Here is a 111,860-nt window from a genome sequence, read left to right as displayed (position 1 = left end):
GACGCGAAGGCGGGCAAGTCGATCTCGATCGAAGACCTCCGCGACGCGTATTCGGTCTCGTACGAGACGGCCGCCCACCGCTTCACGAATCTCGCGACGGTGCACCTCGGCATCCCCGTGCACTTCCTCAAGGTGCACGAGTCGGGCACGATCACGAAGTCGTACGAGAACGACGACGTGAACTTCCCGACCGATCGGCTCGGCTCCAGCGAAGGGCAGATGTGCTGCCGCCGGTGGACGAGCCGCGTCGTCTTCGACGTCGACGACAAGTTCAACCCGTACTACCAGTACACCGACACGGGCAACGGCACGTACTGGTGCACAGCCCGGGTCGAGGCATCCAGCGAAGGAGCCCACTCGGTCAGCGTCGGGGTGCGCTTCGATGACACGCGGTGGTTCCTCGGGCGCGACACCCCCAACCGCGGCATGTCACGGCATTCGGTCGAAGTGTGCTGCCGGCGCGCCCCCGCCGACCTCGAATCGGCGTGGCGCGAGAACGCGTGGCCGAACGTGCGCACCCCTCGGACCCTGCTGGCGACGCTGCCCACGGGCGCCTTCCCCGGTGTCGACACGACCGATGTCTACGAGTTCCTCGAGGCGCACGCCCCGCGCTGAGCCCGTCTCAGCCGCGTTCGCCGACGGCCTGCAGCGCGGCCCACAGCTCGGCGCGGGCCGCGAACGTGCCGAGGTCTCGGCCCAGCACGCGCTCGGCGAGGCCGATCCGCGCCCGGACCGTGTGCCGATGCACCCCGAGGGCGCGGGCGGATGCCTCGTGCGAGCCGTCCGCGTCGAGCCACGCCCGGAGGGTCTCGATGAGCGCGGTGCCGTGCGCCCCGTCGTGCTCCACCAGGGGAGCGAGGGTGCTGCGCGCGAGCACGCGCGCCTCGTCGGTGCCCAGCGCCGCCAGCACCCCGCCGCGCGCGACGTCGCCGTAGCGGCGGATTCCGGCATCCGTCCCCGACCGCAGCGCGACCTGCGCCTGACGCACCGCCTCGGTGAATCCGTCGTAGCCTGCCGGCGCCGACAGGCCGAGGCCGAGCGAGAAGCGCTCGGCCATCTCGGCGAGCACCGGCTCGTCGCCGGCCGTCACCACGATCACGAGCCCCTCGTCTGCGTGTTCGAAGACGCCGCGCCCGAAGAAGAGGGCTCCTCGACGCTCGTCGGCACGCAACTCCAAGAGCTCGGTGATCGCGTCGATGCGGGATGCCGCGGCATCCGTCACCGCGACCGTCACAGGGGCCGTCGGCAGGGGTCCCCAGAGATCCCGCGAGATGCGGCGCGCGAGGCTCGCGTCGTCGGTGAGCAGAGACTGGACCAGCCCCGCGCGCAGCAGCCCCCGCGCGCGGCTCAGTCCCTGGTGCTGCTCGAACGCCAGCCCGGCCATCGCGATGACCGCGGTCACGACGCCGCGACCCTCCTGGTCGAGCTCGCCGGCCGCGATCGCGATCACGCCGCGCAGGTGCCCGCCCCGACCGAGCGTCTGCAGCGAGAAGGGGGTGTCGCCGATGCGCAGCGCAGACCCGGCGCGCGCACCACGGCGCAGCACCGCGCCGACTTCGGACTGCAGTTCGTCGCGCACCGCCGGGTGCAGGTCGTGGGCCGGGTGCTCGCGCGTCAGCACTCCCGATGCGTCGAACAGGCCCACCCAGGTGTCGAGCTGACGGGCGAGCTCGGCCAGGGTCGCCCCCAGCCCATCGGGTCGGAGCGCGGCGAGCGCGATCGCGCGCTGCGCGGCCAGTGCCCAGCTGCGGCGCGCGTACGCCTGGGCGGCGACGGCCTCGGCGTTCGCGCGCGCGACGGCGATGAAAGGGGTCCGGTAGGGCACCTCGAACAGCGGCATCCCGATTGCCCGGCACGATGCGATGAGAGCGGGTGGGATGCCGTCGCGCACCACCTCGGTGCCGAAGCCGAGCCCGACCACGCCGCGCGCGTGCAGTCGTCGCACGTAGGCCAGGGCGGCGCTGCCGGCGGATTCGTCCGCGTCCGAGGCGCCCGGGAACTGGGTTCCGGTCGTCAGGAGTGCGAGTCCTTCGGACAGGAACGGCGTGGGGTCGGCGAGGTCGGAGCTGTGCACCCAGCGCACCGGCCGGTCGAGGGCTCCTGGCGCCAGGTCGTCGGGGTCGCCCTCGAGGCGCAGGGCGAGATCGCGTCGGCGCAGCAACGCGCGGAGGGTCGGAGCATCGCCGTTGCCGTCCATCGACCCTCCACCTCGAAGAACCCGGAATCGGACCCGAAACCGATCCCGGGAACTGTACCGAGCGTACAGTTGCCGAGCGAGTTTGTACGAGCGGGAGAGTGCGGATGCGGCATCCGCCGCCCTACGCTCCGGAAGATGAGCGCCCCCACCACTCTTGCCGCACCCTCTTCCACGCCGCCGCTCGGCGGACCGTCTCTGCCGCAGGAACGGCGCCTGGTCACGAGCATCCCCGGCCCGAGGTCGCAGGAGCTGCTCGACCGCAAGGCCGCCGCGGTCGCCGCCGGCGTCGGGCACACGGTGCCGATCGAGGCTGTCGCGGCAGGGGGCGGAGTCGTCGTGGACGCCGACGGCAATTCGCTGATCGATCTGGGCTCGGGCATCGCGGTGACAACGGTGGGCAACGCGCACCCGAAGGTCGTCGCCGCCGTGCAGGCGCAGGTGGCGCAGTTCACGCACACGTGCTTCATGATCTCGCCGTACGAGTCGTACGTCGCCGTCGCCGAGGCGCTGAACCGGATCACTCCGGGCGATCATCCCAAGAAGACCGCACTGTTCAACTCGGGCGCCGAGGCGGTGGAGAACGCGATCAAGGTCGCCCGCAAATACACGAAGAAGCAGGCCGTCGTCGCGTTCGATCACGCCTATCACGGCCGTACGAACCTCACGATGGCGCTCACCGCGAAGGCCATGCCGTACAAGAGCGGCTTCGGGCCGTTCGCGTCCGAGATCTACCGCGCGCCCCTGTCCTACCCCTACCGCGACGGCCTGTCGGGTCCGGATGCTGCGGCCCAGGCGATCTCGCTGATCGAGAAGCAGATCGGCGCGGGCAACCTCGCCGCCGTGATCATCGAGCCGATCCAGGGCGAGGGTGGGTTCATCGTCCCCGCCGACGGCTTCCTTCCCGCGCTCGTGGAGTGGTGCCGCGCGAACGACGTCGTCTTCATCGCCGACGAGGTGCAGACCGGATTCGCCCGCACCGGATCGATGTTCGCGAGCGAGCAGTTCGGCATCGTCCCCGACCTGATCACGGCAGCCAAGGGCATTGCCGGGGGGCTTCCCCTCGCGGCCGTGGTCGGCCGCGCCGAGATCATGGACGCCTCGCACGCCGGCGGGCTCGGCGGCACCTACGGCGGCAACCCGATCGCGTGCGCCGCTGCGCTCGCGGCGATCGATGCGTTCGAGAACGACGGGCTCATCGAGCGTGCGAACGACCTCGGCGCGATCCTCACCGGCCGGCTCATGGCGCTGCAGGCCGCCGATCCCCGCATCGGCGATGTCCGAGGACGCGGCGCGATGGTCGCGGCGGAGTTCGTGCACCCCGAGACGCGGGAGCCGGATGCTGCGCTCACCGCGGCGGTCGCCAAGGCGTGCATCGCGCAGGGTGTGATCGTGCTCACGTGCGGCACGTATGGCAACGTGATCCGGTTCCTGCCGCCGCTGTCGATCCCCGATGCGCTGCTGAACGAAGGGCTCGATGTCGTGGCATCCGTTCTCGCCGATCAGCCCATCACCTGACCCCGCAGCATCCTGCAGCAACCCGCACCAATGAAGGAGCACCGCATGACCGAGATCACCAGAGACGTCGTCATCATCGGCGCGGGGGCCGCAGGCACCACCGCTGCGAACGAGCTCAAGAAGGCCGGGCTGTCGGTCGCGGTGCTGGAGGCGCGCGACCGCGTCGGCGGCCGCCTCTGGACCGACGTGATCGACGGTGCGATGCTCGAGATCGGTGGCCAGTGGGTCTCTCCCGATCAGCACGCGCTGATCGACACGGTCGCAGAACTCGGGCTCGAGACCTACAGCCGGTACCGCGAGGGTGACAGCGTCTACGTCGGCCCCGACGGCACGAGCCACCGATTCACGGGCGACATGTTCCCCGTCGCCGCCGAGACCGAGCGCGTGATCGCCGAGATCACGGAGCGCCTCGATGCGATGGTGGCCGAGATCGACCCCGATCGGCCGTGGGCGCACGAGAAGGCCGCCGAATGGGACCACATCTCGTGGGATGCGTGGCTCAGGGCGCAGACCGACGACGACGAGGCCGTCCGCAACCTCGCTTTTGCGACGGGCTCGGCGATGCTGACCAAACCCACCCACACGTTCTCGTTGCTGCAGTCGCTGTTGATGGCCGCTTCGGCCGGCTCGTACTCGAACCTCGTCGACGCGGACTTCATCCTCGATAAGCGCGTCGTGGGCGGCCTGCAGCAGGTTCCGCTGCTGCTCGCCGAGCGTCTGGGCGACGACGTCTTCCTCGGCCAGGCGGTGCGCACGCTGGAGTACTCCGATGGCGGGGTCACCGCGATCGCCGATGGCATGACCGTGCGCGCCCGATACGCGATCCTCGCGCTCGCGCCCGTGCTGTACGACCGCGTGTCGTTCGTCCCGCCGCTGCCGCGCCTGCAGCACCAGATGCATCAGCACATCTCGATGGGCTTCGTGATCAAGGTGCACGCCGTGTACGAGACCCCGTTCTGGCGTGACAAGGGCCTGTCGGCTACCGCGTTCAGCCCCTACGAACTCGTGCACGAAGCGTACGACAACACCAACCACGCAGATGCGCGCGGCACCCTGGTCGGCTTCGTCTCCGATCAGAACGCCGACGACCTGTTCCGCCTCTCGGCGGATGAGCGCAAGCAGCGCATCCTCGAATCGCTCTCGCACTACTACGGGCCCGAGGCCCTCGACCCGGTCGTCTACTACGAGAGCGACTGGGGGAGCGAGGAGTGGACGCGCGGTGCGTACGCCGCGAGCTTCGACCTCGGCGGCCTGCACCGCTACGGCGCCGATCTGCGCACGCCCGTCGGTCCGATCCACTTCGCCTGCAGCGACCTGGCCGGAGCCGGGTACCAGCACGTCGACGGCGCGATCCGGATGGGGCGGTTCGCTGCGGCGGCCATCATCGGTCAGGCGCGATCGTGAGTGGCCGGATCGTCGTCGGGTACACCGCGACGGATGCCGGAGCCGACGCCGTAGCCCTCGGCGCGCGGCTGGCCGCAGCATCCGATTCCGAACTCGACCTCGTGCTGGTGCTGCCCGAATACGAGCGCAGCGTCATCACCCCGCCCGACGCCGGCTACGACAGCCACCTGCGCGAACGCGCCGCGGATTGGCTCGCCGAGGCATCGGCGATCGTGGGGGATGCCGTGTCCCACCGCACGCACGTGCGCTACGGCGAGTCGTTCGCCGAGGGGCTGCTGGCCACTGCCGACGAACTGGGGGCCAGCCACATCGTGGTCGGCGCCGCCAACGGCGGACTCCGGGGCCGTCACCGGCTCGGAACCGTCGCGACCGAGCTGCTGCATTCGTCCGACGTCCCCGTCGCCCTCGCACCCGAGGGGTCGCGGCGCATCGACACGACGACGGGGATCACCCGCGTCACCGCGGCCATCGGGACCAAGCCCGGCGCCGATGCCCTGATCGAGGAGGCGATCGCGCTCGCGACGGCCACTCGTGCGGAGCTGCGCCTGATCTCCCTCGTCACGGTCGACCTGCCGGCCGGCGTCGACACCGGCGTCATCCGGATCGTGGGCGCGGCCCACGCCGATGACGTCCTGACGCGGGCTCGTGATGCGCTTCCCGCCGGGATCGAATCGGAAGCGATCACCGCGGAGGGTGACAGCATCGAGGATGCCGTCACCCACCTCGGCTGGGAACCCGGCGAGATCGCGGTTGTGGGCTCCAGTCGCCTCGCCCAGCCCCGGCGCCTGTTCCTCGGGTCCACGGCCGCCAAGATGCTGCACGAACTGCCGGTGCCGATGATCGTCGTGCCCCGGACGCGCAAGCAGGATGGAGAAGTGCGATGAGCGCTCCCGAAGAAGCGGCGGCACCCCCCGCCCCCACGGCAGGAGACGGCGCCGGAGGGCTCTCGAGCAAAGGCCTGAGCGCCGGCACCGTGGGCCTGATCGGTGCCGTCGTCATCGGCATCTCGTGCATCGCCCCGGCGTACACGCTGACCGCTGCCCTCGGCCCGACCGTGTCGGAGGTGGGTTTCCAGGTTCCCGCGATCATCCTGCTGGGCTTCATCCCGATGCTCCTGGTCGCCTTCGGCTATCGGGAGCTCAACAACCGGATGCCCGACTCGGGCACGTCCTTCACCTGGGCGACCCGGGCGTTCGGTCCGTGGATCGGCTGGATGGCCGGGTGGGGCCTGATCGCCGCGACGATCCTGGTCCTGTCGAACCTGGCCGGCATAGCCGTGGACTTCCTGTTCCTGCTGATCGCGCAGGTCTCGGGCAATCCCGACATCGCCGACCTCGCCACCAACCCGTTCATCAACGTCACGGTGTGCCTGCTGTTCATGCTCGGAGCGACGCTGGTGTCGTACCGCGACATGCAGACCACCCAGAAGCTGCAGTACTTCCTCGTCGGCTTCCAGGTGCTCGTGCTGCTCCTGTTCGCGGGCGCAGCGATCATCGAGACGCGGGGCGGGAACGCGTTCGACGCGTCGAACTTCGAATGGTCGTGGTTCAATCCGTTCGCGGTGTCGTCGATCGGCACACTCGTCGCGGGGCTGTCGCTGTCGATCTTCATCTTCTGGGGGTGGGATGTCACCCTCACCATGAACGAGGAGACGAAAGACCCCGACAAGACGCCCGGCCGCGCAGCGACCATCACCGTGGTCACGATCGTCGTGCTCTACCTGCTGCTGGCGATCTCGCTGCTCATGTACGCCGGGACGGGCACGGGCGAGTTCGGCCTGGGCAATCCCGACATCCAGGACAACGTGTTCTTCGCGCTCGCCGGCCCCATCCTCGGGCCGCTCGCGTTCCTGGTGTCGCTCGCGGTGCTCACGAGCTCCGCGTCGTCGCTGCAGTCCACGTTCGTCTCGCCGGCGCGCACGCTCCTGGCCATGGGGCATTACGGCGCGCTGCCGTCGCGGTTCGCGTCGGTCAGCCCGCGCTTCTTCACTCCCGGTTTCGCGACGATCGTGTCGGCGGTCGTGGCATCCGCCTTCTACGCGGTGATGCGCTTCATCAGCGAGAACGTGCTGTGGGACACGATCACCGCGCTCGGGATGATGATCTGCTTCTACTACGGGCTCACCGCCTTCGCGTGCGTCTGGTACTTCCGCAAGCAGTGGTTCGATTCGACCCGCAACGTGTTCTTCACGTTCCTGTTCCCACTCGTGGGCGGCGCGATCCTCGCGTTCCTGTTCGTGCGGACCCTGATCGACAGCATGGACCCCGACTACGGCAGCGGCTCGAACGTCGCGGGCGTCGGACTCGTCTTCATTCTGGGCGTCACCGTCATCCTGCTGGGTGTCGTCGTCATGATCTGGCAGGCGATCAAGCGTCCGGCCTTCTTCAAGGGCGAGACCCTCTCGCTCGATGCTCCGGCGAGCATTCGCCGGTCGCGTCGCTGAGCACAACCCCACGAACGGAGATCGACACATGTCCGACTACGCGGTCGTCAACCCGGCGACGGGCGAGACCCTGGCCACCTACCCGCTCGCCACGGCGGATGAGCTCGAGAGCGCACTTCAGCGAGCGGATGCTGTCGGCCAGGGCTGGGCGCGCACCTCCAGCGTCGCCGAGCGGGCCGCGCTGATCCGTCGTGCGGCAGAGCTGCACCGCGAGCGGCGCGACGAGCTCGCCGCGACGATCGTGCGCGAGATGGGAAAGCCGCTGGCCGCAGCGCTCGGCGAGGTCGACTTCGCCGCCGACATCACCGAGTTCTATGCCGACAACGCCGAGAAGATCATGCAGGACCAGCCGATCGACATCCTCGGGGAGGGTACCGCGGTCATCCGGCGCTCCGCGCTCGGGGTGCTCCTGGGCATCATGCCCTGGAACTTCCCGTACTACCAGGTGGCGCGCTTCGCGGCGCCGAACCTCCTGATCGGCAACCCGATCCTGCTCAAGCACGCGCCGCAGTGCCCCGAGTCGTCGGCGGCGATCGAGGCGATCTATCGCGACGCCGGATTCCCGGAGGGGGCTTACACGAACCTGTACCTCACCAACGAGCAGGCGGCCGAGGTCATCGCCGACCCACGCGTGCACGGGGTGTCGGTCACGGGATCGGAGCGGGCGGGTTCTGCCGTGGCCGAGACCGCCGGGCGCAACCTCAAGAAGGTCGTGCTCGAACTGGGCGGGTCGGATCCGTTCATTCTGCTGTCCACCGACGACCTCGACGGTGCGGTGCAGGCTGCCGCCGAGGCACGCCTGGACAACAACGGCCAGTCGTGCAATGCCGCCAAGCGGTTCATCGTGGCGGCCGACCTGTACGAGCCGTTCCTGGAGAAGTTCACGGCCGCGATGAGCGGCGCGAAGGTGGGCGACCCGCTGGCCGATGACACCGTGCTCGGTCCGCTGTCGTCGCTCGTTGCGGCCGAGCGTCTGGCCGAGCAGGTCGACAGGGCCGTCGCGCAGGGTGCGACGCTGGTCACCGGTGGCGTGCGCGACGGCGCGTACTACCCGGGAACGGTGCTCGCAGATGTGACGCCCGAGATGGATGCCTACCGCGAAGAGTTCTTCGGACCGGTCGGCGTCGTCTATCGCGTCGCCGACGAGGACGAGGCGGTCAGGGTCGCCAACGACACGCCGTTCGGCCTCGGCTCGTACGTCTTCACGACGGATGACGCGCAGGCTCAGCGCATCGCCGACAAGATCGATGCGGGCATGGTCTACGTCAACCTCGTGCTGGCCGATTCGCCTGAGCTGCCGTTCGGCGGGGTCAAGCGCAGCGGAACCGGGCGAGAGATGGGGCTGCTCGCGGCGGAGGAGTTCGTGAACAAGAAGCTCGTCCGCGTCGCCCCGTAGCCCCGCGGCGGGGCTCGCACGGGTCTCGACGAGGCCGCCGGGTTCGCCACGCTTCGACCCATGCCGTACACTTGAGCGTGCAGTTGAAGTCTGCATTCTTTCGCCGTGCCCGCAGATCGGGCAGTCCGTTTCAGGTGAGTCACGGCGCAGGAATGTGGATGGATCGAGGCCGATCGGTCTCTAGGGCGGTAGCTCAATTGGCAGAGCAGCGGTCTCCAAAACCGCAGGTTGCAGGTTCGATTCCTGTCCGCCCTGCGCGTCAGCCGAAGCTGGCACATGGAAGGTAATCAGGTGGGTTCGATGGTCCAGGATGAGCCGAAGGGCGAGGTCGTCGCCAAGAGTGACGCCCCGCGCGCGAAGAAGCCCAACATTTTCGCCCGCATCGCCCTGTTCATCCGTCAGGTCTTCGCCGAGCTGCGCAAGGTCGTCACGCCGACGCGTCAGGAGCTGCTGAAGTTCACGGGCGTCGTGCTCGGGTTCGTCATCGTGATGATGGCGCTCGTCTACGGTCTCGACGTGCTGTTCGTCTGGATCACGACCGTCGTGTTCGGCGTGCCCGGCACCACCTACTGACGTCACCGCGCGGGCGAGGTGGCTCTGTGAGCATCCTGCGCCTACGAAGGAAGAGAAATCCCATTGTCTGAGAGATATACCGACGACGCCGATTGGGCGACCGCCGCCGAACAGTCCTCCGAAGACGACGAGGCGCAAGAGGGCAACGTCCTCGCCGCCGAAGAGCGTTCGGTCGAGCCCGCAGAGCACCTCGCCGTTCACGTCGTGGACGAAGACGCCGATGACGACTCCGACCTGGACGACATCGACATCGACGACCCGGAGGCCGACGCCATCGTGAACGACGCCCTGAACATCGACGAGACCGCCGAGGTCGAGGCTGCCGCCGAGGTCCTCACCGACTCGCTCGCCGAAGAAGAGGCCGAGTACGTGGCCGACCACGCCGACGACGTCACCCCCTACAACGGTCCCGACATCAACGGCGACGAAGACGAGCCTGTGCTCGACGAAGACTTCGTCGAGCAGGTGGATGCTGCAGCCGCCGTCATCGACGAGGTCGAGGCATCCGTGTCTCCCGCCGACGCCGCCGAGACGCCGACCGACGTCGATCCCGCGGACGAGGCCTCGGACGACGAGGCCGTGGACGACGAGGACGCCGATCCCTACGACGCGTTCCGCGCCGAGCTGCGCTCGCTGCCCGGCAAATGGTACGTCCTGCACTCCTACGCCGGATTCGAGCGCAAGGTGAAGGCCAACATCGAGCAGCGCAAGTCGACGCTCGAGGTCGAGGACGACATCTACCAGATCGAGGTCCCGATGGAGGACGTCGTCGAGATCAAGAACGGGCAGCGCAAGATGGTCACGCGCGTCCGGATCCCCGGCTACGTGCTCGTGCGCATGGAGCTGAACGAAGACACCTGGTCGGTCGTGCGTCACACGCCGGGCGTCACCGGCTTCGTCGGCAACGCGCACAACCCGACGCCCCTCCGCTTCGAGGAGGCCTTCAACATGCTGAAGAGCCTCGTCGAGATCAAGGAAGTCGCCCCGACGAAGGCCGGCGCCACCAAGGGCGCAGGCGCCGTGCAGCGCAGCATCGTCACCGAGGTCGACTTCGAGGTCGGCGAGACCATCACGATCAAGGAGGGCTCGTTCGCGGGGCTTCCCGGCACGATCAGCGAGATCAAGCCCGAGAGCGGCAAGCTCACCGTCCTCGTCTCGCTGTTCGAGCGCGAGACGCCGGTCGAGCTGTCGTTCGACCAGGTCAACAAGCAGTAGCGCTGCTGCGGGTCACCACCTGCAGCGCACTGACGAGACGCCCCGCCCGGTTCGCCCGGCGGGGCGTTTCGTCATCCGGATGACGGGCAGCGCGCCGGCGTGGTCTCGTGTCCGGAAGAGTGTCGCTCCACCCGCGCATGTCTGCCAGCTGGCGGACATGCGCCCGGCACCAGCCCGGGCGGTCGGCGCGCGTTGACGTTGCTTGTCCGAGAGTTCGTCGATATCCGAGTCCATGTCTGCCAGCTGGCGGACATGCGCCCGGCACCAGACCGAGGCAGCCGCAGGATGGCGGGCGACGGCGTGGGCACCGATCGCTGTCCTTGTCACCTGTCCCGTTTTCTGGTGTGCTGATCCCGACCCTTTCACCGAAGAACATAGGAGCAGTCATGACGTCAGATCTGACGGGAGCCCGAGTGCTCGTCACCGGTGGAGCAGGCGGGCTGGGGCTGCGCACCGCGCGAGCCATCCTCGCCGGCGGCGGCTCGGTCGCCATCGCCGACATCAACGAGCAGGCCGGTGCCGAAGCTGCCGCCTCCCTCGCTCAGGACGGCGGCACGGCGGTCTTCGTCGCGCTCGACGTGACCGACGACGCCTCGTGGGAGCGCGCGAGTGCCGAAGCCGTCGAGGCCCTCGGCGGCCTCACCGGCGTCGTCAACAACGCGGGCATCGAGATCTCCGACCTCTTCGTCGACCTGAACCCCGACTCGGTGCGCAAGATCCTCGAAGTCAACGTGCTCGGAACAGCACTCGGCATCAAGCACGCCTTCCGCGCGATGCGGCCTGGGGGGGCGGCGGGCGCGGGCGGCGTCATCGTCAACATCGCCTCGGTCGCCGCCACGATCGCGTTCCCCGGGATCGCCGCCTACTCGGCATCCAAGTCCGCCGTCGACCGGCTCACCAAGGTCGCGGCCGCGGAGTCGGGACGGCTGGGTTACGGCGTCCGCGTGAACACCGTCTGTCCTGGGCTCGTCCCCAACGCGATGGGGGCCCAGCTTGCCGTCGACATGGAGCGCCTCGGTCTGTTCCCCTCCGTCGACGACGCTGTCGGAGCGGTGGTTTCGCTGACCCCCTCCGGCCGACTCGCGACGGAAGACGACATCGCGAACGGGGTCGCGTTCCTCCTGTCGGAGGATGCGGCGTTCGTCAACGGCGTGACGCTGTCCATCGACGGCGCAATGGGAATGTGAGGAGACCGGAATGGGTACGGACAAGCCAGTTGTCGTCTACGGCGTCAGCGGATACACCGGACGACTGATCTGCGAATACCTCCGCGAACTGGGAGTCCCGTTCGTGGCCGCAGGCCGCGACGCCGAGCGGGTGCGCGCGGTCGTCGAGAAGATCCCGGGAATCGAGACGGCCGACTACGAGATCATCGGAGTCGAGAACGACGCGGATGCTCTGGCCGCCGCCTTCGAGGGCGCCAAGGTGATCTGCAATACGGCGGGACCCTTCATCAAATTCGGACCCGAGGTCGTGCAGGCAGCGCTGAAGATCGGCGCGCACTACACCGACACGACCGGTGAGCAGGACTGGGTGCTGCACGCCCGCGACACCTGGGGCGACGACTTCGCAGCGTCCGGCTTGCTCCTCTCGCCCGGCATCGCCCACATGTACACCGTGAGCGAGATCGCGGCCAACATCGCGCTGGAGCCGGGCGGGTACGACACGCTCGACATCCTGGTGCTGTGGAAGGGGCTGCCCACCTATGCCTCGACCCAGACGATCTTCACGATCCTCAAGGCGCACTGGTACTACCTCGAGCAGAACAAGCTGGTCGAGTGGGATCATTCCTCCGCGTTCGAGGTGCCCGTTCCCGGTTACCACGAACTGGCCATCGCCGTGCCGTGGGGTGGGATGTCGCATCCGATCTGGTTCCAGAACGATCCCCGCGTCGGAAACGTCCGCGCGATCGGCGGAGTGCTCAACCGCGCCGTCATGGAGGGGGTCGGTCAGACCGTGAAGATGTTCGAAGAGCAGCTGCGGCCCCTCGACCCGGAGGCGCAGGAGAAGGCACTCGGTGACATCGCCGCATCGCTCCAGGCCGACATGCCGCCGCGCGAGAACCCGCGGCTGAATCGATCGGTCGATTCCGTGCATGCGTCCGGGCCGCTCGGCCGTTCGCACGTGGTCATCCACGGCAACAGCAACTACAAGCAGACCGGGCTCCTGCAGGCGTTCGCCGCCTTCTCGCTGATCCAGCAGACACCGCACCGCGTGGGCTTCGCATCGGCATGCCAGGCGTTCGGGCACAACGAGCTGCTCGGCCAGCTGCGCGGATTCGGGCTCGTGTCGGCGCCGGTCATCACCCGCGTCTGACGGCTCGGGGTGTCGCCCGTCCCGCGGCGGGCGGCACCCTCCTCCCCGGAGATCCCATGCACTTCGCAACGCTTCCCGACGTCCGTGCCGAACGGGCGCCGGAGGCCCCCGCCGTCAGCGATGAGGCCGGCGCACTCACCAATGCCGACCTCCTGGTCCGGGTCGAGCAGGTCGCCGCCGCGCTCGCAGACCTCGGCATCGACCGCGGCGACGTCGTGGCCGTCTTCCTCCCGAATCGGGTGGAGCTCATCCTCGTGCTGCTGGCCGCGTGGCGCCTCGGCGCGGTCGTGACGCCCATCAACCCCGTGCTGGGCACCGTCGAGGCCGCGTATCAGGTGGCCGACGCCTCCGCGAAGCTCGTCGTGGCCGAGGCCGAGCGCGACGACCTGGACGTGCCCACCCTCACGCTCGCCGCGATCCGCGCGACACCCGAGCGAGACGTTCCCGTCGCCGACGGTCTCGCCCCGGGCGACCTCGCCCTGCTGATCTATACGAGCGGGACGACGGGGAATCCGAAGGGCGTGATGCTCACGCACAGCAACCTCGATGCGATGACGTCATCCTTCATCGAGTGGTTCGAGATGGACGACCGCGACCACGGGTTGCTCATTCTTCCGCTCTTCCACGCGAACGGGATCGTGCTCGGCACGCTCTCACCGCTGCGAGCCGGCGGCAGGGTGACGATCTCGCGCCGATTCGCCCGCGACCGGTTCTTCGCGGATGTCGAGCGCTTCCGCCCGACGTTCTTCTCCGCCGTCCCGGCCATCTACACGATGCTCAACTCGGCGCCTGACGACGCCCACCCCGATCTGTCGTCGGTGCGGTTCGCCGTGTGCGGTGCCGCACCGATGCCGGCGGAGGCGATCCTCCGGTTTGAGAAGCACTTCGACGTGAAGATCGTCGAAGGGTACGGGCTGTCCGAGACGACGACGGCATCCACGATCAACCCGCTCCACGGACTGCGCAAGCCGGGGACGGTGGGTCTGCCGCTGCCGGGTCAGCGAGTGGCGGTCATCGACGCATCCGGAGATCCGGTGCCACAGGGAGAGACGGGTGAGGTCGTCATCGCAGGCCCGGTGGTCATGGCCGGGTACCTCGGCCGGCCGGAGGAGACCGCGAAGACGGTCGTGGACGGATGGCTGCACACCGGCGACATCGGCCGCTTCGACGAAGACGGATACCTCCAGATCGTCGACCGGATCAAGGACATGATCATCCGCGGCGGCGAGAACGTCTACCCCAAAGAGATCGAGAACGCGTTCTACTCGCATCCCGACGTCCATGAGGTCGCCGTCGTCGGCGCACCGCATGACGTGTTCGGCGAAGTGCCCGTCGCGTTCGTGGCCCTGCGCGAGGGCGCGTCGGTCACGACGGAAGACCTCGCCGCCCATGTGGGGCGCATCCTCGCGGTCTACAAGCGGCCGACCCGCATCACGCTGGTCGACGAGATCCCGAAGAACCCGGTCGGCAAGATCGACAAGCCCACCCTGCGCAGCCGGGTGCGGGAGTCGGCCCACCGGTGAGGTAGACTTGATCGGTTTGTGGGCGCCTTCGCGCGCGCACGGACTCACCGCTGTCCGGAGATGCCGGACGTGCGGGAGAACGACTCGGTCCCTGAGCTTGCGAAAGGGTCGAGCCGCTCGATGAGAGGAAGAGGAAATGGCACCTAAGAAGAAGGTGACCGGCCTGATCAAACTCCAGATCAAGGCTGGCGCCGCCAACCCGGCACCGCCGATCGGGCCCGCGCTCGGTCAGCACGGCGTCAACATCATGGAGTTCTGCAAGGCGTACAACGCGGCGACGGAAGCCCAGCGCGGCAACGTCATCCCCGTCGAGATCACCGTGTACGAGGACCGCAGCTTCACGTTCATCCTGAAGACGCCTCCCGCCGCAGAGCTCATCAAGAAGGCTGCCGGCGTGACCAAGGGCTCGCCGACGCCGCACACGACCAAGGTGGCCAAGCTCACCAAGGCTCAGGTGCGCGAGATCGCCGAGGTCAAGCAGCCCGACCTGAACGCGAACGACATCGAGGCCGCCTCGAAGATCATCGCCGGCACCGCCCGTTCCATGGGCATAACGGTCGAGGACTGAGGGGGATAGGGAAAATGGGAATCAAGTCCAAGGCCTACCAGGCCGCTGCGGCGCAGATCGACGCCGACAAGTTCTACAGCCCGACCGAGGCCGTCGTCCTCGCGAAGAAGACCGGCTCGGCGAAGTTCGACTCGACCGTCGAGGTCGCGCTCAAGCTGGCCGTCGACCCCCGCAAGGCAGACCAGATGGTGCGCGGCACCGTCATCCTGCCCCACGGCACCGGCAAGACCGCCCGCGTCATCGTGTTCGCCACCGGTCCGGCTGCTGAGGCCGCCATCGCCGCCGGCGCAGACGAGGTCGGCGGGGCCGAGCTCATCGAGAAGGTCGCCGGCGGCTACACGTCGTTCGACGCTGCCGTCTCGACCCCTGAGCTCATGGGCCAGGTCGGTCGCCTCGGCAAGGTGCTGGGCCCCCGCGGCCTGATGCCGAACCCGAAGACCGGCACCGTGACCCCCAACCCGGCCAAGGCCGTCGAGGAGATCAAGGGCGGAAAGATCGAGTTCCGCGTCGACAAGCACGCCAACGTGCACTTCGTCGTGGGCAAGGCATCGTTCAGCGAGCAGCAGCTCGACGAGAACTTCGCCGCCGCCCTCGAAGAGATCGTGCGGCTGAAGCCCTCGAGCGCCAAGGGCCGCTACATCCAGAAGGGTGCGGTGTCGACGACGTTCGGTCCCGGCATCCCGCTGGACGTCAGCGCGTTCTGACACCCGCTCCACCCGAAGGGCCTCTCCGCAAGGAGGGGCCCTTCGTGGTTCACGCGGTGTCGCGCACGTCGAAGCCGCGACCGCCCGCCGGCGGGATCTCGGTGACGCGAGCCGCGTCGACGCGCGCTCCGGGCGGCCCTTCGGCCATCCAGGCGAGCATCTCGTCGACGGCGTCTTCGGCGCCCTCGACCTCCGCCTCGACGGTGCCGTCGCGGCGGTTGCGCACCCAGCCGGTCACCCCTGCCTCTACGGCGATCAAGCGTGCGGTGTAGCGGTAGCCCACGCCCTGCACCTGTCCATCCACGGTCACGTGCACACGCCTCATGCCTCCATCCTGCCGCGGACGATCCCCCATCGGGTGTCGACGGACCGATGGTCAGTGGGGGAGCACGAGGCTGATCGCGATCCCGATCATGACGACCGCGATGATGCCGTCGAGCATCCGCCACGCCCGCGGGGTCGACAGCCATCGCCCCAGGTGGCGCGCGCCGAACGCGAGACCGAAGAACCACAGGATGCTGGCGAGCATGGCCCCTGCCGCGAAGATCCAGCGTGCATCGCCGTGCGTGCTGGCCACCGACCCGAGAAGGAAGACGGTGTCGAGATAGACGTGCGGATTCAGCCAGGTCAGCGCGAGGCACGTGAGGACGACCGGGAGCACGCGGGTGGCGGTCGTCGTCGGGGCGGCGCCGCCGACCGCGGGGGCAGGTCCCTCCGCCTCGGCGTACTCGAGCGCCTGGCCGTTCGGACGCCATGCGCGGCGGGCGGCAAGGAGGCCGTACGCGAGCAGGAACGCCGCGCCCAGCCAGCGCACCACGTCGATGAGCCACGGCACGGCGTGCAGCACCAGGCCGATCCCTGAGACTCCGAGGGCGATGAGGACAGCATCCGACACCGCACAGATGGCCGCGACGATCACGACGTGGTCGCGGCGGATGCCCTGCCGCAGCACGAAGAGATTCTGCGCGCCGATCGCGACGATGAGCGACAGCCCCAGGCTGAAGCCGGCGAGCAGGGGAGCGAGCATGAGACCAGGTTACGAACCGAACGAGGTTGAGTGCAGCTAAAGAAGCTACGCAGACGTTCGTCTGCCTAATGTGCGTATTCCGTTCGACCTCGCCGAGACTCTCGCGACCGTCATCGACGAGGGGAGCCTGGATGCTGCGGCCCGGCGCCTGCACATCACTCCCTCGGCGGTGAGTCAGCGCATAAAGACTCTCGAGGAACTGCTGGGGAGAGTCCTGCTGGTGCGCGCGAAGCCGGCAAGACCGACGGTGGCCGGATGCCGGGTGAGCGCCCTCGGGCGGAGCCGCGGTGCTGCGGGGCCTCGGGTGGGGGCTGCAGTCGCGTTTCCAGTCGGCTGACGGGTCGAAGTCGTAACTCATGGCTCCGCCTGGCTGCGCTCGTTCGCTGATTCGGACAGTTCACCCTGAACGATGACCTCGAACCGATCCATCCCGCGATTCTAGGTAGTGAGTCCGCAGCCGACTCTTGCGAGAACACGGCGAATCATCGACGCTCGAAGCATGCACATCGCCGGAGTCCTGCCGCCCGATGCCCCCGCCCGACCCGCGCGATGCGCACCGCGAGCTGCTGCAGGTTCTCGCGTTTCCGCTCATGGGGCTCGTGCCGCAGCCGACGGTCGAAGATCACGACAGCTTCGCGATCGTGGAAGTCAAGGATGCGCAGGGCCGGTCGCAGATGTCGGTGTCGATCACGTACACCCTGTGGCGAAACCCCGCCGATCACGATGATCCGGTGAATCTCGCCGAGCTCGACGAGCAGACCCGTGAATCGCTCGATTTCGAGCCGCCGTGGGAGCGACCCGCCTGGTTGATCGAGGGTGCACAGCGGTTCCGGTATCCGATGCTCTGGGAGGCGGTGCGCACCTCGTGGCATCGCGATGAGGCGGAGCACAGCCCGCTCGCGCAGCAGCTCGTCGACCACGCCGACCACGTGCTGAGGAACCAATTCCGCGAAGAACTCGGCCTGCCACGGGGACCCCACTCCGACCTCGCCTGGCAGATCTCGCCGTCGGCGGTCAACTCGGCGGTGACGCTCGAAGTCGACGGTGCAGAGGTCGCGGCATCCGAGATCGACACCGACCCGTTCGTCTACGCGATCGGCGCTCGGCTGGCGCCAGATGTCGTGACAACCGTGGTGATCGCGCGCGATCACCTGCCGTACGTGCGGATCGCGCTCGCCGTGCGCGAATGCTCCACCAGCGATCGCCTGCCCGCGTGACTGTGGGGGAGAGGCGCGATCTCTGGCGCGAGATCGATGTCGCCGGAGCGGTGATCCAGGTGAGTGACCAGCATCCTGTCGCGATCGTGCGCGATGCGACATCCGCGACTCGGGTGGTCTCGTGGCCCGACCTCGACGTGGGGCTGCGGGCGCCGACCGTGACGGTGCTTCGCGCGCCCACAGGCGCGTGGGTGTGCTACCGGCCGAGAGAGGCGCAAGACGAGCACACCGCTCCGGGGAGGGCGGCCGCCGTACACGTCGGCCTCGACGGCTCGCTGACCCGATTCGGCGACCTCGGCCCGAGTGCGGCCGCAGGCACGACATCGCACGGGCTGTGGCTGCGTGCCTCCGGCGCGTGGCCGAGCCCGAACGATGCGGAAGCGTGGCTCGCCGACGCCGACCTCACTGTCTTGCAGCCCGGCGGCGCTCGCCGCACCGTCCGAGTCGAGGGGCGAATCGCGTTCATCATTGAAGACGACGAGGGGCCCCTCCTACTGGTCCACACCGCCGCACCTCGAATCAAGCGCTCGCGCTGGGGTGGCACGTCAGCGACACACGAATACCGACGGGCACCGCTGTCGACGGGTGAGCTGCCCACTCGCATCCGCATCGAGAGCGACGGGGCCGCCGAGTCAGTGGAGGATGCGGCCTTGATGGCGCGATTGCAGAATCTGATGGTCCGTGAGGTGCGGGAGGGGATTGCCGACCCACGGGTGGCCTGGAACCGAGTCGAGATGCCGCCGGCGGGCCAGCGTGCGTCGGTGAACGCGGTCATCGGGCGATCCGCGAAGCCCTCGCCCGTGCCGGAGTCACAGATCATGCACCCGTCGCCGCCTATTGCGGCTCGGGGCTCACCGCTGCGCACCTCGCGCTCGCGGGCGCGATCGCGGGCGTAGATGTCGCCGTGTTCCCCGGCTCGTGGAGCCAATGGTCGAACACACCCGGCCGCCCCGTCGCTACAGGACCGACGCCCGGCGGCGACGTGGCCGGCTGAGCCGGTGCGTCATCGGCCGCCGTTGGCCGTGCGGAGCATCGCGCGGGCCGCGCGTTCCCCCGACACGAGCGCCCCCTGGATCGATGCGGTGTCGCGATAGTCGCCGGCGACGTAGAGGCCGCCGCCGAGGTGCGCGGGGCTGGTGGTGCGCAGCGGCGCGGGCTGGGTCGGCAGCGCGTCGGGGATGTCGTCGCGACGCAGGAGCTCCCACCCTGCGGAGTCGGCGTCCCAGACCTCGGCGAGCTGGCGGCGAACCTCGCCCTCGCGCGCCGGGCCTCCGGCATCCGCTCGAGCGCCCTTCGGCAGCAAACATGTCGCGGCCACCAGGTGGCGACCCCGAGGGGCATACGACGGAGCGGCGTTCGAAATGACGACGGTGTTGACCACCGGTCCGCGACGGCGCCCGTCGACGGCGAGGAGAGCGGATGCTGTCGGCGGCGCGTCGGCGCCGAACCACCACGTCTGCAGCCCTCTCGTCGCCGGGGCGCGGACATCGAGCAGGTCGCCCACTGCGCCGGGCCCGACGGCGACGACGACCGACCGCGCGCGCAGCGTTTCCGCCCCCGCGACATCGACCTCGGCACCGTCCGCGCCGGTACGAATTCTGCGCACCCGCGCATCGAGGCGGATGTCGGCACCCGCGCCCGCCGCGCCGCGCGCCAGCTGGGCGGGTAGCGCACCGATCCCGTCCGCGGGGAGGCCGGGCGAGCCGAGGGCGAACATCCGCATGAGCAGACGCGTGAACGCGTCCGACGAGGTGCCGTCGTCTTCACCGAGGACCCCGGCGAGGAAGGGCTCGAGAACCTGCGTGCGAAGCGGGCCGCGCAGACCGATTCGGTCCCATTCCGCCCGCACGGTGCGATCGCTGCCGGCGATGACCGAGCGAGGACGCAGCAGTACCGGCGCCAGCCACCTTACGAGCGCGGCGAGATCTTTCGGCGTGATCAGCGCGCTACCCAGCGAGGCGGGAATGCCGGCGGGATGTCTCAGCGGATGGGTGAGTTCCACCGACCCGCTTTCGCGTCGCACCCGGACGCCGACGGGAAAACGCTGCAACCCCAGCGCCCCCACATCCACCCAGCGTTTCACCGCGGGATAGGCGGGATTGAGGATCTGGAACCCGCGATCCAAGAGGAAGCCGTCGACCGCGTCGGTACGCTGGCGTCCGCCGACGACGCTCTCGGCCTCGAGCACGACCACGTCCCGACCCGCTTCAGCCAACCGCGCAGCGCTGCGCAGCCCCGCGAGGCCCGCGCCGATGACGATCGTGTCGTGCGTCTCCATCCGCTACATGCCGCCTCTCAGGCGTGCGACGGCGCGTGCGACCAGAGGCCCTCTGGCACCTTCCGCGTCGTGGATCATGCGCGCGACCTGTTCCTGGTCGGCTTCGGGACGGGCGGGGGACCCCGCGTCGAACGGCGGGTGGGGGTCGTACTCCAGCGTGAGCTGCACGGAACGGGCCGTCTGGTCGCCGTATATCTCCGCCGCGAGGGTGAGCGCGAAGTCGATTCCGCTGGTCACCCCGCCGGCGGTGATCACGTTGCCGTCGCGGACGACTCGGGCGTGCTCCGGTACCGCCCCGAACATTGCGAGCAGTGGATGCGACGCCCAATGAGTGGTGGCCCGGCGACCGTCGAGCAGTCCGGCAGCACCGAGTGCGAAAGCCCCTGTGCAGACACTCGTCACGTAGCGAGCGCCCTGCGCCTGGTGCCGGATGAAATCCAGCGCTATCGGGTCGTCCATCAGCTCGAATGCGCCTTGGCCACCGGGAACCATGAGGACGTCGGCCTGAGGAGCTTCCGCGAATGTCGTCGTGGGCAGTATCGAGAATCCCGCATCGGTTTCCACGGGCTCGCGCCGGTGCCACACGAGGTCGACGGTGGCATCAGGCAGCTTCGAGAACACCTGAACCGGACCGGTCAGATCGAGTTGAGTGACGTGCGGAAAGAGCATGGCGACAAATCGCAGTGGCGTACTCACCATCCGATTCTCTCGCAGCGCGCTGCCCGAAGATCAGTCGTCGCTGACGCGGAGCACGATCTTGCCGCGGGTGTGACCCTCCTCGAGTGCGGCGTGCGCGGCGGCGGCGTCGGCGAGCGGGAACACCTTGTCGATGTAGACCTGCACGGCACCCGAATCCAGCAGCCGGCCGATCGTGGCCAGCGCCCCGCCGTCGGGGATCACTTTGTAGCTCGTCGCCCGGACTTCGGCCGCGCGCGCGGCATCGGCGTACCCCGGCCATGATCCGGACGGCACGACGATCATCAGGCCGCCGCGGCGCAGCACGCTCAGCGAGCGTTCACCCGTCCGATCGATCGTGTTTCCGACCAGGTCGATGACGACATCGACCTCCGACACGACTTCCTCGAAGCGGCTGGTCGTGTAGTCGATGACGACGGATGCTCCGAGTTCACGCAGCCACGACGCATTGTGCGCCGATCCGGTCGCCGTCACGTGGGCGCCGAAGTAGGCGGCGAACTGCACGGCGAAATGGCCGACACCGCCGCTTCCGGCATGGATCAGCATCCGCTGTCCTTCGTGGGCGTGCGCCGTCTCGACGACCAGACCCCATGCGGTCAGCGCCGCGAGCGGAACCCCGGCGGCTTCGACGTGTGAGAGCGCCGCGGGCTTGCGCGCAATGCTGAGCGAGGGAACGACGGCGTATTCGGCGTAGCTGCCGCCCGAGCGCGGGAAGGGCACCATGCCGAACACCGGCGTGCCCGGCTGAAACGGGTGCGACTCGTAGGGGGCCTTGACGACGACCCCGCTGAAATCGAACCCCAGCGCCTGGGGGAGCTCTCCGATCGCACCCGACACTCCGGCACCGCCCCGCGTCTTGGCGTCGATGGGGTTGACCCCGGCGGCGACGATCCGCACGAGCAGCTCGCTGAGCACGGCGGAGGGGACCGGGAGATCGGCGATGTGCAGCGCGGTCGGGTCGCCGGCGGCATCGATGACGGCGGCGCGCATCATCTCCGGCGGCTCCGCCATCACTACGGGATCGGCCCCTCGGATGGATGCTGGTCGCGGCGGCCGGAATCTCATCGGTCGCTCCCTCTCGCGTGCGTGTCGGCGTCGGCAGCACTGGTGCCTTGGATGACCCCAAGTCAACAGGTCCATTGTCTCGTCGGTGTTACGCGGGTGCTACCGTGCGGCAAAGCCTCAGGGGGTGGTGCCATCCGTGAGGGCGTGCAGAAGCCTGGTGAGGTTGCGGATATCGCCGACCTCCCAGTCATCCAGCGCCCTGAGCAGGCTGTCCGCCTGCGGCTCGCGTGCCGCGGCGAGACGCTCGAGTCCGAGCGGAGTCGCCGACAGGATGCTGGATCGCCCGTCCGCCGGGTCGGGTGTGCGCTCGATCAGTGCCATCTGCTCGAGCTCGCGCACGGTACGGCTGATCTGACCCTTGTCGGCCATCAGCGTCTCGACCAGAGCGGACTGGGTGATGCTCTCGCGGTTGACGATCGTCGTGAAGACCTTGTATGCGCCCGGGAGCATGCCCGGGCTCACCCGATTGGCATTGGCCGAGATGACGCGACGCACGCGATTGAGCAGCTCGCCGAACTCGGCCTCGAGGGCGCGCACCGCCTGGGTGCGCGCCTCTCGGGTGTCGTCCCCGACGGGCGTGGTCTCGGGCATCGTCTCGGGCATCGTGGTCTCAGGCATCGTGGTCTCCGGCGTCCCGATCGACACTAGCGGTCGATCGTGTGCGCCTCGGCCGAGGCATCCGCTCGCTCCTGGCCCGTCACCGCGGCAACACTGCGGCTCGGGGCGAGAGTCTCCATGCCCTCGGGCACAGACACTGTCGCGAGGTCGGCCTCTGCAGCCTGCAGCCGCTCGCGGGTCGTCATCCGCGTGAGCGGCTTGTTCGGCAGGAACACGATAGCGATGAGGCTCATGATCGCGAAGGGCACCACGATGAGGAACGAGTGCGAGATGCCCTGGGCGTAGATGTCTTCGAACACGACGCGGAGTGCGGGGGGCATGGCCGAGACCTGGGGGATGGTACCGGACTGGAGCTGAGCTACCCAGGTCTGGGCCTGGTCGCCCAGGGATGCCAGCGCAGCACCGATGTCGTTCGTCCGCTCGGTGACGAGGTTCGTGACCGTGCTCGCGAGCGCGGCTCCCATGACCGAGACGCCGATCGTGCCGCCGAGACTCCGGAAGAACGTCACACCCGAGCTCGCGACGCCGATCATGGACGGCGCGGTCGTGTTCTGGACGATGAGCACCAGGTTCTGCATGGTCATGCCGACTCCCGCGCCCAGGATGAACATGTACACCGAGACGAGCGCGAAGTTGGTGTCGTAGTGGATCGTCGACAGGAGGTACGAGCCGGCGATGAGGAACACGCCACCCACGATGAGGAACGGCTTCCACTTTCCGAATCGGGTGATGAGGGCGCCGACGCCGATCGAGGCGAGGAGCAGCCCGGCGATCATCGGGATGGTCATGAGGCCCGCCTCGGTCGGGGTCGCGCCGCGTGCGAGCTGCATGAACTGGCTGAGGAACACGGATGCGCCGAACATCGCGATCCCGGTCGCGATCGAGGCGATGACGGCCAGCGTGAAGGTGAGGTTGCGGAACATCGAGAGGGGGATGAGCGGCTCCTTGGAGCGCATCTCGACGACGATGAACAGGATCGTCGCGAGGATGGCGCCGCCGACCATGAGGATCGTCGGGGTGCTCAACCACTCGAAGCTGTCGCCTGCGAGGCTGACCCAGATCAGCAGGAGCGAGACGGCGACTGAGAGCAGCACGATGCCGAGGTAGTCGATGCTCACCTTGCGCTTAGCGCGGCTGGGAACGTGCAGGGTCCGCTGGATGATGACGAGCGCGGCGATCGCGAACGGCAGGGCGACGTAGAAGTTCCAGCGCCATCCGAACGTGTCGGTGATCACGCCGCCCAGGAGCGGTCCGCCGACGGTGGCGACGGCCATCACGGCGCCGAACAGGCCCATGTAGCGTCCGCGCTCGCGCGGGCTGATGATGTCAGCCATCAGCACCTGGCTGAGGGCGGCAAGCCCTCCTGCGCCGATGCCCTGGACCGCGCGGAAGGCGACGAGGGTGGTCGTGTCCTGCGAGAAGCCGGCAGCGGCGGTGGCGAGCACGAAGATGACGATGGCGAGCTGGAACAGCAGCTTGCGGTTGAAGAGGTCGGCGAGCTTGCCCCAGATCGGCGTCGAGATCGCCGTCGTCAGGAGGGTTGCGGTGACCACCCACGTGAATGCGGTCTGGTTGCCGTTGAGGTCGTGGATGATGACCGGGAGTGAGGTCGAAACGACGGTCGATGCGAGCATCGACACGAACATGCCGAGGAGGAGTCCCGAGAGCGAGGTCAGCACCTGGCGGTGCGACATCTTCGGCGTCTCGGCGAGGCCCGGAGGCGTTGCGGAAGTGGTGGCCATGGGAACGGCTTTCTCAAACGGAGGGCGCATGGCCCGGATGCTGTGCGACGTCGATGGCGCTGTGGTTGACGAAGGTCAACTATATCCAGATCGTTGACGTGTGTCAACCAAGAGGGCAGGCGAGCGCGGCGCCGACAGGTGCGCGGTCGGTCGGCGAGGGATCAGTCGCGAGCGGTCAGTCAGCGAGGGCCAGAGCGCGGAAGGGTTGACGCGCGGCGACGAGCCGCGGCATCCGCTGCTGTTGTGCTTCTTCTTCGCGTGCCAGTTCTTCGCGTGTCACGGTGCCGGCTGGGGTGGGAGTCCGCGTCGTGCGGCGGTGCAGCTCGTCGATGAGCGCGGTGGCCAGGGCCACCAGCCGGGCGATCTCGACCTCGTCGCGCTCGACCCACGCGCATCGCGGCTCGTCGCCGACAGGCACGAACGCGTCGTGCTCCTCCCATGCGACGAGCGTGCGCTCGGCGCCGATGACGTGCTGCTGCCACCACACCTGCCGCAGATAGGAACGGGGGATGCTGCGCCACGCCTTCTTGGTCGTCTTGATCTCGCAGAGCGTGACGTGCCCCGCCGCGTCGACCACGATGCCGTCGGGGGTGGCGAGGTGGCGCTTTTCGATCACGGCGTGGAACAGGGCGCTGGAGGGCAGGATGCCGTGGGTCGCCGCGACCCACGAGGCGATCTCGGGCTCACGGCGCCTGCCGTGGTCGGTGTAGGCGTTGCCCGAGAAGCCGCTGCCCATGAGCTTCGCGTCGGCCGCGCGGGCGATCGCGTTCTCGGAGGTCAAGGATGCGACATCCGTCGCGGTGATCCCGCGCGAGCGCGCCCGCGTCCACGCCACCCGGTCGCGCGAGTCCGCGACGATGCGGGCGGCGAGTTCGGGGGTCACCGTTCGAGGCTAACCCCGCATCGCGACATCAGCCTCCGCGACACTCGCCCCCCGCCCCGCCCCGCCCCCGCCGGTTCGCCGAGTGCACGGCTTGGCGCCCAGTGCACGGGCTGGACGCAGTCGCTACGTCGTGCGGTCGACGGTAGGCCGTGCACTCGGCGAGATTCGCGAGTCCTCCCCAACGCAGCGCGGACGTCCGTTGTGCACATCGGGCACGACGCGGCGTCCGCGGGAGGCGGGAGCTGCCGATGCTGGAGCATGGCTCGACACGCGACGGTCGCCGACCTCAGCCCACTGATCCGTTCGCGCACTGCGCTCCTGGATACAGGGTGGACCGAGCGCGGGATCGCCTCAGCCGTTGCACGCAAAACGCTGAGCGTCGTGCGGCGTGGCTGGTACATGGCTGCCGACGAGCACGCGGCGCTATGGCCGGAGGGTCGCCATCTCGCCCACGTGATCGCCGTTGCCAGAGACGCGACCGGGGCCGGCGTCGTCTCGCACGCGTCGGCGGGCGTCCTGTGGGATCTGCCGCTGTATCGCCACTCGCCGGCGCACGTTCATATGACGCTGGCCAGCCCGGGGCGCATCTCGAGCGGCCGCGATGTCATGAGGCACCTCGCGCCCCTCCCTCGGGAGGACGTCGTGATCCGGCACGGAATCCGCTGCACGACGCTCGAGCGTACGGTGTTCGACGAGATCCGAACGCTGGGGGCCGAGGCCTCCGTGGCGTGCGCCGACGCGGGCGAGCGACTGATCGGACTGCGCGGTCGCGTATGGGATGAGGATGCCGTGGCCTGGTGGCGGCGCGCGATGAACGCGCGCCTGCTCGGCGTCTCCGGCGCTCGCGGTGTGCGGCAGGCTCGCTGGGTCGCGGCCTTCGCAAACGGCCGGGCACAGCTGCCCGGCGAGAGCGTGAGCCGCCTCCAGCTGGTACGACTCGGATTCGGGATGCCGAGACTCCAGGTTCGTGTCGAAGGTCCGGGGCGCAAGCGCTATTTCGTGGACTTCGGATTGGATGACGTGCGGACGTTCGGCGAGTTCGACGGGAAGGGCAAATACCTCGATGAGGCGATGCGGCGCGGACTGACCCTCGAGCAGGTTCTCCTTGAGGAGAAGCAGCGCGAGGACTGGATTCGAGGCACCACGCACTGGCGGTTCGCACGGTGGGGGGACGAACACATCCGCACGCCCGAGAAGCTCGGCGCGCACCTGGCCTCCTTCTCTATTCGTCCGCCCCGCTGAAGCCCCCCCTTCCCGCCGAGCGCACGGGTTGCCGCCCACTGCACGGGCTGTGGACGGGCGCAAAGCCGTGCGCTCGGCGCCCACCCGTGCACTCGGCGCGCGGCCTGGGAAAGAGACGGCGGACGCGCGGATTTGGCCGGGGGCGCGGCATCCCGTACTCTGGTGGGTAGCCAAAGACCGCCGGTCATCGGAGTGCGCGCGAGTGCATGACGATCGAAGCTCTGCAACACAGGGGCCCGCGCAGGTGTACGAATGAGTCTCTCCGAGATCTAGCTCCGTGCGCTTGCGCCGGAGCTTTTTTGTTGCCTGCAGACAGGACCGGATGCTGAGGCCGACGCCCCGCCACTGCGGAGCGTCTCGTACACACAAGGAGTGGCCATGGCGCAGAAGGATGCATCGGTCGCCGAGCTCACGAAGAACTTCGAGGACTCGACCGCCGTTCTGCTGACCGAGTACCGCGGTCTGACGGTTGCGGAGCTCAAGCAGCTTCGCAACGACATCCGTCAGGACGCGGAATACGCCGTGGTGAAGAACACGCTGACCAAGATCGCCGCGAACAACGCGGGGATCTCGGCGCTGGACGAAGACCTCAAGGGTCCTTCGGCCATCGCGTTCGTGCACGGCGATCCTGTCGCCGTCGCGAAGGGCCTGCGTGCCTTCGCCAAGGCACACCCTCTTCTCGTGATCAAGGGCGGCTACTTCGACGGTGCCCCCCTGAGCGCGGATGAGGTAAACAAGCTCGCTGACCTCGAGAGCCGTGAAGTCCTGCTGGCGAAGCTCGCCGGCGCGATGAAGGCCTCGCTGTTCGGCGCCGCATATCTGTTCAACGCACCGCTGTCGAAGGCCGTTCGCACGGTCGACGCGCTGCGTGAGAAGCAGGAGTCCGCAGCCTAGGCTCCCGCCGGGCACTGCGGTTGATTCGAATACCCAACAAGGAGAAACATCATGGCAAAGCTCACCACTGACGAGCTTCTCGACGCCTTCAAGGAGCTCACGCTCATCGAGCTCAGCGAGTTCGTCAAGAAGTTCGAGGAGACCTTCGAGGTCACCGCCGCCGCTCCGGTCGCCGTTGCCGGCCCCGCCGCTGCGGGCGCCGCTCCGGTCGAAGAGGTCGAGGAGCAGACGGCGTTCGACGTCGTGCTCGAGGCTGCCGGCGAGAAGAAGATCCAGGTCATCAAGGTCGTCCGCGAGCTCACCTCGCTCGGCCTCGGCGAGGCCAAGGCCGTCGTCGACGGTGCCCCCAAGGCTGTCCTGGAGGGTGTCTCCAAGGAGGCGGCCGACAAGGGCAAGGCCGCTCTCGAAGAGGCCGGCGCGACCGTCACGGTCAAGTAGGGCCTTTCAAGCAAGACACCTCACGGAGTTCCGGCTCTCTGAGTTCCAGAAGACCCGGATGCCTCGGCATCCGGGTCTTCTGCTGTCCGGGCGGATCGGCACGGCCGGGCGGGTCAGCGCGGCCGGGTGCCCGCCACGATCGCGGATGACGCGCGATCCACCGGGCCCGTCGAACTGCGCACGACCAGGCGGGCCGGGAGTGCCCGGCTCTGCAGCGGAGCACTCGGGTCGGCGATGCGCTGCAGGAGCAGTTCCACAGCGGTCATGCCCTGTTCGCGCGGGAGCTGAGCGAGCGTCGTCAGCGAGAACACGTCGGCGAATTCGTGGTCATCGATGCCCACGACGCTCAGATCGCTGGGGACGTGGATGCCGAGCCGCCGCGCGGCGATGATCGCACCGATCGCGACCTCGTCGCACGCGCACACGAGGCCGGTGGGGCGGCGCTTCTTGTCACCCAGGAAATCGACGGATGCGGCGTACCCGCCGGGGAGCGTGATGTCGGACTCGATGTGCCTGGCGTACTCCGCCAGGCCCGCATCCGCCATCGCGGACAGGTAGCCGTCGAGCCGGCGGCGATCCCAGTGCGCCCAATGCGGCTCAGTGCCGCCGATGAAGGCGATGCGGCGGTGACCGAGGCCGATGAGGTGCTCGGTGGCGCGGCGCCCGGCGTCGCGATCATCGATCGAGATCGTCCCCGGATCGTTCGCGTCGCCGACGACACTGATCATCGGGCGGTCGATGGCCCGCAGACGTTCGATCTCTCTGTCCTGAGGCTCGAGCCCGACGGCGATCAGGCCGTCGAACCGCTTGCGGGCCAGGAAATCGTCGAAGATCCGCGCTCTGCCTGTCGTGCCGGGGCGCGAGTCGTAGAGCGTCAGGTCCAGACCGTGGTCCAGCAGAGCATCCTGGATCCCTTCGAGCACTTCGGCGAGGAACCACCGCGTGACGGACGGCATGATGACGCCGATGTTGCGCGTGCGTCCGGTGACGAGGCCTGCCGCATTGGACGAGGCGACGTAATCGAGTGCGCGCGCGGCGTCCTGCACTTTCGCCCGGGTGTCGGCCGAGACGTACCCGTTGCCGGTGAGCGCGCGACTCGCTGTCGCCTTGGAGACGCCGGCGAGGCGCGCAACGTCCGAGATCCCGCTCACAGTGCTCCTCCCCGCATTGGGCGGCGCGGACTCGCGGCCACTACCGAGAGTAGCCATATCCCGCGAAAAATGGAATCGATTCCATGCGCCCCGGGAGTGTCGCACGATCGGAGAACACCTTTCTGAAGGGAGGTTATGGAGTTGTGATGCAGACGCCTTGCGGCGGCCGTCCGGATCGCTTAGCGTCGATATGGAATCGGTTCCCTAAGAGCCGATACGGGTTCCCTTCCCGAGCTTGCCCATGCAGATCATGCGGACCGTGCAGATCCTGCAGAGCACGCGAGACTCAATGAGGAGAAGTAATGAATGGAATGCGATCATCATTGCGCCGCCGCGCAATCGTCGGTATCGGCTTCGCGGCGATCGCCGCGCTGACCCTGGCAGGGTGTGCCGAGGGCGGTTCGAGCGGCGACAGCTCGTCGGACTCGATCTCGGGTCAGACCGTCAAGATCTCGGGTGGCATCACGGGTGCCGAAGCGGATGCGTTGAACGCGTCGTTCGACCAGTTCACCGCCGACACCGGCGTCACCGTCGAGTACACGGGCGACAAGAGCTTCGAGGGCAACATCGTCACCAAAGTGACCGGTGGCTCCGCTCCCGACATCGCTATCGTGCCGCAGCCCGGTCTGCTGGCATCGCTGGTCGCGACCGGTGACGTGAAGGAGGCGCCCGCGGGCGTCGTCGACAACGTCGACAAGAACTGGTCGCCCGATTGGAAGACCTACGGCACGATCGACGGCAAGTTCTACGCCGCACCGATGCTCGCCAACATCAAGGGCTACGTCTGGTACTCGCCGGCGTCGTTCAAGGCGTGGGGCGTCGAAGTCCCGAAGACGTACGACGAACTGCTGGCCCTCACCAAGACGATCCAGGAGAAGACCGGAACCGCACCCTGGTGCGCCGGCTTCGCGTCGGGTGACGCGTCGGGGTGGCCGGGCACCGACTGGATCGAGGACCTCGTCCTGCGTCAGTCGGGCGCGGACGTCTACGACCAGTGGGTCGCGGGCGACGTGAAGTTCACCGACCCGCAGATCGCGGATGCGTTCACCTCGGTCGGCGACATCCTGCTCAACCCCAGCTACGTCAACGCCGGTTTCGGCGATGTCAAGAGCATCAACTCGACGGCATTCGGTGACGTGGCGGCCAAGGTCGCCGACGGCTCGTGCGCGCTGACCCACCAGGCATCCTTCCTGTCCTCGAACTTCCTCGAGGTCAAGACGGCGGCGGGCGCCGCTCCGACCGTGGCACCCGACGGTGACGTGTACGCCTTCGTGCTCCCCGGTGTCAAGGAGGGCGCCAACACGATCGAGGTCGGTGGCGAGTTCGTCACCGGATTCTCGGACAACGCGGCGACCCAGGCGGTTCTGGAGTACATGTCCACGCCCGAGTTCGCGAATGCGCGCGTCAAGCTCGGCGGCGTCATCTCGGCCAACCTGAACGCCGACCCGTCGCTCGCATCGAGCAAGTTCCTCACCGAGGCGATGACCCTGCTCCAGGACGCGGGCACCACAGTGCGTTTCGACGCGTCGGACCTGATGCCCGCAACGGTCGGGTCGGGCTCGTTCTGGAAGGGCATGGTGAGCTGGATCGACGGTAAAGATCAGGCCACCGTGCTCAGCGACATCCAGGCCGGTTACGCCAACTAGCAGTCCTCCCTGGCGCTGACCCGTTTCGGGTCGGCAGAATCGGGGTCGCTCGCATCGCCTTATCAGGGCGACATCGAGTGGCCCCCGATTCGGAGGCACCCCGTCGCCTCCTCGCTCGTATGCATTGCGCAAAGGCGCGGACACGGGCAATCTGATCAGTCCCGGAGTCCATAGACGTACTCGGAAGGGCACTAATGTCTGACACCAAAATCACGCAGGAGGCCCCTCCGAAGAGGGCCGCCGACACGGAGCGCGCGCGAAGCGCGGCCAACAACCCGCGCACCACCCGGATCGTCGTGGCCATCGCGGCGATCCTGATCGTCGCCCTCTTCCTGTTCATGGTCACCCGGCCTGCGGCCGAGACGAGGCCGACGACGCTCGGCTTCTCGCTGAACAGCTTCTTCATCTGGCTCGGGTCGATGGGCCCTATCGTGCAGATCCCCGTCGTGCTGATCGTGTTCGGCGCCGTCGTCGGGCTGATCCTGCTCCTGATCGAGTATGCCCCCCGCTACGGCCGTGGCTACTTCTGGCTGCGACTGATCGCGTGCTTCGCTATCCCGATCATCGCGTTCATGCTGCTGCGCCCGTACCAGAACGCCGTCATCTACGTGCTGGCGATCGCGGTGCTGCTGGGGGCCATCCTCTTCTACGCCGACTACCGGTCGCAGCAGGGTGCGGGCTACCTGTTCCAGCTCGTCATCTTCTCGGCGCCCGCGGCGATACTCCTGCTGATCGGCCTCATCTACCCGGCGATCGCCACCTTCATCCAGTCGTTCTTCGACAAGACCGGTGCGAACTTCGTCGGCATCGACAACTACCAATGGGTGTTCACCAACCCCGAAGGTTTCTGGTCGGTCATCAACACGATCATCTGGGTGCTGGTCGCACCGGCTTTCGCCACGGCCGTGGGCCTGGCCTACGCCGTGTTCATCGACCGCGCCCGCGGTGAGAAGTTCCTCAAGATCCTGATCTTCATGCCGTTCGCGATCTCGTTCGTCGGTGCCGGCATCATCTGGAAGTTCATGTACGACTACCGCCAGGGCCAGCAGATCGGACTCCTCAACGCGATCGTCGTGGCTTTCGGCGGGCAGCCCGTCTCGTGGCTGGATGCCCAGCCGCTCATCAACAGCCTGCTGCTGATGGTCGTGTTCATCTGGTCGCAGACGGGTCTGGCGATGGTCATCCTCTCCGCCGCGATCAAGGCGGTGCCGTCGGAGCAGGTGGAGGCCGCCGAACTCGACGGCACGAACGCCTGGCAGCGGTTCATCAACGTGACCGTGCCCGGAATCCGCTCGTCGATCGTCGTCGTGGTGACCACCGTGGCCATCGGGGCGCTGAAGATCTACGACATCGTCGCCGTCATGACCGGCGGCAGGGCGAACACCACCGTGCTGGCCTTCGAGATGGTGAACCAGCAGCAGCGGTTCCAGAGCTACGGGCACTCCGCGGCCCTCGCGGTCGTGCTGTTCGTCTTCGTGATCCCGCTCATCGTCTTCAACATCGTCCAGATCAGGAAGCAGAGGGAAGTGCGATGACCATCGAGGTAATCGAGCCTGTCCTCGACCAGCGCACCGCGCGCCAGGTCGCGCGCGACACCCGCAAGCACGAGGCGACGGCGCAGAAGCGCCTGACGTCGAAGGGCGCCACGATCGCGGCCGTCGCGATCGCCTTCCTCTGGACGATCCCGACCTTCGGCCTGTTCGTGACCTCCTTCCGACCCGGTGCTGATTCGCAGACCACCGGCTGGTGGACGGTGTTCACGAATCCCGACTTCACCCTCGGCAACTACCAGGCCGCCCTCACCGCCGGCGGAACGGCGCTGACCCTGGGGGAGTCGTTCCTGAACTCGCTGGCGATCACGATCCCCGTGGTGTTCTTCGCCCTCGCCGTGGCGTCACTGCTGGCGTACGCGTTTGCATGGATCGACTTCAAGGGCAAGAACATCGCGTTCGTCGCGGTGTTCGCGCTCCAGATCGTTCCACTGCAGATGGCCCTCGTGCCGCTGCTGAGCCTGTTCTCGAGGGGGCTCACGGTCAACGGCGTGACGATCTTCCCCGGCTTCGATCTGCGCGACGTCGACCACAGCTTCGCGACGGTATGGATCGCTCACACGATCTTCGCGATCCCGCTCGCGGTCTTCCTGCTGCACAACTTCATCGCCGAGATCCCGAGCGAGGTCATCGAGGCTGCGCGTGTGGACGGTGCCGGCCACGGCCAGATCTTCTTCCGGATGATCCTTCCCCTGGCGGCTCCGGCCCTCGCGTCCTATGCGGTGCTGCAGTTCATCTGGGTGTGGAACGACCTGCTGGTGGCGACCATATTCGCGCCCTCGTCCTCCCTCCCGATGACGCAATCGCTCAACTCGCTCTCGGGCACGTGGGGCAACCAGTGGTACCTCCAGTCGGCCGGTACGTTCCTGTCGATCCTCGTCCCGCTGATCGTCTTCTTCGCCCTCCAGCGGTTCTTCGTCCGGGGCCTCCTCGCGGGAGCGACGAAGGGGTAGCGTCCCGTCAGATCGCGGTCGAACCATGCCGTCACCCGAAGCCGCCATCGCCTAGGGTGGCGGCATGGATGCCTCGACCGCCGCGACCGTCGACCGCGACGAATGGGTCGACCCGACGATCGGCCTGACCGCCGCTCAGGTTCAGGAGCGGACCGACTCCGGCCGAACGAACGCGTACAAGGCGGATTCCAGCCGCAGCGTCTGGAACATCGTCAGGGCCAACGTCTTCACCCTGTTCAACGGCATCGTCTTCGTCTGCTTCTTCATCCTGTTCCTGCTCGGCCGATGGCAGGATGCGCTCTTCGGACTCGCCGCCTTCGCGAACGCGATCATCGGCTGCGTGCAGGAGTTCCGGGCCAAGGCCGCGCTCGATCGCCTCGCCCTGCTGAACGCCCCACAGGCGCGGGTGCGTCGCGACCGCGTAGAGTCCGAGATCACGCCGAGTACCGTCGTGATCGACGACATCCTCGTGCTCCGCGCGGGCGACCAGGTTCCGGCCGACGCGACCATCGTCGACAGCCGCGCCCTCCAGATCGACGAGTCGATGCTGACCGGCGAGTCGGATGCGGTCGACAAGAAGCCCGACGACGATGCGCTTTCGGGCTCGGTCGTCGTCGCGGGCGAGGGCGATGCGCGCGTCGTCCGCGTCGGCGCCGACTCGTACGCCAACAAGTTCGCCGACGAGGCGAAGAGGTTCTCGCTCGTCTCGTCCGAGCTGCGCACTTCGATCAACCGGGTGCTGAAGTTCATGAGCTGGGCGATCGGGCTGATCGGTCTGCTCGTCTTCAACGCGCAGGTCATGGTGGCCGGCGGATACGTCCTCGCGTGGGAGAGCGGCCAGTGGGTGCAGGCCGTGGTCAACACGATCGCCTCGCTGACCGCCATGATCCCGCTCGGCCTCGTGCTGATGACCTCGATCGCGTTCGCGGTCGGCGCGGCCAAGCTCGCGTCGCAGCAGGTGCTCGTGAACGAGCTGCCCGCGGTGGAGGGGCTCGCCAGGGTCGATGTGATCTGCCTCGACAAGACCGGCACCCTGACCGCGGGCGACATCGAGTTCGACGCCGTGCGCGAGCTTCCCGGCGCCGCAGGCGGGTGGGAGCGCGTGCTCGCCTGGTACGGCTCGGCCCCGGATGCGAACGCGACCGCGCGGTGCCTGCGCGAGCCGTATCCGGTGACCGATGCGCTCACCCCGGCCGCCGGCATCCCGTTCTCATCCGCCCGGAAATGGAGCGCGGTCTCATTCGCAGGAGGCGGCGCCGTCGCGGGCACCTGGGTGCTCGGCGCGCCCGAGATGGTGTTCGGCGACGATGCGTCCGACCCCACGAGCACCTTGGGCGGCATCGTCACGGCGCTGGCATCGACCGGCAAGCGCACCCTGGTGCTGGGGCACTCCGTCGTCACGCTCTCGCCGGCCGATGTGGAGGGCGAACGGCTGCCAGGCGCGGTCGCCGCAGTGGCGGTGCTGACGTTCCGCGAGCAGGTGCGACCGGATGCCGCGCAGACACTGGAGTACTTCCGCCGGCAGGGGGTCGGCATCCGCATCATCTCGGGCGACAACCCGCGCACGGTTGCGGCGATAGCGCGCGACCTCGGGCTGGATGTCGCCGAAGGTTTCGATGCCCGCAAGCTCCCCTCCGACGAGAAGGAGCTCGGCGAGGTGCTCGACCGGCACACGGTGTTCGGGCGGGTCACGCCCGATCAGAAGAAAGCGATGGTCCTCGCCCTGCAGGCCAGGGGCCACACCGTCGCGATGACCGGCGACGGCGTGAACGATGCGCTCGCGATCAAGACCGCCGACATCGGGATCGCGATGAATTCCGGGTCGGCCGCGACCAAGGCCGTTGCGCGCCTCGTGCTGCTCGACGGGCAGTTCTCGCACCTCCCCGACGTCGTGGCCGAAGGCCGCCAGGTCATCGCGAACATCGAGCGCGTCTCGATGCTGTTCCTCACCAAGACGGTCTACGCGACGGGCCTGGCGATCCTCTTCGGGGTGCTCGTGATGGAATTCCCGTTCCTGCCGCGCCAGCTGTCGATCACCGACGGTCTGACGATCGGCATCCCGGCGTTCTTCCTGGCCCTGCTGCCGAACACGCAGCGTTACATCCCGGGGTTCCTGCGCAGGTCGCTGTCGTTCGCGATCCCCGCCGGCATCGTCATCGCGATCGCCCTCACGCTGTACACGCGCGGGGCGATGGCTCTGAACGTGCCGGAGCCCGAATTGCGCACCGGGGCCACCATCATCCTGGCCGTCGTCGGCATCTGGGTGCTGACCGTGCTGTCGCGTCCGATCACACGCGTGAAGGCCCTCGTGATCGGCGCGATGTTCGTGGCCCTGATCGGCGTGTTCACGATTCCGCTCCTGACGCAGTTCTTCCAGCTCGTCGACCCCGGCCGCGACGCGTCGTATCTGGTCGCCTTCATCACCGTGGTCACGATCGCCGCGATCGAGGTCGTGCGCTTCTTCCACCGCCGCTTCGTGGCCCGATCGATCGCCAGGGCGACCCCCTCACCCGCGCTGACGCGGTGAGCTCAGGATGCCGGTGAGTCGGCGCCCTCGGTTGGTTTCGCGCGGAAATACCGTGCGCCCGGCGGCACCCACAGCACGACGATGACCAGCAGTTCGACGACCGTCTGCACCGCCGCCGTCACGTCCCACGTATCCGCGTCGATGATCGTGAGTCCGTGCAGGACGGTCTGGATGCCGAAGTAGACCGTGATCAGGACGCGCGCGAACCGACTGCCCCTGGACAGGCCTGACGCGATAGCGATTGTGAGCAGCCCGAGCAGGATGGTCGCCGCTCCCAGCAGCGACACCGTGAGGATCGCCTGATCGCCCTGCACGTCGTAGCGGCTGAGCAGGATCGTCAGGCCCAGGGCGGCATTGCCCAGGCCGCTGATGTAGACCACGACGATCGCGATCGTCACGATGACCGGACGCCGGAGCACCGGAGTGGCCCGCTCCGTCTGCGCGGTGCCGGTATCAGTGCCGGGGTCGGTCATCACGCGACAACTGTATCGCCGGGCATCACGCGCAGCGCAGGCGCGACTGCAGGAAGCGCATCGCATCGATCTCGGCGAGCTGGCCGGCCTTCATCGCCGCGGCCACTTCGCGCACGCGCGCCTCGGCTCCGCGCGCCAGCACGGCATCCGCCATCGGGATGGCGCCTTCGTGATGGCGGATCATGAGCCCGAGGAAGAGGCAGTCGGCGGTCGCGCCGGTGGCACGCGCGAGTTCGGCGAGCTTGGCATCCGTCGCTATGCCCATCTCTGCGCGGAGCTCGGCGTCGCTCGTCGGGGTCGCGGCCGAACCGTGCCCGGGATGATCGGCGTCGGTCATCCACGACATGAGGGCGCCGCCGTTCTGGGGGAGGCCCCACGCGACCAGCCAGCCGAACATCTCACCCTTCTGGGCGGCCTGCGAGGTGGCGATGTCGTACGAGAGCGTCCGCAGCTGGTCATCGGTCGTCTTGCGGTAGATCTGCATCGCCATGTCGACGGCCTGCGCGTGGTGCACCTGCATGTCGCGGGCGAAGCCGGCGTCGGCCGAATCGGATGCCAGAGTCGCAGGAGCGCCCGCGCCGAACGCGGTGAAGCGGCCGATCGCGAACGCCACGGCGGCGATCGCGATGCACGCGATCAGCACGAGCGGCCAGCGGCGGCGACGCGGCGTGGTCGTGCCGTCGCTCCCTGAGGCGCCGCCGGCCGCAGAGGTGCTGTCGGCCACTGCCTCGCTCTCGCTCACGTCGCCCTACTGCTTGCCCGGGCCGTCGACCGCGCCGGTGCAGAGCGCGTTCGGCTCGGGCACCGTCTGACTGCGCCAGTACTCCTCGAAGAACGCGGGGATGCGGGCATCCGTCGCCGAATCGATCGTGAGCTGGTGGTTCCAGCCGCTGAGCACGATGGGCGAGTCGAGCCCTTCGTAGGGCGAGAGGATCACGTAGCTAGATGGAAGCTGCTTCTTCAGCGCCGAGAGGTCGTCACCGGAGATCTGAAACGAGTCGTAGGTGACCCAGATCGCGCCGTGCTCGAGGGAGTGCACCGCATTCTCGTTGGTCTGAGGCTGGTCGTAGATGCCGCAGTTGAGCCAGTACGGGTTGTGGGGGCCGCCGGCGGGCGGCGACTGCGGGTAGTCCACCGTGCCCTGGACATGCTCGGAGGTGTTCGTGTACGTCTCGACACCCTCGATCACCGTTCCGGTACCGCCACTCGAGTACGTCGTCGGCGGCGGGGGCGCGAAGATGAAGGATGCCGCGACCAGCGCCGCGACAATGATCGCGGCGGTACCGCCGACGACCCACCAGACGATCTTTCCGCGCCGGCGCTTGGCGAGCTGCTTCTGGTACTCGGCCAGCTTCTGCTGCCTGGCCTGTTCGCGCTGCTCTTTCGCGGATGCCGCGATCTTCGCCTGGGTGGCGGGGTTGCCGCTTGCGCGCGGGGTCGGCGTGGAGCCGCCCTTTCCGGCGGGTAGGTTCGGGGTCATCTGCGTGGCCTCGTTCGTCGAATCGGGCAGTCGGGGCGGGCAATCGGGTAAGTCGGGTCGGTCGGATCGGGACGGGGATTCGGCGGCCGGGGTCCGAGACGGGATCGGACTCTTCGAGCCTAAGCGAGTGCGTCCGAGAAAGGCCTGGACGGCCGGCGTTGGCTGCGACCGGCCGCGATACGGCAAATCGGCCATCGCGGGGCGGCGCAGCATTCGATAGGATAGAAGTCCGAATCGATTCGACGGTGCCCGATCCGTCTCTCCCGCCGCCCTCCGCCTTTCTGCGCCCCGCGGCATCTGCCCCGAAACCGAAGTGACTGGCCCGTGCTCGACACCGCATCCATCCCCACCGCCCCTCCCACGGACGCCGGCACCGACGTGCGGTCCGCTCCCGAGCCCCGCACCGGCGCGATCCGCACGGGCGCGATCCGCACCGGCGCGATCCGCACCGGCGCGATCCGCACGCTCGGCTCGAACCCGGCCACCGCGCCGATCATGCTGCACCCCGGGGATGCGATCTCGAACGCCCGGCGCGTGGTCTACATCGTCCTGCTCGGGGCGCTCACCGCGCTCGGCCCGTTCACGGTCGACCTCTATCTGCCGGCGTTCCCCGTGCTCGAGGCGGATTTCCAGACGACCGCCGCCGCGATCCAGCTGACGCTGACCGGAACGATGCTCGGGTTCGCCCTCGGGCAGCTGATCGTCGGCCCGCTCAGCGACAAGGTCGGTCGCCGCATCCCGCTCCTGTCCGTCACCGCGCTGCACGTCGTGGCCAGCACCGCGGCCGCGCTCGCGCCGACCCTGATCATGCTCGGCGCCGCGCGCGTGTTCATGGGCATGGGGGCAGCGGCGGGGGGTGTCGTGGCGATGGCGATCGTGCGCGATCTGTTCGGCGGCCGGCGGCTCGTCGTGATGCTGTCGCGCCTCGCGCTCGTCTCGGGCGTCGCGCCCGTGATCGCCCCGCTCATCGGCTCGGCCCTGCTCGCGGTCATGCCATGGCGCGGCATCTTCGTCGTGCTCGCGATCTACGGCGGGCTGATGCTGACCTTCTCGCTCTTCCTCCTGCCCGAGACCCTCCCGAAGGCCCGCCGCGGCGGGGGTCCGGGTACCTCGGTGCTGCAGCGCTATCGGAGCGTGCTCTCGGATCGCGTGTTCATCGGCGTGCTCATCGTCGGCGCGATGTCGTTCAGCGGTCTGTTCTCCTACCTCTCCAGCTCGTCGTTCCTGTTCCAGGTCACGTTCGGGTTCGACGCACAGCAGTACGGCCTGCTGTTCGCGGTGAACTCGCTCGGCGTCGTCGGCGGCGTTCAAGTCGCGTCGCGGCTCGCCGCGCGTTTCGGGCCGCAATGGGTGATGGCCTACTCGACGGGCCTGATGCTCGTCGCCTCGACCGCGATCATCGTGCTGGATCAGCTCGGCGCCGGCATCTGGGGCGTCATAGTGCCGCTGTTCGTCTTCGTGACGGCGTTCGGCTTCACGATGCCGTGCGTGCAGGTGCTCGCCCTCGACCGTCATGGCAAGGCGGCCGGAACCGCCGCATCGCTCATCGGGGCGACCAACTTCGGCGTCGCCGCCCTCATCTCGCCGATCGTCGGCTCGATCGCACGGGATGCCGGAATCACGGCCAGCACGATGGCTGTCGTCATGGTCGGCTGCGGCGTCGTCGGCGTGACTGCCCTGTGGGCGGTCGTCCGGCCGCGCACCATCGGGCTGCTCACCCCGTAGGTCGCCTCAGCGCACGGGCTGGAGCACGAACAGGCGGACGACCCGCCCGGACGAGCGCTCATACTCCCGATAGCCGGGCCACTGCCGTTCGATGCGCGCCCAGACGGCGTCGCGCTCGTCGTCGGGCACGCGCGTGGCGCGCACGTTCATGTGCTTTCCGCGGACCGTGATCGCGGCATCCGGGTGAGCGATGAGGTTCGTCGACCAGGCAGGATGCCTCCCATCCGCGAAGTTCGACCCGGCGACGATCGCGCGTCCTCGCCCGTCGGGCGTGTACATGAGCACGGCGTCGCGTGGCTCGCCCGACTTCGCGCCACGGGTGTGCAGCACGAGCGACGGCACCAGGATCGCGCTGACCTGCACCCTGCCGTTCGTCACCCTCGCGAGGAAGCGTTCGAGAGGTGGCAGCACCGCGGGAGCCCAGCGGCGGAAGAGGCGGGTGTGGGTGAGCGGGGCGACGACCCGGCGCACGATGTCGACGATGGCTGGCACGACCCCATTGTCACCCGCGCCGGGCGATCCGCGGGAGGGCTGGCATGATGACGAGATGGATGCTGCAGCCCGCCTCACCCGACGGACCGAGCTGTGGGTGGGCATCGGTCTGCTCGTCGCCGCGACCGCGCTGGGTGCCGAGATCTTCTTCCTCCGGGGAAACGCGCCGTTCGCCGTCGACGCGTGGTGGAACCAGCTGCTGTTCCTCTCGCGCAACGACGCCCTGCTGGCACTGTCGTATGCCATGAACTGGCTCGGCGGGGGATGGTTCGGAATCATCGGGGTGCCGGTGATCGTCGTCGTCGTGCTGCTGCTGCTGCGAAAGCCCTGGTCGGCGGTGTACTTCGTGGCCGCGGTCGCCGGCAGCGCCGTGGTGGTGCAGCTTCTCAAGCACACGTTCGGAAGGGCACGCCCGGAAGACATTGTCGTCGTGTCGGACTACGGCTCATTCCCGTCGGGGCATGTGGCCAACGCCACGACCATCGCCGTCGTACTGTTCGTGATCTTTCCTCGCCTCTGGGTCGAGATCGTCGGGGCGGCGTGGGTGGTGCTGATGGCGTTCTCGCGCACGTATCTCGGCGCGCACTGGCTCAGCGACACGCTCGGCGGCGCGCTCGCCGGAGCCGGGGCTGCGCTGCTGCTCGCTGCGGCGTTCGGATCGCTGATCGCGCGCGAGCGCGACGCCCGGATGCCGCGCCCCACGCTCGAGCCGCACCCGCCGATCTAGGCTGTGGGCATGACTGCGCCTGAGCCCTCCGATCCCGCTGTCGATCCCGCTGTGGCTGCTGCCGAGGCAGAACTGGCGAGGCTCCAGGCCGAAGCCGACGCCGCCGAGGCGCAGCTGAAGGCCGCGCAGGCACGAGCCGCGCTCGCCGCAGCCCAGGCCGAGGCCGCCAAGGCGAAGGTCGGCGGGGCAGCCCCGGCCGCCGAGCCCGCGTCGGTCGGTGAGACGGCTGCGGTCGCTGAGCCCGTCGAAGCGTCGCAGCCTGCGGCCGCCCCGTCGGCACCCTCGGAGAACGAAGGGCCGCTGGACGCCGAGCAGATCGCCGCGATCGTCAAGGGATACACCTTCGAGGCGACAACGCTCGACCTCGGGGCCCTCATGAACGGCGAACCCGTCGCCGACGCCCAGATCCGCATCCCGCTCGGAATGATGAACCGGCACGGCCTGGTCGCCGGCGCGACCGGAACCGGGAAGACCCGCACGCTGCAGGGGCTGGCCGAGCAGCTCGCGGCCAAGGGAGTGCCGGTGTTCGCGGCCGACATCAAGGGCGACCTGTCGGGAGTCGCGACCCCGGGAGAGGCGAGCGACAAGCTGCTAGCCCGCACACGCGCGATCGGGCAGGAGTGGACGCCCGAGGCATCCGTCACCGAGTACTTCGCCCTGGGCGGCATCGGGAAGGGCGTGCCCGTCCGGGCGACGGTCAGCGGGTTCGGCCCGCTGCTGCTGAGCAAGGTGCTGGGGCTCAACGAGACGCAGGAGTCGAGCCTCGGGCTCGTCTTCCACTACGCCGATGCGAACGGCCTTGCACTCGTCGACCTGTCTGATCTGCGTGCGGTGCTGAGCTATCTCACGAGCGACGAGGGCAAGGGCGAGCTGAAGAACCTCGGCGGCCTGTCTCCCGCGACGGCCGGTGTCATCCTGCGCGAGCTCATCACCTTCGCCGACGGCGGGGCGGACGTGTTCTTCGGCGAGCCGGAATTCGTGGTCAGCGAATTCCTGCGCATCGCCCCCGATGGCCGCGGCATCATCAGCCTGCTGGAGGTACCGGGGGTCGCCGACAAGCCCGCGCTCTTCTCCACCTTCCTCATGTATCTGCTCGCGGAGCTGTTCGAGCTGCTCCCCGAGGTCGGCGATCTCGACAAGCCGAAGCTGGTGTTCTTCTTCGATGAGGCCCACCTGCTCTTCAAGGACGCGTCGAAGTCGTTCCTGTCGGCGATCACGCAGACCGTGCGCCTGATCCGCTCGAAGGGCGTCGGGGTGTTCTTCGTCACGCAGACCCCCAAAGACGTGCCGTCCGACGTTCTCGCCCAGCTCGGATCGCGGGTGCAGCACGCGCTGCGCGCGTTCACCCCGGATGATGCGAAGGCGCTGCGCGCGACCGTCGGCACGTATCCCCGTTCTGGCTACGACCTCGAGCGCGTGCTGCAGGAACTCGGCACCGGCGAGGCCATCGTGACGGTCATGAGCGAGAAGGGGGCGCCGACTCCGGTCGCGTGGACCCGCCTGCGTGCGCCTCAGGGACTCATGTCGCCGACACCGGATGCCGCGATCGACGCCGCGGTCGCTGCATCCCCCCTCATGTCCACGTACGGGACCGCGATCGACCGCGAGTCAGCGCGCGAGATCCTCACCGCGCGGATGAATGCCGCCGAGCAGGCCGCCGCCGCTGAGGACGCCGCGCTGGCGCAGGCGAAGGCGGATGCCGAATTCGCGAAGCAGCAGGCCGCGGTAGACAAGGCGCAGGCCGCCGCCGACAAGAAGGCTCAAGCCGAGTACGACCGGCTTCTCAAGAAGACTTCGGGCACGACGCGCACGACCCGCTCCGCTCAGAAGTCGCCGATCGAGCAGGTCCTGAATTCGAAGTCGACGCAGACCATCCTCAACGGCGTGATCCGCGGTCTGTTCGGCAACGGCAGACGCTGAGCCGCGTCACCGGGTGCGATGGCACCGGGTTTCCACTGAGCACCGGCCCCTGTGGGGCCGCCCGCGCATAACATGTGGTCATGGCGAAGCGGCCCCCTGCAGCAGACATCGACGAGACGAAGCTACGTCTCACGGCGACCAAGAAGGTCGCCGTCGGCGTACCCGCGGTACTGCACGCGCTGAAGATCTCGAACGATCAGATGGGCATCACCCGCAGCGTCCAGGCGTTGCGGCGGGTCAACCAGAAAGACGGCTTCGACTGCCCGGGGTGCGCGTGGCCCGAGGAGGACAAGCGGCACCTCGCGGAATTCTGCGAGAACGGAGCGAAGGCCGTTGCCGAAGAGGCGACGACCCGGGCGGTGACGCCCGAGTTCTTCGCGGAGCATTCGATCGACGAACTGCGCGGGCACGACGACTGGTGGCTGGGGCAGCAGGGGCGGCTCACGCATCCGATGATCCTCGACAGAGCTGATCAAGGCGGCGGCGCGACGCATTACCGGCCGATCTCGTGGGATGACGCCTTGGGCGAGGTGGCCGCCGCGCTGCGGGGCCTCGCTGACCCCGACGAAGCGATCTTCTACACGTCCGGCCGCACGTCCAATGAGGCGGCCTTCCTCTACCAGCTGCTCGTGCGCGGCCTCGGAACCAACAACCTTCCCGATTGCTCGAACATGTGTCACGAGTCGTCGGGGTCGGCGCTCACCGAGACGATCGGAATCGGCAAGGGGACGGTGTCGATCGAAGACATCCACGCCGCCGAGCTGTTGATCGTGGCGGGTCAGAACCCCGGCACCAATCACCCGCGCATGCTCAGCGCGCTCGAGAAGGCGAAGCAGAACGGCGCGAAGATCATCGCCGTGAACCCCCTTCCCGAAGCGGGATTGATGCGGTTCGAGAACCCCCAGACCGTGCGCGGTGTCGCGTTCGGCGGTACGAAGCTCGCCGACCAGTTCGTGCAGATCCGGCTCGGCGGCGATCAGGCGCTGTTCCAGGCGATCGGCAAGCATCTGCTCGAAGCCGATGCGCAGAGCGTCACGGGCGATGTGCTCGACCGCGACTTCATCGCCGCGCACACCAGCGGTTTCGAGGCGTATCGGGATGCCCTGGCCGACGTATCATGGGCCGAGCTGGTGACCGCCACCGGCGTGCCCGAGAGCGAGCTGCGCGAAGTGGGCGAGGCGGTGCGCATTTCGAACGCCACGATCGTCTGCTGGGCGATGGGGCTCACGCAGCACAAGCACTCGGTGCCCACTCTCCGCGACGTCGTGAACGTGCTCCTCCTGCAGGGGAACATGGGCAAGCCGGGCGCCGGCGTGTGCCCCGTGCGCGGCCACTCCAACGTGCAGGGCGACCGCACGATGGGCATCTACGAGAAGCCGTCCGAGGATTTCCTCGACGCCCTCGACGCCGAGTTCGGCTTCGCATCGCCCCGCGAGCACGGTTACGACACGGTGGCCGCGATCCGCGCGATGCGCGACGGCCGCGCCCGGTTCTTCATGGGCATGGGCGGCAACTTCGTCAGCGCCACGCCCGATACCGCGGTGGTCGAGGCGGCGATTAGCACACTCGACCTGACCGTGCAGGTGTCGACCAAGCTCAACCGGTCGCATGTCGTGACCGGGCGACGAGCGATCATTCTGCCTACTCTCGGCCGTACCGACCGCGATCGTCGCGGGGGGCGCGAGCAGCGCGTCTCGGTCGAAGACTCGATGGGGGCGGTGCACTCCTCTCGCGGGCGGCTCTCGCCCCCGTCGGACGAGATCCTCAGCGAGGTGGCGATCGTGTCGAGGCTCTGCGCGCTCGTGTTCGGCTCGGATGCTGGGGCCCGGCCCACCCCGTCGAGCGCGACCCCGAGCCCGACTCCCAGCGCTGTCGAGGTCGACCTCGGCAACCCCCATCGCCGCGCCGATGAGGAGGCCGAGGGTCCTGACCCGGCGGGGCTCCAGCATCCCGCCAACGTTCCCCACGCCGACTGGGCGGCGCTCGAGGCGGACTACAGCCTCATCCGCGGCCACATCGCCGCCGTCATCCCTGGTTTCGAGGACTACGACGAGCGGATCGACAAGGGGCGCACGTTCATCCTGCCCAACGGTCCGCGCGACGAGCGTCGATTCGCGACAGAGGACGGTCTTGCCCGCTTCACGGTCAACGGACTCGAATATCCGCACATCCCGCCAGGGCGCCTGCTGTTGCAGACGCTGCGCTCGCACGACCAGTACAACACCACTATCTACGGCAAGGACGATCGCTACCGCGGTATCCACGGCGGGCGGCGCGTGGTCATGGTCAACGCGCGCGACATCGAGCAGCTCGGGTTCACTGAGGGCGACATCGTCGACCTCGTCTCGGAGTGGCGCGATGGCGTCGAGCGTCGAGCCGAGGAATTCCGCATCGTCGCGTACTCCACCCCGCGGGGCAACGCCGCAGCGTACTACCCCGAGACCAACGTGCTGGTGCCTCTGGATTCGACCGCCGACGTCAGCGGTACGCCCACCTCGAAATCCGTCATCATCCGGCTCGAGCGCCGACGCGCCTGATCGAATACGGCTCGATCAGGCGTGCGCTTGCCACTCCGCGGCGAGCGCTGTGATCTGGGTCACTGCGCGGCGCACGTCCTCACGGGTGCCGCCTGCCCTGCCGGCCGCGAGGCCGGCCACGAAGGCGCTCAGCGGCGCGGCCGGGCGGGCCACGCCGTTCGCGACGTCACGCGCGAGATCGAGGATCAGCGAGATCGGGATGTCGCCTTCTTCGAGGCCGAGCAGGGTCTGCAGGGCCGCCGACCATTCGTCCAGCGCCGCGGGGGGCAAGTGTTCGCTCACGGGTCTCTCCTTTTCGCGTCCACGCGTCGTGCTTCGGTCAGATCGTCCCACGTGTCGATATCGAAGGTGGGGTCGTCATCGAAAGTGCAGTCGTCGAAAGTGGAGGCGGACCCGGGATGATCGGATGCCGGTACCCGCGTGAGCGCCAGTTGCGCGAGCAGCGACTTCACGGACGCATCCTCGCCTCCGCGAGGGAGATCTGCGGCGGCGGCCCGTAGCGCGTCGGTGCGATACAGCCCGATCAGCCACTGGCTGTGACCCGTCGCATCGACCAGACACGCTCCGTCGCCCTCGAACGGCGCACCGCACAGGAGCTGCACCGCGACCGCCACGTTCGGCAGGTCGCACGCGAGCACGAGAGTGCGCGAGGCAGTCACGTGCGGGAGGGCGGCGATGATCGCCGCGACCGGACCCCCGAAGGGGGGATCCTCCCTCACCCACGTGACAGCAGCCGGCTCGACGGCGGGGCTGACGGTGGGTGCGACGGAGGGTCGTGCGGCGGGCCCGACGGCGACGATCGGATGCGCCCCGACCGCACCCGCGGCGGCGATCGCGGCATCCAGGAGCGTCCTGCCGCCGACTTCGAGCCGGGGCTTGTCGATCCCGCCCATCCGTGCGCCACGGCCCCCCGCGAGCAGGATCGCGGAGATCTCATTCATGGATGTCATTCATGCTGCGCCATTCATGAGGCGTGCTCTGTCATGAGAACAGCATGACGTCGACGATGTCGCCGGCCATCACTTCGGTGATGTCCGCCGAGACGACGGCGTAGCCCTCGGCGCGCGCAAGTTTCGCAGCGCGCTGCGATCCGCGGGTGGCAGCAGGGGCGACGCCGCCGTCGACGAGCACGACCGGCAGGTACTGCCGGCGGTTGCTCGGCGACCGCCAGCCTTCCGCGGCGGGCAGGCGCAGCATCCTGCGCTCGATCTGTGTGCGTCCCTGCATCGCCAGCAGTGCGGGGCGCACGAACACCTCGAAAGACACTGCGGCGCTGTTCGGATTTCCCGGAAGACCGAACAGCAGCGGGTCGCCGGCCGCGAACCCCTGCGGCCTGCCCGGTTGCATCGCCACCTGCACGAAGGTCATCTGCGCGAGCGCTGTTCTCACGACCTCGAAGGCCCCGGCGCTCACCCCGCCCGAGGTGATGACCGCATCCGCCCCGCGGGCTGCCGCGTCGTCGATCGCGCGGCGGAGGTCGTCGTCGACGTCGCCGACCGACCTCCGCAGAACCACCTCGGCACCGCCGCCCTGCGCCAGCATCGACAGCAGCAGTGAGTTCGACTCGGGGATCTGCCCGCGACGCATCGCGGATCCGGGCGCGACGAGTTCGTCCCCTGTCGCGATGACGGCCACCCGCGGCCGGCGGCTGACCGACACCACCGGGATGTTGGCCGCGGCGATCGCGGACAGTTGCAGCGGCCCGAGCTGGGCGCCCTGGGCGACGAGTTCGGTGCCGGTGCGGCCGTCCTCGCCGCGGCGGCGGATGTGAGCGCCGATACCGCGCGGCGCCTTCACCACGCTCGCAACGACCAGCGAGTCGGCCAGGCCGTCGGCGGTCGATTCGAAAGGAACGACGGTGTCGGCACCCGCTGGAAGCGGTGCCCCGGTCATGATGCGCACCGCCTCACCGGCTCGGCACACGGGTTGCCGCGCGCTGCCCGCCGGGAGGTCGTCCACGACGCGAAGAAGAATGGGGGATGCCGCGCTCGCGGCCGCGACATCCGCGAACCGGACCGCGAATCCGTCCATGGCCGAGTTGTCGAACGGCGGCAGGTCGACGGCGGAGTGGACGGATCGGGCGAGCGTGCTGCCGAGCGCGTCGTCGAGCGGGAGCGTGACGACGTCGAGGCGCCGCACGGCGGCCAGGATCGTCTGCCGATGTTCGGCGACGGTGGTCATGGCGCGCTCTTGTGAGTCGGTCACGGCATCCGGGTGTGCACGGAAAGCCATAAGCGCCAGGCTACCTGCCACCGCGGTGCGGGCGCGGTCGCCTTGGGCGGGGGCGCAGGATCGCGGCGCCACGGCCGATTACAAACATTTTATCGACGAAAAGGCTGCGCAAAACCTTACGATGGTGGTATTTATGTTCTAGACTGGCGGTATGTTCTTTGATCCGGCGCTCCCTCCCGACCCGCTGGGGCCGGAGTCTGCGGACGACGCCGAGTCGCGTGACCGGGCGGCGTGCGATGCCCCTGACACGTTGGATCATCTGATCGAGATCGCAGACATGGCGACGATGCAGGCCGCGCAGCGGCTGATCGGTGCGGATGCGCTCCGCCGCGAGGCGGTCGCCGACGCCGCCCGCTACGGCCGAGCGCTCACGGAGGTGGTGGAGCGGTCGGTGCGGCTCGAGATCGCTGCGGCCCTGCGCATCACCGAGGGTGAAGCCGGCGGAATGCTGGCGATGGGTGAAGCGCTCGTGGGCCGATACCCGACCGTGCTCGATTCGTTCGCGAGTGCTCGGATGACGGAGCGGCATGCTCATTCGCTGGTCGAGGCCCTCGATGCGGTCGAGCCGGAGTTCCACGCGCAGCTCGTGCCCGCGGCGATCGGGTTGGCCGAGACGCAGCCCGTCGGCACCTTCCGCCGAAAGCTGCGTGCGCTGATCGATACGGTTCGCGCCGCGACCCTCACGGAGCGGCACGAAGAAGCCGTCCGTCGCCGCCGGGTCGTGCTCCAGCCCGATCAAGACGCGATGACGTGGGTGATGACGCTCATGCCCGCCGTCGAGGCGCAGGCGATCTGGGCGAGGGCTACCGCCATCGCGAAAGTGATCCTCGGCCGCGAGGGCGAGACGAGGACGCTCGACCAGATCCGCGCCGACGTGATCGCCGACCTGTTGATCGAGGGTGACACCGAGCTGTTGCCGCCCGACGCGCGGGGGATCCGCGCGACCGTTGCAGTGACCGTCCCCGTGCTCGCGCTGCTGGATCACGCGCCAGAGGGCACGGAGCCCGCTGTGGTCGAGGGCGTCGGACCGATCCCGATCGAACGGGCCCGCGAACTGTGTGGGGCGGCGGATGGGTGGATGCGGGTGCTCACCCATCCCGAGACGGGCATGGTCCTCTCGGTCGGACGTGACCGATACCGGCCTCCACCGGGCCTCCGGCGGCTGGTGAAGTGGCGCGCCGACCGGTGCATGGCGCCGGGATGCGGCATCCCTGCCTCTCGATGCGAGATCGACCATCGTGTTGCGTGGGAGGAAGGCGGACAGACGAGCCTCGGCAACCTGAATCCGTTCTGCACCGGCCACCACGCCATGAAGCACCACGGCGGATGGGTCATCCGCGACGTCGGCGGAAGCTACGGCGCGGTCGAGTGGATCTCGCCTGCGGGAAGGCACTACGTCGTCGAGCCCGAGCGGAGAGTGCCCATGTTCCGGACGGTGCCGGACGACGGCCCGCCGCCCTTCTGACCAGGGTGGTTTCTGAGACGGAGGAGTCCGTCATGGCGCGAGAGCCGGCAATCGGATCCGCCGCGGGCTCACGCGCGTAGGCTGACGACATGGGTCGGATCACCGTCCGGCGGCCCGTGACGAAGCTCACGCTGGGCGCCGAAGCATCACGCCGCGCCGACACGCTCGCCGTCGAGGAGCCCCTCGAGATTCGCGTCGGGGGCCTGTCGCTCGCCGTCACGATGCGCACGCCCGGCAACGACGTCGAGCTGGCCGCCGGTTTCCTGGTGTCGGAGGGAGTGATCTCGGCCGGAGAGCAGTTCCGGTCTGCGATCCACTGCGGCGGTCCAGGAACGGGCGGTACCGGAACGGGCGGCACGTTCGCGAGCATCTCCGTCGGTGCGCCGGCAGAGGGCAATACGTACAACATCCTCGATGTGACCCTCGCGCCCGGCGTCCGCCCACCAGATCCGGAATTGGCCCGCGCCTTCTTCACCACGAGTTCGTGCGGACTGTGCGGAAAGGCATCGATCGACGCCGTCGAGACCGTGTCGACCTATGACGTCTCCGTCGATGAGGTCACCGTGCATGCTGCAACCCTCACGACCTTCCCCGACGCGCTCCGCGCACAGCAGGCGGTGTTCGACAAGACCGGCGGGCTTCACGCCGCCGCGTTGTTCGACGCGGTATCCGGCGAACTGCTGGTCCTGCGCGAAGACGTCGGCAGGCACAATGCGGTGGACAAGGTGATCGGCTGGGCGGTCCTCAGCGACCGCCTGCCGCTGCGCGGCGTCGTGCTGCAGGTATCGGGGCGCGCGAGTTTCGAACTCGTTCAGAAAGCCGTGATGGCCGGCATCCCGATCCTGGCGGCGGTATCGGCCCCCTCTTCCCTTGCCGTGGAACTCGCTGCGTCGGCGGGCCTGACGCTGATCGGATTCCTGCGCGGCTCATCGATGAACATCTATGCGCGCGAGGATCGCGTGATCGACGCATCGTCAGGCTCAGCGACTCACGTCTTGACCCCGGCCTCGGACGCCGGGCTCGAACCCTCACCGGGCATCAACTGAGGTCAACCCCCATCCCGGCCGCAGCCGCGAGACGTAAGGTGCGAACATGACAGATCTCACCGCCCCCACCGGCCGCGAAGAGCAGCTGCGCGCAGTGCCCCGGGCGGACGGCACCGCCCCGCGCGCGCTCGTGTTCGGCTCGACCGGGTACATCGGAGGGCGCCTGGTGCCCCGGCTGCTCGCCGCCGGGTACCGCGTCCGCGTCCTCGCGCGCGACCCCGCCCGCGTTGCCGTCTACGAATGGGGCGACGACGTCGAGGTGGTCTCCGGCGACGCGCAGGACGAGGCATCCGTCCGCGAAGCGGTGCAGGATGTCGATGTCCTGTACTACCTCGTCCACTCGATGTCGGCGGGGAAGGACTTCGAGCAGACCGATCACGACGCGGCCACGAACATCGCGGCGGCCTCTGCCGCAGCATCCGTCCGACGCATCGTGTATCTGGGTGGCCTGCACCCCGACGACGCGAAGCTGTCGCCCCATCTTCGTTCGCGGGTGGAGGTCGGCGAGATCCTGCTCGCCTCGGGCGTGCCGACACTCGTGCTCCAGGCAGGCGTGGTGATCGGGTCGGGCTCGGCGTCGTTCGAGATGGTGCGGCACCTCACCGAAGTGCTCCCGTACATGCCGGCGCCGAAGTGGGTGCGCAACCACATCCAGCCGATCGCCGTCCGCGACGTCATGTACTACCTGCTCGGCGCGGGGCGCATCGAGCGCGACGTCAACCGCGCCGTCGACATCGGCGGGCCCGACGTGCTGCGCTACGGACAGATGATGAACGGTTACGCGGTCGAGGCGGGGCTCCGCCAGCGCGCCATCGCGGCGCTCCCCGTGCTGACCCCTCGCCTCGCCTCGCACTGGGTGAACCTCGTCACACCCGTGCCGCGGGCGATCGCCCGACCGCTCGTGGAGTCGCTGCAGAACGACTGCGTCATGAAGAACCACGACATCGACGAGCTCATCCCGCCGCCCGCCGAAGGGCTCACGCCGTATCGCCGCGCGGTCTCGCTCGCGCTCGGACGCGTCCGCGACGACGACATCGAGACGAGCTGGCAGGATGCCGAGGTCCTGGGTGTGCCGAGCGACCCGCTCGCGAACGACCCCGACTGGGCAGGACGCACGGTGTTCACCGATGTCCGGACCGCCCAGACGACCGCGACGCCGGAGTCGCTGTGGAAGGTCATCCAGGCGATCGGCGGCGAGAACGGCTGGTACTCATCACCGCTGCTGTGGGCGGTGCGCGGATGGATGGACAGACTCGTCGGCGGCGTCGGGCTCGCGCGGGGCCGCCGCAGCCGCGCGCGGCTGAGCGTGGGCGACGCGCTGGACTTCTGGCGTGTAGAGGCGATCGAGCAGGGGAGCCTGCTGCGCCTGCGGGCCGAGATGAAGGTTCCCGGCAGCGCGTGGCTCGAACTGAGGGCGACCCCGACCGCCGACGGGTCGACCTACGACCAGCGCGCCGTCTTCTTCCCGCTCGGGCTGGCCGGCCGGCTGTACTGGCTCGCGGTGCTGCCGTTCCACGGATTCATCTTCCGCGGCATGGCCAATCGCATCACCGCGGCCGCCGAGCAGATCACGGCCGATGAGGTGACCGAGCGGGCCACCACGCCTGCGGCTGAGTCGGTCGCTGAGCCTGTCGAGCCGGTCGCTGAGCCTGTCGAGCCGGTCGCTGAGCCGCTCGAGCCGGTCGCTGAGCCTGTCGAAGCGTCGGGAACCTAGGCTGGGGCCATGCCCCACGCTCACGCGCACGATGCGCACGCGCACGACGGTCACCACGCTCACGCGCCGCGGGTCGCCGTCGCGATCACGGTGTCGGACAGATCGGCGGCAGGGGAGCGCGACGATCGCAGCGGCCCCGCCGTGGTCGCGGCACTCCGCGGTGCGGGCTATTCATCCGGCGACGCGGTCGTGGTGCCCGACGGTGCCGACAGCGTCGCGCAGGCGCTTCGCGCGGCGCTCGCCGACGGTGCCCGGCTCGTCGTCACGACCGGGGGCACCGGCCTGTCGCCGCGGGATCACACCCCCGAGGGCACACGCGAGGTGCTGACTCGCGAGATCCCGGGCATCGCGGAAGAGCTCCGCCGCATCGGCGCCGCCGAGAAGCCGGCAGGGATGCTGTCGCGCGGCCTCGCCGGGGTCGTCGACGCGTCCGGCGGCGCGGCGGGGGCGCTCGTCGTCAACCTTCCCGGGTCGCCCGCGGCCGTGGCATCCGGAATGCCCGTCATCCTCTCGGTCGCCCGGCACGTGATCGATCAGCTCGACGGGTCGGATCACTGATGGGCGCCGAAGTCCGTCTCGCGCGCATCAGCGCCGCGACCCTCGTGCTGCAGGAGCATCTGGACGCGGTCGACGATGCGACCGCGGGCGCCGTCACGACTTTCGTCGGGCGTGTGCGCGACCACGATCCGGATGCGGCCGGGGCCGTCGTCGCCCTCGAGTACACCGCGCACCCCGACGCCGAGCAGACGCTGCGGACCATCGCCGAGCGCGTCGGAGCGGATTCGGAGGCACTGGTGGCGGTCAGTCACCGGTTGGGGCGGCTCGAGGTCGGCGACGCGGCCGTCGTGATCGCGGTGGCCGCATCGCATCGTGCGGAGGCGTTCGAGGTCTGCCGTGCGGTGATCGAGGCGATCAAGACCGATCTGCCGGTGTGGAAGCGCCAGATCGAGGCCGACGGCACGACGGCGTGGAAGGGCCTCGGCGGCTAGGTCCGCACTACCCTCCGGCGAACGGCGGAAGCACGTCGATCACATCGTCGGGTGTGAGCGCGCGCGCGTCGTCGGTGCGTTCACCGGCCACGAGCACCGCGCAGCGCGGCAGGATGGCGGCCAGTGCGGGGTGCTCGGCGCTCAGCGCGAGGCGCAGTGCGCCGAGGGTGCGCTCGCCGCGCACCTCCTCATCGCGTCCGGCCGCCTCGCGGGCGGCGGCGAAATAGCGGACCAGTGCCATCGCTCAGGCCTCGCCCTGGCGCTGCCACGGACCGGACTTGCCGCCGGTCTTGGCGACGATCCGGACGTGTTCGATCGAGGTCGCCTTGTCGAGGCCCTTCACCATGTCGATGATCGCGAGGGCGGCGACCGAAACCGCCGTGAGCGCCTCCATCTCGACACCCGTGCGGTCGGCGGTGCGCACCGTGGCCTCGACGGTAACGCCCCCGTCTTCGACGACGAGGTCGACGGATGCTCCGTGCACGCCGATCACGTGGGCCAGAGGCAGGAGCGCGGGGGTCTGCTTGGCGGCCTGGATGCCGGCGATCCGCGCGACCGCGAGCACATCGCCCTTGGGCACCGAGCCGTCGCGGAGCGCGGAGACGATCGCAGGCGAGCACCGCACGAAGCCACGCGCCGTCGCCGAGCGCACCGTGGGCTGCTTGTCGGTGACGTCGACCATGCGGGCGTGACCCGCAGCATCCAAATGGGTGAAGCTCATGACAACAGCATGACATCGACGATGTCGCCGGGCGCGACCTCGTCGACGTCGGCCGCGACCACCGCAAGCGCCTCGGCCCGGGCGAGCCCGCCGGCCAGGTGCGAGCCCGAGCCGCCGGCTGTCGCGGGGCGCACGGTCCATCGCGACGGGTCGGTGCGATCGATCGCGGCGGGAAGGTACTGGCGGCGGACGGGTGGGGTGCGCCAGCCCTCCGCAGCCGGCAGCCTCAGCACCGCGCGATGGATCTCGGACCGCCCCTGCATCCTCAGCAGCGCGGGCCGCACGAACGCCTCGAACGACACCGCGACGCTGACGGGGTTTCCGGGGAGGCCGAACACCAGCATCCCGTTCGCGAGTCGCCCGAACGCCTGCGGCTTTCCCGGCTGCATCGCGACCCTGGCGAACTCGAGCTCGCCGCTGGACCCATCTCCTCGGCCGAACGTGTCTTTCACGACCTCATACGCCCCCGCGCTCACCCCGCCGGAGGTCACGAGCACGTCGGCGCCTCGGGCGGATGCCTCGGCCAGCGCGGATCGGAGCGCGTCGACGTCGTCGGCCACGCTCGTGCGCAGCACGATCTCGGCACCTGCCTCGGCGACGAGCGCGACGAGCAGCAGCGAGTTGGAGTCGGGGATCTGGCCGCGCTCGAGCGCCGACCCGGGCTCGACGAGTTCGGAGCCGGTCGAGACGATCGCGACCCGCGGTGCGCGCGTGACGACGAGGTCGGCGACGCCCGCGGCAGCGCACGCTGCGACCTGGAATCCGCCGAGCTCGATGCCGGGAGCGATGACCGCATCACCGGCCTCGGTGTCGCCCCCGCGACGCCGTAGGTAGGCGCCGAAGGCGGGCGCGACGACGACGATCACCTCGCCTGCCGTCCCCTCCAGTCCTCCCTCGGTGTCTTCGAAGGGCACGATCGAGTCGGCCGAGCTCGGCATCGCCGAGCCGGTCATGATCCGTGCGGCCTCGCCGGGGGCGAGCGCAGGATCGAGGGAGCTCCCGGCGGGGATGTCGGCGACGACCTTGAGTCGGACGGGGGAGTCGGATGCTGCAGACTTCACGTCTTCGTGGCGCACCGCGAAGCCGTCCATCGCCGAGTTGTCGAACGCCGGAATGTCGACCCGCGCGGTGACGGCCTCGGCGAGCGTGCGACCGAACGCCTCGGCGAGCGGGATGCGGACGCTCTCGACCGGCCGGACGGTGGCCAGGACCATGGCGAGCTGCTCCTCGACCGTGCGCAGGGGCGACGGGGTGCCGGCGGTCATCCGGTCACCGCGACCGGGGTCGTCCGCTCGGCGTCCCACGCATGCATGCCGCCGGCGAGCACGGTCGCCTCCACGCCCGCGGCCAGGAGCGCGGCGGCGGCGCGCCGCGCGCGCCCGCCCGCCGCGCAGACGACGAGCACCGGCCCGGGGGCCGCGGCCGCCGGGGCGGCGAGCAGGTCGGCCAGGGGAATCGAGACGGCTCCGTCGATCATCCCCGCGGCCAGCTCGACGGGCTCGCGCACGTCGATCACGCGCATGCCCGCGGCGATGGCCTCAGCCGCATCCGACACCGAGATCTCGGGGGGTGGCGGGGGTGCAGCATCCGCGACCTGTCGGGTGGGCGTCGTTGCGCTTCGGCGCAGCGCGACCTCGGACTGGCGGGCGTTCAGGCCGTCGATCACGAGCACGCGACCGATGAGGGGCTCGCCAATGCCGGCGATGAGCTTGATCCCCTCGGTCGCCATGAGTGCGCCGACCTGCAGGCACAGCGCGCCCAGCACACCGACCGCTTCGCAGGTAGGGGCATCGTCGGCGCTGCCGATCGGGTACAGGTCGCGGAGGAGGACCGGATCGCCGACCGTCGGGGTCGACCAGAACACGGTGACCTGAGCGTCGAACGACTGGATCGCGCCCCAGACGAGCGGGATGCCGAGCTCTTCGGTGGCGGCGGCGACCGCCTCGCGGGTCGGGAAGGTGTCGGAGCCGTCGAGCACGAGGTCGGCGCCGCGCAGGAGCGTGACGGCGTTCGCCGGGGTGAGGCGTTCGCGAACGGCGTTGACGCGCGTCTCGGGGGAGAGGCCGGCGGATGCCCGCTCGGCGCTCGCGGTCTTGGGGCGCCCGAGGTCGCCAAGGCTGTGCAGCACCTGGCGCTGCAGGTTCGAGAGCTCGACCACATCGTCGTCGATCACGGTGAGGGTGCCGACGCCCGCCGCGGCGAGGGCGAGGATCGCGGGAGAGCCGAGACCCCCGGCGCCGACGATCGCGACGTGCGCCGCGGCGAGGCGGCGCTGCCCGACCTCGCCGAGCGCGGCGAGCGACGTGTGCCGCGCTGTGCGGGCACGCTCGGCCTCGCTCAGCGCCTCGACCGGCGCGACCAGTGGGGGGATCGGCATCCTTTCAGGGTAGTCGCGCGACCCGGGACAGGGTCGGGGGTGCACTGCGATGTTCGAGGGTGCATTGCGAAGGTCGAGGGTGCATTGCGGGAATGGGGAGCAGATGCGGGGGAATTGCGACCCGAGGCCCGTACTTGCGGAGATAGGGTGGCCGTATGTCCTCGTACAAGATCTCAGAAGCCGCCCGTCTTCTCGGCGTGAGCGATGACACCGTGCGTCGCTGGGTCGATCAGGGCACGCTCGAAGCCACGGGTTCGTCGCCGGTACAGATCCCCGGTGAGGCGCTCGCCGCCCGAGCGATCGAGCACGTCAAGGCTCCCGCCGACCCCACCGACGTGCTCTCCAGCGCCCGTAACCGCTTCGTCGGGATCGTCACCCGCATCCAGATCGACACCGTCATGGCGCAGGTCGACATCCAGGCCGGGCCCCACCGGGTGGTGTCGCTCCTCTCTTCCGAAGCCGTCCGCGATCTCGGCCTCGAAGTCGGGTCGCTCGCCGTCGCGGTCGTCAAGGCCACCAACGTCATCGTCGAAACCCCGAAGGGCTGAGCCATGCGTCGTCGTCGCCCCCTCGTCGTGGCCGCCGCCGCGGTTTCGCTCCTCTTCGCCTTGGTGGGGTGCGCGTCCTCGGCGACCACCGGTTCGACCATCGGTTCGACCACCGCCCCGACGACCGAGCCGACCGCGAGCGCGACCTCGTCGCTCACCGGCGAGGTCACCGTCTACGCCGCCGCATCGCTGCACACGGCGTTCGACCAGATCTCGGCGGCGTTCGTCGCCGAGAACCCCGGGGTCACGCTCCCCCCGATCGTCTACGACGGATCGAGCACCCTCGCCACCCAGATCGTCGAGGGCGCGGGTGTGGACGTGTTCGCCTCGGCCGACCAGAAGAACATGGCGAAGGTGTCGGATGCCTCGCTCACGGCCGGCACTCCGGAGCTGTTCGCGACGAACACGCTCGTGATCGCGGTGCCGAAGGGCAACCCGGCCGGCATCACGACGCTGGCCGATCTCGCCGCTCCGGGAGCGACCGTCGTGCTGTGCGCTCCCGAAGTGCCGTGTGGCGCAGCATCCCAGAGTCTGCTCACCAATGCCGGCCTCACCGTGACCGCCGCCAGCCTCGAGCAGAACGTCACGGCCGTGCTGACCAAGGTCGCGGCAGGTGAGGCGGATGCGGGGCTCGTGTACGCAACCGACGTCATCGGAAACTCAGCGGTCGAATCGATCGTGCCCGACGGCGCCGCCGCGGTGATCAACAAGTACCCGATCGCGACGCTGAAGGCGTCGAAGAATCCCGACGCGGCAGCGGCGTTCCTGGCGTTCGTCACCGGACCGAAGGGGCAGCAGATCCTCGCCGATCTCGGCTTCGGCGCCCCGTGAGCCGGCCCTCGGTGAGAATGGCCTGATGAGACGGATCCCGCGCACGCTCCGGTACGGGATGCTCGGCGCGCCGTGGCGGGTCGCATGACGCGCCGGCTGCGCCGCGGGCGAGAGCTCGGCGGCTTCGTCCCGCGCATCCTCGCGCTTCCCGCGCTGGTGGGCCTCGCCTTGCTCGTCGTGCCGCTCGCCGCCCTCGTGGCGCGCGTGGAGTGGTCGACCCTCTGGGCCGACATCACCGCGCCGGCCGCGCTCGACGCGCTCTGGCTGTCGCTGCGGACGGGCCTGATCGCAACCGGCATCTGCCTGGTGCTGGGCGTGCCGCTCGCTCTGATGATCGCCCGCAGCACGCCGCGCAGCGCCGGCGTGCTGCGGGCGCTGGTGACGGTGCCACTCGTGCTGCCGCCGATGGTGGGCGGAGTGGCCCTGCTGTTCCTGTTCGGGCGCAACGGCGCGCTCGGGCAGCTGATGGACGCGTGGTGGGGCATCCGCATCCCGTTCACGACGCCCGCGGTCGTGCTCGCCCAGACCTTCGTCGCCCTGCCGTTCCTGGTGCTGGCTCTGGAGGGCGCGCTGCGTACGTCGGGCATCGAGTACGAGCGCACGGCGGCGACCCTGGGCGCGGGCCGCTGGACGATTCTCTGGCGGGTGACGCTGCCGCTGGCTGCCCCCGGGCTGGTCGCCGGGACGGTGCTGTGCTTCGCCCGGGCGATCGGCGAGTTCGGGGCGACCGCGCTGTTCGCCGGGAATGCGCCCGGCGTCACGCAGACGATGCCGCTCGCGATCTACACGGCTTTCAACGGTTCGGGAGTCGGGCAGGGCACCGCCGTAGCCCTCAGCCTGCTGCTGCTGGTGACCGCGCTCGCCGTGCTCCTGCTCGTGCGGGCGTGGCGACCGGGGGCCTCACGATGAACCGGGTGCGTCGCGATGAGGCGCGATGAGGGAGGTGCCGTGAAGGGCGCCGGGGGGAAAGGCGCCGGGGTGAAAGGCGCCGGGCTCGCGGCGGACGTCGTGGTGGAGCGCTCCGACACTTATCGCCTGAATGCCGCTCTGCGCGCCGAGCCCGGCGAGGTCGTCGCGGTCATGGGTCCGAGCGGCGCCGGCAAGTCGACCCTGCTCGGCGCGATCGCCGGCACTGTGCGGCTGAGCGACGGCACCGTCACGATCGGGGGCGAGATCGTGGCATCCGCGCGCCGGAGCGTTCCCGCCTCGCGCCGCGGGGCCGTGCTGCTCGGCCAGGAGCCGCGACTCTTCCCGCACCTGACGGCCCGTGCGAACGTCGCGTTCGGGCTGCGGGCGCGCGGCATCCGGAAGACGGATGCTGAGAGCACCGCCGACGAGTGGCTGTGGCGCGTCGGCCTCCCGGGCGCCGGCGACCACCGGCCCGCCGAGCTCTCCGGTGGGCAGCAGCAGCGTGTCGCGGTGGCGCGTGCGCTCGCGGTCGAGCCCCGCGTGCTGCTGCTGGACGAGCCGCTCACCTCGCTCGATTCCGAGACGGCGGGCGAGATCCGCGCGATGATCTCCGAACAGCTGGCCCCCTCGCGGGCCACGGTGATCATGGTGACCCACGATGTCGTCGACGCGACCGCCATGGCCCATCGCCTGGTCGTGCTGGAAGCCGGCCGCGTGACGCAGGAGGGGGCGGTCCGGGACGTGCTGGGCACTCCGGCCACCCGGTTCGTCGCGGCGATCGCCGGCGTCAACCGCGTGGAAGGTCTCGCGTCGGCCGGCCGATGGCATTCCGCCCACGCCGCGCCCGAGGTCATCCTCGCCGGCGCTGTGCCCGGTGGCGCCGCCGACGGTGCTCCGCTCGCGGCGGTCTTCCGCCCCGGTGCGGTGCGACTGGAGCCGGTGGTCGATGCATCGTGGACCGGGGCGCTCCGCCTCATGGCCCACGAACCCGCCACCCCCGGGGAGTGGCTGGCGCGCGTCGTCCGTCTCGAGCAGAACCTCGGCGGCGTGCGCGTCCACACCGCCGCGCCGCCGGTCGCGGTCGACATCTCGGTCGAGGCGGCGGCCGCCCTGCGACTCACCGCTGGGACGATCGTCCGGCTGCGCGTCGCGGCCTCCGATGTGCGTCTGCAGTCGGTCCCGGCGCCCGCGGCCACCGCAGCCCCCGCGGCCAACGCAGCCACCGCAGCCCCCGCGGCGCCTCTCGAAGCCGCGCTCTAGAATCGGCGGATGCCCCGCATCCGCCCCTTCAGATCGGGTGACGAACCCGCGCTGGCCGACATCTGCCTGCGCACAGCGGATGCCGGAGCCGACGCCACCGGCATCTTCGACGACGATGCGATCTGGGCCGAGATCTTCGTCCTGCCTTACGTCGCGCGGCATCCGGACCTCGCCTCCGTGGTCGAAGCCGACGACGGCCGGGTCGTGGGGTACATCGTCGGCACGTCCGACACCGACGCGTTCGAGGCGTGGTTCCGCGACGAATGGTGGCCCGAGCACGGCGCTCGTTGGCCCAGGCCCGCGCAGGAGCGCACGCGGCAGGACGCCACGCTGCGCTATGCGTACGCACGGGCTCCGGGGGCCGAGCCCTACGGCGGCGACTACCCCGCGCACCTGCACATCGACCTCCTGCCCGAAACGCAGGGCGGTGGATGGGGGCGCCGGCTCATCGAGACGCTCGTCGAGGCTCTCCGCCGGCGTGGAGTGACGGGGCTGCACCTCGTCGCCTCGGACACGAATTCCGGAGCGATCGCGTTCTATCCCAGGGTCGGGTTCACCCCGCTCCCGTCGCACCCCGGCGTGCGGGCGTTCGGGATGACGCTGAGGCCCGAAGCGGGCTGAGTCAGCCGGCCGTCAGGTCACGCACGCGCCGCCGTTCGCGCAGCGAGTGCGCGGGGCGGCCGGGCGCAGCATCCCGCTTCGCGTCGAGCACGTGCTGCTCGATGAGCCCGGCGTAGGCGACGCGCCAGCTCCGGATCCGGATGTCGGCGATCGACCTGGTGTCGTCGATCGTGGCGCGGCGGACGGAGAGCACCCAGCGACGCTATCGCGATGCGACCACCGGCGGCGCGGCCCGGAAAGCCCTCACGGCGTCGGCCATCGTCGGGTAGTACGCGTCGTCGCCGAGCAGCGCGGTGATGCCCGAGCGGTCGAGGTGCGCACGGACGTTGTCGGCGACGTTGGCCAACGCGAGATGAACACCACGGTCCTTCAGCTCGTTGAAGGCCTGGATCACCGTCTCACCGCCGCTGTAGTCGACGTCCGACATCGCCGCCGCGTCGATCACGAGCCACCGCACGGTGGGGGCGCCCTCGCCGACGAGGGTGAGCATCTCTTCGTTGAATCGGTTGGCGTTGGCGAAATAGAGGCTCGCGGCGAAGCGATAGACCACGAGTCCGGGCTCGCTGGTGGCTCCTGCGGCCACTGGGACGGTTTCGCTCATCTCCTTCGGCGCCGTGATGATCACGCCGTCCGTCGGGCGGTAGCCGTGGCTGAGGTGCGTGATGATCGACAGGATGATCGCGAGGATGATCGCCTGCTCCACACCCACCGTCACCACGACGAGCGCGGTGATGACCGCGACCGCGAATTCGCCTCGACGGATCCGCAGCACATGCCGGAGGCCCTTGATGTCGATGAGTTCGACGCCGATGAGGAAGACGACGGACGCCAGCACCGCCGTCGGCATGAACGCGAGAGGCACGGTGAGAAACAGCAGCACGATGAGCACGATGAACGCGGTCGTCAGCGATGCGATCTGCGAGCGACCGCCTGCACCGGTCACCATCTGGGTCTTGGTCGGGCTGCCGTTCACGACGAATGCGCCTGAAAGACCGGCGGAGATGTTGGCGAGTGAGAGGCCGACGAGGTCGGTGTTCTCGGAGAACTGCTCCTCGAATTTCGCCGCGTAGGCGCGTGAGGTGGCGGCGCTCTGCGCGAGGATGACGACGAACAGTGCACCCGCGGTGCCGAGCAGTGGTGCGAGTTCGGCCCACGTGATCGCCGGGATGCCGAACTGCGGCAGGCCGCTGGGGACCGTGCCGAGCACGGCGACGCCGTCGGCGGCGAGATCGAACTGCCAGCTGACGATGATCGCCCCGACGACCGCGATCAGGGCCCCCGGAACGCTCGGCGCGAAGATCTTCGTGGTGAGCGCGATCGCCAGCACGGCGAGCGACACCCAGACCGTGGGCCAGTTGAGGCTCCCGAGGTCGGCCATCGTGGCGAAGAACTTCTCGATCGTGCCGCTGGAGCCCGGCCACGTCTTGGTGAACGTCGGAGCGGGGATGCCGAGCATGTCACCGAACTGCCCCAGAGCCACCTGGATGCCCACGCCGGTGAGGAAGCCGATCAGCACGCTCCGCGACAGGAAGTCGGCGATGAACCCCAACCGGGCCACACGGGCGAGGATCAGCAGGAGCCCCGTGATGATCGCGAGAGCACCGGCGAGCTGCACGTACTGCGGCGACGCGAGGGGCGCGAGCCCGGCGAGCCCCGCGGCCATGATCGCCGCCGTCGCCGAGTCGGCACCCACGACGAGGTGGCGCGACGAGCCGAGCAGGGCGAACACGGCGATCGGGATCAGGATCGTGTAGAGGCCGGTGATCACCGGCATGCCGGCGATAGCGGTGTAGCCCATCACCTCGGGGATGCCGAGGGCAGCCAGGGTGGCGCCGGCGGCGATGTCGGCAGGCACCCGCTTGATCTGCACGGGAAGGATGCCCTGCAGGAGGGGCAGACGCCGTCGAGCGGGCGCGGGGTTGGCTGACATGACTGGATGCTATGGCCAGCGCCCCGCGCGGCGACTCGCCCGGGAAGGGTGATTCAGGCGGGCGACCTGCGGGGCCGACGGGGCGGCCGTCAGCCCTCGAGTCGGCCGTTCTCGATGCGCACGACGCGATCGACGAGCCCCGCCGGCACCGCGACGTGCGAGATGAGGATGACCGACTGATCCGCACCCACGGCGCCGAGCAGATCGGTGAGGAGGGTGTCGGAGGCGGCGGGATCGACCCCGGCCGTCGGCTCGTCGAGCACGAGCACCGGAAACCCGCGCAGCAGCGCGCGGGCGAGCGCGATGCGCTGCGCCTGCCCGCCCGACACGAGCGCGCCGCGCTCGCCGACACGGGCATCGAGGCCGCCGCGCTCGCGGACCCACGGCCCGAGCCCGACGCGGTCGAGCACCTCGAGCAGCTCGGCATCCGTCGCCGTCTCGCGCGCGAAGAGGAGGTTCTGACGGACGTCTTCATCGAAGAGCATCGGATGCTGTTCGCACAGGCCGACCGTCAGCCGCACGTCGTCGGCCGCGAGTGCCTGCACCGGCCGATCGCCGATCTCGTACGTGCCGGAGATGTCGAGAAAGCGCACGAGCGCGTGCGCGAGGGTCGTCTTGCCCGCGCCGCTCGAGCCGACGACGAGCAGGCGTTCGCCGGGTCGTACATCGAGGTCCACTCCGCTCAGCGACGGCGCTGCGACTCCGGGCCAGTGCGAAGAGACGCCGCGGAGGCGCAGGCCGGTGCCCAAGGCGGGACCGACGCCGGTGGGGAGGACGGTATCGGCGACGAGGCCGTCGGGAAGCTCCGTGGGAAGAGCGTCGGCGATGCGCTCGGCCGAGGCGCGCACCTGCCGCCACGCCGAGGCGGCGAGCGGGACGGCGGCGAACACCTCGAACACCGCCATCGGCACGAGCACGACGATCGCAAGCTCCGGGCCCGCGAGGGATCCGGCCGAGACGAGGGGCGCGCTGACGAGAACGGCGGCGATGGACGCGAGCCCGGCGAGGACCGATACGAGGCCCGCGGTGCCGGCCTGGGCGCCGGCGCGCCGCACGATCGCCTGGCGCAGCCGCGCGTCCGCGGCGAGGATGCGGTCGCGACTGGCGTCCTGCGCACCGTAGGCCGCCAATACGTCGAGGCTGCCGAGGTGATCGGTGAGCGCGTCGGCGAGGGCGGCGCGCCGTGGGGCGATCGCGCGCTCGGCGCGGGCGCCGGAGGCCCAGCCCCACAGTGTCGCCGCGGCGGCGGCTGCGACGAGGCATCCGAGCATGGTCAGCGCGGCGGGCCACGAGATGAACGCCACGAGCACGACGCCACCCAGCGCGACCGTCGCGGACGCGACGAGCGGCTGGACGACCCGCAACGGCAGGTTCTGCAGGTCGTCGACGTCGTCCACCAGGGCGCCCAGCACCGACCCATGGCGTGTGCGGGCGAGTCCGTCGGGTGCGAGCGGGATGAGACGTCTCACCAGCGACGACCGCGACGAGGCGAGCTGGCGCAGGGCCGCGTCGTGGCTGGCGAGCCGGTCGGTGTAGCGGAAGGTCGCGCGGGTGAGCGCGAACAGGCGGACGCCGACGACCGCAGCCGAGATGTAGAGCACGATCGGCTGTTCGCTCGCGCGCACGATCAGCCATGCGCTCACCGCGAGGAGCGCGACGGCGGATGCCTCGGACGCGAACGCCGATGCCGCGCCCGGCCAGAACCGTCGGAGCGGGGGCATGGCGCCGCGCAGGACCGACTCCGTCGTCGTGGCGCTCATCACGCGTTCACCTCCACGGGCCACAGCTGCACGACGCGATCGGCGATCGTGCGGGCGCTCGTGCGGTGCGAGACGAGGACGACGGCGGCTCCGGCATCCGCCAGTTCGCGAACCGACCGCCACAGCCGAGCCTCGGTCTCGGCGTCGAGGGCGGCGCTGGGCTCATCGATCGCGAGCACCTCGGCTCGCGCGCGCAGGTGCCGGTAGAACGCGCGGGCCACGGCGACGCGCTGCGCCTGGCCGCCCGAGAGCCCGGTGCCCTGCACACCGAGCTCCAAGTCGGGGTCGAGTTCGCCCGCGCACGCACGCCGCAGCGCGTCTCGCACCAGAGCGGGATCGGGCTCGGTGTCGCCCAGCGCGACGTTGTCGCCGATCCGTCCGGCGATCAGGCCCGCCTGCTGTCCGGCCCAGGCGATCCAGGTCGGGGCGGAGAGCTCGCGAACATCGCGTCCGCGCCAGGTCGCCGTCCCCTCGAATCGCGCGGCGCCCCGCAGGGCCGCGAGCAGGCTCGACTTGCCGGCGCCGCTGGGCCCTTCCACCAGCACCACCTCGCCCGCGGAGACTTCGAGATCGAGGGGCGGCAGCATCCGCTCGCCGCGCTCCACCCGCATACCTCGCACCCACAGCCCCTCGCCCGCGTGAGTCGAATCGGTCGAGGTGCGGACGACCTCGGACGGGGAGTCCGCCACTCGGCCGGAACTCCTCGTCTCGGCGGCGGGGCCCGCACCGGCGGCACCCGCACCGCCGGCACCATCCAGCACCTCGAACACGTCGTCGGTCGCGGCGACGCCCTCGGCGGCGGCGTGGAACTGCACGCCGACCTGCCGGATCGGCAGATATGCCTCGGGCGCGAGCAGCAGCACGAAGAGCCCGACCGCGAGGGTGAGCGATCCGTCGAGCAGCCGGAATCCGATCGTGACGGCGATGATCGCCACCGAGATGCTCGCGAGCAGTTCGAGGGCGAACCCCGAGAGGAACGAGATGCGCAGCACGCGCATCGTCTCGGTGCGGTACCGCTCGGTGACCTGTTCGATGGATGCTGCGGCGCGATGCTGGCGGCCGAAGACCTTGAGGGTCGACAGGCCCTGCACCGTATCGGCGAACCGCACGGCGAGCGCGTGCAGGGTGTTCCACTGACGCTTCTGCACCGACCGGGTGGCCATGCCGATCAGTGCCATGAAGAGCGGGATGAGGGGGAGCGTGAGCAGCACCGTCAGGCCGCTGATCCAGTCCGCCCACCACATCACGAGGATGATCAGGGGTGTGGCGATCACGGTCTGCACGAGCTGCGGCAGGTAGCGCCCGAAGTAGGCCTCGAGGGCGTCGAGGCCGTGGCCGGCCGTGAGCGCCAGCTGAGCGGAGTTGCGCGACGAGAGCCACGCGGGGCCGAGCGTGCCGACCGCATCGACGAGTGCGCCGCGCAGCTGCGCCTGCACGGTGGCAGCGGCTCGGGCGGCGACGGCGTCGCGCGCCCAGAGCAGGATGGCGCGCACGGTCACGACGAGGGCGAGCAGACCGAGTGTGGTGGCGAGCTCGGGTGCCGGCATCCCGTCGATGGTGCCCACGATCGCGCGTGTCAGCAGCCACGCGAACGCGATGATCACGAGTGTCTGCGTGCCGCCGATCAGGGCGATGACGACGAAGAACCCGCGCGAGGCCTTCGCGTAGCGCAGCAGCCGGGGGTCGACGGGACGGATGCTGTCGCGCGGCGCGTCAGCGGAGTCCGAAGCCATCATTCGATCCTGCCTTACCGTCGGAGCTGCGGACCGAGAACCTCAATGCGCGACCGCGGCCGCCTTCTCGATGCGCGTGCGCGAGACGCGGCGGCGGAAGACCCAGTACGTCCACGCCTGGTAGACGAGCACGAGCGGGAGGAAGATGACGGCGGCCCACGTCATGATCGTGAGGGTGTAGTCGGTGCTGGAGGCATTGTCGATCGTCAGGCTGAAGGCCGGGTCGGTGCTGGAGACCATCACGTTCGGGAACAGCGCGAACCACAGCGTGAGGACGGCGCTCACGATGGTCGCGGCGCCGAAGCCGAACGCCCAGCCCTCGCGGTCGCGGAGGTTGAACAGAATCGACATGACCAGGCACACCGCCGCGATCGCGGCACACGCGATGACGGCGGCCATGAGCGGCGCACCGTTGCGTGCGGCGATGAAGATCGTCCAGATCAGGAAGATCGCGGCCACCACGACCGTGATCATCCCGGCTCGCCGAGCGAGCGTGCGGGCGTCGTCGTGCACCTGGCCGTCGGTCTTCAGCGCGACGAAGTAGACGCCGTGGGTGAAGAACAGCAGCAGGGTGGTGAGGCCCCCCAGCAGGCCGTAGGGGTTGAGCAGTGTGAGGAGCGAGCCGGTGAACTCGTGGCTCGCGTCGATCGGGACGCCCTGCACGATGTTGGCCAGTGCCACGCCCCACAGGACGGCCGGCACGGCCGAGCCGACGACGATCATCGTGTCGAAGCCCTTTTTCCACTGGAGTGAGTCGCGTTGGTGGCGATACTCGAAGGAAACGCCGCGGAGGATCAGGGCGAGCAGGATCAGCAGGAGCGCGAGGTAGAAGCCGCTGAACATCGTCGCGTACCACTCCGGAAAGGCCGCGAACAGACAGGCTCCCGCGACGATGACCCACGTCTCGTTGAGGTCCCACACGGGGCCGATCGTGTTGATGATCTGGCGGCGGCCGATGTCGTCTTTGCCGAGGAACGGCAGCGACATCCCGACTCCGAAGTCGAACCCGTCGAGCACGAAGTAGCCGACGAAGAGCGCGCCGATGATGAAGAACCAGACGTATGCGAGATCCATGGCGGGCTCCTAGTAGACCGTCGTCGGGGTGTCTTCGAGCGCGTGATCCGTCGGATCCGGGTCGCCCGGACCGGGTAGGGGTTCAGGCCCGGTGTGCGCGGTCTTCATGATGAGCCCGATCTCGACGACCGCCAGGATCGCGTAGATCGCGGTGAAGGCGACGAGCGAGATGAGCACCGTCCAGCCCGGGACGCTCGGCGAGACGCCGTCCTGGGTGAGCATCAGGCCGAACACGATCCAGGGCTGTCGACCCATCTCGGTGAACACCCAGCCCACCAGGATTGCGAACAGCGACGCCGGCCATGCCCAGATCGCCAGACGCCACGCCCAGGTGGGTACCTCGCGCTTAGCCTTCTTGCGGGTGAGCCACAGGCCCGCGACCGACACCAGCGCGGCGATGCCGCCGAGCCCGATCATCCAGCGGAACGACCAGTACGTGATCCACAGCACCGGCGCGAAGTTGCCGTTCACCCGGTCGGCGAACTGCGGGAAGAGCTGCGTCGCATACGCGTTGTTCAGGTCGTTGATGCCTTCGACGCAGCCATCGAAGGTGTGCGTCGACAGGAACGACAGCAGGTAGGGCACGCGGATCGAGAAGAGCTCGGAGGTTCCGTCCGGTGTGCCGAGAGTGAAGACCGAGAACGAGGCGTTCGCCCCGCACGCCGTGTTGAAGAGGGCTTCGGCGGCGGCCATCTTCATCGGCTGGGTCGAGACCATCACGAGCCCGAGCTGGTCGCCCGAGACGGCGACGCCGACGAACGCGATAATCAGGCCCCACAGGCCGTAGCGCAGCGACGTGCGCATCATCTCGATGTTGCGCCGACGCACGAGGTGCCACGCCGAGATCGAGACGATGACGCCCATCGTCATCATGAACGCGGCGAACAGCGTGTGCGGGAGGGCTGCCAGGGCCACCCGATTGGTGAGAACCGCGAAGAAGTCGGTCATCTCGGCGCGGTGGCCGTCGGCCGCCATCTTGTAGCCGACCGGGTTCTGCATGAACGCGTTGGCTGCGAGGATGAAATACGCCGAGAACCAGGCGCCGATCGTGGCGATCCAGATGCTGGCCAGGTGCAGGCCCTTGGGCAGCTTGTCCCAGCCGAAGATCCACAACCCGATGAAGGTGGCCTCGAAGAAGAAGGCCATGAGCCCCTCGAACGCGAGGGGTGCGCCGAACACGTCACCGACGAAGCGCGAGTACGACGACCAGTTCATCCCGAACTGGAACTCCTGGACGATGCCGGTCACCACACCCATGGCGAAGTTGATCAGGAAGATCTTGCCGAAGAAGCGGGTCAGGTGCAGCCACTTGAGGTTCGCGGTGCGGAACCACGCCGTCTGGAAGATCGAGACGGTCAGCGCCATCCCGAGCGTGAGGGGCACGAAGAGGAAGTGGTAGAGGGTCGTGAGACCGAACTGCCAACGCGCGAGCAGCAGGGGGTCGAGCAGGTCCACCGAGGTGCCTCCGATCACTCTGAGAGTGTGGTCTGACCACAGTAACATGTGGTCAGACCACACGCCATGGGCAGTTCTCCCGTGCCCGTCCAGGCTCCCGCATCGACCCGACTCACGCCAGTGCCGCGGGCCGTGAAAAACGGCCCCGCGCGGTGAGGTCGCGATTACGCTCGAAGGATGAGTGCACGATGCGGCGCGAGTTCGCGATCATGACGGCTGTTCCCGTCATGATCGGCGTCCGTGCAGCGCTCCCGACGGACGGCCGGACGGATGCTGCGCCCGCCGCACTCGGTGCACCGCTGGTCGACACGCACCGGCGCGTGCATCGCGATCTTCGGATCTCGCTCACCGATCGCTGCTCACTGCGCTGCACCTACTGCATGCCCGAGCAGGGGAACGAGTGGCTGGCGCGCTCCAGCATCCTGAGCCTCGAGGAGATCGAGCGGATCGCGCGGGTCGCTGCGGCCGACGGCGTCACGACGTTCCGGCTCACGGGCGGTGAGCCGCTGCTGCGGGCCGACATCGTCGAGGTGGTGCGGCGCCTCAGTGCGATCGTGGGCGCCGACGGGCCGGTGCAGCTCGCGATGACGACCAACGGCATCCGCCTGGCAGCGCTGCTGCCCGATTTGATCGACGCGGGGCTGCACCGCGTGAACATCAGCATCGACACGCTCGACCGCGAGAGGTTCCGCGAACTCACGCGGCGCGATCGGCTCGACGACGTCCTCGAGGGGATCGCGGCGGCCGCAGCATCCGGTCTTCGTCCGCTCAAGCTGAACACGGTCGCGATGCGGGGTGTCAACGACGACGAGCTGCCCGATCTGGTCGCCTTCGCGGTCGAGCACGGCGCCGAGCTGCGGTTCATCGAGCAGATGCCGCTGGATGCCGGGCACACGTGGGACCGCGCCCAGATGGTGACGCGCGACGAGATCCTCGCCGCTCTCTCGGAGCGGTGGGAGCTCACGCCGATCCCGGGGCGCGGGGGAGCGCCCGCCGAAAGATGGACGCTGGATGGCGGCCCGCACACGGTCGGGATCATCGCGTCGGTCACCGCACCGTTCTGCGGTGATTGCGACCGGCTGCGGCTGACGGCCGACGGGCAATTGCGCAACTGTCTCTTCTCGACGACCGAGTACGACCTGGTGCCGATCCTGAGATCAATCGCTGAGCCCGCCGAAGCGTCGTCGATCGACTTGGGCATCGATCGGATGCTGCGCTCCTGCGTCAGCGGAAAGCTCCCTGGTCACGCGATCAACGACCCGAGCTTCCTCCAGCCCGCGCGAGGGATGAACGCGATCGGCGGCTGACGCCGAATACTCGCACTCCGGCGCTCCGGCGCTCGGCGATCAGGCGGCGGCGTGCGAACGTGCGAGCTGCAGGACGCAGCCGTTCGGCACGCCCTCGGGGCGCACGGCGACGGCGCGCAGCGGACCGCCGGCTTCGGTGAGCACGCCCTGCATGATGCCGAGGTGCACGGCGCACAACGTCTCGCGATGGTCCGCCTGCGTCGCCTGATGGTGGCACCGCCTCACCTCGAGCGTCAGGTTGTGAGCGTCGAAGGCGGGGTCGAACCCGGAGTCGGCGAGGTGCTCGACGATCGCGTCCAGCTGGTGGAGCGCGTCGGGGTCGAGGTCGCGCGTGTCGGGTTCGGCGTCCGGGATCATCCGCCGCATGAGATCGCCGCGGTTCGCCGCTTCGCGGACCTTCCGTTTGGCGACCGGGCTCGAGATGGCCGCCTCACCCATGACAGCGGTGAACAGCACTCGCGGCCGGCCGCGCGTGGTGCGGTGCTCGATGGTGCGGACGACGAGTCCGTCGGCCTCGAGGCGCTGCAAGTGCTCGCGGACGGTGTTGGGGTGAAGGGCGGTGGCCTCGCTCAATTCGGTGATCGTGCGGCGGGTCCGCTCGGTCAGCAGTCGCAGGATCTCGACGCGGCTGTAGCTGGAGATGGCGCTGTATCCGGCTGTCGTGGAGGACATGGCCTCATTATTCATGGGGCCCGCGAGCGGCTGGATGAAGCCTCTCGACGTCGAGGGATTTCTTCTTGATGTCGAGATATCCAGGTCTGATTCGCGTCCTTCACGCGGCTCGCCAGCCGGCGCGTTGGGGTTGTGGTGGTGGTGGATCCCAGGCCCATTTCCACGCCGCTTTCGATGTCAGGGCGATGGGTCGGCGGCCGCCGGGTGGGTGGAGCATGAAGTTCTCATGGCCGTTTCGGGTGATCTTCCATCCGTGGTTGTGCAGGGTCATGTGGTGGTGTCGGCAGAGGAGGATGCCGCGGTCGATGTCGGTTCGTCCGCCGTCGGCATAGGGGTCGATGTGGTGTGCTTCGCAGTACGAGACGGGGCGTGTGCATTCGGGCCACATGCATCCGCCGTCGCGTGCGGCGAGAGCAAGCGTCTGCGTAGCGGTGTACAGCCTGTGCGCGCGTCCGACGTCGAGCGGGTTCCCGTGTCGATCCGCGGTGATCGTCACGGTGCCGGCGGCGCACACCGCACGATCGATCACGGAGCCCGGGAACGCATCGCCGCCGTCTTCGGCTTGCCCGGTGCCGAGGAGACGTCCGAATGCGTCTCGCGGACCCTGGATGTCGTTCACCGTGACCAGACGCACCCCCGGCTGGCGGGCACCGAACACATCGCTGGCAGAAGCGAGTGCTCCGGCGCGCAGGACGTCCATGAGCAGGTCGTAGGCGAGTTGATCGTTGGTGCGGGGATCGTCGCGCAGCTTGTCGGCCGCGGTGACGTCGGCGCTGTTCACGAACCTCGGTCCGCCCCGGCGAGGACGCAGTGCCGCGTCGAGGATCGTCCGCACCCACAGCGCCATCTCGTCGTCGTAGGTGATCTTGGCGTGGTGCTGACCGTCGGCGTCGGTCCACATCCGGTACGCGCGCGATTCGTACCGCTTCGCGAAGCGCGCTTCGGCGCCGGTGGGGTCGAGCAGGTCACGGATGATCCGCGCTCGCTTGCCGAGCTCCTCCACGGGCATCTGAGACGCCTCTGCCACGAGACCTTCCGCGGCGAGGGTCCACGCTTCGCAGACCGCCTCGGAGTCGATCGTGATGTCGCCGATCACCGCTGGTTCGCCGAGCCCGCCGCGGATCGCGTCATGCTGAGCGGGGGTGAGCGCGCCGCTGAGCAGCGCGGTGCGCAGTGGTTCATGCCACGGCGCCGCGGCCTTGATTGTCGGATCGGCCGGCTCACCGGCGGCGCCTTCCACCAGCGCCACGCCGACCCGCACCTGCCGGGTGGCGTCGGCCTTCGTTCCGCCCGTGATCGACTGGATCAACGACACCGGCGACGCGAATCCCTGCCCGGCAGCAAGGCCTCCGCCTCCGTCGTCACGTCGAGAACGCTGCGCCGCGACACCGGCGAGCACGGCCTGCAACCGCGCGGCGTCATTGGCCAACGCTGTCACGTCGGCCAGAGCATCCAGCACCGACGAATCACTCAACCGCACCGCGCACGACGGCAACGCCGCAGCCTCGACATCCAGTTCATCCCACGCCGCAAGCCGGTCGACCCGGTCGCGTATCGCGGTGAGGATGTTCATACAGCTATCGTGACAGGACCCTCAGACATCAGAACAGAAATACGAGAGCCTGTGGAGGGATTCGGACACGCAGGGGTCCTGGGGAGGCGTCGGCAGGCATCAGATCTCGGGGCGATCAGCCGAGCTTCGCGGAGTGAGCGTCACGTCGGCGACGGGATGGACGAACGCTCGCGACGGGCTGGAGGAACGCCGCACGGGGCCGGAAATGGTTGAATGGGATGGACGCCTGACGGGCGCGCACGCCATCCGACAGGAGCCCTTGAATGACCGCCAGTACCCCGCAGATCGTCGTCTTCACCGGTGACAGCATCACCGATTCAGGCAGGCGGGACGACCCCGAGGGCCTCGGCGGGGGCTACGTCCGTCTCATCGCGGAGAAGGCCGCGGGTTCCGACCTCGTGATCCGGAACACCGGTATCAGTGGCAACCGAATCGTCGACCTGGAGCACCGGTGGGACGAAGACGTGCTCGCGGCCCGCCCCGACGTGCTGACGGTCCTCGTCGGAGTGAACGACACGTGGCGCCGGTACGACAGTGACGATCCGACGTCCGCCGAGGCGTTCGAGGCCGGCTACGACCGGCTGCTGGGCGCCGCCGCGGCGGCGGGCGTGGAGCGCATCATCCTGATGGAGCCGTTCCTCGTCCCGGTCACGGACGAACGCCTCGCGTGGCGGGCGGAAGACCTCGATGAGAAGATCGCCGCCGTCCGGCGACTCGCCGACAAGCACGGTGCGATCCTCGTTCCGTTGGATGCCGTCCTGAACAGTGCCGCGGACGCGCTGTCTCCGGCGGAGATCGCGGCAGACAGCGTGCACCCCACGCCATACGGACACCGGCTCATCGCCGAACAATGGTGGGAAGCTGCGGCCCCCGTTCTGAGGAAGGTCGCCGAGTAGGCCGGGTAGCCCGCTGGGTCAGCTGACCCGGGTCCCGACCCAGCCCAGCGCCGGCGCGACGTACTTCGCGAACGACTCGACCATGCGCAGATTGAACGCGACGCCCAGCTGCGACGGGATCGTCAGCATGAGCGTGTCGGCGGTCTGGATCGCGGCATCCCCGAGCAGCTGCTCCACGAGCACGTCGGGCGCTGCCGCGTACGTCTTGCCGAACGTCGAGCGCATGCCGTCGATGTAGCCGATGCCATCGCCGTCCTGACGGCCGCCGAAGTACATGTCCTCTTCGTCGGTCGTGATCGGGAAGATGCTGCGGCTCACCGACGTGCGCGGCTCGCCCGCATGCCCAGCTTCGCGCCACGCGGCACGGAACGCGTCGATCTGCTGCGCCTGCAGCTCGTCGAAGGGCAGACCCTTGTCTTCGGTCAGGAGCGTCGACGACATGAGGTTCACACCCATGCGCCCCGCCCATTCGGCCGTCTCGCTGTTGCCGGCACCCCACCAGATGCGCGAGCGCAGTCCGGGGGAGTACGGCTCGATGCGCTGCAGACCGGTGCCGCCGCCGAACGGGCTGTTCGGATCGCGCTCGGCCAACCCCTCGCCCTCGATCGCCCTGAGGAACGTCGAGAAGTGCTCGCGGGCGATGTCGGCGCCGCGGGAATCCTGCGATCCCGTGTAGCCGAACGTCTCGAATCCGCGGACGACCGACTCGGGTGACCCGCGGCTCACGCCCAGCGCCAGTCGTCCATCGCTGATCAGGTCGACCGCGGCCGCTTCCTCGGCGAGGTAGAGGGGGTTCTCGTAGCGCATGTCGATGACGCCGGTGCCCACCTCGATACGTTCGGTGCGCGCGGCGATGGCGGCCAGCAGCGGCATGGGCGAGGCCTGCTGGCGCGCGAAGTGGTGCACGCGGAAGTAGACGCCGTCGACGCCGAGATCGTCCATCCCCTGTGCGAGGTCGATGGCCTGGTGCAGCGAGTCGCCGGCGGTGAGCTCCCGACCACCGCCTAGCGGCCCGTAGTGTCCGAACGAGAGGGTTCCGAATCGTTGCATGATGACGACAACGATGGGGATGCCGCATCCATTCCTTTGAATGGATGCTCGCGCTCGACGTAGGCGATGATGGAGCCGTGAATCCCCGCACCCTGGGCGACGGCGCCCCCCAGAACGAAGCCGTGCTGCGCGCGGCGCAACCGGGCGATGAAGCGGGGATCCTCGCGTGCATCCAGGCACTCGCCGACTACGAGCATGAACCGGATGCTGTCACTGGCACCGCTGAGATGCTCACCGCCTCGCTGTTCGGCGACGAGCCCCGCGTGTTCGCCCACGTCGTAGAGCGCGAGGGCTCGATCGTCGGCATCGCGATCTGGTTCCTCACGTATTCGACGTGGACCGGGCGGCACGGCATCTGGCTGGAAGACCTCTTCGTCGGAGTGGAGCAGCGTGGCCGCGGCTACGGCAAGGCGCTGATCGCCTCACTCGCGGCGGTGTGCGTCGAGCGGGGCTACTCGCGGCTGGAGTGGACGGTGCTCGACTGGAATGCACCGTCGATCGCGTTCTATCGCTCACTCGGGGCGGCGCCGATGGACGAATGGACCACCCAGCGCCTCGTCGGCGACGACCTCGCCGCGCTCGCCGCCACCGGCTACTAATCCTCAGCGCCTCAGCGCCTCAGCGCCTCAGCGCGGCGAGACCTTCGTGACCGATGTCGCGTCGGCGAACAGTCCTGTCGTCGTCGCGACACTCAGGCGTGCGGCATCCGCCGCCAGGGGCAGCTGGATGCGCAGCGCGCTCTGCAGCGTCAGGTCGTAAGAGGCGCCGAAGCGACGCCCGCCGATGATTCCCGACACGATCGCGGTCGCGGAGCCCTGCAGCGTCTCGCCGGCCAGCTCCCACCGTGCGATCCCCGGACGCACGTTGAGGGTGAGCGGCGCGGCCGATTCGGCCGGCAGGTCGACGAAGCGCGCGCGGATGACATCGCCCTGCAGCCCGACGCGGTTGGTCACCGTGAGAGTGACCTTGCGCCCCGATCCCGGAGCGACGCGGAGCGTGTTGGCGGTACTCCGCAGGTGCTCGCCGGCGATACGCATCGCCGATCCGCGTGCCCCGTCGTGGCGCACGACATAGTCGCGCAGGGCGTGGGCGATCGCGATGCGTCCGCCCCTGCCCCGTGAGACGGTGTCGAGCACGAAGTCGTCGTCGTACAGGCCCTTGATGATGGAGCCGATGTCGCTGGCCAGACCGAGATCCAGTCGCGCGCGGAAGTCTCCGCCGGCCAGCAGATCGAGGGGCGAGTCGTTCGAGGCCAGCTCGACGACGGCTTCGCGCTGGTCGCCCTCCGGCAGCTGGGCGGCGAGGGTGATGAATTCGTTGCGCAGCGCCGCGGAATCAGTGACCGCGCCTCCGCCCAGAAGGCCATCGCCGAGCAGGCCATCGCCGAGCGCCCCCTTCAGGTTTAGCTGAAGCTTCTTCGCATCGAAGATCGCGGGGCGTCGGCGGGTCGCGATCTCGCCGACATCGATGCCGGCCGCCTCGACGACGCTCTCGCGCGCGGCCGCGGTCGTGAGGAACACCGGGTTGTCGTCCATCCGGATCTTCGCGAGCTCCAGGATGCCGGTCTTGAGGTCTTCGCGGTGCGGGCGCTCGCGCGGGACGATGTACTTCGGGATCTTGAGGCCCTGCACGAGATCGCGTACACCGCGGTGGATGCCCCGGGGGCCTCGGCGATGCGTGCTGAGCTCGCGGCGACTGCGCGCGAGGATGCCCTCGGCCACCGCCGCGATGTCGAAGATGTGTGCGTCGATGACCTCGTTGAACTTGATCTCAGCGCTCTTCCCGAGAATTCGAGTGGCTTCGACATCGATCCGCCGCACGAGCGGCACCGCGCCCTGGTCGATCCCGCGTTCGTAGTTCGGCACCGGCACGAAGCCGTTCGGGCCGCTTCCAGCAGGTTCGCGAGACGGCGCGCCGGTCAGCAGCAGGTTCTCGCCGGCAGGAGTGGTGACGGCGGTCGCAGCATCCCCGTCTCCCATGATCGCGATCGTGCCGCCGACGATCAGGCGCAGCGCATCCCAGACCGGCAGCTCGGCGCTGCCCGAGAACGCGTGGAAGGGGAGGTAGTAGAGGCGCCCGCCCGACCATTCGCCGCCCGAGTAGTCGCTGCCGCCCGAGTAGGTGAAGGTGTTCGCGTCGGAGTCGATCATGATCTTCCGCGGGGCACCGACGAAGTTCGGGTCGAAGACATCGATCTCCCACTGCGAGCCGTTCTGGTGCCACGCGATCGGGCGAACGACGTGCGGAGCGCCGGAGAAGTCGTAGTTCTGCGCGAGGCAGATCACGGGCGGCTGACCGTTCGTATACGCGTCGCGCGTCGTGCGGAAGACGTCGACAGGGTCGTGGGTGTTGCCCGTGAGGAAGGTGGTCACGAAGTTCCAGATCGCGACCGCGCCGACCTGCGATTGGTGACGCACGTTGATGTGGCGCTCGAGCCCGCGCTCCCAGTCCGCCTGCGTGAATCGGCTCAGCGGCATCTGGTACAGGCTCGATCCCTTCTCCGAGAGCGCACCCTCGGCGCTGAAGCCCATGCAGTTGCCGTGGGCCGACAGGCCCTTCGACACGAGCTCGTAGTAGATGCTCTCGATGCCGTCGGCGATGTCCCACCACTCCGGCTCGCTGTCGACCTCGGGGAAGGCGGTCGCGTACGTGGTGCGCGAGATCTCGGCGGTCGATGGGTTATTCGTTCCCCAGTGCCGCTGCTCCAGCGTGAAGCCTCCAGCAGGCGGCAGCGGCGCCACGCTCGCGGTGATGCTGTTGATCTGCGAGAAGCGTCCGGAGTCGAGGATGCCGGAATTCTCGCGCAGACCCCAGCCGTTGCCGGCATCCAGCACCTTCTCCCACAGCCCGAGCTGAGGCCGGTCTTCGGGGTCGCGCTCGTGCACGTCGACGCGCAGCGTGTAGCTGCGACCGGGCCAGGGTTCGATGTTCACCCCGAGAGCGCGGTCGAGGGTGCGGATGTTGTGTCCGTCGGTCACGTCCTGGAATCCGTCGACGCCGACACCGTCCTTGAGGAGGCCGACGTCGATCGTGAGATCGTTCTGCCCGCGTCCGAAGCCCTCGTCCTCCTGCGTGTTGACGGTGCCGATCATCACACGGAGGGGGGTGGGCTCGATGATGCCGGTGTCGGGGTACCAGAGCACGCAGCCCCGCTCGAACGTGTTGTACCGCGCCCCCGGTGCGCCGGGGAGCGCGAGTTCGTCCGAGGTGGGGAATCCCAGGCGCCCGCGCGGACCGTCCGTGGCGGCGTAGTAGGCGCCGATCGCGCCGTACACGACGTGCGCGCCGGTCGAAGGGCTCCAGTAGAAGGTCGCGCCGCCGAAGGTGGAGAGCCGGCCGAGCTCGCCGCTGCCGTTCGAGCGGAGGACGGGGAGTTCGCTCGTGGTGGGAAGACCCCATCTCTCGGGGCCGCCCGTGGCCGAGTAGGCGGCGAGGATGGCGCCGCCCACCTGGAACGCGGTCGTCGAGCCGGCGGCGAGGTAGAGTTCGCCGCGCGCGAAGCGCTGCACCAATCCGCCGGCGACGTCCTCTTCAGGTTCGACCGGGGGTCCGAGCAGGGGCGCCATGTCGCCGGATTCGTAGGCCGCGTAGAACTCCTCGAACACCGGCAGCGCTCCGGTCTGCTGCGTCCAGTAGATGGCCCCCTGCGAGAAGAGGTTCTTCCGCACGCCGTCGGCCGCCCCGGCGATCTCGTCCGAGACCGGGAAGCCGAGCAGCGCGGCGTGCTCGAGGGCGTCGTACTCGGCGCGGATGCCGCCGTGCATCTCGAACGCGTTGCCGGCGTCTTCGCTGAAGCGGATGTCGGCACCGGCGAAGCGGCGCAGCGTCGTCCCGCTCGCACCATCCCATTCCGGGTTGCCGAGCGCGGCGCCCACGTCGAACGGCAGCGCCCAGCGCTTGGCGTCGATGATGCCCGCAGGCGACATACGCCAGTCGTCCACCACCGAGTCGAGTGCGGCGGCGATCTCGTCCTGCCAGATCACGGCCGCGATGTCGCCCGCGAAGGGGAGGCCCGCTCCGTCGGGCAGCGTGCCGATGCTCAGTGAGGTTCCCGTCGCGACGCCCAGCGCCGCCTCGGGGAGGGCGACGGCGGCCAGCAGCGCACCCGTGGTCTCGTCGATCACCGCGAGCACATCGTCGTCGAGGACGAGCGCGACGCACTGCCACTGCTCGGCGGCAAGCGTGTCGTCGCTCACGACCGTGCGCCACGCGCCGGCAGGCGTCTGCACACCCGCGCCCAGGCGAATGGATGCTGCATCCGCCCCCGCCTCGATCCACAGGACCGCGGGGACATGCGTCGCCTCGACCAGGTTCTGGCGCGCGGTCACCGCGCCGCGGGCTGCGAACGAGACGCGCAGGGCGAACCGCTCGCGATCGGCGAGAGCGGGAGTCGCCGTCAGCTGAGCGTGTGCGCCCGCACCGAAGCGGACGGCATCTGCGAAGGTGCCGAGCGCGGTATCACCCGGACCGGGCTGGGCGCTCAGGCCGCTCTGATCGATGGGGGAGCCCAGCCCATCGGCGAGCGTACCTCCGGTGGGTGTTGCGGTGGCGGTGACGTGTGCGAACTCGGTCATGACGATCCTCTCCGTTGCTCGTGAGGAGGGCGCGGAGCGGGCGGTGATACCCGCCGGAGAACACTCAGTCGATCAGCGGTAGCGGTAGTGCTGCGAAACGGTGTTGATCCAGGTCGCGAATTGGCCGGCACGCGCATCGTGTCCGGGCGGCACGGGCGCGAGCCACACCTCCTGGCCGACCTCGACGAGCAGATAGTTCGCGCTCGGATCGACGGATCGCTTGAGGAGGTTCGGGGTGATCGGGCCGGACGGGCCGAGCAGTGCGCGGGCTACGGCGGGCTTGGCGAGCCGACCCCGCTTCAGCAGCTCGGCGCCGCCGGCTCGAGTGGCGGAGGCCCCGGCGACCGGCAGACTCGACGAGCCGAAGTGGATCCAGCGCCCGTCGACGACGATGCCGGCGAACTCTTCTTCCGAGCCGCTGTATCGGGCAGCATCCGTCCATCGCGTGCCGTTCCACCAGCGCAGCCGCCCCCTGCTGTCGTCGTACCAGCCCGCCCGCGCGGGGGCGCTCGCCGGGGCGGGTTCGGTGCGCAGCTCGAGGTAACGGTCGTTCAGATCGATGAACTCGTCGCTCCAGCGTGTGCCGTCCCACCAGCGCTGCTTGCCGGTGCCGTCGTCGTACCAGCCCGCATCGGGTCCTGTCATGCCTCGAGGGTAATCCCGGTCAGACCGGCCGGATCGTTTTGACGATGAGGGCCCACTGCAGCAGGAACCGCGGCTCGTCCAGGCGCTTGCGCCGCATCCACGAGGTGACCTCGTCGTTGCTCTTGCTTGCGTTGCACGACCCGCAGGCGGGCACGACGTTCTCGACGGTGTAGCGGCCCCCTCGCGAGATAGGGAGCACGCAGTCCTTCTGCAGCGCGGCACCGTCGGCGCCGCAGTACGCGCATGCCGCCCAGGCGTCGAGGATGCGGAACCACTCCGCGTCGGTGAGATCGCTTCCGGATGCCGCGACCCGCAGGGTGCGCCGGCGCGCTGCGCGCGCCCTGCGTGTCTGCCGTACCGCCATGACGCCACGGTACCGGCGCGGGCTCGGCGACCCTCAGGCGACGCTCCGCGCGACGGCACCACGATGCTCACGATCCACTTCGTGCCGGATCACGGGGGTCGATGCGGCAGAAGATGGCTCGCGAAGACAAACCTCGTGATGCCGCGAAAAGTCGACGATCCGAAGTCTCGCGGAGCGGAGAAACCTGGAATTCACCGCTCACACTCAGATTCGACGATATATCGTTATATATCGCTGAACCTCGGATGGGTCGGCGCAGAGGAGGTCATCATGAGCAACTTCAATCTGGGTGACGCGTTCGGCAAGCCCGGTCGCGGCGGTTCGCAGGGCTGGCCGATGGGCGGGCTCTGGGAGGCGATGGAGCAGTTCGGCAAGCAGTTCGACCAGAAGGTCGGCACGACCCGCATGGGCCGCGGCGATGTGCGTTCGTCCGTGCTGTCACTGCTCGCCGAGAAGCCGATGCACGGCTACCAGATCATCCGTGAGATCGAGGACCGCAGCGGTGGATCATGGAAGCCGAGCCCGGGATCGGTCTACCCCACGCTTCAGCTGCTGACCGACGAAGGCCTGATCAGCGCCGAGGAATCCGAAGGCCGCAAGACATATTCGCTCACCGAGGCGGGGCGCGCTGTCGTCGACGCCGACGGCGAGAAGTCGGCGCCGTGGGAGGGGTCGAGCTCACGCGAGAACCCCCGCACCGGAGCACTCCCGAAGGCCGGGATCGACCTGGCGCAGGCGGTTGCCCAGGTGGGCCGCTCGGGAAGCCCGGAGCAGGTGAAGCAGGCCGTCGAGGTGCTGAACGACGCACGTCGTAAGCTCTTCAGCATCCTCGCTCAGGACTGATACTGCACCCCCGATCGGCGAAGTGCCCGCCGCCCGTCGGCGTCAAGGAGATTCGATGACCGACGTCGGCGACATGCGCGCTCGCTACCGGAGGATCCTGCGGTTCGCAGGTCGTTATCTGGTTCAGGCATGGTGGTTCGAGCTGTTCCTGCCGCGCCTGGGCCTGGCCCGCATCTCGGCCCGCAACCGCGCTGCGCGCCTGCAGAACATCGCCCGCCGCTTCCACGTGCTCGCCGTCGACCTCGGCGGTCTCATGATCAAGGTGGGGCAGTTCATGTCGTCCCGCCTGGACGTGCTGCCCCCCGAGATCACGAAAGAGCTCGAGGGGCTGCAGGACGAGGTTCCGCCTGTCGACTTCGCCGCGATCCGCCTCCTCGCCGAGGCGGAGCTGGGTGTGGCGCTCGAGCGCGCATACGCCTACGTCGATCCGACGCCGCTGGCGGCAGCATCCCTCGGTCAAGCGCACCGCGCGAGACTCTCGGATGCCGATGCCGCCGAGACCGGCTTGACCGATGTCGTCCTGAAGGTGCAGCGGCCCGGGATCGACCAGATCGTCGAGGTCGACCTCCGTGCCCTCCGGCGCGTCGCAGGGTGGCTCAGCAGGGTGCGGCTCGTCGCCGACCGCGTCGACATGCCCTCGCTCGTGGAGGAGTTCGCCGCCACCAGCCTCGAGGAGATCGACTACCTGCACGAGGCCGCAAACTCCGAGCGGTTCGCGGCCGACTTCGCCGACGACGCGCGCGTGGCCGTGCCCCAGGTCGTCTGGGAGCGCACGACCCGCCGCGTGCTGACGCTGCAGGACGTCACCGCGATCAAGATCAACGACGTCGATGCCCTCCGTGCTGCCGGCATCGACCCGTCGGAGGTCGCCGCCGAGTTCGCGGCCGTGATGTTCGATCAGCTCTTCGCCGACGGCTTCTTCCACGCCGACCCGCATCCGGGCAACATCTTCGTGACGCCCATCCCGCCGGGGAGTGACATCGGGGCGGATGCTCCCTCCCGCACGTGGAAGTTCACCTTCATCGACTTCGGCATGATGGGCGAGGTGCCCGACGGCCTCCGCCGCGGGCTCCGCCGCATCCTCATCGCGGCCGCATCGCGCGACGGCAAGGGCATGGTCGACGGCATGCGCGACGTCGGCGTCTTCCTCCCGGCGGCCGACACGTCCGAGCTCGAACGCGCGATGACCCAGCTGTTCTCGCGCTTCGGCGGGATGGGCTTCGCCGAACTCCAAGAGGTCGATCCGCGCGAGTTCCGGGCTTTCGCACTCGAATTCGGCGACACGATCCGCACCCTCCCGTTCCAGCTGCCCGAGAACTTCCTGCTCATCATCCGGGCGATGTCGCTCACGTCGGGCATGTGCAGCTCGCTCGACCCGAAATTCAACATCTGGGATGCTGTCGAGCCCTACGCGAACCGACTGATCCGCGAAGAGAGCGGCAACGTGATCCAGGGCTTCGTTAAGGAGGCGATGTCGGCGGTCCAGGTCGTCTCCGGCCTTCCGCGGCGGCTGGATGAGCTGACGACCCGGATCGAGTCGGGCCGAGCGGTGGTGCAGAACCCGAGGCTCGAGCGCCGCATCACCGCGCTCGAGCGCACCTCGCGGAGGATCGTCTCGGCGGTGCTGTTCGCCGGGCTTCTGGCCAGCGGCATCCTGCTGCGCTCCACGGACTTCGTCTTCGGAACGATCATGATGTGGGTTGCGGTGCTGCCGCTGTTGCACGCGCTGTTCGCGGGAATCGCCGGGCGGCGCGGGCCGGACTAGCTGCACTGCGGCCGCGCCGGCGCGCGAAGATCAGTACCAGCCGGACGATTCCGAGTGGTCCCAGGCGCCGCACGGGTTGCCATAGCGACCGGCGATGTAGCCGAAGCCCCACGCGATCTGGGTCGCGGCGCTGTCCTGCCAGTCGGCTCCGGCCGACGCCATCTTGCTGCCCGGCAGAGCCTGGGGGATGCCGTAGGCGCCGCTGGCGTTGCCGGCGTGCACGTTCCACCCCGACTCGCGGTTCCACAGCGAGACGAGGCAGCCGAACTGGTCGTCGCCCCACCCGTACCCGCCCATCATGCTGTGGGCGATGGCCTGCGCCTCAGCGGCGCTCGTGCCGGCCGACGCGTAGGACGGCGAAAACGAGGAGGATGACGAGGACGACGACGAAGACGAGGATGCTGCGGCCTCCGCGGCTGCGGCAGCTGCGGCGGCATCGGCCTGGCGCTGCGCCTCGGCGGCGGCCTCCTGCTGAGCCTTCAGCGCCTTGGCGGCGTCGAGGCTGCTGCGCAGGCCCTGGACGCTGCCGGCGACGGAGGCGCGCAGGGTCGTCACGGAGGCGGTGAGGTCGGGAAGGAGCGGGGTGGGCAGTGTGTCGGCGGCCCTGAGGCGCGCGGCGGCGGTCTGCAGTTCGGTGGTGTCGACCGTGGTCTGCGGAGTGCCGATGTCAAGACCCGACGCCTGGATGTCGACGCTGACCGTCGCGGCGGCGGCGATCGCGGCATCCGCGTCAGCCAGCGCCTGGTGTGCGGCGGTCAGGGTCCTGTCGGTGCCGGGCGTCTGGATCGATGCGAAGGCAGGCTGCGAGCCCCTGAACGATGCGAGCGCGAACGTCGGACCGGAGGCGGTGGCCGGTGCCTGCGACGCCGTCGCGGTCACCGTCATTCCTGCGCTGGCGATCAGGCCGAAGGCGAGGCCGGCCGCGAGGATGGCGGGGCGGCGGCGGGAGTGGCGTTCGGAGATACGACGGGTGCGGCGGGCAGACGTGAGGGACGTTTTAGAGCGCATGAAACCGGTTTCGTATGAGAGGTCCGCGCCTCGGGAAGGGCGCAAGGCATCCGCTTCTGCGGGCGCAAGTCCCAGAGTGTGCCGGACTAGTCTGGGCGTTACCTGAACGTTACATGGGAGCGTCGGTCCGAAAAGCGCTGATCAGGGCATGTGCGCGCTCTCAACCAGAGGGACCTGCGGGCGTTCGCGGCTCTGCGCAACCTCGGAGATCTGCACGACTTCGGTGCCGATTCGCTGGCGGAGGCCCGAAGAACTGCAGACCTCCGAGAACGCGCTTCGCCGCACCCAGGATCGCGCGAGAGCCCCGCCCCTCGAGGGACGGCTCGATCGCGACGCGGCCCACTTCGGCTCCATCGGCACCACCGGCGTAGCCTGAGGGGGTGTCGACCGCCCCGCCTGTACAGAGTGCGCGGGCGCAGCTGGTCGGGCTGGTCGAGTCGGCGGCGGCTTCCGACCTCGGACTCTGGCCCCAGCTTGGCTTGCTTCCCGACGTGCCGGATGCCCGCTCCGCAGCTGTGCTCATCTTGTTCGGCGTGCTCGACACCCTCCCGAGCGATCGCGACGCTCAGGCCCGGGCAGTCTCACGCGACCTCGACGTTCTCCTGCTGTCGCGGGCCACGACGCTCCGCGCACATCCCGGCCAGGTGGCCTTTCCCGGAGGCCGGATCGATCCCGGTGACGAGTCTCCTGTCGCGGCCGCGCTGCGCGAAGCGCGCGAAGAGACCGGACTCGATCCCGCCGGCGTCGAGGTCCTCGGCGCGCTCGACGCGGTGCCGCTCCCTTATTCGCAGCACGTGGTCACTCCGGTGCTGGCGTGGTGGCAGCATCCGTCTCCGGTTCGCGTCGTCGACATCGCCGAATCGGCCGACGTGTTCCGGGCACCGGTGGCCGAACTGCTCGACCCGGCCAACCGCGGGTCGACGGTGATCCGCCGCGACGGTTTCGTGATGCGGGGGCCGGGGTTCCTCGTGAGGCATCCCACCGGCGATCATCTGGTGTGGGGTTTCACCGCGATACTGCTCGACGGCCTTTTCACGCGTCTCGGGTGGACGGAGCCGTGGGATCGGCAACGCGAACTTCCGCTGGAGATACGCCCCTAGACTTCCCCTGGACGCCCGCCGAAACGAGGAGTTACTCATGCAACTGGGAATGATCGGCCTCGGCCGGATGGGCGCCAACATCGTGCGGCGCCTCATGCGCGACGGTCACGAATGCGTCGTCTTCGACGTCAACGCGGATGCTGTGGCCACCCTCGCCGGCGAGGGTGCGACCGGATCGGGCTCGTACGCGGAGCTCGCCGCGCAGCTCGAGGCTCCGCGCGCGATCTGGCTCATGATTCCCGCCGGGCTGACCGGTCGGGTCGTCGACGAGGTCGCGAAGGTGCTCGAGCCGGGTGACATCATCATCGACGGAGGCAACTCGAACTATCGCGACGACGTCCGACGTGCCGCGAAGCTCAAGGATGCGGGCATCCACTACGTCGACATCGGCACGAGCGGCGGCGTCTTCGGACTCGACCGCGGCTACTGCCTCATGGTGGGTGGCCCCGACGAGGCGTTCACCCGCATCGAGCCGGTGCTGCGCACGATCGCACCGGGCGATCAGGGCATCCCGCGCACGCCGGGTCGCGAAGGCGGCCTGAGCCCCGAGGAGCTCGGCTACCTGCACTGCGGGCCGTCGGGCGCCGGGCACTTCGTGAAGATGGTGCACAACGGCATCGAGTACGGCATCATGGCGGCGCTCGCCGAAGGACTCAACATCCTCGACCACGCCGATGCCGGTCTCGACCAGGCCGAGCACTCCGCGGAGATCGCGCCGCTGGAAGAGCCCGAGTTCTACCAGTTCACCATCGACACCCCGAAGGTCGCTGAGCTGTGGCGGCGCGGATCCGTCATCTCGTCGTGGCTGCTCGACCTCACCGCCGCCGCCCTGGAATCCAATCCGACGCTCGACGGCCTTGCCGGTCGCGTCTCGGACTCCGGCGAGGGCCGGTGGACGGTCAAGGCCGCAGTCGACACGGGTGTCCCCGTGCCGGTGCTCGCATCATCGCTGTTCGAGCGCTTCGCCTCGCGGGGGGAAGATCACTACGCGAACCAGCTGCTGTCCGCGATGCGCCTGCAGTTCGGCGGACACCAGGAGCTTCCGGCGGGCGACGTCCTCGAAGCCGGCGGCGCGAAGTCGGAGTCGACTCCCTCGTAGCGTCTGGTGGCGACAGGTCGGGCCGCCCGCGCGCGGTGCGATCACAGGTCGGCCCGGTACCGTTAGACCATGCGACTGGCTGCCGTGCTCCTGATGGCATTGATCGCGGTCGGGGGCGTGCTCGGCGGCATCCTGCTCGTTATGCGCCCCGACGGCGGAGCGCTGGGCCTCAGCCTGGCACTGCTGCCCGAGTGGTACTCCGGAAGCTTCTTCGCGTTCGGCATCCTCCTGCTCGCGGGATTCGCGACCGTCCCGATCGTCGGAATCGTGCTGATGTACGTGCGCCCACGCGAGGGCTGGTACGCGGTGGCCTACATCGGCGCAGGGCTCATCGCCTGGATGGCCGTCCAGATCAGCACCCTCGGACTCATCCTCCCCGCGATGCAGATCGCGTTCCTCGTTGTCGGGGCGGCGCTGGTCGTGCTGGGGTTCACCAGCATCCGCGCCGCCCGCCGCGAAGCGGCGAACGACCAGGAAGTGCGTGCCGCGCGCTAGCGCAGACCCATCGGGATGCTCGGGTCGCGGCCCACTCGGGCAGACTGGGGGCGAGAGACCGGAAGGACCACATGCAGGCGATCGGCCACCTGATTCCCATCGCTTTGGCGGTCGCGATCAGCTCCGTGCCGATCATGGCGATGATCTTCATGCTGCTCTCGCCGGGTCGGAACCGCTCTGCCGTGCCGTACATGGTCGGCTGGATCCTTGGCATCGTCATCGTGCTGTCGGTGTGCGCGCTGCTGGCGCACACGGTTCCGACGGCCAGCTCCGACCGTCAACCCGACGTCGCGGTCGGGATCGCCGAGATCATCGTCGGCATCGCCCTCATCGGCGTGGCGTTCTTCTCCTGGCGCCGGTCACGGCGCCCGGAGACCCCGAAGACACCCGCGTGGCTGAGCTCGGCGGGAAAGCTCGGGCCCTGGTCGTCGCTGGGACTCGGCCTCGTGCTGAACGTCCGGCCCAAAGGCATCCTCCTCGCGATCGCCGCGGGCCTCACCCTCCGGGCGGATGCGGACACGCCCTCCGTCGTGGTCGTCTCGATCGTGGTCTACACGCTGATCGCCGCATCCACCGTCACGATCCCGATCATCGCGACGGTCGCCGCGCCGAAGCGGATGGAACCGCGGCTGGTGAGTGTGCACGATTGGATGCTGCGCAACGGCGGACTGCTCACGGGTGTGATCGTCGGCTTCATCGGTGTGTTCGTCATCGGGACGGGGATCGGCCGGCTCTGAGCGCACTCACTGGGCGCGTCCTTCACGCTCCGGCTGCGACGAGAAGCACCCCGATGAGCCCGCCTACTGCGATCCCCACGAGCGCGATGATCGTCCACATGAGGATGACGCGATTCGGGTTCACGCTGTGCTCCCCGCTCGGCACGATGCGGGCTACGCGAGTGCGCGGCCTCGGCCTCGGTCGCGCCTATGCCTCATCGCTTCGCAGCTCGCGACCGTGGACGATCAGCGCGTAGACGATCAGGACGTCGATGGCGATCAGGATGAACGACCACCAGGGCTGCGCGGGAATCAGCAGCAACCGGCCGATCGCGTTGAGGATCACCAGGATCACGGCAACCACCCGTGCCCACGTCTGACCCGCGAAGAGGGCCAACGCGGCCAGGACCACGAGGACCCCGATGATGAGGTTCCACCATCCCCAGCCCGCGGCGTCGAACAGCCACAGCGAACCGCCGGCGACGACGTAGTAGGAGTTGGGTCCGATCACGGCGACGAGGCCCTGGATGATCGAGAAGACTCCGGCGATGAGCAGGATGACGCCGGCGAATACGACCCAGCCGGTCCATCTCGTTGCTGCATTGGTTGTGGTCATTTCACGACTCCCTCTTGTGGTGGCGATTGAACTCGACTGCGCGTCAGGCAGGCACCACCAGGATCGACCGTGGGAGCGCGGGAGCGCGTCATCCTCACCGGGTGAGAGCTCGCCACCGACAGCGTGGTCGCCGACGAGTTCGTCAGCCGAAATCACACTTCGGGGATGATTGCCCCGTCGCCTGCCGTCATTAGCCTCTGGAGCACCGACAAAAGGATGTGTGATGTCTGAAACCTCATTGGACGAGCTGGGCCCCGTCGACTATCTGATCGTCGAATTCCCCGCCGGGGAGTCGTACTTCAACGGCGAGATCATCGAAGAACTCATCACGCTCGTCGACCAGGGGACGATCCGCGTGATCGACATCTTGATCCTGACGAAAGACGAGAACGGCGATGTCGAAGCCCTCGAGCTCTCCGAAGTCGGAGACCTGGGCGGCCTCCTGGCCATCGAGGCCGAACTCGCCGAACTCCTCGCAGCCGACGATGTCGTGCACCTCGCCGCAGCAATGGACCCGGGCACCGTCGCCGGCGTTCTGGTCTACGAGAACCTGTGGAGCGCGCCGTTCGCCTCGGCCGCGCGCCGCGCGGAGGGCCAGTTGATCGCCAACGGGCGCATCCCCATCCAAGCCATCATCGCTTCGATCGAAGCCGATGACGCCAGCGAAACCGTGGAGGTCTGACATGTTGGGACGACGCATCGGACGAGTCGGCGTGATCGGCGCCCCCGTCGCCAAGACGGCCGTCGTGGCCGCAGCAGTGACCCCTGGACGTTCGCCGGTCGCCAAGGCCGCCGTCGTGGGTGCGGCCGTCAGCCCCGGCCCCTCGCCCCTCGCGAAGGCCGCAGTCGTCGGCGCGGCGGTGACACCGGGTCGTCGACGCATCTGACCCACACACTGCGAACGAAGAAGAGGCCGACCCTCGGGGGTCGGCCTCTTCTTGGTTCGGCGTCTCAGCCGACGTAGTTTTCGTCCTGGAGTTCGCGGGCGCGGTCGAGCGCGTTCTCGAGTGACTCGCCGACCCGGCGCGTCGCGATGAAGACGTTCGCCGAGCCGATCTCGCCCAGCGCGCGAGACTTCTCGAGCTGGTCGAGGAGGCTCGGGCCGACGCCGGCGAGGAGCAGGTGGCCGCCGGCCGCGCGAACCTCTGCGCGGTAGCGCAGAAGCGCCTGGATGATCGTGCTCCCCAGGTCGTCCTTGCCGCGCAGGCGCACGATCACGACGGCGGGCCCCGCATCGGCGGGCACGGTCGGCAGCTGCTCGACCAGTGCGGCGGCCGAGGCGAAGAAGAGGCTGCCGTAGATGTTGAGGACGACGATCTCGCCCGCGGGCAGGACTGCCGGAGGGGTCTCCTCCGTCGGAAGGGCACCGCCCCCGAAGCTCCAGCGGACGACCTTCACCCGGTTGGCCTGGCTCGCGACGAACAGGATGATCGACAGCCCCACGCCGATCAGGACCGCGTACTGGAGAGGGATGACGAGGGTCAGCGTGAAGGTGACCAGCGTGATGACGGCTTGGGTGGGTCCGGTGCGCAGCACCGTCAGTATCGCGCGCGGTTTGAACATGCGGGCGCCGACGAGCATGAGGAGGGCGGCGAGGGCGGGCATCGCGATGTAGCCGGCGAGACCGCTGAACAGCAGGATCACGATCGCCATGACGACCGCGGCGGTCAGATTCGCCAGACGCGAGCGTGCACCCGCTGCCAGCACGACGGCGGTCGCCGACATCGATCCGCCTACCGGGGTTCCGCGCAGGAAGCCGGACGCGATGTTCGCTATTCCCTGCCCGCGGAAGTCGCCCGAGACATCCGGGAAGTTGCCGTCCGGGTTCGGTATCGATTGGCTGATCGCCGCGCCCTGCACGAGACCGACGAACGCGAGCGAGAGGGCGGGGATGAGGAGCACCCCGATCACGTCCAGGGCGGGAAGGACCGGCATCGGGAGACCGGGCGGGATCACGGCGATGTCGTTGAGGAGCTCGACCGAATCGAAGAAGGGGAGCAGGCACAGAGCGGATGCTGCGACCACCGCCGCGAACAGACTCAGCGCGCCGAGCGGGGTGCGCTCGAGCAGCACGATGAGCGCGATCGTGAGCACGCCGATCAGCACGGTGGGCCAGCTGAACGACTGCGGGTGAAAGATCGTCTCGACCGCCCGGAAGAGGCGGTTCGCGGCCGCGCTCGTGTAGCCCGTGAAGGCGGAGAACTGGCCGAGGATGATGTTGATGGCCACCGCGTTGATGAAGCCGACGAGCACCGCGTTGGGCACGAACCGCACCAGCGACCCCAGTCGCAGCAGCCCGAGCGCGAGCATGATGACGCCAGTCAGGATGCCGAGGGTGGCAAGCGCCCCCGCCGGATCGCTGCCGGAGTGCAGCACGTCGACATCGGCGATGATGACCGCCATCGCACCGGTGCCCTGCACCGACATGAAGACGGAGCTCGTCGCGATCGCTCCGGCTGCGGTGCCCACGAGATAGCCGTACAGCCCCGACACGGGGTTGACCCCGGCCAGCAGTCCCGACGCGAGCCCGTCCGGGACGCTCACCAGCCCGTGGATCGCGCCGGCGACGACGTCTTTCAGGACGCGGCGAAGGGCCACGCTACGCGGTGACGCGCGATCGGAGCGTCCTGATCGGTTCCACGTCTATGTCGATTTTCAGAACCACGATCGCAACAGTGGGGATCATCGTTCCCGGGGCGGCTGGGGAGTCAGTCATGCGCAGGCCTCTCATGTCTTTATCTGGACTCGCACCAGGGTGACCCGGATCGGGGCGCAGGCCCGACGTTACCCAGGCCCGTGCGCGAGGGCGTCACCCGACTCGGGTGAGCACCGTGGGGTCACCCCCATGCGTCGGCGTGGTGACCGGTCGGAGACGATCATCCTTCAGTGATGACGACACAAGCGTGTCCGGCGGCGGATGCTGCAAGCGCCCACCGAAACGGGGCGACCGAGAACGGCTCCACCCGCCTCCGGGGTTGGGTGCCCGGGACCAACTGGCATGACCACCCACGAAACGAAAGAAGAAGAACATGGCCGTTGGGCCTGTCGAATACCTCGTCGTCGCGTTCCCCGGGAACGAATTCAACGGCGAGATCCTGCCCGAGCTCGCCGCGCTGGTCGAGTCGAACACCGTCCGCATCCTCGACCTGATCTTCATCGGCAAGGACGCGAACGGTGACGTCCTGACCTTCGAGGCGGAGGAACTGTCGGCGTTCGCCGGCCTCGACTCCGACGTCGGCGGACTGCTCGGCGAAGAAGACATCGCCTATGCGGCGGAGACGCTCGAGCCGAACACCTCGGCGGCGCTGCTCCTCTGGGAAGACCTCTGGGCCGCTCCCTTCGCGGCAGCCGTGCGCGATTCCGGTGGCGTCCTGCTTCAGGGCGCGCGCGTGCCGCACGAAATCATCGAGTCCGCCCTCGACGGCGCTCCCGCCGCCGTCTGATCCGCAGGAGATAGAGACATGTTCAGAAGACGCCCCCTCGCTCGCATGGCCGTCCGCACCACCGTCGTCGCCGGCACTGCCGCCGTCGTCGCCGGAAGTGTGGCGCGCGCTCAGGCTCCTGCTCCGGCAGAGGCCGCCCCCCTCGAAAGCGCTCCGGCACCCGTCGAGTACGCCGCTCCGCCCGTCGACGCGGCGCCCGCCGCGGCTCCCGAATCCTCCACCATCGATCAGCTCACGCAGCTTGCTGCGCTCAAGACCGCGGGCGTCCTCACCGACGCCGAGTTCGAGGCGCAGAAAGCAAAGCTCCTCGCCTGACCGCGGCACCCCGTCGCATCACCCTCCCTCACAGAAACGGAACAACCATGACCTTCTGGGATTTCTTAGTGGACGTATTCTGGATCTACATCCTGATCTCGTGCCTCTTCGTGTTCTTCGCGATCATCGGAGACATCTTCCGCGACAAGGGCCTGAACGGCTGGGCCAAGGCGCTGTGGATCATCTTCCTGATCGTGGTGCCCTTCTTCGCCGCGCTGGTGTACCTCATCGCTCGCGGTCGCAGCATGGCGCAGCGCTCCGTCGAGCGGGCGTCTGCCCAGCGCTTGGAGGCCGACAGCTACATCCGCTCGGTCGCGACGTCGTCGCCGGTCGGCGACATCGATCAGGCCAAGAAGCTGCTCGATGCGGGCACGATCACCCCTGCCGAGTTCGAGACGCTGAAGTCGAAGGCGCTGGCTTCGGCCTAGCGGTCGCATCCTCAGACGGAAGAACAGGAGAGTCCGGCCGTCGGCCGGGCTCTCCTGTGTGCGCGAGGTCCGGGGGTCGGCGCGACGGTGGAGTCTAGGATTCAGTCACGAGACTTCGGCACCTCGGCGAGCCTCGGGTCGACGTGCGGGAACTGAACCTGGCGCTGGACGCGCTTCAGGGTGAGGAGTAGGCATGAGGCGCGGGCGTCTGCGGGTTCTGCTCGGCGCCGCTCCCGGCGTCGGCAAGACCTACGAGATGCTCGAAGAGGGGCGCCGCCTGGTGGTCGAAGGCTCCGATGTGGTCATCGCCCTCGTTGAGAGCCACGGTCGAGAGGCCACGAGGGCCCAGGCGGGCGGGCTGCCGGAGATTCCCCGCCGGATCGAGCAGCATCGCGGAGTCGCCCTCGACGAGATGGATCTTGACGCAGTGCTCGCGCGGGCGCCTCAGGTCGCCCTGGTCGACGAGCTCGCCCACACGAATGCGCCCGGCTCCCGCCACGAGAAGCGGTGGCAGGACGTCGAGGCGCTGCGCGACGCGGGCATCGATGTCATCACTACGGTCAACGTGCAGCACATCGAGTCGCTGAACGATGTCGTGGAGCAGATCACCGGTATCCAGCAGCGCGAGACGATTCCGGATGCTGTGGTCCGGGGCGCCGATCAGATCGAGATCGTCGACCTCGCGCCGCAGTCCCTTCGCGATCGGCTCTCCGCGGGCCTGGTCTACCCTGCCGAGCGGATCGACGCCGCACTGTCGAACTACTTCCGGCTCGGCAACCTCACGGCCCTTCGAGAACTGGCGCTGCTGTGGCTCGCCGACGAAGTCGACACGGCGTTGACGTCGTATCGCACCGAACACGGCATCGAGGGCACGTGGCGCGCGCGCGAGCGGGTGGTCGTCGCCCTCACGGGCGGTCTGGAGGGCGACACGCTCGTCCGGCGCGGTGCCCGGATCGCCGCACGCGCCTCCGGCGGTGAGCTCATGGCCGTGTACGTGTCGAGTCAGGACGGCCTGCGCGCGGCCGCGCCGGAGGCCCTTGCCTCCCAGCGCGCACTCGTCGAAGCGCTCGGCGGCACGTATCACCAGGTCGTCGGCGACGATGTGCCCCGGTCGCTCGTCGCTTTCGCACGCAGCGTGAACGCCACGCAGCTCGTGATCGGCGTGAGCAGACGGGGTAGGCTCGCCGCCGCGCTCACCGGGCCCGGCATCGGCGCCACCGTGGTGCGCGAGTCCGGCGATATAGACGTCCACATCGTCACGCACGCCGCTGCCGGCGGCAGGTTCGCGCTCCCGCGCCTGAGCGGGGGAGCGCTCAGCGTGAAGCGCCGCGTCCTCGGATTCGCGCTCGCGCTCATCGGCGGCCCGCTGCTCTCGTGGCTGCTGGTCTCCGTGCGGAGCGAGGCATCCCTCACCTCAGATGTCCTGGCGTACCAGCTGCTGGTCGTGGTCGTCGCGCTGGTCGGAGGGATCTGGCCGGCGCTATTCGCCGCTGTGCTGTCGGCCCTGACCCTCGACTTCCTCTTCGTCGAGCCCTTGTACACGGTGACCATCGCCGATCCGCTGCACGCGCTGTCGCTCAGCCTGTATGTGATCATCGCCATCCTCGTGAGCTGGATCGTCGACCAGGCCGCCCGCCGCACCCGCGCAGCGCGGCGGGCAGCCGCCGACTCCGAGCTGCTGGCAACCGTCGCCGGCAGCGTGCTGCGCGGCGAGAGCGCCGTTCCGGCCTTGGTCGGGCGCACGCGTGAGGCGTTCTCGATGACGGGGGTACGGCTCGTGGCTCCTTATGGCGAGGTCATCGCGACCGACGGCGAGCCCGTGCCGGACGGGCGGGTCATCCGCGTGCCGGTGGGCGACCCCGCAGCGCCCCGCGCCACGCTCGAACTGCACGGCGGTGAGCTGGATGCTGCGGGCCGGCGGCTCCTGGATGTCATCGCCACCCAGCTCGCGGCCGCGCTCGAGCACACCGCCCTCACCGAGGCCGCACGGGAGGCCGGCGTGCTCGCCGCGACCGATCAGGTGCGCAGCGCACTGCTCTCGGCCGTCAGCCACGACCTGCGTCGCCCGCTCGCCGCCGCCGTCGCCGCGGTCGGGGGGCTGCGGGCGGCCGGCGATGCGCTGACCGACGCCGACCGGCGCGAGCTGCTGGCCGCTGCGGACCAGAGCCTGTCGTCGCTCGCGCGCCTGGTCACTGATCTCCTGGACGTGAGCCGCGTGGAGGCGGGAGCGCTCGCGGTGTCGCTGGCGCCGGCGGATGCCGCCGGAGTCGTGCTCGCGGCGCTGGACGAGCTCGGGCTCGGCCCCGACGAGGTCGAACTCGATCTCGATGCCGGTCTGCCCGACGTCTCGGCCGACGCCGTGCTGCTGCAGCGCGTGCTCGCGAACCTGCTGTCGAACGCGCATCGGCACAGCCCCACAGGAGCGCGGATGCGCGTGACGACGAGTCGACTCGGCCAGGTCGCCGAGGTCCGCGTGATCGATCACGGCCCCGGTGTCGCCCCCGAGCGTCTCGACGACATCTTCGCGCCGTTCCAACGGCTCGGCGACGTCGACAACACCACCGGGCTGGGGCTGGGGCTTGCCCTCTCGAAGGGTTTCACCGAGGGGATGGGCGGTGCGCTCACGCCGGAGGACACGCCGGGCGGCGGACTGACCATGGTGGTGGCGCTGCCGGTGGCCGCGGCATTCGATCCCCTTCCACCTGCTGCGGACTCCGCTGCACCACGAGAAGCAGGAGCGAGATCGTGAAAGTGCTGATCGCCGACGACGACCCGCAGCTCGTCCGTGCGCTGCGGATCACGCTCGCTGCGCACGGATACGACGTCATCGCCGCCGCCGAAGGTGCTGCCGCGATCACGCTGGCCGCCCACGAGCGACCCGACATCGTCATGCTCGATCTCGGCATGCCGCACGTCGACGGGATCGAGGTGATCCATGCCCTCCGCGGGTGGACGGATGTGCCGATCATCGTCGTGTCGGGTCGCACCGGGTCGTCCGACAAGGTCGATGCGCTGGATGCCGGAGCCGACGACTTCGTCACCAAGCCCTTCCAGATCGACGAGCTGCTCGCGCGCCTCCGCGCGCTGGGGCGGCGTGCGGGCGCCACGGCGACGGTGCCGATCGTGCGGTTCGGCGACGTCACCGTCGACCTGACGGCCCGCGAGGTCCTCCGCGGCGGCGTGCGCGTGCACCTCACGCCCACCGAGTGGCAGATGCTCGAGTTCCTCGCGCGAAACCCCGAGTCGCTCGTCACACGGCAGACGCTTCTGAAGGAGATCTGGTCGAGCGAGCAGGTGAGCGACTCGGGGTATCTGCGCCTGTACATCTCTCAGCTGCGCAAGAAGCTGGAGCGCGATCCCGCGCATCCTCGCCATCTGATCACGGAGTCGGGGATGGGATATCGGCTGGTGCTGGACCCGTCCTGACAGCTTCAGCTACCGAGTGAACCGATCGTTTCCCTGCCGTTGATGTGTGAGGCGAATGAAGCCGGTGTCAGCTGAGGGAGCGGATGTAACGACGGCGGGCGATGACTTGGGCGATGCGGAGCAGCGGATATACATTGCGCCAGGGCTGCTCGGCGCTGGGCGCGGTGAGCGATCGAACAGTCAGGGACACGTCGTGGCCGTCACGGTGCACGATGAAGGCTTCTTCGCCGGTGACGGGGTGGCCCGGAAGGGTCCTATACGAGAACCCGACGCGCGTGGATGTCTCCACTACGCTCTCGACGCGCACAGGTTCTCTGGCGGTCATGCCCGCGATCCGAGCAGTGATCGTCGGTTCGGCACCCGGCGACACCTTGCTCACATCGTCGACTGTGAACCCGCTGCGGGTCTTCACAGCCCAACGCAGGATGTCATGGGCGGCGCGTTCCCACACCTGATCTCCATGTCCGATGAGCACGTTCACCTCAGAGCGTCGGAAGATGCTCGCACTATTGGCAGGCCACTCCGGCAGGGCCGGGTCTGTGCCGGGCGCCGCATCGAGAGAGACGAGTAGGCGGCTGTTGCGTTCCCGAATCAGGCGACGTAGATAGGGAACCAGAATGACGCGTTCCGCGAGTCGACCGAAGATGGGCGACTCGATGGTCAGAGTGTCGGTCATCACCGCCCCATCGCCATCGCGAACGAACCGGTGCTCGTGACGAAACGATCGAAACGGGCCGCGAACCTGCTCGTCAACGAATCGATCCGGTCTCTCCAGGCTGGAGATCTGCGATGTCATCGTGAACCAGATGCCGAAGTGCCTCGCACGCCACGTGACGGTCTCGCCGAGCCCAATCGACCCTTCCGTCACACCGCCGATCGCGCGCTCGCCTGACTGCGCCATCGACGCCACATGTTCGTCGATGCTCAGAGACACATCGAACAGCTTCTTCATCGGCACTCTCGCCCGAGTCGCGACCGAGAACGAGCTGACCATGCCTCGATCCTGTCAGCTCCGCCATCAAGACACCGCGCCGATCCTTTCGTCGGAGGACATCGATCCGCAGTACGCCACGATGAGTTCCAGGTTGCGGACCTCGACCTACGCGCACATGGCATATTGGCTGGATGGCCACCACCGAAGGCGAGAGCCGCGAGCTCGACGAGCTGCGACGGAGAGTGTTCGGGCCCGATCTCGCTCAGCCGGTGACGGATGCCGACCTTCGGCGATTGCGAGAACTTGAAGGTATCCAAACCGGGCCTATCGGCCAAATCGGTTCGAGCGAGACAGTCTCGGAGGCGGAGCCTATCGCTCAGCCGCAACCGATCTCCGAACAGGGCGATTCGCAGACGTCGCCCCCGAAACCCATCGCGACGCGGGCGTGGCGACGATGGCTGTTCGTCTCGGCCAGCGCCGTCGTCCTTGTCGCGGTCGGACTGTGGATCGGCTCCGTCGTTGCCGGCGGAGGCGTTGCCGGGGCAGGCACCGGGAGTGCGATTCCCGAATTCACGACGGCGCAGACCGATGAGGACCTGCTTCCGATGAAGTTTCTGGACGGCGACGACAGCATCGATCCGGACTCGGTGCGATTCGTCGCCGTGCTGGATGGCTACTACATCGCGCTCGCGCGGCCCACCGGCTACGACGGAATCTGCGTCCTCAGCTTCCGGACGGACGGGCCGGATCGTACGGCCGATTCGGTCGGTTGCTCGGAGAGCTTCGGCAGCGGGGGCGGCTTGTCCGTCGCTATCAGCGAGAAAATCAACGTCGTCGTCGGTGAGACTGCAGTGGAAGGTGAGCCAGTCCGGTTATCTGAGAGCGTCACCGCATACCGGCACTGAACTTTCGATCGAACGGTGGCAGTACGCGTGCTGGTGGATGTGAAATTCGGTCGAGATCCCTTGTAAACACTGGGATCGGAGGGCGGAGGATGGGGGATTCGAACCCCCGAGGGCTTTCACCCAACACGCTTTCCAAGCGTGCGCCATAGGCCACTAGGCGAATCCTCCGTGGTCCCGGAGGACCGCAGACCATCCTAGCGTGCCCGTGCGCGGGTGCCCGACTCCGAGCCCGAGCCCGCATACGCGCTGCCGGGCCGCACGATCAGCGATCGCGGAGCGACCACGGCAAGGAGGCGCCGCGGGCGATCGGCCGAAGCCAGTAGTCCGGCGCGCACGGCGGTCGCAGCATCCGCCATCCCTTCGCCCTGCCAGAAGCCATGGCGACCGCCGGGGGCGTAGCTGGCCCGCTCGATGCCGCCGATGAGCACGGTCATGGGTTCGGCGGGGGCACCGTGCACCTCGACGAGTCTGGTGCCGAGCGCGCGCGCCGACTCGCTCGCAGGCACCGGGATGCCGAGGTCGATCGCCGCGTCCTGCACGCTCGTCCACGCTGCGGCGGCATCGCCCGCGCGCGCTGCGGCCAGCAGCTGTCGTCGCCGGAGCTCGCGGATGAGGCCCGGGATCGCAAGGGCGAGCAGGATGCCGAGCACGGCCGTGATCGCCGGCATCGGGTCGACCCCGGTGGACGTGCTGCTGGCTGCCGAGTCGCCCGTTCGCTGGGTGGGATCGACGATGCTGTCCGAGATGGTGGGGGTCGGGGTCGCCGCATCTCCGGTCGTGGGAGCGGCGGTGCTGTCGGTCGCGCCGGTGGTCACCGAGCCGGGCGCGAACGACGTCGGACTGCCGAGACTGTTGGTCGGCTCGAAGGGAATCCAGCCGATGCCGTCGAAATAGACCTCGGGCCACGCGTGCAGCTGGCCGCTCATGACCGAGTACACCGTCTTGTCATCGATCGAAGCGTTCGTGTTCGAACCGGGGAGGTAACCCACGACGATGCGCGTGGGCATACCGAGACTGCGCGCCATGAGCGCGAACGCCGAGGCGAAGTGCACGCAGTACCCCGCGCGCACATCGAGGAAGCGCGCGACGGCATCCGCACCCGAACCGTCGAAGCCCGACTCTACGGGCGCATCGAGCGAGTACCGGAACGCCGGGCTGCGGAACCATGTCTGCAGCGCGACCAGCTTGTCGTAGTCGGTCGTCTTGCCTTCGGTCACCTGTGTGGCGAGCTGGTCGATGATGGGCGGCAGATCGGCGGGCAGCGCCAGCGTGTCATCCTGGACGCCGGCTTCCAGCGTCTGAGACGCCGCGGAATGGGCGCGCACCTGCTCGAGCGTGGGCCGGGCCACCTGGGTGATGACGTCGTAGGTCTGGCCCTGCGTCGAGGCGCCCTGGGCGATCACGGTGCGGTTGGTCGGTACCGCGGCCCACGCGCCGTCCAAGCCGTCGACGGCGACGGCGGGGAACGCGACGGGCAGCCACGCCGAGTTGAGGTTCTTGACCTCGACCGTGGTGGTGTACTCGTCGATCCGGATGCCGGGATCGACCGTGATCGGACCGAAACTCGCGTCGCTGCCCAGGGGTACAGAGCTGGGCTGATCGGGCGACCACACCGCTCCGTCGAACTTCGACAGGGTCGCGGCGCGAAGGTAGGGGACGGAGCGTGCCGAGCTCCGCACCGTCAGCACCTCGATCTCGCGCGGGCGGCGCAGGTCGTCGCCCAGCTGGAGGGTGGGATCGATCGCCGTGCCGGCGCCCGGGCCGCCGATGGCGGACGCGACCGGCGGGGGAAGGAGGGGGGTGGCGACGATCGCGATGATGACGGCGACCGCGCCGATGCCGAGCGCCGTGGCCGATACGCCGTTGACCGCCGGTTCCACACCCTGTTCCGCGGCGGCGGCGCGCGCGCGCTGGTGTTCTCTCGAGCGCGTCTCGACGCGCAGCATGAACAGGATCGCGACCGCCAGCAGCACGAAGGCGGTCACATCCAGCGGCCCGGGAACGGCGATCGACGGGATGAGCGAGATCGCGATGAGTCCGACGGCGGCAAGGAGCGGCATCCGCGCCGTCAGCACGACGTGATCGATCGCGATCGCGAGCAGGCCCATCGAGCCGACGATGATGAACGAGAGCGCCGTGATGGGCTCCAGCGGCGCAGAGCCGAGCACGATCGCATCGGTGGCGGTCGAGATGAGCGCGGGCACGGTGCGCACACTCTCGGGCGTGGGCAGGATGCCGAGCAGCGCCGTGTCGCGCAGGTACAGCAGAGTCAGCAGCACGACCCAGACGCCCAGCTCGATGAGGGTCACGGCGATCGCGGGGAGGCGGAAGCGGCGCGCGACGAAGCCGGCCGCGAGGACCGCGCCGGTCAGCACCACGGTGCCGAGCACCCACCAGCTGGGCGATACGACGCGGATGAGGGGCATCATCGCGGCGAAGAGCGCGACGAAGACCCCGATGGTCAACGCGAGTTCAGCGGGACGACGGGATGCTGCGGCCTCAGACGACGACATTGCTCACCCCCCGGTCGGCAGCGCCCGACCACGCGCTGGCCAGGTCGAGGTCCGGCCCGATCGACGCCGCACGCCAGCCGAGGTCGGCGGCGCGGTCGAGCGCGTCGCCGCCGCCGGCCGCCGCGAGCACGATGGGCAGGGCCGAGTGGTGCACGAGCGGAGCGAGGGCCTCGGCATCCGCGAGTTCGAATCGACCGGTCACCACCACAACGGGCCCGGTCATCAGCCCGGCGAACAACAGCGGGAGCTGGGGGAGGTTGTCGCCCCGGCGCGTCGTCATGGTCGCCAGGTGCGAGGCGACTGCCTCGACGCTGCTGATGTCGCCTCCGTCGATCGGGTCGCTCAGCGCCGTGCCGTCGGAATCGATCAGTTCGACCATGTACCCGTCGCTGACCAGGCGTGAGACGACGGAGATGCACGCCGACACCGCCGCCTCGAACGCGGCGTCGAGCCCGGGGCCACGCAGGGCTTCTGCGCTCCAGCGCACTGCGCCGCGGTCGAGCACGACCGTCGCCTCGGGCGTGGACTCCTGCTCCTCCTGGCGCACCATGAGCGCATCGCGGTGGGCTGTCGCCCGCCAGTGGATCCGGCGCATCGAGTCGCCCGACGCGTAGGGCCGGGCGATCAGGTTGTCGGCACCCTGTCCCAGCTGGTTCGTCGTCGTGTGCAGGGTGCCGCCCGATTCGCCGGTGAAGTTCGCGAGCGCCGGCAGATCGACGATCGCCGGGGCCACCGTCACCTGTGTGCGCATCCCCAGCACGGTGCTGCGTCGCGCCAGGCCGAACGGATCGGTCGAGGTGACCGTGAGCGGGCCGAGCGGATGCACGCCGCGGCGAGCCCCCGTGATCGCGTAGCGGAGTTCGATCGCGCGTTCGTTGCCTCGGAGCCCCGAGCCCAGGGCCGGGAAGACGCCGCGTGCCACACCGGTCAGCCCCTGCGTCACGGCGTCGCGCCACATGCCGGCGGGCGACGGCACGGCAGTCCGCACGCCGACCCGCACCGTGACGTCGGATGTGCGGCCGACCGTGGCGACATCGGGGCTGAGCGAGCGGACGACGCTCTCGGTGCGCCGGGTGAGATACAGCGAGACGATGCTCGCCGCGAGGGTGGCGATCAGGAGGATCCCGAAGTACACGAGCTCGACGAGCCCCAGCTCACTCGCCAGCACGAAGCAGGCGATCGCCAGCGCGAGCGCGCCCGTCCCGCGGAAGGTCAACGGCCACACGCGTTTCATCGTCGGGTTACTCGCAGGAAATTGTCACTGTCGCGCCGCGAGGGGGACGCGCACCGTGGATGCGATGCGTTCGAGGATGCCGGCAATCGCGTCGGTCGTCGACCGCGCGCGCACCCCGCCCGCTGCCCTGGTCGGGATCAGCCGGTGCGCGAAGACGGGCTCCAGGAGCGCGGTGATGTCGTCGGGGATGACGAACCCGCGTCCGTCCAGAGCAGCCCACACCTTGGCTGCGCGCACGAGCTGGAGCGTCGCCCGCGGGCTCGCGCCGAGGCGAAGGTCGGGATGCGAGCGCGTCGCCTGTGACAGCCCGACCGCGTAATCCTCGATCGCGGGGGCGACGTGAACGGCGCGCGCCCAGCCGATGAGCGCCGTGACCTGGGCCGACGACACCACGGGGGTGAGCGCCTCGAGCGGGTTGACAGCATCCCGCTGCCGGAGCATGAGCGCCTCGGAGCGGGCATCCGGGTAGCCCATCGAGATGCGCATCATGAAGCGGTCGCGCTGCGCTTCGGGGAGGGCGTAGGTGCCCTCCATCTCCAGCGGGTTCTGCGTCGCGACGACCAGGAAGGGGCTCGGGAGCTCATGCGTCTGCCCATCGACCGTGACCTGAACCTCTTCCATCGCCTCCAGCAGCGCCGACTGGGTCTTCGGCGACGAGCGATTGATCTCGTCGGCGATGACGATGTTGGCGAAGATCGCGCCGTGCTTGAACTCGAACTCGCGGTCGACCGGATTGAACACGCTCACTCCGGTCACGTCTCCGGGGAGGAGGTCGGGAGTGAACTGGATGCGGCGCACCGACGCGTCGACGGATGCGGCCAGGGCCCGCGCCAGCATCGTCTTGCCGACGCCCGGCACGTCCTCGATGAGGAGGTGTCCTTCGGCCAGCAGCGCAACGAGGGCGCTGCGCACCGCATCCGGCTTGCCGTCGATCACAGTGCCCACCGCGGCGAGGATCTGATTCGTCTGAGTCTCGAACGAATCGGCCGTCACCGGCGGCGGTGTCGTGTGAGATCGATCGGGCGTACCCGACTCACCCAGCGCGATGTGGTCCATGGGCCCCCTCCGGTCCGCGGGGGGCATCATCGTCCCTCGTTACTCGATCGTAACCTGCGGCCGTGTGCGCTGGCGCGGGGTGCAGAGGATTCGCAGGCGCCTCAGTCGCCGGTTAGAATAGAGGAAGCTCTCCGCGCGACGGCATCCAGGCCAACTCCCCCAGGACGGAAACGTAGCAAGGGTAACCAGGCTCTGCCGGGTGCGCGGAGAGTCTTTATGTGGGGCCGCGTCTTTCCATGTCTAGGCAGTGTCGATGAAGATGTTCAGTGAAGACGCGGCGACGTTTTCGTGACATCGAGAGATCGCGCTCTCGCGCGGGGGCGCCGACTCTAGGCTGAAGCTGTGGCGCAGAGCATCTTCATCACGTCGGCAGAGGGTCATTCGGGCAAATCCACGATCGCGCTGGGCGTGCTGGATGCGCTGAGCCGCGCGACCCCTCGGGTCGGGGTGTTCCGCTCCATCGCGCGCTCGACATCGGAGCGCGACTACGTGCTCGAGATGCTGCTGGCCCACTCGGTCATCGATCTCGATTACGACGAGTGCATCGGGGCCACCTATGACGATGTGCGCGCGGATCCGGATGCTGCGCTCGGCGCGATCGTCGAGCGTTACAAGCGCGTCGAGGCGCAGTGCGATGCGGTCGTCGTACTCGGCAGCGACTTCACCGACGTCTCGAGCCCCGCAGAGCTCGGCTACAACGCCAGGATCGCCGCCAACCTGGGGTCGCCGGTCCTCCTGGTGGTCGGTGGGCGCAGCCAGCAGGGCTCAGAGGAGCAGCTCGGCTCGTCGACTCCGCGCACGCCCGCCGAGATGGGGCAGACGGCGGCGCTCGCCCTCGTCGAGCTCGCCCACGAGCGCGCCGAGCTGTTCGGCGTCGTCGCGAATCGCGCGAACCCCGACGAGCTCGACGAGATCGTCGCGGCGGTGCGCGGCGCGGTCGACGCGTCGCCGGTGGTGACAGCATCCGTCCTCGGGGAGGATGCCGCCGCGCACCCCGTCGTCCCCGTCTGGGCTCTCCCCGAAGACCGGTTCCTCGTCGCCCCATCCGTGCGCGAGGTGTTGCGCTCGGTCGAAGGCCGCCTCGTGCGCGGCGACTCCGAGCTGCTCACCCGCGAGGTGCTGGGCGTGGTCGTCGCGGGGATGTCGATGGTCAACGTGCTGCCGCGTCTGACCGAGAGCGCGATCGTCGTCGTGCCCGCCGACCGGACGGACGTGCTGCTGGCGACCCTCCTCGCCAACGCGTCGGGCACCTTCCCGTCGCTCGCCGGAATCGTGCTGAACGGCGGGTTCGAGCTGCCCCAGTCGATCGAGCAGCTCCTGGACGGCCTGAGCTCGTCGCTCCCGGTCATCGCCACCGACCTCGGCACCTACCAGACGACGGTGCGCATCATGAATACGCGCGGGCGCCTGGCCGCCGATTCGCAGCGCCGCTACGACACGGCTCTGGCGATCTTCGAGCGCTACATCGACACCGACGAACTCACCAGGGCGCTCGGAGTGGCCCGCGCCAGCGTGGTGACCCCGCTCATGTTCGAATACGGCCTGATCGAGCGCTCGCGTTCGGACAGACGCCGCATCGTGCTGCCGGAAGGCGGCGACGATCGCATCCTGCGCGCCGCGGCGACCGTGCTCTCGCGGGGGATCGCCGACCTCACGATCCTCGGGGAAGAGATCGAGGTGCGCAGTCGCGCGATCGAGCTGGGCATCGACATCCGCGATGCTCAGGTGCTCAGCCCCTTCGATGCGGTGCACGTCGACAAGTTCGCGCGCGAGTACGAGCGGCTCCGCGCCCACAAGGGCGTCACGTACGCGCAGGCGGCCGACACCGTCACCGACGTGTCGTACTTCGGCACGCTCATGGTGCATCTGGGCCTGGCGGACGGCATGGTCTCGGGGGCCGCGCACACGACGGCCCATACGATCCGCCCCGCGTTCGAGATCATCAAGACCAAGCCGGGGGTGTCGGTCGTCTCGTCGGTGTTCCTCATGGCGCTCGCCGACCGCGTGCTCGTCTACGGCGACTGCGCCGTGATCCCCGATCCCACGAGCGAGCAGCTGGCCGACATCGCGATCTCGTCGGCAGCCACCGCCGAGCAGTTCGGCATCGACCCGCGCGTGGCCATGCTGTCGTATTCGACGGGAGAGTCGGGCTCGGGCGCCGAGGTCGAGAAGGTGCGAACGGCGACCGCGCTGGTGCGCGAGCGTGCGCCGCGGCTTCTGGTCGAAGGGCCCATCCAGTACGACGCGGCCGCCGATGCCGCTGTCGCCAAGGCCAAGATGCCCGGCTCGCCGGTCGCCGGGCGAGCGACGGTGTTCATCTTCCCCGACCTGAACACGGGCAACAACACCTACAAGGCGGTGCAGCGCTCGGCCGGGGCGGTGGCGATCGGTCCGGTGTTGCAGGGCCTCAACAAGCCGATCAACGACCTCTCGCGTGGCGCGCTGGTCGACGACATCGTCAACACGATCGCGATCACCGCGATCCAGGCGCAGGGCGAAGCATCCCTGACGGCACAGGGGGAGTAGAGCGCATGTCCGTCGTCCTGGTCGTCAACAGCGGTTCATCGTCGTTCAAGTACCAGCTGCTGGACGTCGAGACCGAGCGGATGCTGGCATCCGGCCTCGTCGAGCGCATCGGCGAGTCGACGGGTGTCTCCGCGCACACGGTGTTCGCCCCGTCTGCCGAGGGCGCCACGATGCTCGACGCGACCTACACGCGCGAACTGCCCATCCCCGATCACACCGCCGGATTCGCCGCCATGCTCGACGCGTTCGCTGAGAACGGCCCATCGCTGGCCGAGAACCCGCCGACCGCCGTAGGCCACCGCGTCGTGCACGGCGGTGCCCGGTTCTTCGAGCCCACCCTCATCACGCCGCTCGTCGAGATCAACATCGACGAGCTCTCGGTGCTGGCGCCGCTGCACAATCCCGCCAACCTCGCCGGGATCGTCGCGGCGAAGAAGGCGTTCCCCGACGTGCCGCACGTGGCCGTCTTCGACACCGCGTTCCACCAGACCCTGCCCCCGGCCGCCTACACGTATGCGATCGACGCGGAGTTGGCAGCATCCCACCGCATCCGCAGATACGGGTTCCACGGAACCTCGCACAAGTTCGTGAGCGAAGCCGCCGCGACCTTCGTCGGGCGTCCGCTGGGCGAGCTGACGCAGATCGTCTTCCACCTCGGCAACGGCGCATCGGTCGCCGCGATCGACGGTGGACGCTCGGTGGAGACCTCGATGGGACTCACCCCGCTCGAGGGCCTGGTGATGGGCACGCGCTCGGGAGACATCGACCCCGCCGTGCTGTTGCACCTCTCGCGCCGCGCGGCGTTCTCGATCGACGACCTCGACGCGCTCCTAAACCGGCGGAGCGGGCTGCAGGGGCTGGCGGGCGTCTCGGACATGCGCGACATCATCGCGGGAGTGCGGGCGGGGGATGTTGCGGCCACCCTCGCGTTCGAGGTCTACGTGCATCGCCTCCGCGGCTACGCCGGCTCGTATCTCGCGCAGCTCGGCGGCGTCGATGTGATCTCGTTCACGGCCGGGGTGGGCGAGAACGCACCGGAGGTGCGAGCCGGTGCGATGGCGACCCTCGGGTTCGCCGGAGTCGAGATCGACGCCGAGCGCAATGCGGCGCGTGGCCGCGGCATCCGTGTGATCTCCACGGATTCGTCGCGCGTCACGGTGCTGGTCGTCCCTACCAACGAAGAGCTCGAGATTGCGCGGCAGACCCTCGCCGCAGCCCACGGGTAGCCTGCTCCGGACCCCGGTTATCGTGCGTGCGCACGGCCGCACTACGCTTGCAGCACGGCACGCCGTCGAGCCGTTCACCCGTCGCCCTCTCTCCTCGCTGGAGGCTTTCGTGACCGCCGAACTGCCCGACCTCACGGCGTACGACGCCGTGCTCTTCGACCTGGATGGGGTGATCACCCCGACCGCCGAAGTGCACATGGACGCCTGGCGGGCGATGTTCTCCACGCTGTTCGCTCAATGGGACATCACGCCCCCTTACGCCGACGGCGACTACTTCGAATACCTCGACGGGAAGAAGCGCTACGACGGGGTCGCGGGCCTGCTGCGCAGCCGCGACGTCGAGGTCCCATGGGGCGACCCGTCAGATCCGGCGACCGCCGATACCGTGTGCGGTATCGGCAACCGCAAGAACGAGTTCTTCGCCCGCGTGCTGCGCGAGGAGGGGATCGTTGCCTACCCCGGCTCGATCGCCGTGCTCGACCTGCTCGCCGCGGCGGGCACGCCGACCGCGATCGTCTCGAGTTCGAAGAACGCACGTGAAGTGCTCACCTCGGCCGGCATCATCGACCGCTTCCCGGTGATCATGGACGGCGTGATCGCCGAACGGGATCACCTGGCTTCCAAGCCCGCACCCGACGTCTTCGTCGAGGCGGCGCGGATGCTCGGGGTCGACCCCGCCCGCAGCGCCGCCGTCGAAGACGCCATCAGCGGCGTGGCTTCGGCCGCTGCCGGAGGATTCGGTCTCGTCGTGGGCGTCGATCGGGGCGTCGGTGCCGATGCCCTCCGCGATGCCGGCGCCCACGTCGTCGTCGCCGACCTGGCCGCCTTCATCGCTGTGGCGCCTTTCACAGCGCCTTTCACAGCGCCTTCGACAGCGACTGAGCCCGACCGAGAGGCATCCGCATGATGGATCGCGACCGATTCCCCGTCGACCCGTGGCGGCTCGTCGAGACCTCCCTCGACCTGGATGATGCGGGTGTGACCGAGACGCTCTTCTCGGTCGGCAACGGCTACCTCGGCCTCCGCGGCAACCACCCCGAGGGTCGTCAGGCACAGGAGCACGGCACGTTCATCAACGGATTCCACGAGACCTTCCCGATCCGCCACGCCGAGCAGGCCTACGGCTTCGCCGAGGTGGGCCAGACGATCATCAACGCGCCCGACGCGAAGGTGATGCGCGTGTACGTCGATGACGAACCGCTGTCGCTCGACGTGGCCGACATCCGCGAGTACGAGCGGTCGCTCGATTTCCGCGACGGCGTGCTGCGCCGGCACATCCTGTGGTCGACTCCGTCCGGCAAGCTCGTGCGCCTGGATTTCGAGCGGATGGTGTCGTTCGAAGAGAAGCACCTCGCAGTCCTCGCGGTCGACGTCACCGTGCTCAACTCCGACGCCCCCGTGACGGTCAGCTGCCAGCTGATCAACCGGCAGGACGGCGAGGACGTCTACGGCGGAACGCCGAACGCCACCAAGAAGGCGGGATTCGATCCGCGCAAGGCCGAGCGCATCGATGAGCGGGTGCTCCAGCCGCAGGAGTACTGGCAGGACGGCCTGCGCTCGACCCTCAGCTATAAAGTGGCCGAGTCGGGCATGACGATCGCCGTCGTCGCCGACCACGTCATCGAAACCGACAACGAGTACTCGGCGCGCGTCCTGATCGAGCCCGACATCGCGAAGAACGTCTTCCGCGTGCAGGCGAAGGCCGGTGTGCCGATCCGCGTCACGAAGCTCGTCAGCTACCACACCTCGCGCGGCGTGCCGGCGCGCGAGCTGGTCGACCGCTGCCGACGCACCCTCGACCGCGCCCGCTCCGAGGGCGTGGCGCTGCAGTACGAGCGCCAGCGCGCGTGGATGGAGGCGTTCTGGGAGCGGTCGGATGTGCGCATCGGCGGTCACGACGACCTCCAGCAGGCGACCCGGTGGTGCCTGCTCCAGCTCGCCCAGGCCGCGGCGCGCGCCGACGGCCAAGGCGTGCCGGCCAAGGGCGTCTCGGGCTCCGGATACAGCGGCCACTACTTCTGGGACACCGAGATCTACGTGCTCCCGTTCCTGGCGTACACGACCCCGCTCTGGGCCCGCAACGCGCTGAGGATGCGGTATCTCATGCTTCCGGCATCCCGCCGCCGCGCGCACCAGCTGAACGAGGCGGGCGCCCTGTTCCCTTGGCGCACGATCAACGGCGAGGAGGCGTCGGCGTACTACGCCGCCGGCACCGCGCAGTACCACATCAACGCCGACGTGAGCTTCGCGCTCGCGAAGTACGTGCGGGCCACGGGCGACGACGAGTTCCTCCACCGCGAGGGCGTCGACATCGCCGTCGAGACCGCGCGGCTGTGGGAGACGCTCGGGTTCTGGCGCGAGAGCGACGGCGAGGACACCTTCCATATCCACGGCGTCACGGGCCCCGACGAGTACACGACGGTCGTCAACGACAACCTGTTCACGAACGTCATGGCGCGCTTCAACCTCCGCTTCGCCGCCCGCACCGTGCGCGAGATGGCCGCGGACGATTCGGAGGCCTACCGGCTGGCGGTGCAGCGCCTCGGGATCGACCCCGGTGAGCCGCAGGCGTGGGACCGTGCCGCCGAGGCGATGCACATCCCGTACAGCCCGGCGTTCGGCATCCATCCTCAGGACCACGTGTTCCTGGAGAAGGAGGTGTGGGACCTCGAGAACACCCCGGCCGACCAGCGGCCGCTGCTTCTGCACTTCCACCCCCTGGTGATCTACCGCTACCAGGTGCTCAAGCAGGCCGACGTCGTGCTCGCGCTGTTCCTGCAGGGCAATCACTTCACGGACGAGGAGAAACTGGCCGACTTCGAGTACTACGACCCGCTCACGACGGGCGACTCCACGCTGTCGGCTGTGGTGCAGGCGATCCTGGCGGCGGAGGTCGGATATCAGGACCTCGCGCTGGACTACTTCCAGGAGTCGCTGTTCGTCGATCTCGCCGACCTGCACCACAATGCCGCGGACGGCGTGCACGTCGCGTCGGCGGGCGGCGTGTGGACTGCGCTCATCTCGGGCTTCGGCGGCATGCGCGACCACTTCGGCGACCTGTCGTTCGATCCCCGGCTGCCGGCAGACTGGCCCGAGCTCGCGTTCGTGCTGCACTGGCAGGGCACGCGGCTGGGCATCACGATCACTCGCGACCAGATCAGCGTCGCGGCAAGCGGGGGAGCCCCGGTCGGATTCTCGGTGCGCGGGGCCGCGTTCGTCGTCGGCGACGGCGAAGAGGTGGTCGTGCCGCTCGCCGACCAGGGGCCGGTGCTCCCCGGCAAGCCGTCGCTCACGCAGTTCGCCGATATGCGCAGGGACGACGGGACGTTCCTCTCGGCGTCCGTCCCGATCATCACCACGACGATCCCGATCATCACTGCGAGCGTTCCGATCACCGTGCCGGACGCGCCCCTGGAGGGTGTCGAGTCGAACGTGGCAGTCGACTCCTGAGCGCCGGGAGGCGGCCGCCTCGGGCGGCTGTGGGAGCGGGCGTCATGTCGTGGGCACGGCCTAGGCTGGGGGCGTGACCACCGCCCTCTATCGCCGCTACCGTCCCGAGGCGTTCGGCGAGATGATCGGCCAGTCGCAGGTCACCGAGCCGCTCATGACGGCGCTGCGCGGAGACCGGGTGGGGCACGCGTACCTGTTCTCAGGGCCGCGGGGATGCGGTAAGACGACATCCGCGCGCATCCTCGCACGCTGCCTGAACTGCGCGCAGGGCCCGACCGACGTGCCGTGCGGCACGTGCGACAGCTGCGTCGAGCTCGGGCGCGACGGCGGCGGTTCGCTGGATGTCGTCGAGATCGACGCGGCCAGCCACAACGGCGTCGACGACGCCCGCGATCTGCGTGAGCGCGCGATCTTCGCGCCCGCCCGTGACCGGTTCAAGATCTTCATCCTCGACGAGGCGCACATGGTGACGCCGCAGGGGTTCAACGCACTGCTCAAGCTCGTCGAAGAGCCGCCCGATCACGTCAAGTTCATCTTCGCGACGACCGAGCCCGAGAAGGTCATCGGCACGATCCGCTCGCGCACGCACCACTACCCGTTCCGCCTCGTGCCGCCGGCGGCGATGCTCGAGTATGTCCAGGCACTGTGCGAGACCGAGGGCGTCTCGGTCGAGCCCGGAGTGCTGCCGCTCGTGGTGCGTGCCGGTGGCGGTTCGCCGCGCGACACCCTCTCGCTGCTGGACCAGCTCATCGCGGGTTCCGACCCGTCGCCCGAGTCGGGGGCTGTGCGCGTCAGGTACGAGCGCGCGGTCTCGCTTCTGGGGTACACCCATGCGGAGCTGCTCGACGAGGTCATCGACGCGTTCGCCGCGGCGGATGCCTCGGCCGCCTTCGCCGCGGTCGACCGCGTCGTGCAGACCGGCCAAGACCCGCGCCGATTCGTCGATGATCTGCTCGAGCGCCTGCGCGACCTGATCATCATCGCTGCGACCGGCGCCGGTGCGGCAGCTGTGCTGCGCGGCGTGCCGGCCGAAGAGCTGGAGCGGATGACCCGTCAGGCGTCGATCTTCGGCTCCGACCGCCTCTCGCGCACGGCCGACCTCGTGATCGCGACGCTCGACGAGATGACGGGCGCGACCTCGCCGCGTCTGCAACTCGAGCTCATGGTCGCCCGCATCCTCACCCATGCCGGAATCGGCGCCGTGACTGCTGCGAGCCCGGTGGCCCCGCCCGCTTCGGTCGCTGAGGCCGCTCCGGTCTCTGAGCCCGCTCCGGTCGCTGAGCCTGTCGAAGCGTCGAGACCCACCCCGCGAGCCGTTGCTCCCGCTCCGGTCGCTCCGGTTTCCGGGCCTGCTCCGACCGAACTCGTCGAATCGCCGGCACCCGGCGCGACAGCTGCCACCCGCGGCCCCGTCACCGTGCAGCTCGTGCGCGACGCCTGGCCCGAGATCCTCGGCGCCCTCGAGAACACCAGTCGTTCGTCGTGGCTCGTCGCCAGCGGTGCGAGGGTGATCGCGTTCGGCGATGACGTGCTCAGCCTCGCGTTCCAGAGTCAGACCGACGTGGCCTCGTTCAAGAAGCTCAACGCGGGCGCCGGCCCCAGCGAAGACCTGCGCCAGGCGATCATGGCGGTGCTCGGCATCCGCGTGAAGTACATCGCGAAGCACGACAGCGACATCGCCCCGCACGAGCCGCCGCCCGACCCCGACGACCCGGGCCCGGCCGACCCCGGTCCGTCCGATGAACTCCCGCCCCACGCGCCGATACGGCGCGAGCCCGAGCGCCCACCGCGCGGGGCGCAGGGGCGAGCCGCCGAGCGGCCGTCCGCGCGGCCTGCACCTGCGTCCGCTGCGCCCGTGACCGAGTGGGCGGTCACTCCGATCCCCACCGAGCAGCCCGCGACCTCGCCGTCGGCGGTCGCCCAGCTCGCCGTCGACGACGAGCCCGAGGATGCTGCGGGCGGCGCGCGCACCACCACCCTCGCGCCCACGCTCGCTCCCTCTCGCGAGGTCGCCGACCTCGAGGGCACGGTGCTGCCCGCCGCCGACGTCGAGCCCTCGATCGAGGATGACGAGCTCGACCCGACCGACATCATCGAGGTCCCCACCGCTGACGCGCCGGTTCCTCCGGTCGTCGCGCCCCGTCTGCCGATGGCGGACGGCCCGGCACGCAACGGTGCATCGGCCGGCGGGGGAGTGCAGCGTTACGGCGAAGCGGTCATCCGGCAGGTGCTCGGCGCCGCGTTCGTGCGTGAAGAGCCGTACGAGCCCCCGACGAGGTTCAGCTGACGATGTACGACGGAATCGTTCAAGACCTCATCGACGAGTTCGGCCGCCTTCCTGGCATCGGTCCGAAGTCGGCGCAGCGCATCACCTTCCACATCCTCCAGACGCCGTCGTTCGATGTCAGCCAGCTGGCCGAACTCCTCGCCCATGTCCGCGAGCGGGTGCGCTTCTGCGAGATCTGCGGCAACGTCTCGGAGCAGGATCTCTGCGCGATCTGCCGTGATCCTCGCCGCAATGCCACGCTCATCTGCGTCGTCGAAGACGCCAAAGACGTCGCTGCCATCGAGCGCACGCGCGAGTTCCGCGGGCTCTACCACGTGCTCGGCGGATCGATCAGCCCGATCGCGGGCATCGGACCCGACGACCTCCGCATCCGACAGCTCATGCAGCGGCTCGCCGACGGCACCGTCCAGGAGGTCATCCTGGCCACCAACCCCAACCTCGAAGGTGAGGCGACGGCGACCTATCTGAGTCGGCTGCTGCATACGCTCGAGATCTCCGTCACCCGCCTGGCATCCGGGCTGCCGGTGGGCGGCGACCTCGAATACGCCGACGAAGTCACGCTCGGGCGCGCATTCGAAGGGCGCCGCGCCGTCTGATGGCCGCTCCGCTCCAACGTTTCGACGCCCGCGCCTGGGTCCTTTTCGGTGCGATGGCGTTGCTGTGGGGCGTCCCCTACCTGTTCATCAAGCAAGCCGTCGACTCGTACTCGCCGGCCGCCATCGTTGCGGGGCGCACCCTCGTGGGCGCACTTCTCCTTCTCCCGTTCGCCCTCCGCGCCCGTGCTCTGCGTCCCGCGTTCGCGAAGATCGGGTGGGTGCTCGCGTTCGGCGCGATCGAGATGGCTGGGCCCTTCCTGCTGCTCGGGCACGCGGAGCAGACTCTCCCGTCCGGACTCACCGGCCTCCTCGTGGCGACCGTGCCGCTGTTCGCTGCGGTGATCGCACTCGCCGGAGGCGACCGTTCCGTGCTACGACCCTCCCGGGCGATCGGGCTCGTGGTCGGCTTCCTCGGCGTGGGGGTGATCGTCTCGGGGCCGGGGCTCGCCGTCGCGGGCGGGGCGGGGCTCATCTCGCTCGGGGAATTGCTGCTGGTCGCGGCCTGCTACGCGATCGCACCGTTCATCGTCGTCCGCAAACTGGCGGACGTCCCGTCACTCGGCACGATCACCCTCTCGCTCGCCGCCGTCGGCATCTTCTATCTGCCGATCGCCCTGCTGACCCAGCACCAGGTGCCGACCGTGCAGAGCACCGTCTCGCTGCTGTCGCTCGCAGTGCTCTGCACAGCCGTAGCGTTCATGGTGTTCTTCGCGCTGATCGCACGCGTGGGCCCCGTCCGTGCGCCGCTGTTCACCTACGTCAATCCGGTGGTCGCGATCCTGCTGGGCGTGATCGTGCTGGGTGAGCAGCTCAGTATCGGGCTCCTCATCGGCTTCCCGCTCGTGATTTTCGGATGCTGGCTGGCCGCCACGGGCGGCGTACTGGGCCGTCGATCGCCTCGCGCGGTGCCCGACGGTGATCTGCCGCCGATCGCGCCCGGCTGACGCGCTAGCGGAGAACCTCGACCAGGACGATCCACGAGACCAGCAGCGAGGCGA

Annotated in this window: 102 protein-coding genes, 2 tRNA genes and 1 other RNA gene (2 of these 105 only partly in view); 63 read left to right on the top strand and 42 right to left on the bottom strand. The window is 69.1% G+C overall.

All coding sequences use genetic code 11. From position 1 onward, the window contains the following. Positions 1–615: the 3' end of a helix-turn-helix domain-containing protein gene (locus ACFE6Z_RS10890; RefSeq protein WP_375385789.1), read on the top strand. Its footprint begins 810 nt before the window's first position; 615 of the gene's 1,425 nt are visible here — the last part of the coding sequence; its start codon lies beyond the left edge, outside the window; its stop codon occupies positions 613–615. 7 nt (positions 616–622) lie between these two features. Here the strand turns inward: ACFE6Z_RS10890 and ACFE6Z_RS10885 are convergent, their stop codons facing one another. Continuing rightward, positions 623–2,197: a PucR family transcriptional regulator gene (locus ACFE6Z_RS10885; RefSeq protein WP_375385711.1), complete on the bottom strand. Its 1,575-nt coding sequence runs from the start codon at positions 2,195–2,197 to the stop codon at positions 623–625. 135 nt (positions 2,198–2,332) lie between these two features. Between ACFE6Z_RS10885 and gabT the strand changes: the two genes are divergently transcribed. The 13 genes from gabT to rplA all read left to right on the top strand — a co-directional run bounded on the left by gabT (position 2,333) and on the right by rplA (position 15,854). After that, entirely contained in the window at positions 2,333–3,712 is a 1,380-nt protein-coding gene (gene gabT / locus ACFE6Z_RS10880; RefSeq protein ID WP_375385710.1) for a 4-aminobutyrate--2-oxoglutarate transaminase, read from the top strand. 45 nt (positions 3,713–3,757) lie between these two features. Next, positions 3,758–5,116: a flavin monoamine oxidase family protein gene (locus ACFE6Z_RS10875; RefSeq protein ID WP_375385709.1), complete on the top strand. Its 1,359-nt coding sequence runs from the start codon at positions 3,758–3,760 to the stop codon at positions 5,114–5,116. Further along, a complete protein-coding gene (locus tag ACFE6Z_RS10870) occupies positions 5,113–6,000 on the top strand; it encodes a universal stress protein (protein WP_375385708.1) in 888 nt (295 codons plus the stop codon). Before ACFE6Z_RS10875 ends, ACFE6Z_RS10870 begins: the two co-directional genes overlap by 4 nt. Next, positions 5,997–7,559 (top strand): APC family permease, encoded by a 1,563-nt coding sequence (locus ACFE6Z_RS10865; protein WP_375385707.1) that lies wholly within the window; start codon positions 5,997–5,999, stop codon positions 7,557–7,559. The genes ACFE6Z_RS10870 and ACFE6Z_RS10865 overlap by 4 nt, the downstream gene beginning before the upstream one ends. Positions 7,560–7,587: 28 nt before the next feature. After that, positions 7,588–8,955, top strand: coding sequence for an NAD-dependent succinate-semialdehyde dehydrogenase (locus ACFE6Z_RS10860; protein WP_375385706.1), 1,368 nt, complete (start codon positions 7,588–7,590; stop codon positions 8,953–8,955). A 182-nt stretch (positions 8,956–9,137) separates the two neighbouring features. Beyond that, a tRNA-Trp gene (locus tag ACFE6Z_RS10855) sits at positions 9,138–9,210 on the top strand. A gap of 45 nt (positions 9,211–9,255) precedes the next feature. After that, entirely contained in the window at positions 9,256–9,528 is a 273-nt protein-coding gene (gene secE, locus ACFE6Z_RS10850; RefSeq protein WP_375385788.1) for a preprotein translocase subunit SecE, read from the top strand. Between the two features lie 63 nt (positions 9,529–9,591). Then, positions 9,592–10,743 (top strand): transcription termination/antitermination protein NusG, encoded by a 1,152-nt coding sequence (nusG, locus tag ACFE6Z_RS10845; protein ID WP_375385705.1) that lies wholly within the window; start codon positions 9,592–9,594, stop codon positions 10,741–10,743. Positions 10,744–11,129: 386 nt separating this feature from the next. Continuing rightward, positions 11,130–11,930, top strand: coding sequence for an SDR family NAD(P)-dependent oxidoreductase (locus ACFE6Z_RS10840; protein ID WP_375385704.1), 801 nt, complete (start codon positions 11,130–11,132; stop codon positions 11,928–11,930). A gap of 10 nt (positions 11,931–11,940) precedes the next feature. After that, entirely contained in the window at positions 11,941–13,059 is a 1,119-nt protein-coding gene (locus ACFE6Z_RS10835) for a DUF5938 domain-containing protein (RefSeq protein WP_375385703.1), read from the top strand. Positions 13,060–13,115: 56 nt separating this feature from the next. Continuing rightward, positions 13,116–14,582 carry a class I adenylate-forming enzyme family protein gene (locus ACFE6Z_RS10830; RefSeq protein WP_375385702.1) on the top strand — a complete coding sequence of 489 codons (1,467 nt, stop codon included), beginning with the start codon at positions 13,116–13,118 and terminating at the stop codon, positions 14,580–14,582. Positions 14,583–14,718: 136 nt separating this feature from the next. Continuing rightward, on the top strand, positions 14,719–15,150 hold the full coding sequence (gene rplK, locus ACFE6Z_RS10825) for a 50S ribosomal protein L11 (RefSeq protein ID WP_375385701.1): 432 nt from the start codon (positions 14,719–14,721) through the stop codon (positions 15,148–15,150). Between the two features lie 14 nt (positions 15,151–15,164). Further along, positions 15,165–15,854: a 50S ribosomal protein L1 gene (gene rplA / locus ACFE6Z_RS10820; protein ID WP_375385700.1), complete on the top strand. Its 690-nt coding sequence runs from the start codon at positions 15,165–15,167 to the stop codon at positions 15,852–15,854. Positions 15,855–15,903: 49 nt separating this feature from the next. Here rplA and ACFE6Z_RS10815 read toward each other — a convergent pair whose 3' ends face one another. Together ACFE6Z_RS10815 and ACFE6Z_RS10810 are read right to left on the bottom strand one after the other, a co-directional pair. Continuing rightward, a complete protein-coding gene (locus ACFE6Z_RS10815) occupies positions 15,904–16,179 on the bottom strand; it encodes an acylphosphatase (protein WP_375385699.1) in 276 nt (91 codons plus the stop codon). Positions 16,180–16,230: 51 nt separating this feature from the next. Next, positions 16,231–16,881, bottom strand: coding sequence for a LysE/ArgO family amino acid transporter (locus tag ACFE6Z_RS10810; RefSeq protein ID WP_375385698.1), 651 nt, complete (start codon positions 16,879–16,881; stop codon positions 16,231–16,233). 70 nt (positions 16,882–16,951) lie between these two features. Here ACFE6Z_RS10810 and ACFE6Z_RS10805 point away from each other — a divergent pair, with 70 nt between their 5' ends. The 3 genes from ACFE6Z_RS10805 to ACFE6Z_RS10795 all read left to right on the top strand — a co-directional run bounded on the left by ACFE6Z_RS10805 (position 16,952) and on the right by ACFE6Z_RS10795 (position 18,994). Next, positions 16,952–17,218 carry a LysR family transcriptional regulator gene (locus ACFE6Z_RS10805; RefSeq protein ID WP_375385697.1) on the top strand — a complete coding sequence of 89 codons (267 nt, stop codon included), beginning with the start codon at positions 16,952–16,954 and terminating at the stop codon, positions 17,216–17,218. Between the two features lie 190 nt (positions 17,219–17,408). Then, the gene (locus ACFE6Z_RS10800; protein ID WP_375385696.1) at positions 17,409–18,098 is read left to right on the top strand and encodes a hypothetical protein; all 690 of its coding nucleotides are present in this window, start codon (positions 17,409–17,411) and stop codon (positions 18,096–18,098) included. Beyond that, positions 18,095–18,994, top strand: a complete 900-nt coding sequence (locus ACFE6Z_RS10795; protein WP_375385695.1) for a hypothetical protein — start codon at positions 18,095–18,097, stop codon at positions 18,992–18,994. Before ACFE6Z_RS10800 ends, ACFE6Z_RS10795 begins: the two co-directional genes overlap by 4 nt. A 107-nt stretch (positions 18,995–19,101) precedes the next feature. Here ACFE6Z_RS10795 and ACFE6Z_RS10790 read toward each other — a convergent pair whose 3' ends face one another. The 6 genes from ACFE6Z_RS10790 to ACFE6Z_RS10765 form a co-directional block, all read right to left on the bottom strand. Next, positions 19,102–20,376 carry an NAD(P)/FAD-dependent oxidoreductase gene (locus tag ACFE6Z_RS10790; RefSeq protein ID WP_375385694.1) on the bottom strand — a complete coding sequence of 425 codons (1,275 nt, stop codon included), beginning with the start codon at positions 20,374–20,376 and terminating at the stop codon, positions 19,102–19,104. 3 nt (positions 20,377–20,379) lie between these two features. Beyond that, a complete protein-coding gene (locus tag ACFE6Z_RS10785; protein WP_375385693.1) occupies positions 20,380–21,072 on the bottom strand; it encodes a DJ-1/PfpI family protein in 693 nt (230 codons plus the stop codon). Between the two features lie 33 nt (positions 21,073–21,105). Continuing rightward, the gene (locus ACFE6Z_RS10780) at positions 21,106–22,137 is read right to left on the bottom strand and encodes an NADP-dependent oxidoreductase (RefSeq protein WP_375385692.1); all 1,032 of its coding nucleotides are present in this window, start codon (positions 22,135–22,137) and stop codon (positions 21,106–21,108) included. Positions 22,138–22,254: 117 nt separating this feature from the next. Next, positions 22,255–22,755 (bottom strand): MarR family winged helix-turn-helix transcriptional regulator, encoded by a 501-nt coding sequence (locus ACFE6Z_RS10775; RefSeq protein WP_375385691.1) that lies wholly within the window; start codon positions 22,753–22,755, stop codon positions 22,255–22,257. A gap of 26 nt (positions 22,756–22,781) precedes the next feature. After that, positions 22,782–24,497 (bottom strand): MDR family MFS transporter, encoded by a 1,716-nt coding sequence (locus ACFE6Z_RS10770; RefSeq protein ID WP_375385690.1) that lies wholly within the window; start codon positions 24,495–24,497, stop codon positions 22,782–22,784. A 175-nt stretch (positions 24,498–24,672) separates the two neighbouring features. Next, the gene (locus tag ACFE6Z_RS10765; protein WP_375385689.1) at positions 24,673–25,380 is read right to left on the bottom strand and encodes a YqaJ viral recombinase family protein; all 708 of its coding nucleotides are present in this window, start codon (positions 25,378–25,380) and stop codon (positions 24,673–24,675) included. A gap of 258 nt (positions 25,381–25,638) precedes the next feature. Here ACFE6Z_RS10765 and ACFE6Z_RS10760 point away from each other — a divergent pair, with 258 nt between their 5' ends. From ACFE6Z_RS10760 to rplL, 3 genes are all read left to right on the top strand, one after another. Further along, positions 25,639–26,622, top strand: a complete 984-nt coding sequence (locus tag ACFE6Z_RS10760; protein ID WP_375385688.1) for a hypothetical protein — start codon at positions 25,639–25,641, stop codon at positions 26,620–26,622. Positions 26,623–27,000: 378 nt separating this feature from the next. Then, positions 27,001–27,516, top strand: a complete 516-nt coding sequence (gene rplJ / locus ACFE6Z_RS10755; protein ID WP_375385687.1) for a 50S ribosomal protein L10 — start codon at positions 27,001–27,003, stop codon at positions 27,514–27,516. A 51-nt stretch (positions 27,517–27,567) separates the two neighbouring features. Next, complete coding sequence (rplL, locus tag ACFE6Z_RS10750; RefSeq protein ID WP_375385686.1) at positions 27,568–27,954, top strand: 50S ribosomal protein L7/L12; 387 nt, start codon at positions 27,568–27,570, stop codon at positions 27,952–27,954. A gap of 113 nt (positions 27,955–28,067) precedes the next feature. Here the strand turns inward: rplL and ACFE6Z_RS10745 are convergent, their stop codons facing one another. Next, the gene (locus tag ACFE6Z_RS10745; RefSeq protein WP_375385685.1) at positions 28,068–29,105 is read right to left on the bottom strand and encodes a LacI family DNA-binding transcriptional regulator; all 1,038 of its coding nucleotides are present in this window, start codon (positions 29,103–29,105) and stop codon (positions 28,068–28,070) included. Positions 29,106–29,407: 302 nt separating this feature from the next. Between ACFE6Z_RS10745 and ACFE6Z_RS10740 the strand changes: the two genes are divergently transcribed. From ACFE6Z_RS10740 to ACFE6Z_RS10725, 4 genes are all read left to right on the top strand, one after another. Further along, on the top strand, positions 29,408–30,751 hold the full coding sequence (locus ACFE6Z_RS10740; RefSeq protein WP_375385684.1) for an ABC transporter substrate-binding protein: 1,344 nt from the start codon (positions 29,408–29,410) through the stop codon (positions 30,749–30,751). A 194-nt stretch (positions 30,752–30,945) separates the two neighbouring features. Beyond that, positions 30,946–32,286 (top strand): carbohydrate ABC transporter permease, encoded by a 1,341-nt coding sequence (locus tag ACFE6Z_RS10735; RefSeq protein ID WP_375385683.1) that lies wholly within the window; start codon positions 30,946–30,948, stop codon positions 32,284–32,286. Continuing rightward, the gene (locus ACFE6Z_RS10730; RefSeq protein ID WP_375385682.1) at positions 32,283–33,254 is read left to right on the top strand and encodes a carbohydrate ABC transporter permease; all 972 of its coding nucleotides are present in this window, start codon (positions 32,283–32,285) and stop codon (positions 33,252–33,254) included. Before ACFE6Z_RS10735 ends, ACFE6Z_RS10730 begins: the two co-directional genes overlap by 4 nt. A gap of 64 nt (positions 33,255–33,318) precedes the next feature. Further along, positions 33,319–35,781 carry an HAD-IC family P-type ATPase gene (locus ACFE6Z_RS10725; protein ID WP_375385681.1) on the top strand — a complete coding sequence of 821 codons (2,463 nt, stop codon included), beginning with the start codon at positions 33,319–33,321 and terminating at the stop codon, positions 35,779–35,781. Positions 35,782–35,783: 2 nt separating this feature from the next. Here the strand turns inward: ACFE6Z_RS10725 and ACFE6Z_RS10720 are convergent, their stop codons facing one another. The 3 genes from ACFE6Z_RS10720 to ACFE6Z_RS10710 are packed head-to-tail and all read right to left on the bottom strand — an operon-like array spanning position 35,784 to position 37,734. Then, positions 35,784–36,254: a hypothetical protein gene (locus tag ACFE6Z_RS10720; RefSeq protein ID WP_375385787.1), complete on the bottom strand. Its 471-nt coding sequence runs from the start codon at positions 36,252–36,254 to the stop codon at positions 35,784–35,786. 25 nt (positions 36,255–36,279) lie between these two features. Beyond that, entirely contained in the window at positions 36,280–36,996 is a 717-nt protein-coding gene (locus ACFE6Z_RS10715) for a DUF305 domain-containing protein (protein WP_375385680.1), read from the bottom strand. A gap of 6 nt (positions 36,997–37,002) precedes the next feature. Continuing rightward, positions 37,003–37,734, bottom strand: coding sequence for a DUF3105 domain-containing protein (locus ACFE6Z_RS10710; RefSeq protein WP_375385679.1), 732 nt, complete (start codon positions 37,732–37,734; stop codon positions 37,003–37,005). 324 nt (positions 37,735–38,058) lie between these two features. Here ACFE6Z_RS10710 and ACFE6Z_RS10705 point away from each other — a divergent pair, with 324 nt between their 5' ends. After that, entirely contained in the window at positions 38,059–39,459 is a 1,401-nt protein-coding gene (locus ACFE6Z_RS10705; protein ID WP_375385678.1) for a multidrug effflux MFS transporter, read from the top strand. A gap of 6 nt (positions 39,460–39,465) precedes the next feature. Here ACFE6Z_RS10705 and ACFE6Z_RS10700 read toward each other — a convergent pair whose 3' ends face one another. After that, a complete protein-coding gene (locus ACFE6Z_RS10700; RefSeq protein WP_375385677.1) occupies positions 39,466–39,951 on the bottom strand; it encodes a nitroreductase family deazaflavin-dependent oxidoreductase in 486 nt (161 codons plus the stop codon). On the opposite strand from ACFE6Z_RS10700, the gene ACFE6Z_RS10695 reads away from it, so the two are divergent. From ACFE6Z_RS10695 to ACFE6Z_RS10685, 3 genes are all read left to right on the top strand, one after another. After that, positions 39,941–40,678, top strand: coding sequence for a phosphatase PAP2 family protein (locus ACFE6Z_RS10695; protein ID WP_375385676.1), 738 nt, complete (start codon positions 39,941–39,943; stop codon positions 40,676–40,678). The genes ACFE6Z_RS10700 and ACFE6Z_RS10695 overlap by 11 nt on opposite strands. A gap of 9 nt (positions 40,679–40,687) precedes the next feature. Beyond that, positions 40,688–42,598, top strand: coding sequence for a helicase HerA-like domain-containing protein (locus ACFE6Z_RS10690; RefSeq protein ID WP_375385675.1), 1,911 nt, complete (start codon positions 40,688–40,690; stop codon positions 42,596–42,598). An 80-nt stretch (positions 42,599–42,678) separates the two neighbouring features. Beyond that, complete coding sequence (locus tag ACFE6Z_RS10685) at positions 42,679–45,135, top strand: FdhF/YdeP family oxidoreductase (protein WP_375385674.1); 2,457 nt, start codon at positions 42,679–42,681, stop codon at positions 45,133–45,135. A gap of 15 nt (positions 45,136–45,150) precedes the next feature. Here ACFE6Z_RS10685 and ACFE6Z_RS10680 read toward each other — a convergent pair whose 3' ends face one another. From ACFE6Z_RS10680 to glp (ACFE6Z_RS10670), 3 genes are read right to left on the bottom strand one after another with little or no spacing between them, the layout of a single operon-like run. Further along, positions 45,151–45,417: a DUF6457 domain-containing protein gene (locus ACFE6Z_RS10680; protein WP_375385673.1), complete on the bottom strand. Its 267-nt coding sequence runs from the start codon at positions 45,415–45,417 to the stop codon at positions 45,151–45,153. After that, complete coding sequence (locus ACFE6Z_RS10675; RefSeq protein WP_375385672.1) at positions 45,414–46,076, bottom strand: molybdenum cofactor guanylyltransferase; 663 nt, start codon at positions 46,074–46,076, stop codon at positions 45,414–45,416. The genes ACFE6Z_RS10680 and ACFE6Z_RS10675 overlap by 4 nt, the downstream gene beginning before the upstream one ends. A 40-nt stretch (positions 46,077–46,116) precedes the next feature. Continuing rightward, the gene (gene glp / locus ACFE6Z_RS10670) at positions 46,117–47,367 is read right to left on the bottom strand and encodes a gephyrin-like molybdotransferase Glp (protein WP_375385671.1); all 1,251 of its coding nucleotides are present in this window, start codon (positions 47,365–47,367) and stop codon (positions 46,117–46,119) included. A 151-nt stretch (positions 47,368–47,518) separates the two neighbouring features. On the opposite strand from glp (ACFE6Z_RS10670), the gene ACFE6Z_RS10665 reads away from it, so the two are divergent. The 5 genes from ACFE6Z_RS10665 to ACFE6Z_RS10645 all read left to right on the top strand — a co-directional run bounded on the left by ACFE6Z_RS10665 (position 47,519) and on the right by ACFE6Z_RS10645 (position 52,581). Beyond that, positions 47,519–48,832 carry a DUF222 domain-containing protein gene (locus ACFE6Z_RS10665; protein ID WP_375385670.1) on the top strand — a complete coding sequence of 438 codons (1,314 nt, stop codon included), beginning with the start codon at positions 47,519–47,521 and terminating at the stop codon, positions 48,830–48,832. An 89-nt stretch (positions 48,833–48,921) separates the two neighbouring features. Next, positions 48,922–49,878 (top strand): formate dehydrogenase accessory sulfurtransferase FdhD, encoded by a 957-nt coding sequence (fdhD, locus tag ACFE6Z_RS10660; RefSeq protein ID WP_375385669.1) that lies wholly within the window; start codon positions 48,922–48,924, stop codon positions 49,876–49,878. Between the two features lie 46 nt (positions 49,879–49,924). Beyond that, complete coding sequence (locus ACFE6Z_RS10655) at positions 49,925–51,592, top strand: SDR family oxidoreductase (protein WP_375385668.1); 1,668 nt, start codon at positions 49,925–49,927, stop codon at positions 51,590–51,592. Positions 51,593–51,601: 9 nt separating this feature from the next. Continuing rightward, positions 51,602–52,150, top strand: a complete 549-nt coding sequence (locus ACFE6Z_RS10650; protein WP_375385667.1) for a molybdenum cofactor biosynthesis protein B — start codon at positions 51,602–51,604, stop codon at positions 52,148–52,150. After that, positions 52,150–52,581: a molybdenum cofactor biosynthesis protein MoaE gene (locus ACFE6Z_RS10645; protein ID WP_375385666.1), complete on the top strand. Its 432-nt coding sequence runs from the start codon at positions 52,150–52,152 to the stop codon at positions 52,579–52,581. The genes ACFE6Z_RS10650 and ACFE6Z_RS10645 overlap by 1 nt, the downstream gene beginning before the upstream one ends. A 7-nt stretch (positions 52,582–52,588) precedes the next feature. Here ACFE6Z_RS10645 and ACFE6Z_RS10640 read toward each other — a convergent pair whose 3' ends face one another. From ACFE6Z_RS10640 to ACFE6Z_RS10625, 4 genes are read right to left on the bottom strand one after another with little or no spacing between them, the layout of a single operon-like run. Further along, positions 52,589–52,822 (bottom strand): MoaD/ThiS family protein, encoded by a 234-nt coding sequence (locus tag ACFE6Z_RS10640; RefSeq protein ID WP_375385665.1) that lies wholly within the window; start codon positions 52,820–52,822, stop codon positions 52,589–52,591. A gap of 3 nt (positions 52,823–52,825) precedes the next feature. Continuing rightward, positions 52,826–53,302, bottom strand: a complete 477-nt coding sequence (gene moaC / locus ACFE6Z_RS10635; protein ID WP_375385664.1) for a cyclic pyranopterin monophosphate synthase MoaC — start codon at positions 53,300–53,302, stop codon at positions 52,826–52,828. Beyond that, positions 53,299–54,567 carry a gephyrin-like molybdotransferase Glp gene (glp, locus tag ACFE6Z_RS10630; protein WP_375385663.1) on the bottom strand — a complete coding sequence of 423 codons (1,269 nt, stop codon included), beginning with the start codon at positions 54,565–54,567 and terminating at the stop codon, positions 53,299–53,301. Before glp (ACFE6Z_RS10630) ends, moaC begins: the two co-directional genes overlap by 4 nt. Further along, positions 54,564–55,679 (bottom strand): ThiF family adenylyltransferase, encoded by a 1,116-nt coding sequence (locus tag ACFE6Z_RS10625; protein ID WP_375385662.1) that lies wholly within the window; start codon positions 55,677–55,679, stop codon positions 54,564–54,566. Before ACFE6Z_RS10625 ends, glp (ACFE6Z_RS10630) begins: the two co-directional genes overlap by 4 nt. A gap of 155 nt (positions 55,680–55,834) precedes the next feature. Between ACFE6Z_RS10625 and ACFE6Z_RS10620 the strand changes: the two genes are divergently transcribed. From ACFE6Z_RS10620 to ACFE6Z_RS10600, 5 genes are all read left to right on the top strand, one after another. After that, positions 55,835–56,227, top strand: coding sequence for a molybdopterin-binding protein (locus tag ACFE6Z_RS10620; RefSeq protein WP_375385661.1), 393 nt, complete (start codon positions 55,835–55,837; stop codon positions 56,225–56,227). A gap of 3 nt (positions 56,228–56,230) precedes the next feature. Beyond that, on the top strand, positions 56,231–57,058 hold the full coding sequence (gene modA / locus ACFE6Z_RS10615) for a molybdate ABC transporter substrate-binding protein (RefSeq protein WP_375385660.1): 828 nt from the start codon (positions 56,231–56,233) through the stop codon (positions 57,056–57,058). Between the two features lie 84 nt (positions 57,059–57,142). Continuing rightward, a complete protein-coding gene (locus tag ACFE6Z_RS10610) occupies positions 57,143–57,967 on the top strand; it encodes an ABC transporter permease (RefSeq protein WP_375385659.1) in 825 nt (274 codons plus the stop codon). A 69-nt stretch (positions 57,968–58,036) separates the two neighbouring features. Further along, positions 58,037–59,227: an ABC transporter ATP-binding protein gene (locus ACFE6Z_RS10605; RefSeq protein ID WP_375385658.1), complete on the top strand. Its 1,191-nt coding sequence runs from the start codon at positions 58,037–58,039 to the stop codon at positions 59,225–59,227. 9 nt (positions 59,228–59,236) lie between these two features. Further along, positions 59,237–59,848 (top strand): GNAT family N-acetyltransferase, encoded by a 612-nt coding sequence (locus tag ACFE6Z_RS10600; RefSeq protein ID WP_375385657.1) that lies wholly within the window; start codon positions 59,237–59,239, stop codon positions 59,846–59,848. Between the two features lies 1 nt (position 59,849). Here ACFE6Z_RS10600 and ACFE6Z_RS10595 read toward each other — a convergent pair whose 3' ends face one another. The 6 genes from ACFE6Z_RS10595 to ACFE6Z_RS10570 form a co-directional block, all read right to left on the bottom strand. After that, positions 59,850–60,041, bottom strand: a complete 192-nt coding sequence (locus ACFE6Z_RS10595) for a hypothetical protein (RefSeq protein WP_375385656.1) — start codon at positions 60,039–60,041, stop codon at positions 59,850–59,852. A gap of 9 nt (positions 60,042–60,050) precedes the next feature. Beyond that, complete coding sequence (locus ACFE6Z_RS10590) at positions 60,051–61,778, bottom strand: SulP family inorganic anion transporter (protein WP_375385655.1); 1,728 nt, start codon at positions 61,776–61,778, stop codon at positions 60,051–60,053. A gap of 89 nt (positions 61,779–61,867) precedes the next feature. Next, a complete protein-coding gene (gene cydC, locus ACFE6Z_RS10585) occupies positions 61,868–63,538 on the bottom strand; it encodes a thiol reductant ABC exporter subunit CydC (protein ID WP_375385654.1) in 1,671 nt (556 codons plus the stop codon). Continuing rightward, a complete protein-coding gene (cydD, locus tag ACFE6Z_RS10580) occupies positions 63,538–65,271 on the bottom strand; it encodes a thiol reductant ABC exporter subunit CydD (RefSeq protein ID WP_375385653.1) in 1,734 nt (577 codons plus the stop codon). The genes cydC and cydD overlap by 1 nt, the downstream gene beginning before the upstream one ends. A 42-nt stretch (positions 65,272–65,313) precedes the next feature. After that, a complete protein-coding gene (gene cydB / locus ACFE6Z_RS10575) occupies positions 65,314–66,345 on the bottom strand; it encodes a cytochrome d ubiquinol oxidase subunit II (protein ID WP_375385652.1) in 1,032 nt (343 codons plus the stop codon). 9 nt (positions 66,346–66,354) lie between these two features. After that, the gene (locus ACFE6Z_RS10570) at positions 66,355–67,800 is read right to left on the bottom strand and encodes a cytochrome ubiquinol oxidase subunit I (protein ID WP_375385786.1); all 1,446 of its coding nucleotides are present in this window, start codon (positions 67,798–67,800) and stop codon (positions 66,355–66,357) included. Positions 67,801–68,009: 209 nt separating this feature from the next. On the opposite strand from ACFE6Z_RS10570, the gene moaA reads away from it, so the two are divergent. Then, a complete protein-coding gene (gene moaA / locus ACFE6Z_RS10565; RefSeq protein WP_375385785.1) occupies positions 68,010–69,107 on the top strand; it encodes a GTP 3',8-cyclase MoaA in 1,098 nt (365 codons plus the stop codon). Positions 69,108–69,146: 39 nt separating this feature from the next. On the opposite strand, the gene ACFE6Z_RS10560 is transcribed toward moaA, so the two are convergent. Beyond that, positions 69,147–69,779 (bottom strand): ArsR family transcriptional regulator, encoded by a 633-nt coding sequence (locus ACFE6Z_RS10560; RefSeq protein ID WP_375385651.1) that lies wholly within the window; start codon positions 69,777–69,779, stop codon positions 69,147–69,149. Between the two features lie 100 nt (positions 69,780–69,879). Then, positions 69,880–71,352, bottom strand: coding sequence for a DUF222 domain-containing protein (locus tag ACFE6Z_RS10555; protein WP_375385650.1), 1,473 nt, complete (start codon positions 71,350–71,352; stop codon positions 69,880–69,882). A gap of 263 nt (positions 71,353–71,615) precedes the next feature. Between ACFE6Z_RS10555 and ACFE6Z_RS10550 the strand changes: the two genes are divergently transcribed. Next, on the top strand, positions 71,616–72,248 hold the full coding sequence (locus ACFE6Z_RS10550) for an SGNH/GDSL hydrolase family protein (protein WP_375385649.1): 633 nt from the start codon (positions 71,616–71,618) through the stop codon (positions 72,246–72,248). A gap of 18 nt (positions 72,249–72,266) precedes the next feature. Here ACFE6Z_RS10550 and ACFE6Z_RS10545 read toward each other — a convergent pair whose 3' ends face one another. Continuing rightward, positions 72,267–73,298 carry an LLM class flavin-dependent oxidoreductase gene (locus ACFE6Z_RS10545; protein WP_375385648.1) on the bottom strand — a complete coding sequence of 344 codons (1,032 nt, stop codon included), beginning with the start codon at positions 73,296–73,298 and terminating at the stop codon, positions 72,267–72,269. 77 nt (positions 73,299–73,375) lie between these two features. On the opposite strand from ACFE6Z_RS10545, the gene ACFE6Z_RS10540 reads away from it, so the two are divergent. Beyond that, positions 73,376–73,897 (top strand): GNAT family N-acetyltransferase, encoded by a 522-nt coding sequence (locus ACFE6Z_RS10540; RefSeq protein WP_375385647.1) that lies wholly within the window; start codon positions 73,376–73,378, stop codon positions 73,895–73,897. A 27-nt stretch (positions 73,898–73,924) separates the two neighbouring features. Here ACFE6Z_RS10540 and ACFE6Z_RS10535 read toward each other — a convergent pair whose 3' ends face one another. The 3 genes from ACFE6Z_RS10535 to ACFE6Z_RS10525 all read right to left on the bottom strand — a co-directional run bounded on the left by ACFE6Z_RS10535 (position 73,925) and on the right by ACFE6Z_RS10525 (position 78,881). Further along, positions 73,925–77,872 (bottom strand): LGFP repeat-containing protein, encoded by a 3,948-nt coding sequence (locus ACFE6Z_RS10535; RefSeq protein WP_375385646.1) that lies wholly within the window; start codon positions 77,870–77,872, stop codon positions 73,925–73,927. A 72-nt stretch (positions 77,873–77,944) separates the two neighbouring features. Continuing rightward, on the bottom strand, positions 77,945–78,517 hold the full coding sequence (locus ACFE6Z_RS10530; RefSeq protein ID WP_375385645.1) for a DUF2510 domain-containing protein: 573 nt from the start codon (positions 78,515–78,517) through the stop codon (positions 77,945–77,947). Positions 78,518–78,536: 19 nt separating this feature from the next. Then, positions 78,537–78,881 carry an HNH endonuclease gene (locus ACFE6Z_RS10525; protein ID WP_375385644.1) on the bottom strand — a complete coding sequence of 115 codons (345 nt, stop codon included), beginning with the start codon at positions 78,879–78,881 and terminating at the stop codon, positions 78,537–78,539. A gap of 270 nt (positions 78,882–79,151) precedes the next feature. Between ACFE6Z_RS10525 and ACFE6Z_RS10520 the strand changes: the two genes are divergently transcribed. Beyond that, positions 79,152–79,724, top strand: a complete 573-nt coding sequence (locus ACFE6Z_RS10520; protein WP_375385643.1) for a PadR family transcriptional regulator — start codon at positions 79,152–79,154, stop codon at positions 79,722–79,724. 55 nt (positions 79,725–79,779) lie between these two features. Next, complete coding sequence (locus ACFE6Z_RS10515; protein WP_375385642.1) at positions 79,780–81,489, top strand: ABC1 kinase family protein; 1,710 nt, start codon at positions 79,780–79,782, stop codon at positions 81,487–81,489. Positions 81,490–81,519: 30 nt separating this feature from the next. On the opposite strand, the gene ACFE6Z_RS10510 is transcribed toward ACFE6Z_RS10515, so the two are convergent. Continuing rightward, on the bottom strand, positions 81,520–82,497 hold the full coding sequence (locus ACFE6Z_RS10510) for a lytic transglycosylase domain-containing protein (protein ID WP_375385641.1): 978 nt from the start codon (positions 82,495–82,497) through the stop codon (positions 81,520–81,522). A gap of 380 nt (positions 82,498–82,877) precedes the next feature. On the opposite strand from ACFE6Z_RS10510, the gene ACFE6Z_RS10505 reads away from it, so the two are divergent. The 4 genes from ACFE6Z_RS10505 to ACFE6Z_RS10490 all read left to right on the top strand — a co-directional run bounded on the left by ACFE6Z_RS10505 (position 82,878) and on the right by ACFE6Z_RS10490 (position 85,928). Further along, complete coding sequence (locus tag ACFE6Z_RS10505; RefSeq protein WP_375385640.1) at positions 82,878–83,597, top strand: NUDIX hydrolase; 720 nt, start codon at positions 82,878–82,880, stop codon at positions 83,595–83,597. Positions 83,598–83,634: 37 nt separating this feature from the next. Next, a complete protein-coding gene (gene gnd / locus ACFE6Z_RS10500) occupies positions 83,635–84,696 on the top strand; it encodes a phosphogluconate dehydrogenase (NAD(+)-dependent, decarboxylating) (RefSeq protein ID WP_375385639.1) in 1,062 nt (353 codons plus the stop codon). 69 nt (positions 84,697–84,765) lie between these two features. Further along, positions 84,766–85,191: a hypothetical protein gene (locus ACFE6Z_RS10495; RefSeq protein WP_375385638.1), complete on the top strand. Its 426-nt coding sequence runs from the start codon at positions 84,766–84,768 to the stop codon at positions 85,189–85,191. A gap of 71 nt (positions 85,192–85,262) precedes the next feature. Beyond that, complete coding sequence (locus tag ACFE6Z_RS10490; protein WP_375385637.1) at positions 85,263–85,928, top strand: GAP family protein; 666 nt, start codon at positions 85,263–85,265, stop codon at positions 85,926–85,928. Positions 85,929–86,115: 187 nt separating this feature from the next. Here ACFE6Z_RS10490 and ACFE6Z_RS10485 read toward each other — a convergent pair whose 3' ends face one another. Then, complete coding sequence (locus ACFE6Z_RS10485) at positions 86,116–86,523, bottom strand: hypothetical protein (RefSeq protein ID WP_375385636.1); 408 nt, start codon at positions 86,521–86,523, stop codon at positions 86,116–86,118. Positions 86,524–86,746: 223 nt separating this feature from the next. On the opposite strand from ACFE6Z_RS10485, the gene ACFE6Z_RS10480 reads away from it, so the two are divergent. Beyond that, positions 86,747–87,205, top strand: coding sequence for a DUF6325 family protein (locus tag ACFE6Z_RS10480; protein ID WP_375385635.1), 459 nt, complete (start codon positions 86,747–86,749; stop codon positions 87,203–87,205). A 1-nt stretch (position 87,206) separates the two neighbouring features. Further along, the gene (locus ACFE6Z_RS10475; protein WP_375385634.1) at positions 87,207–87,410 is read left to right on the top strand and encodes a hypothetical protein; all 204 of its coding nucleotides are present in this window, start codon (positions 87,207–87,209) and stop codon (positions 87,408–87,410) included. 64 nt (positions 87,411–87,474) lie between these two features. Here ACFE6Z_RS10475 and ACFE6Z_RS10470 read toward each other — a convergent pair whose 3' ends face one another. Further along, positions 87,475–89,121: a SulP family inorganic anion transporter gene (locus tag ACFE6Z_RS10470; RefSeq protein ID WP_375385633.1), complete on the bottom strand. Its 1,647-nt coding sequence runs from the start codon at positions 89,119–89,121 to the stop codon at positions 87,475–87,477. Positions 89,122–89,552: 431 nt separating this feature from the next. On the opposite strand from ACFE6Z_RS10470, the gene ACFE6Z_RS10465 reads away from it, so the two are divergent. From ACFE6Z_RS10465 to ACFE6Z_RS10445, 5 genes are all read left to right on the top strand, one after another. Further along, positions 89,553–89,966 (top strand): DUF6325 family protein, encoded by a 414-nt coding sequence (locus ACFE6Z_RS10465; protein ID WP_375385632.1) that lies wholly within the window; start codon positions 89,553–89,555, stop codon positions 89,964–89,966. Between the two features lie 45 nt (positions 89,967–90,011). Beyond that, on the top strand, positions 90,012–90,281 hold the full coding sequence (locus ACFE6Z_RS10460; RefSeq protein ID WP_375385631.1) for an SHOCT domain-containing protein: 270 nt from the start codon (positions 90,012–90,014) through the stop codon (positions 90,279–90,281). 47 nt (positions 90,282–90,328) lie between these two features. After that, complete coding sequence (locus ACFE6Z_RS10455; protein ID WP_375385630.1) at positions 90,329–90,709, top strand: hypothetical protein; 381 nt, start codon at positions 90,329–90,331, stop codon at positions 90,707–90,709. A gap of 193 nt (positions 90,710–90,902) precedes the next feature. Further along, positions 90,903–93,458 (top strand): DUF4118 domain-containing protein, encoded by a 2,556-nt coding sequence (locus ACFE6Z_RS10450; RefSeq protein WP_375385629.1) that lies wholly within the window; start codon positions 90,903–90,905, stop codon positions 93,456–93,458. Continuing rightward, complete coding sequence (locus tag ACFE6Z_RS10445) at positions 93,455–94,135, top strand: response regulator (protein ID WP_375385628.1); 681 nt, start codon at positions 93,455–93,457, stop codon at positions 94,133–94,135. Before ACFE6Z_RS10450 ends, ACFE6Z_RS10445 begins: the two co-directional genes overlap by 4 nt. A gap of 67 nt (positions 94,136–94,202) precedes the next feature. On the opposite strand, the gene ACFE6Z_RS10440 is transcribed toward ACFE6Z_RS10445, so the two are convergent. Next, the gene (locus tag ACFE6Z_RS10440) at positions 94,203–95,129 is read right to left on the bottom strand and encodes a DUF1990 family protein (protein WP_375385627.1); all 927 of its coding nucleotides are present in this window, start codon (positions 95,127–95,129) and stop codon (positions 94,203–94,205) included. Between the two features lie 209 nt (positions 95,130–95,338). Between ACFE6Z_RS10440 and ACFE6Z_RS10435 the strand changes: the two genes are divergently transcribed. Then, the gene (locus tag ACFE6Z_RS10435) at positions 95,339–95,974 is read left to right on the top strand and encodes a hypothetical protein (protein WP_375385626.1); all 636 of its coding nucleotides are present in this window, start codon (positions 95,339–95,341) and stop codon (positions 95,972–95,974) included. An 83-nt stretch (positions 95,975–96,057) separates the two neighbouring features. Here the strand turns inward: ACFE6Z_RS10435 and ACFE6Z_RS10430 are convergent. From ACFE6Z_RS10430 to ACFE6Z_RS10415, 4 genes are all read right to left on the bottom strand, one after another. Further along, positions 96,058–96,142 (bottom strand) — tRNA-Ser (locus ACFE6Z_RS10430). Between the two features lie 26 nt (positions 96,143–96,168). Then, a complete protein-coding gene (locus ACFE6Z_RS10425) occupies positions 96,169–98,487 on the bottom strand; it encodes a transglutaminaseTgpA domain-containing protein (protein ID WP_375385625.1) in 2,319 nt (772 codons plus the stop codon). After that, complete coding sequence (locus tag ACFE6Z_RS10420) at positions 98,474–99,721, bottom strand: DUF58 domain-containing protein (RefSeq protein ID WP_375385624.1); 1,248 nt, start codon at positions 99,719–99,721, stop codon at positions 98,474–98,476. The genes ACFE6Z_RS10425 and ACFE6Z_RS10420 overlap by 14 nt, the downstream gene beginning before the upstream one ends. Positions 99,722–99,745: 24 nt before the next feature. Then, positions 99,746–100,777, bottom strand: a complete 1,032-nt coding sequence (locus ACFE6Z_RS10415) for an AAA family ATPase (protein ID WP_375385623.1) — start codon at positions 100,775–100,777, stop codon at positions 99,746–99,748. A gap of 122 nt (positions 100,778–100,899) precedes the next feature. On the opposite strand from ACFE6Z_RS10415, the gene ffs reads away from it, so the two are divergent. From ffs to ACFE6Z_RS10375, 8 genes are all read left to right on the top strand, one after another. Continuing rightward, positions 100,900–100,996: signal recognition particle sRNA small type (gene ffs / locus ACFE6Z_RS10410), an RNA gene on the top strand. A 123-nt stretch (positions 100,997–101,119) separates the two neighbouring features. After that, entirely contained in the window at positions 101,120–103,303 is a 2,184-nt protein-coding gene (gene pta, locus ACFE6Z_RS10405; protein ID WP_375385622.1) for a phosphate acetyltransferase, read from the top strand. Positions 103,304–103,308: 5 nt separating this feature from the next. Beyond that, entirely contained in the window at positions 103,309–104,529 is a 1,221-nt protein-coding gene (locus tag ACFE6Z_RS10400) for an acetate/propionate family kinase (RefSeq protein ID WP_375385621.1), read from the top strand. A gap of 109 nt (positions 104,530–104,638) precedes the next feature. Then, entirely contained in the window at positions 104,639–105,436 is a 798-nt protein-coding gene (locus tag ACFE6Z_RS10395; RefSeq protein WP_375385620.1) for an HAD family hydrolase, read from the top strand. Then, complete coding sequence (locus ACFE6Z_RS10390; protein ID WP_375385619.1) at positions 105,433–107,979, top strand: glycoside hydrolase family 65 protein; 2,547 nt, start codon at positions 105,433–105,435, stop codon at positions 107,977–107,979. Before ACFE6Z_RS10395 ends, ACFE6Z_RS10390 begins: the two co-directional genes overlap by 4 nt. 73 nt (positions 107,980–108,052) lie before the next feature. Continuing rightward, positions 108,053–110,266 (top strand): DNA polymerase III subunit gamma and tau, encoded by a 2,214-nt coding sequence (locus ACFE6Z_RS10385; protein WP_375385618.1) that lies wholly within the window; start codon positions 108,053–108,055, stop codon positions 110,264–110,266. A 2-nt stretch (positions 110,267–110,268) separates the two neighbouring features. After that, entirely contained in the window at positions 110,269–110,862 is a 594-nt protein-coding gene (recR, locus tag ACFE6Z_RS10380; protein WP_375385617.1) for a recombination mediator RecR, read from the top strand. Continuing rightward, positions 110,862–111,806 (top strand): DMT family transporter, encoded by a 945-nt coding sequence (locus ACFE6Z_RS10375; protein WP_375385616.1) that lies wholly within the window; start codon positions 110,862–110,864, stop codon positions 111,804–111,806. Before recR ends, ACFE6Z_RS10375 begins: the two co-directional genes overlap by 1 nt. Before the next feature lie 4 nt (positions 111,807–111,810). On the opposite strand, the gene ACFE6Z_RS10370 is transcribed toward ACFE6Z_RS10375, so the two are convergent. Then, positions 111,811–111,860, bottom strand: partial view of a hypothetical protein gene (locus ACFE6Z_RS10370; protein WP_375385615.1) — the 3' portion only. Its footprint extends 442 nt past the window's final position; only the last 50 of its 492 coding nucleotides appear in the window; its start codon lies beyond the right edge, outside the window — the gene reads right to left on this strand; it ends in the stop codon at positions 111,811–111,813.

The sequence above is a fragment of the uncultured Microbacterium sp. genome (genome assembly GCF_964244775.1).
Lineage (GTDB): Bacteria > Actinomycetota > Actinomycetes > Actinomycetales > Microbacteriaceae > Microbacterium.
Note: the sequence above shows the minus strand (reverse complement) of the source record. Positions and strands in the feature narration are given on the sequence as shown.

What these genes read in the sequence shown, in the direction of transcription:
- ACFE6Z_RS10695 (WP_375385676.1), top strand. Translation starts at nt 39,941, where the DNA reads ATGGCTGGCACGACCCCATTGTCACCCGCGCCGGGCGATCCGCGGGAG.
- ACFE6Z_RS10480 (WP_375385635.1), top strand. Translation starts at nt 86,747, where the DNA reads ATGTCTGAAACCTCATTGGACGAGCTGGGCCCCGTCGACTATCTGATC.
- ACFE6Z_RS10545 (WP_375385648.1), bottom strand. Translation starts at nt 73,298, where the DNA reads ATGCAACGATTCGGAACCCTCTCGTTCGGACACTACGGGCCGCTAGGC.
- ACFE6Z_RS10485 (WP_375385636.1), bottom strand. Translation starts at nt 86,523, where the DNA reads ATGACCACAACCAATGCAGCAACGAGATGGACCGGCTGGGTCGTATTC.
- rplA (WP_375385700.1), top strand. Translation starts at nt 15,165, where the DNA reads ATGGGAATCAAGTCCAAGGCCTACCAGGCCGCTGCGGCGCAGATCGAC.
- ACFE6Z_RS10455 (WP_375385630.1), top strand. Translation starts at nt 90,329, where the DNA reads ATGACCTTCTGGGATTTCTTAGTGGACGTATTCTGGATCTACATCCTG.
- ACFE6Z_RS10740 (WP_375385684.1), top strand. Translation starts at nt 29,408, where the DNA reads ATGAATGGAATGCGATCATCATTGCGCCGCCGCGCAATCGTCGGTATC.
- moaC (WP_375385664.1), bottom strand. Translation starts at nt 53,302, where the DNA reads ATGAGCTTCACCCATTTGGATGCTGCGGGTCACGCCCGCATGGTCGAC.
- ACFE6Z_RS10475 (WP_375385634.1), top strand. Translation starts at nt 87,207, where the DNA reads ATGTTGGGACGACGCATCGGACGAGTCGGCGTGATCGGCGCCCCCGTC.
- ACFE6Z_RS10425 (WP_375385625.1), bottom strand. Translation starts at nt 98,487, where the DNA reads ATGTCGTCGTCTGAGGCCGCAGCATCCCGTCGTCCCGCTGAACTCGCG.
- ACFE6Z_RS10690 (WP_375385675.1), top strand. Translation starts at nt 40,688, where the DNA reads ATGACTGCGCCTGAGCCCTCCGATCCCGCTGTCGATCCCGCTGTGGCT.
- ACFE6Z_RS10685 (WP_375385674.1), top strand. Translation starts at nt 42,679, where the DNA reads ATGGCGAAGCGGCCCCCTGCAGCAGACATCGACGAGACGAAGCTACGT.
- ACFE6Z_RS10720 (WP_375385787.1), bottom strand. Translation starts at nt 36,254, where the DNA reads ATGACCGACCCCGGCACTGATACCGGCACCGCGCAGACGGAGCGGGCC.
- ACFE6Z_RS10440 (WP_375385627.1), bottom strand. Translation starts at nt 95,129, where the DNA reads ATGGTCAGCTCGTTCTCGGTCGCGACTCGGGCGAGAGTGCCGATGAAG.
- cydD (WP_375385653.1), bottom strand. Translation starts at nt 65,271, where the DNA reads ATGGCTTCGGACTCCGCTGACGCGCCGCGCGACAGCATCCGTCCCGTC.
- ACFE6Z_RS10530 (WP_375385645.1), bottom strand. Translation starts at nt 78,517, where the DNA reads ATGACAGGACCCGATGCGGGCTGGTACGACGACGGCACCGGCAAGCAG.
- ACFE6Z_RS10555 (WP_375385650.1), bottom strand. Translation starts at nt 71,352, where the DNA reads ATGAACATCCTCACCGCGATACGCGACCGGGTCGACCGGCTTGCGGCG.
- ACFE6Z_RS10450 (WP_375385629.1), top strand. Translation starts at nt 90,903, where the DNA reads ATGAGGCGCGGGCGTCTGCGGGTTCTGCTCGGCGCCGCTCCCGGCGTC.
- ACFE6Z_RS10590 (WP_375385655.1), bottom strand. Translation starts at nt 61,778, where the DNA reads ATGTCAGCCAACCCCGCGCCCGCTCGACGGCGTCTGCCCCTCCTGCAG.
- ACFE6Z_RS10790 (WP_375385694.1), bottom strand. Translation starts at nt 20,376, where the DNA reads ATGGAGACGCACGACACGATCGTCATCGGCGCGGGCCTCGCGGGGCTG.
- ACFE6Z_RS10875 (WP_375385709.1), top strand. Translation starts at nt 3,758, where the DNA reads ATGACCGAGATCACCAGAGACGTCGTCATCATCGGCGCGGGGGCCGCA.
- modA (WP_375385660.1), top strand. Translation starts at nt 56,231, where the DNA reads ATGCGTCGTCGTCGCCCCCTCGTCGTGGCCGCCGCCGCGGTTTCGCTC.
- ACFE6Z_RS10400 (WP_375385621.1), top strand. Translation starts at nt 103,309, where the DNA reads ATGTCCGTCGTCCTGGTCGTCAACAGCGGTTCATCGTCGTTCAAGTAC.
- ACFE6Z_RS10760 (WP_375385688.1), top strand. Translation starts at nt 25,639, where the DNA reads ATGGCTCGACACGCGACGGTCGCCGACCTCAGCCCACTGATCCGTTCG.
- ACFE6Z_RS10600 (WP_375385657.1), top strand. Translation starts at nt 59,237, where the DNA reads ATGCCCCGCATCCGCCCCTTCAGATCGGGTGACGAACCCGCGCTGGCC.
- cydB (WP_375385652.1), bottom strand. Translation starts at nt 66,345, where the DNA reads ATGGATCTCGCATACGTCTGGTTCTTCATCATCGGCGCGCTCTTCGTC.
- cydC (WP_375385654.1), bottom strand. Translation starts at nt 63,538, where the DNA reads ATGAGCGCCACGACGACGGAGTCGGTCCTGCGCGGCGCCATGCCCCCG.
- ACFE6Z_RS10800 (WP_375385696.1), top strand. Translation starts at nt 17,409, where the DNA reads ATGCCCCCGCCCGACCCGCGCGATGCGCACCGCGAGCTGCTGCAGGTT.
- glp (WP_375385663.1), bottom strand. Translation starts at nt 54,567, where the DNA reads ATGACCGCCGGCACCCCGTCGCCCCTGCGCACGGTCGAGGAGCAGCTC.
- rplL (WP_375385686.1), top strand. Translation starts at nt 27,568, where the DNA reads ATGGCAAAGCTCACCACTGACGAGCTTCTCGACGCCTTCAAGGAGCTC.
- ACFE6Z_RS10710 (WP_375385679.1), bottom strand. Translation starts at nt 37,734, where the DNA reads ATGACCCCGAACCTACCCGCCGGAAAGGGCGGCTCCACGCCGACCCCG.
- ACFE6Z_RS10675 (WP_375385672.1), bottom strand. Translation starts at nt 46,076, where the DNA reads ATGAATGAGATCTCCGCGATCCTGCTCGCGGGGGGCCGTGGCGCACGG.
- secE (WP_375385788.1), top strand. Translation starts at nt 9,256, where the DNA reads ATGGTCCAGGATGAGCCGAAGGGCGAGGTCGTCGCCAAGAGTGACGCC.
- ACFE6Z_RS10535 (WP_375385646.1), bottom strand. Translation starts at nt 77,872, where the DNA reads ATGACCGAGTTCGCACACGTCACCGCCACCGCAACACCCACCGGAGGT.
- ACFE6Z_RS10510 (WP_375385641.1), bottom strand. Translation starts at nt 82,497, where the DNA reads ATGCGCTCTAAAACGTCCCTCACGTCTGCCCGCCGCACCCGTCGTATC.
- ACFE6Z_RS10885 (WP_375385711.1), bottom strand. Translation starts at nt 2,197, where the DNA reads ATGGACGGCAACGGCGATGCTCCGACCCTCCGCGCGTTGCTGCGCCGA.
- ACFE6Z_RS10620 (WP_375385661.1), top strand. Translation starts at nt 55,835, where the DNA reads ATGTCCTCGTACAAGATCTCAGAAGCCGCCCGTCTTCTCGGCGTGAGC.
- ACFE6Z_RS10865 (WP_375385707.1), top strand. Translation starts at nt 5,997, where the DNA reads ATGAGCGCTCCCGAAGAAGCGGCGGCACCCCCCGCCCCCACGGCAGGA.
- ACFE6Z_RS10525 (WP_375385644.1), bottom strand. Translation starts at nt 78,881, where the DNA reads ATGGCGGTACGGCAGACACGCAGGGCGCGCGCAGCGCGCCGGCGCACC.
- ACFE6Z_RS10650 (WP_375385667.1), top strand. Translation starts at nt 51,602, where the DNA reads ATGCCCCACGCTCACGCGCACGATGCGCACGCGCACGACGGTCACCAC.
- rplJ (WP_375385687.1), top strand. Translation starts at nt 27,001, where the DNA reads ATGGCGCAGAAGGATGCATCGGTCGCCGAGCTCACGAAGAACTTCGAG.
- glp (WP_375385671.1), bottom strand. Translation starts at nt 47,367, where the DNA reads ATGGCTTTCCGTGCACACCCGGATGCCGTGACCGACTCACAAGAGCGC.
- ACFE6Z_RS10735 (WP_375385683.1), top strand. Translation starts at nt 30,946, where the DNA reads ATGTCTGACACCAAAATCACGCAGGAGGCCCCTCCGAAGAGGGCCGCC.
- ACFE6Z_RS10460 (WP_375385631.1), top strand. Translation starts at nt 90,012, where the DNA reads ATGGCCGTCCGCACCACCGTCGTCGCCGGCACTGCCGCCGTCGTCGCC.
- fdhD (WP_375385669.1), top strand. Translation starts at nt 48,922, where the DNA reads ATGGGTCGGATCACCGTCCGGCGGCCCGTGACGAAGCTCACGCTGGGC.
- ACFE6Z_RS10465 (WP_375385632.1), top strand. Translation starts at nt 89,553, where the DNA reads ATGGCCGTTGGGCCTGTCGAATACCTCGTCGTCGCGTTCCCCGGGAAC.
- ACFE6Z_RS10780 (WP_375385692.1), bottom strand. Translation starts at nt 22,137, where the DNA reads ATGAGATTCCGGCCGCCGCGACCAGCATCCATCCGAGGGGCCGATCCC.
- ACFE6Z_RS10860 (WP_375385706.1), top strand. Translation starts at nt 7,588, where the DNA reads ATGTCCGACTACGCGGTCGTCAACCCGGCGACGGGCGAGACCCTGGCC.
- ACFE6Z_RS10645 (WP_375385666.1), top strand. Translation starts at nt 52,150, where the DNA reads ATGGGCGCCGAAGTCCGTCTCGCGCGCATCAGCGCCGCGACCCTCGTG.
- gnd (WP_375385639.1), top strand. Translation starts at nt 83,635, where the DNA reads ATGCAACTGGGAATGATCGGCCTCGGCCGGATGGGCGCCAACATCGTG.
- ACFE6Z_RS10560 (WP_375385651.1), bottom strand. Translation starts at nt 69,779, where the DNA reads ATGTCCTCCACGACAGCCGGATACAGCGCCATCTCCAGCTACAGCCGC.
- ACFE6Z_RS10640 (WP_375385665.1), bottom strand. Translation starts at nt 52,822, where the DNA reads ATGGCACTGGTCCGCTATTTCGCCGCCGCCCGCGAGGCGGCCGGACGC.
- recR (WP_375385617.1), top strand. Translation starts at nt 110,269, where the DNA reads ATGTACGACGGAATCGTTCAAGACCTCATCGACGAGTTCGGCCGCCTT.
- ACFE6Z_RS10665 (WP_375385670.1), top strand. Translation starts at nt 47,519, where the DNA reads ATGTTCTTTGATCCGGCGCTCCCTCCCGACCCGCTGGGGCCGGAGTCT.
- ACFE6Z_RS10610 (WP_375385659.1), top strand. Translation starts at nt 57,143, where the DNA reads ATGACGCGCCGGCTGCGCCGCGGGCGAGAGCTCGGCGGCTTCGTCCCG.
- ACFE6Z_RS10375 (WP_375385616.1), top strand. Translation starts at nt 110,862, where the DNA reads ATGGCCGCTCCGCTCCAACGTTTCGACGCCCGCGCCTGGGTCCTTTTC.
- ACFE6Z_RS10835 (WP_375385703.1), top strand. Translation starts at nt 11,941, where the DNA reads ATGGGTACGGACAAGCCAGTTGTCGTCTACGGCGTCAGCGGATACACC.
- rplK (WP_375385701.1), top strand. Translation starts at nt 14,719, where the DNA reads ATGGCACCTAAGAAGAAGGTGACCGGCCTGATCAAACTCCAGATCAAG.
- ACFE6Z_RS10390 (WP_375385619.1), top strand. Translation starts at nt 105,433, where the DNA reads ATGATGGATCGCGACCGATTCCCCGTCGACCCGTGGCGGCTCGTCGAG.
- ACFE6Z_RS10725 (WP_375385681.1), top strand. Translation starts at nt 33,319, where the DNA reads ATGGATGCCTCGACCGCCGCGACCGTCGACCGCGACGAATGGGTCGAC.
- ACFE6Z_RS10730 (WP_375385682.1), top strand. Translation starts at nt 32,283, where the DNA reads ATGACCATCGAGGTAATCGAGCCTGTCCTCGACCAGCGCACCGCGCGC.
- ACFE6Z_RS10495 (WP_375385638.1), top strand. Translation starts at nt 84,766, where the DNA reads ATGCGACTGGCTGCCGTGCTCCTGATGGCATTGATCGCGGTCGGGGGC.
- ACFE6Z_RS10520 (WP_375385643.1), top strand. Translation starts at nt 79,152, where the DNA reads ATGAGCAACTTCAATCTGGGTGACGCGTTCGGCAAGCCCGGTCGCGGC.
- ACFE6Z_RS10515 (WP_375385642.1), top strand. Translation starts at nt 79,780, where the DNA reads ATGACCGACGTCGGCGACATGCGCGCTCGCTACCGGAGGATCCTGCGG.
- gabT (WP_375385710.1), top strand. Translation starts at nt 2,333, where the DNA reads ATGAGCGCCCCCACCACTCTTGCCGCACCCTCTTCCACGCCGCCGCTC.
- ACFE6Z_RS10550 (WP_375385649.1), top strand. Translation starts at nt 71,616, where the DNA reads ATGACCGCCAGTACCCCGCAGATCGTCGTCTTCACCGGTGACAGCATC.
- ACFE6Z_RS10810 (WP_375385698.1), bottom strand. Translation starts at nt 16,881, where the DNA reads ATGCTCGCTCCCCTGCTCGCCGGCTTCAGCCTGGGGCTGTCGCTCATC.
- ACFE6Z_RS10830 (WP_375385702.1), top strand. Translation starts at nt 13,116, where the DNA reads ATGCACTTCGCAACGCTTCCCGACGTCCGTGCCGAACGGGCGCCGGAG.
- moaA (WP_375385785.1), top strand. Translation starts at nt 68,010, where the DNA reads ATGACGGCTGTTCCCGTCATGATCGGCGTCCGTGCAGCGCTCCCGACG.
- ACFE6Z_RS10415 (WP_375385623.1), bottom strand. Translation starts at nt 100,777, where the DNA reads ATGGACCACATCGCGCTGGGTGAGTCGGGTACGCCCGATCGATCTCAC.
- ACFE6Z_RS10815 (WP_375385699.1), bottom strand. Translation starts at nt 16,179, where the DNA reads ATGAGGCGTGTGCACGTGACCGTGGATGGACAGGTGCAGGGCGTGGGC.
- ACFE6Z_RS10655 (WP_375385668.1), top strand. Translation starts at nt 49,925, where the DNA reads ATGACAGATCTCACCGCCCCCACCGGCCGCGAAGAGCAGCTGCGCGCA.
- ACFE6Z_RS10770 (WP_375385690.1), bottom strand. Translation starts at nt 24,497, where the DNA reads ATGGCCACCACTTCCGCAACGCCTCCGGGCCTCGCCGAGACGCCGAAG.
- ACFE6Z_RS10490 (WP_375385637.1), top strand. Translation starts at nt 85,263, where the DNA reads ATGCAGGCGATCGGCCACCTGATTCCCATCGCTTTGGCGGTCGCGATC.
- ACFE6Z_RS10775 (WP_375385691.1), bottom strand. Translation starts at nt 22,755, where the DNA reads ATGCCTGAGACCACGATGCCCGAGACGATGCCCGAGACCACGCCCGTC.
- ACFE6Z_RS10840 (WP_375385704.1), top strand. Translation starts at nt 11,130, where the DNA reads ATGACGTCAGATCTGACGGGAGCCCGAGTGCTCGTCACCGGTGGAGCA.
- ACFE6Z_RS10420 (WP_375385624.1), bottom strand. Translation starts at nt 99,721, where the DNA reads ATGAAACGCGTGTGGCCGTTGACCTTCCGCGGGACGGGCGCGCTCGCG.
- ACFE6Z_RS10625 (WP_375385662.1), bottom strand. Translation starts at nt 55,679, where the DNA reads ATGCCGATCCCCCCACTGGTCGCGCCGGTCGAGGCGCTGAGCGAGGCC.